We start from the raw sequence: 89,582 nt of genomic DNA on the forward strand, positions 1-89,582 counted from the left end.
TCGCCGCGTGGCAGGTGCGGCCGCCGCGGTCGGTGACGATCGCGGCGGCCTTCTTCATGATCGGCTCCCAGTCCGGGTCCGTCATCGAGGCCACCAGCACGTCCCCGGCCTGGAACGAGGCCATCTCCTCGTGGGAGCCCAGGACGCGGACCTGGCCGGCGCCGATGCGCTGGCCGATCGCCCGGCCCCGGGTCAGCACCGTGCCGCTGCCCTCGAGCCGGTAGCGGGAGACCGCACCGGCCGCCCGGCGGGAGACGACGGTCTCCGGACGGGCCTGGAGGATGTAGAGGCGCCCGTCGGTCCCGTCCAGGCCCCACTCGATGTCCATCGGGCGGCCGTAGTGGGCCTCGATGGCCACCGCGTAGCGGGCCAGCTGCTCCACCTGCGCGTCGGTGAGGCTGAACCGGTTCCGCAGCTGCGCCGGCACGGGCACGAAGCCCACCGTCGCCCCCAGGTCCCGGGAGTCCGTGTAGGTCATCTGCAGGGCCTTCTCCCCGAGCCCGCGCTTGAGCACGGCCGGGCGGCCGGCGGCCAGGGCGGGCTTGTGGACGTAGAACTCGTCCGGGTTCACCGCCCCCTGCACCACGGCCTCACCCAGCCCGTAGGACGAGGTGATGAACACCGCGTCGGTGAAGCCGGACTCGGTGTCCATGGTGAACATCACTCCCGAGGCCCCCACGTCGGAACGCACCATCTTCTGCACGCCCACCGACAGCGCCACCTCGGCGTGGGTGAAGCCGTGGTGGACCCGGTAGGCGATCGCCCGGTCGTTGTACAGGGACGCGAAGACGTCCTGGACCGCGGCCAGGACGTTCTCCACGCCCCGCACGTTGAGGAACGTCTCCTGCTGGCCGGCGAAGGAGGCGTCCGGCAGGTCCTCCGCCGTGGCGCTGGAGCGCACCGCCCAGGAGACCTCCACCCCGTCGGGCTGGGCGGCGGACAGCTGCTCGTACGCGGCGCGGACCGCCTCCTCCAGGGCGGGCGGCAGCGGCGCGGACCGGATCAGCGCACGGATCCGGCCGCCGACGGCGGCCAGGGCGCTCACGTCGCCGGCGTCGAGGCCCTCGAGGATCCCGGCGATCCGCGCCTGAAGCCCCGAGGCCGCCAGGAACTCCCGGAAGGCCGTGGCCGTGGTGGCGAAGCCGCCGGGCACCTGCACCCCGGCGCTACTCAGACTGCGGATCAGCTCCCCCAGGGAGGCGTTCTTGCCCCCCACCTCCGGGAGGTCGGACAGGCCGATCGCGGTGAACGGAAGAACATGGGTCATCGGAATCGTCTCCTAGAGGTGCGTTCGAGCAGGCGGCGGTCATGTCGTCGAGAAGAGCCGGACGCAGCGGCGCCCTGAGCGGCGCCGGATCCGGATGTACGGATGAGGAGTCTCGTCGTCGATGGAGATGGCCGGGGCACGATCGGTGAGCATCTACGTGTCCCGCGGAAGAGAAGGAGTTGATGGTTCGTCGCCCTTGGCGGGGAGCCCGTGGTTGCCGGCGGACAGGTGCGCCCGGACCCGGTGGTTCCCCGTGCTGCGACGGACTGGCGGCCGTCGCCGTGCGTGAGGGGGATCGCCGCCATGGTGACGCTCAACGGGCGCGACCGGTCTGCTCGCTCGAGCGCTCCACAGCGTCCGCGGGGAGGGTCAAGCCTGGTCGCGTGTTCGGCGGCCGGTCCGGGTCCTCCGACGCCCCGGGTCGAGCACGACGCATGACACCCCTCTCCTGCTCGTGCAGTGGCCGACAACTATGTCGTCAACAGATATATCACTCATATACGAGCCCGGGAAGCGTGTTGCGGTCCGTGGCCAGGTGGCACCTTGGTCCACCGGTGCGGAAAGAGGTCGGCTGGGGTTGCAGAGTTGCGCTCATTGCAACACTTGCACATGTGAGCGATGCCTTCAGGATTCGGAGAATTGCAGCAATCCCTGGCTTTTCTCCGAGCTCTTGACCGTGGTGTGGATCACTTTCTACAGTTACAGCAACTCGGTTGTGATGAGTGCAACACTCAGCGATCGGGACAGAACCACCCAGCAGCTGTTGGGCGCGACAGCGGCATCCGCACCTTCGTCGAGGCCGGCGGCACCGACGTCGCGGTGCGGTGCCTCCCGTGACCCATCCCCGGCATTCCGCACGGGGTCCGCTCCACGAAAGGACGACCATGACCACCTCGCCCACCACCGTTCCCAGCGCCTCCTCGGTCGCCGAGCTCGAGCGCCTGAAGATCCTGCACAACGGGCAGAAGGAGCAGCTGACCTTCTCCGATGCCGAGTTCGAGCGCCGCCTCGCCGGCCTGCGGAAGATCATGGCCGACAAGCAGCTCGACGCCGTCGTGCTGACCAGCTACCACGGCATCAAGTACTACTCGGACTTCCTGTACACCACGTTCGGCCGCAACTACGCCCTGGTCGTCACCGCCGACGACTCCGTCACGGTCACCGCCAACATCGACGCCGGCATGCCGTGGCGCACGAGCTACGGCGACAACGTCGTCTACACCGACTGGTAGCGCGACAACTTCTACTTCGCCCTCCAGGAGGTCCTGCGCCGGCGCGGGGTGCAGGCCCGCCGGATCGGCGTGGAGGACGACGCCCTGCCGCTGCTGACCCGCCGGCGCATCCAGGCCGCGTTCGCGGATGCTGAGCTGACCGACGTCTCCCAGGAGGCCATGCGCCAGCGCATGGTCAAGTCCGCCGAGGAGATCGAGGTCATCAAGCACGGCGCCCGCATCGGCGACCTCGGCGGCGAGGCCATCCGCGCCGCCATCCGTGAGGGCATCAGCGAGTACGAGGTCGCACTGGCCGGCACCGAGGCCATGGTCCACGAGATCGCCCGCACCTTCCCGCACCGTGAGGTCCGCGACACCTGGGTGTGGTTCCAGTCCGGGATCAACACCGACGGCGCCCACAACTGGGCCACCACCCGCACGCTGCGCCGGGGCGACATCCTGTCCCTGAACTGCTTCCCGATGACCTCCGGGTACTACACCGCCCTCGAGCGCACCCTGTTCCTCGGCGAGCCGGACGCCCGCTCGCGCGAGCTGTGGGAGATCAACGTCCAGGTGCACGAGCGCGGCCTCGAGCTGATCAAGCCGGGCGCGGTGTGCAAGGACATCGCGGCGGAACTCAACGAGATCTTCGTCTCCCACGGCCTGCTGGCCAACCGCACCTTCGGCTACGGGCACTCCTTCGGAGTGCTCAGCCACTACTACGGCCGCGAGGCCGGCCTGGAGCTGCGCGAGGACATCGACACCGTGCTGGAGCCGGGCATGGTCGTGTCCATGGAACCGATGATCACGGTCCCCGAGGGCGAGCCGGGCGCCGGCGGCTACCGCGAGCACGACATCCTCGTGGTCGGCGAGGACGGCGCGGAGAACATCACCAAGTTCCCGTACGGCCCCGAGCACAACATCGTGTCCGCCTAGACGGAGCCCGACGGCGGCGGCGCCGCAACGCGCCGCCGCCGTCCCCGGCGGCCTCCGCAGCCGCACCACACAGCCGCACCACACAGCCGCACCACACAGCCGCACCACACAGCCGCACCCACGGCACGGAAGGACCACGGTGGTCACCACCCGCTCTCTCGAGGATCTCGACGCGCACAGCTACCAGGACTACGTGGCCGGAGGCCGAGGACTGGTGCTCATCCCCACGGGGGCCACGGAGCAGCACGGCCCCCACCTGCCGCTGGGGGTGGACGCGATGCTCTCCCGCGCCGTCTGCGCCGCAGCCGCGGAGGAGCTCGGCGCCCTGGTGGCACCGACCTTCAGCTACGGCTACAAGTCCCAGCCCCGCTCCGGGGGCGGCAACCACCGTCCCGGCACGACGAGCCTGTCCGGGCAGGCCCTCGTGCTGCAGACCCAGGACGTCGTGCTCGAGTTCTTCCGCCACGGCATCCGCCGGATCGCGGTGGTCAACGGCCACTTCGAGAACTACCAGTTCCTCTACGAGGGACTCGACCTCGCGGTGCGGCAGGCCCGGGCCGGCGGCCTCGACGGCAGCCGGGCCATGCTGCTCTCCTACTGGGACTTCGTCGACGACCAGGCCCTGGAGGCCGTCTTCCCGGACGGCTTCCTCGGCTGGGACGTGGAGCACGGGGGAGTGCTCGAGACCGCACTGATGCTCCACCTGCACCCCGACAAGGTCGACATGTCCCGGGCTCCCGCCCATCCCCCCGCCGAGCTGACCCCCTACGACGTCTTCCCCGAGGACCCGGCCCGCACTCCGAGCTCCGGGTGCCTCTCCTCCCCCACAGGCGCCACCGCAGAACGCGGCGAGCTGCTGCTCTCCACCGTCCGCTCCGGCATCGTCCGGGCGGTCACCAGCGAGTTCGGGAAGTGAGAACGACATGAAGAAGACCGACGCCTCCGCGGAGGCCGCAGCCGAGGCCAGGACCGTGCCGCGGTTCCGAGGGCGGAACCTGCCCGCTCTGGACCGGGCCGTCATCACGGTCCTGCCTCCGGTGCTCATCGTCGCCGTGCTGGCCGTGGTCACCGTCAACCCGGGCGGCGCGGCCGAGGCCATCTCCGCGGCCCGCACCTTCGTCACCGGCAGCTTCACCTGGCTGTTCATCGCCTATTCGCTCGTGGCGGTCGCCGTCTGCGCGTGGCTGGCCTTCAGCCGGGTCGGCAGCATCCGCCTCGGCGGACCGGACGCCCGCCCGGAGCACGGCAAGTTCGCCTGGTACTCGATGCTCTTCGCCTGCGGGCAGGGCATCGGGCTGATCTTCTGGTCGGTCGCCGAACCGATCCTGCTGCGGGACGAGAACCCCGTCGTCCCTGCGGGGCAGGACGGTGGGGCCGAGGGCGCGATGGTGTGGTCCTACTTCCACTGGGGCTTCACCGCCTGGGCCATGTACTGCGTGGTCGCGGTCTGCCTCGCCTACTCCCACCACAACCTCGGCAAGACCCTCACCTTCCGTGAGGCCACGGTCGACGTCCTCCCGACATGGTCCCAGCGCGGGGCGGGCGTGGTGGTGGAGCTGCTCGCGATCATCGCGACCGTGCTGGGCCTGGCCACCTCCTTCGGCTTCGCCGCCCTGCAGTTCAGCTCGGGGCTCGCTTCCTTCACCGGGCTGTCCTCCGGCCCGGGGGTCTGGCTGCTCGTCATCCTGGGGCTGGCCGGCCTGACCGCGGCCTCCGCGTTCTTCGGCATCAACAAGGGCATGAAGCGGATCAGCGAAGTGAACTCCGTGCTGAGCATCGTGCTGCTCGTGGCCGTGCTCGTCGCCGGTCCCACCATCTTCATCGTCTCGAACGTCACGCAGACGTTCGGGTCCTTCTTCGCCCACTTCCCGGCGATGAGCTTCTGGACCGACGCCGGCACCGCCGGGCAGGGTCTCGCCACCTGGCAGGACAGCTGGAACGGTTGGTGGACCGTGTTCATCTGGTGCTGGGTCATCGCCTTCAGCCCCTTCGTGGCCGGTTTCATCGCCCGCATCTCCCGCGGCCGCACCATCCGCGAGTTCGTCATCGGCGTCACCGTGATCCCCTCGCTGATCGTCATGGTCTGGATCGGGATCATCGGCTCGGCCGCTCTGCACTACGACGACCGCAGCGACCGCGGCATCTCCGCGGCGGTCGCGGCGGACACCTCCAGCGGGCTGTTCGTCATGCTCGAGTCCGTCCCCGTCGTCGGCTCACTCCTGCTCGTGGTGGCCACCGTCCTGGTCGCCACCTACTACGTCACCTCCCTGGACTCCGGCGCGCACGCCCTGGCCGAGTTCGTCTCCGCGCCCCGCCGGGCCGGGCCGATCTTCCGCGTGGTGCTCGTCGCCAGCATCGCCGCCGTGGCGCTCACGCTGCTCACCCTCGGCGGCACCGCGGTGGTCGACACGGTGCAGACCGGCACCATCATCGGAGCCTTCCCGTTCTCCTTCGTCATCCTGTTGATGATCGCGAACCTCGTGCGCCGGCTGCTGACCCGCACGCCGGGGACCGAGCGCCTGGAGCGGGAGGTCAACGACCCCTCGCCGGACGTCCCCGGCACCGACGGCACCCCGGCGGGGGCGGGGGAGGGTCCGGTGCGGCGCACCGCGGCCGTCCCGGAGCCGGTCCCGCCGGTCGTTGATCCCCGACCGCAGCGCTGACCCCCGCGCCCGACGGGTGGTCGCGATGGGCACGTCGTCCCCGCCGGCCGACTGTCCCGGCGCGTCCGGGAGGTGGGAGCGCAGCCCGCGTTCCCACCTCCCGGACGCGTCGTGGTGAACGTCCCGCCCCGTGACGCAGAATGAGAAGTCCTATGACGCCACCATCCGAGAACACCTCCCCCGGCGAGGCCCGCGCCGCGTCCGTCGTCTCCCACGCGCTGCGGGTCCTGCGCTGCTTCTCCGTGGACGAACCACTGCTGGGGGTGACCGAGATCGCCGCCCGCGTGGGGCTGCACAAGAGCACGGTCTCCCGGCTCCTGGTGACCCTGGAGCAGGAGAACGTGGTGGAGCGCGATCCGCAGACGCGCCGCTACCGCCTGGGCCTCGGCCTGATCTCCGTGGCGGGTCCGCTGCTGGCCGAGCTGGACGAGCGGCGCGCGGCGTACCCGGTGCTGCTGGAGCTGACCGAGCAGACCGGCGAGACGAGCGCGCTGATGGTCTGGAGCGACGATCAGGCCGTCTGTGTGGAGCAGATCCCCAGCCCGCGGCAGATCAAGCACACCACGCCGCTGGGCACCAGGTACAACACCGCGCTCAGCGCCTCGGTGCAGCTCTTCCTCGCGGAGCAGCCACCGGAGCGGGCGCAGGCGCTGCTGCTGTCCGGGATCATCGAGCTGCCCGACCCCACCGAGGCAAGCGTCGGGGCCTACCTGGAGTCACTGCGACAGGTCGCCGAGGAGGGGGTGGCCCTCAACTACGGCAAGACCTCGATGGACGAGGTCGGCGTCGCCGCCGCCGTCCGCGACCACCGGGACCGGACGGTCGCGGCCGTCATGGTCGCGGCGCCGCGCTACCGGGTCACGCCCGAACAGGCCCAGCAGCTCTCCTCCGCCGCCGTGGCGGCGGCCCGGGAGGTGTCCCAGCGGCTCGGGGCCCCTGTGGGGGCCCGCCGTACCGGGCGGGCGTCCCTGGAGGTGCGCTGACCGGGTCCCGTCGGCCCGGGGCCGCGGCCGTCACCCGGTGGAGGCCGCGTCCCGCCCGATCGTCTCCCGCAGGATCTCGCTCGTGCCGCCGAAGATCGTCAGCAGCCGGGAGGCGAGGTAGGCCTGGGCCACCGGGTAGTCGAGGATGTAGCCGTAGCCGCCGTGCAGCTGCAGGCACCGGTCCGTGACGGCCTTGGCCCGCTCGCTCGCCCAGTACTTGGCCTTGGAGGCCCCGACGACGTCGAGCGCCCCGGCGTTGAACGCGTGCACGGCCCGCTGGACGTAGGCCTCGGTGACCTCCACCTCGACCGTCAGCTCCGCGACCTCGAACCGGGAGTGCTGGAAGTCCAGCACCCGGGTGCCGAAGGCCGTGCGCTCCCGGATGTAGTCGAGGGTGGACTCCAGCGTGGCGCGCGCCACGGCGCTGGCGGCCACGGCGACCGCCAGCCGCCCCTGGGGCAGCAGCTGCCGGATCTGCCGCAGCCCGCCGCCCTCCGCCCCGATCAGGTTCGCGCCGGGGACGCGGACGTCCTCGAAGAACAGCTCGGCGGTGTCGGAGGCCCGCACGCCCATCTTGTCCAGCTGCTTGCCGGCCGAGTAGCCGGGGGAGTCCGTCCTGTGCACCAGGAAGAGGCTGAAGCTGTCCTCCCCGGCGCGCTCGGCGCGCCCGTCCGTGCGGGCCAGCACCAGGGCGGCGTCCCCGCTGATCCCGTTGCCGATGAAGGTCTTCTGGCCGTTGAGCACCCAGTCCTCGCCGTCGCGCACGGCCCTCGTGCGCACCCCGCGCAGGTCGGACCCGGCGCCCGGCTCGGTCCAGGCCACCGAGGTGACCAGTTCCCCGGTGAGGATCCGCGGCAGCCACCGCTCCTGCTGCTCCGCGGTGCCGTGGGCGAGCAGGTGGGGCAGCACCCAGTCGTCGTTGAGGTGCAGCGCCAGGGCCACGCCGAGGGCTCCGCCGCGGACCAGCTCCTCGTCGAGCACGGCGCGGAACCGGTAGTCGGTCAGGCCCATGCCGCCGTGCTCCTCGGGCACGGCGAGGCCGAGCAGGCCCGCCCCGCCGGCGGCGGTCCACATGCTGCGCGGCATCAGGTGCTCGGCGTCCCACTGCGCGTAGTGGGGGGTGACCTCGCGCGCCACGAACTCGCGGGCGACGCCGCGGAACTCCTCGTGCTCCTCCTCGAAGAAGGGCTGGACGGCCGGGGTGGGAGTCATGGGGTGCCTCCTGTGCTGGTGGGAACCGGGTGGCCGGCGGCGTCCGGGTGACCGGTGGGGTCCGGGCGGATCGCGGTGCGCAGCGCGGCCCAGGCCATCTCCTCGAGCGCGGCCCGGGCGGCGTCGAGACGCTCCGCCTCCTGCGGAGTGCGCAGCCGCTGTGCGGCCCGCAGGGAGTGCGGGGTGGAGTTGATCAGTCCGAAGGCGGCCTGGGCGCGCAGGGTGAGGTCGGCGACCTCGCGCGCGGGGGCGAGCTCGCGCAGGGCCTCGACCCACAGGGTCACGTAGCCGCGCTGGAGCACGCGCACCGTGCGGCGGTCCTCGGCCGTCAGGTTGGGCAGCTCCCGGTCCTGCACCACGATCACGGCGGGGCGGTGCAGGGCGAAGTCGACCTGGAAGCGGACCAGGTCCCGCAGTCGCCGCTGCGGGTCGGGGGCGTGCCGGGCCACCTCGCGGCCGCGCTCGAGCAGGTCGTGGCTGACCTCGAGCAGCACCGCGCCCAGGACGGCCTGCTTGCTCGCGAAGTGCCGGTAGACCGCGGGGCCGCTGACGCCCGCGGCCGCGCCGATGTCGTCGATCGAGACCCCGGCGAAGCACCGCTCGGCGAAGAGCGTGGCGGAGGCGGCGAGCAGGTTCTGCCGGCGCCGGGCCTTCGCCTGCCCGCGCACCGTGGTGGGCTGCGGGCTGGGTCGGCGGTCGGTCTGCGGCATGCGGTCCTTCTTCCGGCGGCGGGGCGGGGCGTTCCTGGACATTTTAGTGAGTCGCCACTAACCTGACGACCAAGTTAGTCCAGACTAACCGAAATGGCGTCCCGCACCCGGGGCCGGATCGGGACGGAGGAGCGGATGCGCGCGCTGAGCAGCCAGGTGGACCCGGGCAGCCCGGACTTCGGCGCCAACGCGGCCGCCCAGCACCGGCTCGTCGCGGAGCTCGGGGAGCGCCTGGACCGGGTGGCGCAGGGCGGGCCGGCGGCCTCGCGGGCGCGGCACGTGGGCCGCGGCAAGCTGCTGCCGCGCGAGCGGGTGGACCACCTGCTCGATCCCGGCAGCCCGTTCCTGGAGGTCGGCGCCCTGGCGGCCGAGGGGATGTACGACGACGAGTGCCCCGCGGCCGGGCTGATCGCCGGCATCGGGCTCGTGCACGGCCGGCAGGTGATGGTCGTGTGCAACGACGCCACGGTCAAGGGCGGCACGTACTACCCCGTGACGGTCAAGAAGCACCTGCGCGCCCAGGAGATCGCCCTCGAGAACCGGCTGCCCTGCGTCTACCTCGTGGACTCCGGCGGGGCGTTCCTGCCGATGCAGGACGAGGTCTTCCCGGACCGCGAGCACTTCGGGCGGATCTTCTACAACCAGGCGAACCTCTCGGCCGCGGGCGTCGCCCAGATAGCCGCGGTGCTGGGCTCGTGCACCGCCGGCGGCGCCTACGTGCCGGCGATGAGCGACGAGACCGTGATCGTGCGCGGACAGGGCACGATCTTCCTCGGCGGCCCGCCGCTGGTGAAGGCCGCCACCGGCGAGGAGGTCACCGCGGAGGAGCTGGGCGGCGGCGAGCTGCACGCGGCCGTCTCCGGGGTGGTCGACCACCTCGCGGAGAACGACGAGCACGCCCTGGAGATCGTCCGCGACATCGTCGCGACCCTGCCCCCGCCCGCCCCCCGCGCCTGGCCGGTCCGGGCGGCGGAGCCACCGGCCGTGGCCGAGGACGAGCTGGCCGGCGCGGTCCCGGTGGACCCCAACGCCGGCTACGACGTGCGCGAGGTGATCGCCCGGCTCGTGGACGGGTCTCGCTTCGCCGAGTTCAAGGCGGAGTACGGCACCACGCTCGTCACCGGCTTCGCCCACCTGCACGGCCACCCGGTGGGCATCGTGGCCAACAACGGGGTGCTCTTCGCCGAGTCGGCGATGAAGGGCGCCCACTTCATCGAGCTGTGCGACCAGCGCGGGATCCCGCTGCTGTTCCTGCAGAACATCACCGGCTTCATGGTGGGCCGCGACTACGAGGCCGGCGGCATCGCCAAGCACGGCGCCAAGATGGTCACCGCCGTGGCCACCACCCGGGTCCCGAAGCTGACCGTGGTGATCGGCGGGTCCTTCGGGGCCGGCAACTACTCCATGTGCGGGCGCGCCTACTCCCCGCGGTTCCTGTTCCTGTGGCCCCAGGCGAGGATCTCGGTGATGGGCGGGGCCCAGGCCGCGTCGGTGCTGGCCACCGTCAAGGCCGACCAGCTGGCCGCCCGCGGGCAGGACTGGGACGCGGAGGAGCGCGAGGCGTTCATGGCGCCCATCCGCCGGCAGTACGAGGAGCAGGGCAACCCCTGGTACTCCACCGCCCGGCTGTGGGACGACGGCGTGATCGCCCCCTCCGACACCCGCGAGGTGCTCGGGCTGGCCCTCGAGGTCTGCTCCCGCGCCCCGCTGCCCGAGCCGGCCTTCGGCCTCTTCAGGATGTGAGCCCCGTGACTCCCAGCACGCCCCCGCGCCGCTTCGACGTCGTGCTTGTCGCCAACCGCGGCGAGATCGCCCGCCGGATCCTGCGCACCCTCAAGGCGCTGGGCATCCGCTCGGTCGCGATCTACAGCGAGGCCGACCGCGACGCGGTGCACGTGCGGGAGGCCGACGTGGCCGTGTGCGTGGGCCCGGCCGCGCCGGCGCAGAGCTACCTGCGCATCGACGCCGTGGTCGAGGCCGCCCGCGCCACCGGGGCGCAGGCGGTCCACCCCGGCTACGGGTTCCTCTCCGAGAACGCCGGCCTGGCCCGCGCGTGCGCCGCGGCCGGCATCGCCTTCGTCGGCCCCGGCGCGGAGGCCCTGGAGATCATGGGGGACAAGATCCGCGCCAAGCGGCACGTGGCCGCTGCCGGGGTGCCCGTCGTGGCCGGGGTCTCGGACCCGGGCCTCGACGACGACGCCCTGGTGGCCGCCGCCGCCGGCCTGGACTACCCGCTGCTGATCAAGCCCTCGGCCGGGGGCGGCGGCAAGGGCATGCACGTGGTCGAGGACCCCGAGCGACTGCCCGAGGCCCTCGCCACCGCCCGCCGGGTCGCGGCCGCCGCGTTCGGGGACGACACCCTGTTCCTGGAACGACTCATCGAGTCCCCCCGGCACATCGAGGTCCAGGTCCTCGCCGACACGCACGGGACCGTGGTCCACCTGGGCGAGCGCGAGTGCTCGCTGCAGCGCCGGCACCAGAAGGTGATCGAGGAGGCGCCCTCGCCGCTGCTGGACCCCGCCACGCGGGAGCGGATCGGGCAGGCCGCCTGCCGGGTGGCCCGCTCGGTCGGCTACGCCGGCGCCGGGACCGTGGAGTTCCTCGTGGCCGCGGACCGGCCGGAGGAGTTCTTCTTCATGGAGATGAACACCCGCCTGCAGGTCGAGCACCCGGTGACCGAGCTGGTGACCGGCGTGGACCTCGTGGAGCACCAGCTGCGCGTCGCCGCGGGGGAGCCCCTCGCCCTGGCCCAGCAGGACGTGGTGCTCACCGGCCACGCGGTGGAGGCGCGGGTCTACGCCGAGGACCCCGCGCGCGGCTTCCTGCCTACCGCCGGCACCGTGCTCGCGCTCGAGGAGCCCTCCGGCCCCGGGATCCGCGTGGACTCCTCCCTGGCCGCGGGCCTCACGGTGGGCTCCGACTACGACCCCATGCTGGCCAAGGTGATCGCCTGGGGCGAGGACCGCGAGCAGGCCCTGGACCGGCTGGACTCCGCCCTGGCGGACACCGTGGTGCTCGGGGTGGGCACCAACACCGAGTACCTGCGCGCCCTGCTCGCCGATCCCGCCGTGCGCGCCGGGGAGCTGGACACCACCCTCATCGAGCGGCGCCTGCCGGAGCTGGAGTTCGCCGCCCCGGACGAGACCCACTTCGCCGCCGCGGCCGCCTTCCTGCGGGCCCGGGCCGCCGCGCCCGGTCCAGGGCCTGGCTGCGGGCCCTGGGACCGCGCCGAGGGCTGGCGGCCCACCGGCCGGGCCCGGCCGGCGGTGGAGCTCGCCCACGGGCTGGAGCAGCCCCGCCGCACCGTCGTCGACGACGGCGTGCGCCTGGTGCCCCTGCCCGGCCGGGCGGCCGCGCACCTGCTGGAGGCCGGCGGGACCGCCCGCGTCGTCCACGTCGCGGCAGGGGAGGGCAGCGTCTGGGTGGGCGAGGACGGGTTCGCCGTCGAGCTCCACGTGCTGACCCGCGAGGAGCGGCTGGAGCGGGCGCTCGTGGCCCTGGAGCGCACGGCGGGGCCCGCCCCGCCCGAGCTGCACTCGCCCATGCCCGGCACCGTCGTCGCGGTCCCCATCGCGGCGGGGGAGCGGGTCGCGGAGGGGCAGACCGTGGTGGTCGTCGAGGCCATGAAGATGGAGCACCGGCTGACCGCCCCCACCGCCGGAACCGTCGAGCTGTCCGTGCGGGCCGGAGCGCAGGTCGCCCTGCACCAGCTGCTCGCCCGCGTGGTGCCCGACGTCCCCGGCACCGCACCCGGCACCGGTCCGGCGGCGCCCGGGACCCCGCCGGCCACCGATCCGACCAGTCAGGAGCACAGCGCATGAACTTCGAGCTCGACGAGGAGTACCAGGACCTCTCCGACACCGTCCGGGAGTTCGCCGACGAGGTGATCGCCCCCGTCTCGGCCCGCTACGACCGGGACCACGCGTTCCCCTACGACATCGTGGCGCAGATGGGCGAGCTGGGCCTGTTCGGCCTGCCCTTCCCCGAGGAGTACGGCGGGATGGGCGGGGACTACTTCGCGCTGTGCCTGGCGCTCGAGCAGATCGCCCGGGTCGACCAGTCCGTGGCCATCACCCTCGAGGCCGGGGTGTCGCTGGGTGCCATGCCGATCTTCCGCTTCGGCACCGAGGAGCAGAAGCAGCAGTGGCTGCCCGACCTCGCGACGGGCCGGGCGCTCGCCGGCTTCGGGCTCACCGAGCCGGAGGCCGGCTCGGACGCCGGCGGCACCCGCACCACCGCCAGGCGGGAGGACGGGCAGTGGGTGGTCGACGGCGCCAAGGAGTTCATCACCAACTCCGGCACGGACATCACCCGCCTGGTCAACGTCACCGCGGTCACCGGCACCACGCAGCTGCCGGACGGGCGGGCCAAGAAGGAGATCTCCACGATCATCGTCCCCACGGACACCCCCGGCTTCCGCGCCGAGAAGGCCTACGACAAGGTCGGCTGGAACGCCTCGGACACCCACCCGCTGTCCCTGCAGGACGTCCGGGTCCCGGAGGACCACCTGCTGGGCGAGGAGGGGCGCGGCTACGCCAACTTCCTGTCCATCCTCGACGAGGGGCGCATCGCCATCGCGGCCCTGGCCACCGGCGCGGCCCAGGGCTGCGTCGAGGAGTCGGTGCGCTACGCGGGCGAGCGCACCTCCTTCGGCCGGCCCATCGGGGGAAACCAGGCGATCTCCTTCAAGATCGCCCGCATGCAGGCCCGCGCGCACACGGCCCGGCTGGCCTACTACGACGCCGCGTCCCGGATGCTGGCCGGCCGGCCGTTCAAGACGCAGGCCGCGATCGCCAAGCTCGTGGCCGGGGAGGCCGCGATGGACAACGCCCGGGACGCCACCCAGGTCTTCGGCGGCTACGGGTTCATCAACGAGTCCCGGGTGGCCCGCCACTACCGCGACTCCAAGATCCTCGAGGTCGGCGAGGGCACCACCGAGGTGCAGCTCATGCTCGTCGCCCGCGAGCTGGGACTGTGAGGGGGCGGCCGTGAGCGCACCGCGAAAGGTGGTCCGCCAGCGCGGGCTCTGGTTCGAGGAGTTCGAGGAGGGCACCGTCTACGAGCACGCCCCGGGGCGCACGGTGACCGAGGCCGACAACGTCCTGTTCACCACCCTCACCATGAACACCCAGTCCCTGCACCTCGACGCCGCGTGGGCCGGGCGCCAGCCCTTCGGGCAGCGCCTGGTGAACTCGATGTTCACGCTCTCCACCCTCGTGGGCGCCTCCGTGGCGCAGCTGACCCAGGGCACCATCGTCGCCAACCTCGGCTTCGAGGAGGTGCGGTTCCCGCACCCGCTGCACCACGGCGACACCCTGTACTCGTCCTCCGAGATCCTCGGCACCCGCCCGTCCTCCTCCCGGCCCGGGCAGGGGATCGTGCGCGTCAAGCACGTCGGGCGCAACCAGGACGGGCTGGTGGTCGCCGAGTGCACCCGCTCCGTGCTCATGTGGTCCCGCGACGCCGCCCCGCGGTGACCCCGGTGCCCGGGACCCCTCCCGTGCCCGCCGCGCCACCGCCCCACCACCCGTTCCGAAGGAGCCGCCCGTGACCGACGACCCCGCCCTCGGCCCCGCCCTGCTGTTCTGCCCGGCCGACCGTCCCGACCGCTACGCCAAGGCCGCCGCGCGGGCCGACACCGTGATCCTCGACCTCGAGGACGCCGTGGCCGGGCCGGACAAGCCCGCCGCCAGGGACGCCCTCGTGGCCACGCCCCTGGACCCCGCCCGCACCGTCGTGCGGATCAACGCCGAGGACACCGAGGACTTCGCCCACGACCTCGTCGCCCTGCGGCACACCGCGTACACCACCGTGATGCTGCCCAAGGCCGCCTCCGCCGAGCGGCTCGCCGTCGCCGCGGAGCTCGGCCTGGACCGGGTGATCGCGCTGTGCGAGACCGCCGAGGGAGTGGTGCACGCGGCCGGGATCGCCCGCGCCCCCAACGTGGTGGCGCTGATGTGGGGCGCCGAGGACCTGGTCGCCTCCCTGGGCGGCAGCTCGTCCCGCCGCCCGGACGGCGCCTACCGGGACGTCGCCCGGCACGCCCGCTCCGCGGTGCTGCTGGCCGCCGGCGCCGCCGGCAAGCCCGCCGTCGACGCCGTGCACGTCGACATCGCCGACCTCGACGGGCTGCGCGAGGAGGCCCTCGACGCCGTGGCCTCCGGCTTCGCCGCCACCGCCTGCATCCACCCCGGCCAGGTGGAGACCGTCCGCGCCGCCTACCGCCCCGCCGAGGAGGAGGTCGCCGCCGCCCGGGAGCTGCTCGCGGCCGCCCGGGACGCCGCCGGCGTCTTCACGTTCCGCGGGCGGATGGTCGACGAGCCCCTGCTCCGCCACGCCGAGCGCCTCGTGCGCCGCGCCGGCGGCTGAGCCCCGTGTCCGACGACCCCGTCCGGAGGAGACCATGAACCGGCCCCTGACCATCGTCGTCCCCGTCAAGCACGTCCCCGAAGCCCAGGGCGAGCGCGTCCTCACCGGTGACCCGCCCGTGCTCGAGCGCGGCCCCGGGATCCTCTCCGAGCTCGACGAGTACGCGCTCGAGGCCGCCCTGCAGCTCGTCGAGGCCGCCGGCGGGGCGGAGGCCGGTCACCGGGTGCACGCCCTCACCGTCGGCCCGGCGGACGCAGCGGCCGCCCTCAAGCGCGCCCTCCAGCTGGGCGCCGACGCCGGCGTGCACGTGCTCGACGACGCCCTGGCCGGCTCGGACGCCTGGGTCACCGCCCGGGTGCTCGCCGCCGCGGTCGAGCGGATCGCCGAGGAGGAGTCCCGGCCGGTGGACCTCGTGCTCACCGGCATGGCCTCCACGGACGGGGAGACCTCCCTGGTCCCCGGTCAGCTGGCCGAGCGGCTCGGCCTGGCCCACGTCGGCTTCGCGAGCTCGCTGGCCCTCGCCGAGGGCGGCGCCTCGCTCACCGCCACCCGGCACACCGGGGCCGAGGTCCTCGAGCTCGTCGCGCAGCTGCCGGCGCTCGTGGCCGTCACCGACCGGGCCAACACCCCGCGCTACCCGAACTTCAAGGCGATCGTGGCGGCCAAGAAGAAGCCCGTGCGCACGTGGTCGGCCGCCGAGCTCGGGCTCGGCCCGGGCGACGTGGGCCTCGCCGGCTCCCTCACGCGCGTGCTCGAGGCCGTGCCCCGCCCGCCGCGCACCGCCGGGGAGGTCGTGGTGGACGAGGGCGAGGGCGGGATCCGCCTCGCCGAGTTCCTCGTGGCCCAGAAGCTCGTCTGACCCCACCACGTCTGACACCCCACGTCTGACACCCCACGTCTCGCCCGATCACGTCTCGCCCGGGTGCCCGGGCAGGAGGAGGACCCTCATGACCACGACCCTGGTGGTGCTGGACACCACGGAGCGGCTGCGCCGCGGCGACCGGGAGCTGCTCGTGCTCGCGAGCTCCCTGGGCGAGGCGCACGCCGCGCTCCCGGCGACGCCCGGGGACGGGCTGCTCGACGAGCTGGCCGGCCACGGTGCGGCCGCCGTGCACGTCCCCGCGGACGCCGCGGGCGACCGGCTGACCACCCCCGCCGTCGCGCTCGCGGCGGCGGCCGCCCGGGCGAGCGGCGCCGGGGCGGTGCTGCTGCCCAACACCCCGGAGGCCAAGGACGTCGCCGCGCGCCTGGGTGTGCGGCTCGAGGCGGCGGTGATCACCGACGTGGTGGCCCTGGACACGGATCTGGTGGCGACCAAGTCCGTCCTCGCCGGCGGCTGGACCACCCGGTGCCGGGCCGTGAGCCCGGTGCTGGTCGCCACCGTCCGGCCCAACTCGGTGGAGCTCCCGGCCGAGCTCCCGGCCGGGGCGGACCGCCCGGCGGTGCACGTGCACGACGTCGACGACGCGGTCCCCGCCGCGCGCGTGGTCGGGCGCACCGAGCTGCCCGCCTCCGGGCGGCCGGCCCTGGGTGAGGCGCGCGTGGTCGTGGCCGGCGGCCGCGGCACGGGCGGGGACTTCGGCCCGCTCGAGGAGCTCGCGGACGTCCTCGGCGGCGCGATCGGCGCCTCCCGCGCCGCGGTGGACGCCGGGTGGATCGGCCCCGAGGCGCAGGTGGGGCAGACCGGCCGCACCGTCTCCCCGCAGCTCTACGTCTCGTGCGGGATCTCCGGGGCCGTGCAGCAGCGCGCGGGCATGCAGACCGCCCGGGTGATCGTGGCGGTCAACAAGGACGAGCAGGCGCCGGTCCTCGAGATCGCCGACCTCGGGATCGTGGGCGACCTCAGGAAGGTGCTGCCCCAGGCGGTCGAGCACCTGCGGTCGCTGCGCGGATAGCCGCCGCGGCCCGGCCCGAAGTGGTCGGGTCCGAAGCGGCCCGGCCCCGACCGGGCCGGGCCGGTGGCGGATCGGCCCGCGCCGGCCGGCCGAGGCGGCGGCCCCGGGGCCGGGCTAGCTCAGAACCCGGAGGGGTTCCGGGGGGTGTAGGCCTCCTCGAGGCGCCGGACCTCCTCGTCCGTCAGGTCCAGCTCGGCGGCGGCCGCGGCGTCGTCGATGTGCTGCTCGCGGGTCGCGCCCACGATCGGCGCCGTCACGGCGGGCCGGCCGGCGACCCACGCGAGGGCCACCTGGGCCATCGGCACGCCGCGCTCGTCGGCCACGGCAGCGACCGCGTCGACGATCGCCCGGTTCGCCGCCACGTCCTGCGTGTAGAGGCCCTGGCCGAACGCGTCGGTGCTCTCCCGGGTGCCGGAGCCGGCGGCGCCCCAGGGCCGGGTGAGCCGGCCGCGGGCGAGCGGACTCCAGGGCAGCACGCCCACCCCGGTCGCCCGGCAGAACGGGTGCATCTCCCGCTCCTCCTCGCGCTCGAGCAGGTTGTACTGGTCCTGCATCGAGACGAACCTGGTCCAGCCGTGCAGCTCGGCGGTGTGCTGCAGCTGCGCGAACTGCCACGCCCACATGCTCGAGGCCCCGAGATAGCGGGCCTTGCCGGCCTTCACGACGTCGTGCAGGGCCTCCATGGTCTCCTCGACGGGCGTGCGGGGGTCGAACCGGTGGATCTGGTACAGGTCGACGTAGTCGGTCCCCAAGCGCTGCAGCGACGCGTCGATCTCGTGCATGATCGCCGCCCGGCTGAGGCCGCCGCCGTTGCGCGCGTCCCGCATCCGACCGTGCACCTTGGTGGCGATCTGGAGCTCCTCCCGCGGAGCGATCTCCCGGAGCAGCGTGCCGGTGATCTCCTCGCTGGAGCCCAGCGAGTACACGTTGGCCGTGTCGAACGTGGTGATCCCGGCCTCGTAGGCGCGGCGCACGAACGGGCGGGCCTCGTCGAGGCCCACGCTCCACGCGTGCGACCCCTTGGCCGGATCCCCGTAGCTCATCATGCCCAGCACCACGGCGCTCAGCTCGAGGCCGGAGCTCCCCAGACGGACGGTTCTCATGACGGTTCTCCTTCTGCACGGCGGACGATGGCGCGGCGGGCGACGGACGGTGGCACGGAGCCACGGCGAGGTCGCGGGCCCGCTCCCGATCCTAGGAGAGCGCGCCCCGACCGGCCGGACCGCGGGCTCAGCGCGCCACGGTCCGGTGCCCGGCGTCCAGCCGCCGGGTCCAGCCGCGCGCGTCCAGGTGCTCCAGCAACGGGATCGCCACGCGCCGCGTGGTGCCCAGCGCCTGGCGCGCCTGGCTCGTGGTGAAGGGCTGCGGCAGCCGGGCGAGCTCGCGCATGGCCAGGGCGGGGGCCGTGGGGAGCAGCACGAGCCCCTCCCCGATCCGGAGCAGCCGCCCGGCACGCTCGGCGGCGGCGAGCTCGCGGGCGCCCAGGCGCAGCGCCGTCAGGTCCTCGGCCTCCGGGGCGCGGAAGGGCTCGGCCGCGAGCCGGTGCTCCAGCCGGCGCACGGCCGGCTCGTGCGCGCCGAGGCCGCCCCGGTGCTGCGGGGAGCGGATGTGCCCGCCCTCCTGCGCCAGGCCGGCACCGCGGACCACCGGGTCGACCAGGGCGGCGTCGGGCAGCGCGAGCAGGTCACGGGCGGCACCCCGGGACAGGCCCGCCGCCAGGGGGTCACGGGCGTGCAGCTCCTCCACGGCCGTGCGCAGCCGCTCCTGCCAGGCGTCGAGCACGGGAGCGTGCACCCACCAGCCGCCGGCCGCGCGCACCCCCGCGGGCGGGGCGGCGTCCGCGGCGGGCAGCAGGCCGAGCCGGTGCAGGCGCTCCGCAGGGACCGCGCCGCGGCGGGCCACCTCGGCGAGCACGTCCCCGCGGGCGTCCAGGCCGGTGAGGCGCGCGGCCCGGCGCGCCCGGTCGCCGCGCCGCCGCAGTGCGGGCGGGTCGGCGTCGAGGACCAGGGCGCCGCCGAGCACCGAGCGGCTGCCGGGATCGCGCAGCACCACGCGGTCCCCGAGGACGAGGGGCAGGGGGCGGTCGAGGGCCAGCCGGGCGTGGTCGTCGTCGAAGGGACTGAGCCGGGCCGGGACCGCCGCGGTGCCGGCGTGCACCACGAGCTGCTCGGCCAGGAGCGGGAACGCGGACCCGGTGGTGCGGCGGACGTCGAGGACGCCGGTGACCGGCCACGCGCCGGGGGTGACCAGGGCGTCGCCGCGGTGCACGTCGTCGGCCGGCACCCCGCGCAGGTTCACGGCCACCCGGGCGCACGGCTCCAGCGACGCGGCCGGCCGGTTGCGGCTGTGCAGCCCGCGCACCGCCACCGGCCGGGCCCCGCCCGCGCCGAGCAGCTCCAGCCGGTCGTCCTGCCGGAGGGTGCCCGCGGCCAGGGTGCCGGTCACCACCGTGCCGGACCCGGTGATCGTGAAGGAGCGGTCCACCCACAGCCGCAGCCGCCCGTCGGCAGGCGCGGGCGCCTGCGCCAGGACGTCGTCGAGCGCGGCGCGCAGCTCGTCCAGGCCCGTGCCCTCGAGGGCCGAGACGGTGACGGCGGGCGCGTCGCGCAGGCCCGTCCCGGCCAGCTCCGCCCGGACCTGCGCGAGCACCTCCTCGGCGCGCCCGGGCGCCCGGTCGGCCCGGGTGAGCACCACCACGCCGCGCTCGATGCCCAGGGCCGCGACCGCGTCGCGGTGGTCCCCGGACTGCGCCTGCCAGCCCTCGTCGACCGCGACGACGAAGCACACCACCGGGGCCGGGCCGAGCCCGGCGAGCATGTTGCCGAGGAAGCGCTCGTGGCCGGGGACGTCCACGAAGGCCACGTCCCGCCCGGAGGGCAGCGTGGTCCAGGCGTAGCCCAGGTCGATGGTCAGCCCGCGGCGGCGCTCCTCCTCCCACCGGTCGGGCTCCATGCCGGTGAGGGCCCGCACCAGCGTGCTCTTGCCGTGGTCGACGTGCCCGGCCGTGGCGACGACGTGCACGCTCACCGGGTTCCTCCGGTATCGCCGTCCGTCCCGTCCAGGGCGGTCAGGGCGGCGCGCACCGCGGCGAGCAGACGGTCGTCTTCGGACTCGGGCACGCAGCGCAGGTCGAGCAGGCAGGCGTGGTCGTGGACCCGAGGCAGCACGGCCGGGCGTCCGGCGCGCAGCGGCGCGGCCGCCGCCTCGGGCAGCCGGACCGCCCACCCCGGCAGCGGCACACCGGGAGCGCCGCCGCCGCCGACCCGGCCGTCGTGGGGGACCACCGGCGCGCCGACGGCCGCCGCGAGCCGCTCGGCGCGGGCACGCAGCCGGCCGGGGTCGGCGTGCAGCGCCCGGACCACGGGGGTGGGCCCGCCGGCGAGCGTGGCCTCCAGCGCGGCGAGCGCGAGCTTGTCGGCGCGCACCGCGCGGGCGAGGGGGTGGCCGGCCAGCCGGGCGACGACCTCCGCGCGGCCGAGCACCACCCCGGCCTGCGGGCCGCCGAGCAGCTTGTCGCCGCTGGCGATGACGATGTCCGCACCGCCCGCGAGGGCGGAGGCGGCGTCCGGCTCTCCCGGCAGGTGCGGGTCGGGGGTCAGCAGGCCGCTGCCCAGGTCGGCCACCAGGGGCACGCCGTGGGCGCGCGCCAGCGGCCGCAGCTCCTCCGGCCCGACGCCCGAGGTGAAGCCCTCCACCCGGAAGTTGCTCGGGTGCACCTTGAGCAGGCACCCGGTCTCCGGGCCGAGCGCCTCCGCGTAGTCGCGCAGGTGCGTCCGGTTGGTCGTGCCCACCTCGCGCAGCCGGGCTCCGGTCGACTCGATGAGCTCCGGCAGCCGGAAGCCGGCCCCGATCTCGACGAGCTCGCCGCGGCTGATCACCACCTCGCGGCCGGCCGCCAGCGCCGTGGTGGCCAGCACCAGCGCGGCCGCCCCGTTGTTGACCACCAGCGCCTCCTCGGCGGGCGGGCAGGCGGCGAGCAGGGCCGCCCGGGCCCCGGCGCCGCGGCGGGACCGGGTGCCGGTGCGCAGGTCCAGCTCCACGTCGACGTACCCGGCCGCCGCCGTCAGCGCCTCGGTCGCGGCCGCCGACAGCGGCGCGCGGCCCAGGTTGGTGTGCACGACCACCCCGGTGGCGTTGAGCACCGGGGTCAGGGTCGACGCGGAGCGCTGCGTGAGCGCGGCCAGCACCGCCGGCTCGACCTGGTCGGGGGTGAGCTCACCGCGCCGCGCCCGCTCCTGGGTCCCGCGCACCAGGGAGCGGACGACCTCCTCGCTCAGCCGCTCGCGGGCCCGGCGGACGGCCGGCAGACCCATGAGCTGGTCGGTGCGCGGGATCAGGCGACGCGGATCGTCCTGGGCCACAGTTCCTCCTCGGCGAGCCGGGCGCATGACAGACGGTGACGGACGCAGCCGTTGACGGAAACGGAAGTTGGCGGAGGCGGACGGGAATCGAACCCGCCAGACCGAGGTGCTCGGTCTCACCGGTTTTGAAGACCGGGGGGCCCACCAGGACCCGGACGCCTCCGCCGCCCAACCTAGCACCCGCCCCACCACTAGGCTGACGGCATGGAACAGACCCGCACGCCGCACCCGTCCCTGCCCGAGACCGGCGCGGTCCGGCTGACCGGCTTCGCCCACGGCGGCGGCTGCGCCTGCAAGATCCCGCCCGGGGAGCTCGAGGACGCGGTGCGGGGTCTCACCGGACAGACGGGAGCCGGTGTGCTGGTCGGCCTCGACGACGGCGACGACGCCGCGGCCGTCCTGGTGCACGAGGACCTCGCGGTGCTCTCCACCGCCGACTTCTTCACCCCGGTCGTCGACGACGCCTACGACTGGGGCCGGATCGCCGCCGCGAACGCGCTGTCGGACGTCTACGCCATGGGCGGGCGCCCGGTCATGGCGATCAACCTGGTGGGCTGGCCGCGGGACGTGCTCCCGATGGAGCTGCTGACGGAGGTGCTGCGCGGCGGCCTGGCGGTGGCCTCCGAGGCGGGGTGCCCGGTGATCGGGGGCCACTCCATCGACGACCCGGAGCCGAAGTACGGCATGGCCGTGACAGGTGTGGCAGATCCCGCCCGGCTGCTGCGCAACGACGCCGCCGCGCCCGGGCTGCCCCTGACCCTCACCAAGCCGATCGGCGTGGGGCTGCTCAACAACCGGCACAAGGCGACCGGCGAGGTCTCCGCCGAGGCCGTGGCCACGATGACCCAGCTCAACCGGGACGGCGCCGAGGCCGCGCTGACCGCCGGGGCCCGGGCGGCCACCGACGTCACCGGGTTCGGGCTCCTCGGGCACCTGCACAAGATGTGCCGCGCCTCCGGGGTCGGCGCGGTCCTGGACCGGGCGGCGGTGCCCCTGGTCGAGGGGGCCCAGGAGGCGCTGCGGGACGGCTTCGTCTCCGGGGGGACCCGCCGCAACCTCGACTGGGTGCGCCCCCACCTTCGCGCCGGGGCCGGCGTGCCCGAGGAGGACCTGCTGCTGCTGGCCGACGCGCAGACCTCGGGCGGGCTGCTCGTCGTCGGCGAGCTGCCCGGCTACCCGGTGATCGGCCACACCGTGGCCGGATCCGGCATCGAGGTGCGCTGAGCGCCGTCCCGGGACGGCGCTCAGCCGGCCGTGGTGATCGAGTCGTCGACGACGCCGGCGGCCCGCCGGGCGGCCAGGCGCGCCTTCTGCGGCTCGATCGTGTACCGGGGGTCCTGGGCCGAGTGGATCCCGGCCTCCAGCACGCCGAACCGCGTCAGCGCGGAGGAGGCCAGCAGCGCCAGCCCCGACACCGCGGCGACCGCCCGGTGCCGTCCGCCCAGCAGCGTGCCGAGACCGCCGGCGACCGCCAGCCGCTCGCTCCACACCAGCATCGTCCCGGCCGGTCCGTGGTGCAGCGGCTCGGCCGCCACGGGGTGCATCCGCCGCTCCATCAGCTTCGTGGCGACCAGCTCCCCGGCCACGCCCAGCACGGCGATCCGGCGGGCGGGGCCGGCCTGACCGACCGACGTCGTGACCATCGCCAGACCGCCGGAGGCGAGGCTCGCCGAGCTCACGAAGACGAACGCCAGGTGCTCGCGGGCGTCGTTCCAGGTGGGGGTCGCCGTGTCGGAGAGCAGGACCGCGGTGTAGGCGGCCAGCGGCCCGGCGAACACGGCGGCCTCGACCCCGGCCGGTCCCTCGACCGCGCGCAGCACCGGGCGCAGCGGCCCCAGGGGCAGACAGGCACCGGTCATCCGGTCGACCTCGGCCACGGCCGCGGTGCCCATGCCGGCGCCGAACGCGCTGAGGATCCAGGAGCCCACGCTCATGGGGGACGTCACCTTGAACGTGCGCAGCATGTTGAAGAAGCGCTCCGGCCGGCCGAGGTCGGCGACCAGTGCCACCGCACCGGCGCCGAGGGCGGCCACCGAGCCCAGCCGGGCGTTGCGGCGCAGCTCGTCCCGGCCGGTGAGCTGACCGCCCAGGGCGAGCAGCGCCGAGCCGCCGGCCACGCCGCCGAGGAACAGGTACGCGGCGACCTCGTGGCCCCACGGCGCCGGCTTGACCACCGGCCGCCCGTAGTAGGACGTGAACTCCGCCTCCGGGACCATCGGCATCTCGCGCGAGCCGTCGCCCCCGCCGCCCTGGCCGGGGCCCCGGCGGCGCGGGCCGCCGCGCCGACGGCGGCGCGGCTGCTCGGGGGGACGGTAGCCGTCGAACTCGGAGAGGCTCACGAACGGCCTCCCGCGAAGGCCAGGGCGGCGGCGGCGAGCATGCCCGCCGCGGCCAGGCCGGCCCGCCGGTACATCTGGGGCAGGTCGGCGGTCGGCACCCGCGGGTCCGGCGGCAGCCCGTACACCTCCGGCTCGTCGAGCAGCAGGAACACCGACCCGGTGCCGCCCACGCCGTCCAGCTCGTTGGCGCCGTACAGCCTCGCCTCGGTGCGCCCCTGGGCGTGCAGCTCCGCGACCCGCTCCCGCGCCTGGTCCACCATGTCGTCGTGCTCGCCGTACTTGATGGAGGTGGTGGGGCAGGTCTGCGCGCAGGCGGGCGTCTGGTCGTCCACCATGCGGTCGTAGCACAGGGTGCACTTCTGGGCGATGCCCACCTTCGGCACCTCGGGCCGGGTCCCGGGCTGCTCGCCCCGCTTCGTGCGCGGCGCGGCCGTGCCGTCGGTGCGCCGCTCGATCACGCCGAACGGGCAGCCGGCCACGCAGGTGCCGCACCCGTTGCACACGTCGTCCTGCACCACCACGGTGCCGTGCTCGGTGCGGAACAGCGCTCCCGTGGGGCACACGTCGAGGCACCCGGCGTGCGTGCAGTGCTTGCAGACGTCGGAGGACATCAGCCAGCGGAACTCCTCGGTGTCCGGCGGGGTGGTGTCCTCCGACGCCGTCCGCGGGCGCGTCTCGGGAGGCCCCACCTGGGGCATGCCGAGGCTCACGAGCTTGCGCCCGGACTCCCGGGCCTCCTCGATGCGCTCGCTGTCCTGCTCGACGAACGCCACGTGCCGCCAGGTGCTCGCGCCCAGGGAGCCGGTGTTGTCGTAGGAGGACTCCAGCAGCCGCAGGTCCCCGTCCTGGGGGTTCTGGTTCCACTCCTTGCAGGCCACCTCGCAGGCCTTGCAGCCGATGCAGATCGAGGTGTCGGTGAAGAAGCCCTTCCGCGGGTGCTGGTGCTCCCAGTGCGCGTCGGCGGTGGGGTCGGTCGGTCCGGCCAGCTGGCCCATCAGTTCTCCCTCTGGGGTTCGGTGCTCGGATCGGTGCTCGGGTCAGTGCTCTCCAGGGCGGCCCCGGCGGTGTCGGGCGGATCCACCCGGGTGTTGCCGGTCGCCACGGTGGCGCCCGCCCGCACCTGGTAGTCCGCGACGAGCTCGAGCAGCGCGGCGCCCTGCGGGCGGCGGCCCGGCCGGATGTGGCAGGAGCCGACCTTGGAGTCCTGGATCTGCACGTTGGGCTCGAGCGTGAGGCCCAGCAGGTCGTTGGCCGAGTCGCCGCTGACCACCGCGTCGTCGCCCACACCCCAGTGGTAGGGCAGCCCGATCTGGTGCACGGTCTGCCCGCGCACCACCAGCGGGGTCATCCGGTCGGTGACGAGCACCCGAGCCTCGATCGCCGCCCGCGGCGAGACGATCGTGGCCCAGCCGTAGGGCTCCAGCCCGCACTCGGCGGCGAGCTCGGGGGAGACCTCGCAGAACATCTCCGGCTGCAGCTCCGAGAGGTACGGCAGCCACCGGCTCATGCCGCCGGCGGTGTGGTGCTCGGTGAGCCGGTAGGTGGTGAACACGTAGGGGTACACGTCCGCCCCCGGCTCCCCGGCGCTCGGGGCGCTGAGGTTGTCCGGGCGGGCGAACAGCACCCGGGACGGGTTGCGCTGCTGGGTGTACAGGGCGTTGTCGATCGGCGACTCCTGCGGCTCGTAGTGCGTGGGCAGCGGCCCGTCCAGCACGCCCTTGGGCGCGTAGAGCCAGCCCTTGCCGTCGGCCTGCATGATGAACGGGTCGTCGCCGGCGAGTGCGGCCGCGCCCCCGGCGTCGGGGTCGGGGCGGGTGCCGGGGGCGAGGTGCAGCGGGAAGTCGGGCACGTCGTCCCCCACCCACCGGTCCTGCTCCTCGTCCCACCACACGAGCTTCTTGCGCTCGCTCCAGGGCCGGCCCTCCGGGTCGGCCGAGGCGCGGTTGTAGAGCAGGCGGCGGTTGGCCGGCCACGCCCACCCCCACTCCAGCGCGGCGGCGTCCTGCTCCTGGCCGGGCCGGCGCAGGGCGGCGCGGTTGACGCCGTCGGCGTAGACCCCGGTGTAGATCCAGCAGCCGCCGGAGGTCGAGCCGTCCGCGCGCATCTCGGTGTACGACGACAGCGGTCTCCCGGCGTCCGGGCCGGTGAGGTGACGGCCGTTGATCTCGGCCAGCACCGCCTCGGGGTCCGGCTCGCCGTGCTCGTCGACGGGGTAGTCCCAGGTGAGATCCAGCAGCGGGCGGTCGCGCTCGTCCTCGGACCCGGCCAGCCGCTCCCGGATCCGCCGGCCCAGCTCGAAGAAGAACTGCAGCTCGCTCTGGCACTCGCCCGGCGGTGCCACGGCCTGGTGGCGCCACTGCAGCAGCCGCTGGGTCTGGGTGAACGTGCCCGACTTCTCCACGTGCGTGGCCGCGGGCAGGAAGAACACCTCGGTCTCGATGTCCTCGGTGCGCAGCTCGCCCGAGGCGATCTCCGGGCCGTCCTTCCACCAGGTCGCCGACTCGATGAGGTTGAGGTCCCGCACCACCAGCCACTTGAGGTGGGACATGGCCATCCGCTGCATCCGGCCGTTGGAGGACCCCACGGCGGGGTTCTGGCCCAGGACGAAGTAGCCGTCCACCTCGTCCTCGAGCATCTTCGTCAGCGTCTGGAAGGTGCCGTGGGCGCCGGTGAGGCGCGGCAGGTAGTCGTAGGCCCAGTCGTTGTCCGCGGTGGCGGCGTCCCCCCACCAGGCCTTGAGCAGGCTGGTCGTGTAGGCGTCGGCCTCGGCCCAGTAGCCCTTCTGCTTCTTCGAGGCGATCGCGGCCAGGTAGTCGTCGAGCGTGTCGTGGGTGCCGGCCACCGGCATCGGCAGGTAGCCGGGCAGCAGGTTGAACAGCGTCGGGATGTCGGTCGAGCCCTGGATGCTGGCGTGCCCGCGCAGGGCCATGATCCCTCCGCCGGGACGGCCCATGTTGCCCAGCAGCAGCTGCAGGATCGAGGCGGTGCGGATGAACTGCGCGCCCAGGCTGTGCTGGGTCCAGCCCACGGCGTAGGCGAAGCAGGTGGTCCGCTCGCGCCCGGAGTTCTCGGTGACGGAGCGGGCCAGGTACGCGAAGTCCTCAGGGGTGATGCCGCACACCTCCTGCACCATCTCGGGGGTGTAGCGCGCGAAGTGCCGCTTGAGGATCTGGAACACCGTCCGGGGGTCCTGCAGGGTGTCGTCGTGCTGCATGCGGGCGTGCTCCATCGGGGCGCCGCCGCTGCCGAGCTGCTGGCCAGCCGCCTCCTCCACGGCCTCGACGCCGGCCTCGACACCGTCCTGAGTGTCGCCCTCGGGCGCGTCCACCTTGCCGTCGTGGTTCCTGCTGGGGCCTTCCTCGTCCTCGGCGTAGGCCCAGGTGGACATGTCGTACTGGCCGGTCTCCGGGGCGAAGCCGGAGAACAGCCCGTCGAGGTCCTCGGCGTCGCGGAAGTCCTCGTTCACGATCGTGGCCGCGTTGGTGTAGGCGCGGACGTACTCCTCGAACCACAGGTCGTGGGTGAGCACGTGGTTGATCAGCGCGCCGAGCAGGACGATGTCCGAACCGGCCCGGATCGGGACGTGCTTGTCAGCGACCGCCGAGGTGCGGGTGAAGCGAGGATCGACGTGGATCACGCGGGCCCCGCGGGCCTTGGCCTCCGTCACCCACTGGTAGCCCACAGGGTGGCACTCGGCCATGTTGGAGCCCTGGATGACGATGCAGTCGGCGTTGGCCATGTCCTGCAGGGACTGCGTCGCGCCACCGCGACCGAACGAGGCTCCCAGACCGGGAACCGTGGCGGAGTGTCAAATACGGGCCTGGTTCTCGATCTGGATCGCTCCCGCGGCGGTGAAGAGCTTCTTGATCAGGTAGTTCTCTTCGTTGTCCAGCGTCGCGCCGCCCAGGGCGGCGAGGCCCATCGTGCGGCGCAGCGGCCGGCCCTGCTCGTCGGCGTCCTGCCACCCGTTGCGGCGGGCCTCGAGGACGCGGTCGGTGATCATGTCGACGGCGGTGTCCAGGTCCAGGTGCTGCCACTCGGTGGCCCGGGGGGCGCGGTAGAGCACCCGCGTCTGCCGGCCCGGCGCGTTGACGAGCTGCTCGCTGGCCGAGCCCTTGGGGCAGAGGCGGCCGCGGGAGATCGGCGAGTCCGGGTCGCCCTCGATCTGGACGACCTTCTCGTCCTTGACGTACACCCGCTGCCCGCAGCCCACCGCGCAGTACGGGCACACGCTCTGCACCACGCGGTCCGCTGTGCTGGTGCGCGGGGCCTGCTCCCGGGTGCGCTCGGAAGTCACGGCCGGGCCGCGACCGAGCAGGTCGCCCGAACGAAGCTGCCGGACGACCGGCCATTCCAGAGGACTGAACCGTGCCATGGGAGGAGCATAGCCCGCCGGGCGCCGCTGTGGCACGGGCCACGCCGATCGGGCCGGCACCGCCCCGCTCCGTCCGGGCCCGGCGCCCGGGTGCTCAGCGCGGGGTCCGGGCCTCCGGCGTCGCGACCGGACGGGCACGTCCGCCCAGGACCAGGCGGCGGGTGCCGCCGACCGCGGCCCCGACCACCCGCTCGAGCGGGCCCTGGCCGAACCACTTCTGCCACAGCACGGCGAAGCCGGCGGCCACGGCCACGTGCACGGCGAACCAGGGCCACGGGTGGTCGTAGTGGAGCGTCGTGGCCAGGGCGAGCAGGTGGGCCGAGTACAGGGTCAGGGTGCGCCCGCCCATGGCGCCCAGGGTGGTCCACAGCGGGTTCGCCCGGGCGAGCAGGAGGAACGCTCCCAGCACGGCCAGGCCGGTGCCCAGGTCCATGAGCAGCGTCACCGGGGTGTTGCTGTGCGGGCCGGCCGTCAGCAGCCACCACCAGGTGGAGGTCGGCAGGTCCGGGCTCGGGCCCCAGACCAGGATCTCGTCGATCTGGTCCTCGCTCAGCCAGGGGGTGTGCCGCATCAGCTGGTCGTAGCCGCCGGACTGGAGGACCAGAAGCCAGTAGGCGAACCACGCGCCGAGGGCCAGGAGCGCGCCGACCAGCACGATCCGGACCTGCACCTGGACGGCGTGCAGGTCCAGGCGGCCCAGGAGCAGCCCGGCGCAGAGGTAGCTCAGGTACGGCACGGCGGGGTAGGTGCCCGTCAGCAGCACCTGGGCCAGGAACGCCCCGGGCTCCGCCGCCAGGCTGCCCAGGGTCGGGTTGACCGCCGCGGGCTGGGGCAGGGCCGGTCCCAGGGTGTGCACGAGCAGGGGGCCGGCGACCGCGAGGACGGCCGCGCCGGCGGCCAGGGTCCGGCGCCGCAGGCCCAGCAGGGGCACGGCCAGCAGGAAGAACGCCCCGTAGTAGACGAGGATGCCCAGGGCCGGGGCCGGGGTGGGCATCAGCTCGTTGATGCCGAGCCCGACGGCGGCGATCAGCAGGGCGCGGACCACGAGCCCGGCGCGCGTGGCGGTCAGCTCCCGTCCGCGGTGCGGTGTCCGCCCGCCGGAGGAGAAGGCCAGGCTGAGCCCGGCGAGCAGGGCGAACAGCGCCGCGGCGCGGCCGCCGAACAGGGTCCACTGCACCGTGGGCGCGAAGGTCTCGGGGTCGTGGGCGGGCAGGATGTGGACGGCGATCATGCCGATCAGGGCCAGGCCGCGAGCCGCGTCCACGGCGACGAGGCGGGGCCGGCGCCCCGGCCCGCGGGGCGCGCGGTCGACGCCGGCCGTGCCGGCAGCTGTCGCGGTGGCGCCTGTCGTGCCGGCGCCTGTCGTGAGGGTGGGGGGAGCTTCGGACGGTGTGGTCATGGAGATCTCCGGGGGGCGGGAGCGCGGGGGCGGTGGCCGTGGTCAGCGGGGGGCCGACGGGTCGGGGGTGGGGCTGTGGTCGGCGGGGGGCCGACGGGTCGGGGGTGGGGCCGTGGTCGGCGGGGGGCCGACGGCGCAGGGGCGGGGACCGACTGCGGGGATCCGGTGGGTCGTGCGCGGTTCTCCGGCCGGCTCCGGGGGTGCGGGACCGGCCCGGCGATCGGCGCGCCGGACGGGGAGGTCCGGTCCGCCGGTGGTCCCGAATCCCCCTCGGGCCCCTTCGTACCCTAGGAGCCGCAACACGCCCTGTCCACCTCAGAGGAGATGGTGTTGTCCCAGGTCACACTGGACTTTTCCGGGTCGGGACGGTCAGCCGCCGGACGGTCCGCCGCCGTCCACGGCGTCCCGCATGCGATGCAGGAAGCTCACCACGACCTCGGCCTGCTCGGGGGTGAGGGTCCGGGCGGCGGCGATCATGCGCTCGTGCACGGCGGTGAGGGTGGCGCGCACCTCGCGGTCGGCCCCTTCGGTGGCCGTGACGATCAGGGCCCGCCGGTCGGTGGGGTGCGGTTCGCGGCGGACGTGCCCGCTCTTCGTCAGCCGGTCCAGCAGCGTGGTGGTCGAGGCCGAGGAGATGCCCAGCCGGGCCGCCAGGTCCCGGGGGCTCACCGTCCGGCCGGCGCGGGCGGCCTCCAGGAGGTGGCGGAGGGCGAGCAGATCGGTCTCGCCCATGCCCATCTCGCTGCGGGCCCGCCGGCGCATCCCGTTCTCGGCGGCGCGGTACGCACGCAGGGCCTCCAGCACCTCCACGGCCGCGCGCGAGGCGTCGTCGTCGCCGTACCAGTATCCCGATGACGTGGTGGGTGTTGGCATATTGTTCACCGCACCTCCTGGAAGAGCGGGGCGCACGGATGGTGGAATGGAGTCGGCCTCCCGGTCGCACGGCCGGGACGGTTCCCGGACCCCCGGGCGGTGGTCGCCCGGTGCCCGCTCCCCGATCGTAACAACCATCGTGCTGATAGCTAGACTTTCTAGTATCTTTCGGATTGCATGGACCTTGCGCCGGGGGGAGCCGGCTCCGCCCGCGCCCCCGTCGGGGTGGCAGCAGCAGGACTCGAGGAAGGTTCGATGATGAGCAAGTCAGTGTCCCCGCAGTCGGCGGCCCGGTCGACGGACCTCGACCCCACCCCCCTCCTCCCGCTGTCCCCGGAGGCCCCGGCCGCCGCCGGCCAGCCCCCCTGTTGCCACGAAGAGCTCGTGCAGAGCGTCTTCACGGCCGCCGGCGAGGTGGAGACCGCCGAGTGGGCGCTCGACCGGGCGCTGGACGAGGCTGCGGGCTCCGACGACGAGATCGGTGTCGGGTTCGACGTCGCGCCGGTCGACGGCACCCTGGAGACGGCACGGTGGGCCCTGGACCAGGCGACGAGCGTGCTGCACGCCCAGATCCGCGCGGCGTCCCGGGCCGGGGTCCCGGTCGCGGTCCTCGCCGAGGCGTCGGCGCTGGGGGCGCACGAGCTGGCCGCCGTGCTGGACGCCGCGGACCCGGCGGCGCCGACCGTCGCCCAGCCGGCCGCCCTGCCGACCGCCGGCTGACGTCACCGGCTGACGTCACCGACCGCCTTCACCTACAGTCCTCGCCGGCCGCCTCCACCGACGGCCGGTGGCGGGTGGCCGGCCTTTTGTTACAGGTGAGTAACCGATACCGCGAGTTCCTGTTTCTTCGGGCGTGTCAGCGCTGATCGGAGGGCAGGACGCCATAGATTTCTTCATGGGCACGACGGATGGTGATCTCCGTCACGTCGGGCCCGGGAGCCCTGCGCTCCCCGACGAGCGAGCCCAGTGCTCGCCCCGGCGCGGCCCCGTCTCCCCGGAGTGCGAACCCAGCACTCCCGGCGGGCCCGTATCGACCCATGGAGGAAACGATGAGAACGAAGCGGATCGCGGGCGCATCAGTGGTGCTGACCGGATCGTTGCTGCTCACCGCGTGCGGTGGGGGAGACGGCGGGTCGGGAGACGCCGCCGCCGAAGAGGGCGGCGGCACCTTCAGCGTGTACATCGGGGAGCCCGAGAACCCGCTGGTCCCGGGCAACACCAACGAGACCGAGGGCGGCCAGATCGTCGACGCGCTCTGGACCGGGCTCGTGGAGTACGACCGGGAGACCAACGAGGCCGCCTACACCGGGGTTGCCGAGTCCATCGAGTCCGAGGACCAGAAGACCTGGACCGTCAACCTCAAGGACGGCTGGACCTTCCACGACGGCACCCCGGTCACCGCGCAGAGCTACGTGGACACCTGGAACTACGTGGCCAACAGCGAGAACGCCCAGGGCAACTCCTACTTCTTCGCCAACGTCGAGGGCTACGAGGACCTGCAGGCGGAGGAGGGCAAGAAGCCCGCCGCCACCGAGATGTCCGGCCTGCGCGTGATCGACGACCAGACCTTCGAGGTCACCCTCACCGACCCCTACGCCCAGTGGCCCACCACGGTCGGCTACACCGCGTTCTTCCCGATGCCCCAGGCCTTCTTCGACAACCCCGAGGGCTTCGGCGAGCAGCCGATCGGCAACGGCCCGTTCAAGGCGGACGAGGCCTTCCAGGACGGCGTGGGCATCACCCTGACCCGCTTCGACGAGTTCGGCGGCGAGGAGCCGGCCAAGGCCGAGGGCGTGGAGTTCCGCGTGTACACCGAGATCAACACCGCCTACAACGACCTGCAGGCCGGCTCCCTCGACGTCATGGACGAGCTGCCACCGGACGCCATCGCCTCCGCGGAGGACCAGTTCGGTGAGCGGCTCAAGACCCAGCCCCAGGGCGACATCACCTCGCTGGGCTTCCCGACCTACGACGAGCGCTTCGCCGACCCGGAGGTCCGCAAGGCCTTCTCGATGGCGATCGACCGGGAGGCCATCACCGAGTCCATCTTCCAGGGCACCCGCACCCCGGCCGCCTCGTTCGTCTCCCCGGTGGTGGACGGCTACCGCGAGGACGCCTGCGAGGCGTGCGAGCTGAACGTGGAGGAGGCCAACCGGATCCTCGACGAGGCCGGCTTCGACCGCTCCGAGCCCGTGGACCTGTGGTTCAACGCCGGCGCCGGCCACGAGGAGTGGATGCAGGCGATCGGCAACCAGCTCCGCGAGAACCTGGACGTCGAGTACCAGCTGCGCGGCGACCTCCAGTTCGCCGAGTACCTGCCGCTGCAGGACGAGAAGGGCATGACCGGCCCGTTCCGCTCCGGCTGGGTGATGGACTACCCGGTCATGGAGAACTTCCTCGGGCCGCTGTACACCACCGCCGCGCTGCCGCCGGCCGGGTCGAACTCCACCTTCTACAGCAACGAGGAGTTCGACGCCCAGGTGCGCGCCGGCAACAGCGCCGCCTCGATCGACGAGGCGGTCCAGGAGTACCAGAAGGCCGAGGACATGCTGATCGCGGACATGCCCGCGACCCCGCTGTTCTACCGCGTCACCCAGTACGCGCACTCGGAGAACGTCAGCGACGTCTCCGTGAACGCCTTCCAGCGCGTCGAGGTCGAGGACGTGGTCGTCGGCTCCGAGTGATCCGTCCCGGGCTCGGGGCGCCCCCTCCGGGGCGTCCCGAGCCCGTTCCGTTCGCGCGACACCCTCGCGCACCACCTGCGCGACACCATTCGCGCACCCCTCCGCACACAACCAAGGAGACCCATGGGGCGGTACGTCCTCCGTCGTCTGCTGCTGACCATCCCGGTGCTGCTGGGCGCATCCCTGCTCATCTTCGCCATGGTCTACGCGCTGCCGGGCGATCCCATCCGAGCGCTGGGCGGGGACCGCCCGCTCTCGGCAGCGGTGCAGGCGCAGCTGCGCGCCGAGTACAACCTCGACGACCCGCTGCTGATCCAATACGTGAAATACCTGGCCGGCCTGGTGCAGGGGGACTTCGGCACCGACTTCTCGGGCCGGCCCGTCCTGACCACCATCCTCGACCGGCTGCCCGTGACGATCCGGCTGGCCCTCGTGGCCGTCGGCTTCGAGATCCTCATCGGCATCCTCGCCGGCGTCCTGGCGGGCCTGCGCCGCGGCTCGTTCTTCGACAACCTGGTGCTCGTCTCGACCACGGTCGTCGTGTCCATCCCGGTGTTCGTCCTCGGCTTCCTGGCCCAGTACGTCTTCGGCGTGCGGCTCGGCTGGTTCCCGATCGCCGGCCTCACGGACGGCTGGTTCAGCTACATCCTCCCCGGGCTGGTGCTCGCGGCCCTGTCCCTGGCCTACGTGGCGCGGCTGACCCGCACGAGTCTCGCGGAGAACCTGCAGAGCGACTACGTGCGCACCGCCCGGGCCAAGGGCCTGAGCGAGACCACCGTGGTCGGCAAGCACGCGCTGCGCAACAGTCTCATCCCGGTGGTCACCTTCATCGGCGCCGACCTCGGCGCGCTGCTGGGCGGGGCCATCGTCACCGAGTCGGTGTTCAACATCCCCGGTCTGGGCCGGGCGGTCTACGACGCGGTGCTGCGGCAGGAGGGCGCCGTCGTCGTCGGGATCGTGACCCTGTTCGTGTTCTTCTACATCTTCTTCAACCTGGTGGTCGACGTCCTCTACGCCGCCCTCGACCCGAGGATCCGCTATGAATGAGCCCCGCACGGAAACACTCGAGGAGCCCACGCACGAGGAGGGCACGCACCGGGAGTCCTTCTCGGACCGTGTCGACGACCGCGCCGAGGAGCTCGCCTCCGCGGCCGCCGGCGGCGACATCGAGCAGGCCGGCCTGTGGCGGGACGCCTGGCGGCAGCTGCGCCGCAACCCGTTCTTCATCGTGGGGGCGCTGCTGTTCCTCGCCTTCGCGCTGATGGCGGTGGCCCCGCAGCTCTTCACCTCCGTGGACCCGCGGGAGTGCAGCCTCTCCCGCTCCGGGGGCGCGCCGCAGGCGGGCGCGCCGTTCGGCTACGACGTGCAGGGCTGCGACTACTACGCCAACGTGGTCCACGGTGCCCGGGTCTCCCTGTCCATCGGCTTCCTGGCCGTGTTCGGCACCCTGGTGATCGGCGTGGTGGTGGGAGCGCTGGCCGGCTACTACGGCGGCTGGATCGACTCGGTGCTGGCCCGGGTCACGGACATCTTCTACGGACTGCCGCTCATCCTGGGCGCCATCATCCTGCTGTCCGTGCTGCCCGAGCGCGGGATCCTGGAGGTCTCGCTCGCCCTCATCGCGTTCGGCTGGATGACGGCGATGCGCCTCGTCCGCTCCAACGTGATCGGCGTCAAGGAGGCCGACTACGTCCAGGCGGCGCGGGCGCTGGGCGCGGGCACCGGGCGGATCATCACCAAGCACATCCTGCCCAACGCGATGGCGCCCGTGCTCGTGTACTCCACGATCGCCGTGGGAACGATCATCGCCTCCGAGGCGACGCTGACCTTCCTGGGCGTCGGTCTGCAGCTGCCCGAGATCTCCTGGGGCCTGCAGATCAACGCGGCGCAGAACAGGCTCCGGGACGCCCCGCACCTGATCCTGTTCCCGTCGCTCTTCCTGTCCCTGACCGTGCTCGCGTTCATCCTCATGGGGGATGCGCTGCGCGACGCCCTCGACCCGAAACTGCGCCGATGACACCCTCCCACCCCGCATCCGCCCCGTCCCCGGCGGTCTCCGCGTCCGCGGAGCCGCCCGTCCTCAAGGTCGACGACCTCGCGGTGGAGTTCCGCTCCCGCCGCCGCACCGTCAACGCCGTCAACGGCATCAGCTACTCCGTCCGCGCCGGGGAGACCCTCGCCGTCGTGGGCGAGTCCGGCTCGGGCAAGAGCGTCAGCGCCCAGGCCGTGATGGGCATCCTCGACATCCCGCCCGCCCGGATCACCAGCGGGGAGATCCGCTTCCGCGGCGACGACCTCCTGGCGATGAGCCGCAGGGAGCAGCGTGCGGTGCGCGGCCCGGGGATCGCCATGGTCTTCCAGGACGCGCTGTCCGCCCTCAATCCCGTCTTCACGGTGGGGCACCAGATCGGCGAGCTGTTCCGCGCGCACCGCAAGGCGTCCCGCGGCGAGGCGCGCGAGAAGGCCATCGAGCTCATGGAGCGCGTGGGCATCCCCGCGGCCCGCGAGCGCGTGGACGCCTATCCGCACCAGTTCTCCGGGGGCATGCGCCAGCGGGTCATGATCGCCATGGCGATCGCCCTGGACCCGGACATCCTGATCGCGGACGAGCCGACCACGGCGCTCGACGTGACCGTGCAGGCCCAGATCATGGACCTGCTCAGCGAGCTGCAGCGCGAGACCGGGATGGGGATGATCCTGATCACCCACGACCTCGGCGTGGTCAACGAGGTCGCCGACCGGGTGGCCGTGATGTACGCCGGGAGCATCGTGGAGAACGGCACGGTGGACGAGGTCTTGGCCGAGCCGCTGCACCCCTACACCAAGGGGCTGATGGCGTCCATGCCCAGCCTCGAGTCCCACGGCGACCGGCTGCACCCGGTGACCGGGACCCCGCCCGACCTCTCCGCCGTGCCCAGCGGCTGCGCCTTCCACCCGCGGTGCCCCCTGGCCCGGTTCGGGCGGGCGGCGGCGCCGGGCAAGGACTGCGCGGCGGACGTCCCGGTCCTGCGCGAGGTCGTCCCCGGCCGCACGGCCGCGTGCCACTACAGCGAGGAGCTCGAGCATGAGTGAGTCACAGCCCACGACGACGGACGTCCCGCTGCTGGAGCTGCGCGACCTCACCAAGCACTTCCCGCTCACCCAGGGGATCGTGTTCCGCAAGACCGTGGGGCAGGTGCGCGCCGTCGACGGCGTGAGCATGACGCTGCACCCGGGGGAGACCCTCGGGCTGGTCGGCGAGTCCGGCTCCGGGAAGTCGACGGTGGCCAAGCTGGTCATGGGCCTGGAGCGGCCGACGGCCGGGCAGATCCTGTACAAGGGCCAGGACATCACCGCGATGTCCGCCCGCGAGCTGCGGGACTACCGCCGCAACGTCCAGATCATCTTCCAGGACCCGTACTCCTCGCTGAACCCGCGCATGACGGTGGGCGACATCGTGGCCGAGGCCTGGGAGGTGCACCCCAACTCCGTGGCCCGGAAGGACCGGGGCGCCCAGGTCCGGGAGCTGCTGGAGCGGGTGGGCCTGCGGGCCGACTACGCCAACCGGTATCCCCACCAGTTCTCCGGTGGGCAGCGCCAGCGCATCGGGATCGCCCGGGCACTGGCCCTGCGCCCCGAGGTCATCATCTGCGACGAGCCCGTCTCCGCCCTCGACGTGTCCGTGCAGGCCCAGGTGATCAACCTGCTGCAGGACCTGCAGGACGAGTTCGGGCTGTCCTTCCTGTTCATCGCCCACGACCTCTCCGTGGTGCGCCACCTCAGCAGCCGGGTGGCGGTGATGTACCTCGGCAGCGTCGTGGAGACCGGGGACCGGGACGCGATCTACGAGCAGGCCGCGCACCCGTACACGCAGGCGCTGCTGTCGGCCGTGCCGGTCCACGAGCCGGCCCTGCGCGGGTCCCGGGAGCGGATCATGCTCAGCGGCGACCTGCCCAGCCCGGCGAACCCGCCGTCCGGCTGCCGGTTCCGCACGCGCTGCTGGAAGGCCCAGGACGTCTGTGCCGAGAAGGCGCCGCCGCTCGTCGACCGGGGTCAGGGGCACCCCTCGGCCTGCCACTTCGCCGAGACCCGCGACCTGGTGGTGGGCACGGCGTAGCCGACGCACCACGGGCAGGGCCCCGGCCGCACTTCGCGGCCGGGGCCCTGCCCGTGGTGCGTCCTGCGGGGCCGCCGCGCCGCCGGACTCATCCGGGCCCGACGGCGGGGAGCGGCGGAGCGGCCGAGTCCGGGAACGCCGCGCGGGCCCACAGCAGCATCACGGCGTAGCTGCGCCAGGGGCTCCACCCGGCGGACCTCTCCGCCGCGGCGGCGGTCCCGGCCACCCCGAGGGCGCGGCGCAGGACGAGGTCCTGCGGGAGGAAGACGTCGGGCTCGCCCAGGACCCGCAGGGCGACCGATCCCGCCGTCCACGGGCCGATGCCGGGCAGGGCGAGCAGGTGCCGGTGCCACCGGGCGGCGTCCCGCGCGGCGCCGGCTCCGCCCGCCGCGGCCGGGGGCTCCAGGTCGAGGCCGTCGCAGACCGCCGCGGCGAGCGCGTGGATCGTCGCCGCCCGGCGGGTCGTGACCCCCAGGTCCTGCCGCAGCCGGGACGGGTCCGCGGCGGCGATCCGCCGGGCCGACGGGAAGGCGGTGAGGCCGTCCGCCGCGGGGGAGCCGTAGTGGCGGAGCAGGCGTCCGGCGAAGGTGCGCGCCGCGGCGAGGGAGACCTGCTGCCCGAGCACGGTCAGGACCGCGGTCTCGAAGCCGTCCGGGGAACCGGGCAGCCGGATCAGCGGCCAGGCGCGCACGGCGGGCGCCAGCGCGGAGTCGGACGCCAGGGCGCGGTCCGCGGCGGGGGACTCCGTCCCGTCGCCCAGCCAGCGGCGCACCCGGCGCAGCACCGGTTCCAGGGCGTCCTCCGCCCCGGGGCCCACCCGCACCGGCAGACCGGCGGGCGTGAGCCGGTCCCAGCCCACGGTGACGGTGCGCGCCACCCCGTCCACGACGACGGGCCGCCGGTGGGCGCCTCCGGCGAGGTCGTCGCAGCCCGGTACGGCCTGGGACGCCAGGAAGTCGCGGAGGAACCGCGCGGACGTGGGCGGCGGGAGCAGGACCTCCACGGTCCCGCCGGGGCCGCCGTCCGGGCCGGTCACCGGCGGCGTCCGCGCCGCACTGCGGCCGGGTCGCGGCCCGCGCCACGGCCCGCGCCGCAGGCCGGAGCGGTCGCCCGGCCTGTCCCGGGGCCCGTCCGACGGCGGATCCCGCTGCCCGTCCCCGTGCTCTGCCCGGTGCCTTTCCCGGTGCCTTGTCCGGTGCCTTGTCCGGTGCCTTGTCCGGTGCCTTGTCCGGTGTTCTTCCCGGTGCGCTCCATGCGGTCCTTCCGACGTCCCGGGGCGGCGCCCCTGAGGGCCACCCTGTCCTCCGGGCGCCAGGCTGTCCAGATGTCGGCCCGTGACCACCCCTGGCAAGATTGTTCAACAATCATTACACTGGCGGGACAGTGACCGCGGCCACATCCCGGGTGGTCGGCGCCGCGTCCGGGCGCAGGTCGCACCCGTCCCGAGGAGGACGCATGTCCAGCTCCGCCCCCGCCCCGTCCGCGCCCGAGGGCCGCGGGCCCGTCACCGGCCCCGCGGCCATGCGGGCCGTGAACCGCTCCGCACTGCTGGGCGCCCTGTTCCTGATGGCCACGAGCGCCATCGGGCCCGGCTTCATCACGCAGACCGCCAACTTCACCGTCCAGCTCGGCGCCGCCTTCGCGTTCGCCATCGTCATCTCCATCGTCGTCGACATCGCCGTGCAGCTGAACGTGTGGCGGATCATCGGCGTCTCCGGGCTCAAGGCCCACGAACTGGGCAACCGCGTGCTCCCCGGCCTGGGCTGGCTCATCGCCGCGCTGGTGGCGACCGGAGGCCTCGTGTTCAACATCGGCAACACCGCCGGCGGCGGCCTCGGCCTCAACGCGATGCTCGGCCTGGACGCCACCTGGGGCGGCATCATCACGGCCGTGTTCGCGGTGGGCGTGTTCGTCAGCAAGCGCGCCGGCGTGGCCCTGGACCGCATCGTGGTGGTCCTCGGCGTGGTGATGATCCTCGTGACCGGCTACGTCGCGCTCGTCTCCCGGCCCCCGGTGGGGGAGGCCCTGCGCAACGTGGTGCTGCCCGAGGACGTGAGCTTCCTGGTCATCACCACCCTGATCGGCGGCACGGTAGGCGGCTACATCACCTACGCGGGCGCCCACCGGATCGTGGACGCCGGGATCACCGGCGTGGACAGCGTCAAGCAGATCTCCCGCAGCTCCGTGGTGAGCATCGTGCTCACCGGCGTGATGCGCTTCCTGCTGTTCCTGGCGATCCTGGGCGTGGTCGCCGGCGGCGCGCAGCTCACGGGGGAGAACCTGGCCGCCCAGGCCTTCCAGTCGGCGGCCGGTGAGGTGGGGCTGCGCCTGTTCGGCATCATCCTGTGGGCCGCCTCCATCTCCTCGGTCATCGGCGCCGCCTACACCTCGGTGTCCTTCCTCACGACCACCCGCACGAGGCCGCGCACCCGCAACCTCCTGACGATCGCGTTCATCGTCGTCTCCGCCACGGTGTTCGCGCTGCTGGGCCAGGCCCCGTCCACGCTGCTCATCGTGGCCGGCGCGGTCAACGGGCTGATCCTCCCGCTGGGCTTCGCCGTGCTGCTGTGGGTGGCCTGGCGCCGGCAGGACCTGCTGGGCGGCTACGCGTACCCGAAGTGGCTGGCGCTGCTGGGCACCGTGATCTGGCTGCTCACCATCTACCTGGGATACCAGTCCCTCAGCGGCATCGCCGCGCTGTGGTCATGAGCGCCCCGGCCGGGCCCGCGCAGCGCTCCGCCCTGCTCCCCGTGCGTGCCCGCGAGCTGTTCCGCGGCGGACTGGTCACCCCGACAGCCGGGTGGTGCGACGGCTTCGCCCAGGCGAACCTCGTGGTCGTGCCCCGGGACTGGGCCTTCGAGCTCCTGCTCTTCGCCCAGCGCAACCCCAAGCCCTGCCCGGTCCTCGCGGTGCTCGACGCCGGTGAGGTCACCGGCCCCGTGCTCGGGGACGGGGACGTCCGCACCGACCTCCCGCTCTACAGCCTCTACCGGGAGGGCGAGGCGGCGGGCACGCGGGAGGACGTCCTCGACGTGTGGCAGGACGACCTCGTGACCTTCGCCCTCGGCTGCAGCTTCACCTTCGAGGCCGCCCTGCAGGAGGCGGGGATCCCTATGGCCCACATCGACCAGGGCGTCAACGTCCCGATGTACCGCACGAACCTCCCGTGCGAGCCCGCCGGCCGGCTCTCCGGCCCGCTGGTGGTCTCCATGCGGCCGATCCCGGCGGACCGGGTGGCCGACGCCGTGCGCATCACCTCCCGCTACCCCGCCGTGCACGGGGCGCCCGTGCACGTGGGCGCCCCGGGGGAGCTGGGGATCCGCGACCTCTCGGCCCCCGACTACGGGGACGCCGTGCAGATCCCGGCGGGTCACCTGCCGGTGTTCTGGGCCTGCGGGGTGACGCCGCAGGCGGCGGTGCTCGAGTCCGGGGTGCCGGTCGCGATCGGGCACGCTCCCGGCCACATGCTGGTCACCGACGTGCCCAACTGGCGCTACCAGGTGCCCTGAGGGGCCGGTCAGGGCGCCCCGGGGCCCTCCAGGACGGTGAGCAGCTGCTGCCGGGAGTCCTCCAGGTACCGGTGCATCTGCACGGAGGCCTCCTCCCGGGAGCCCTGCTCGAAGAGCTCCAGGATCCGGGCGTTGCGCTCGATGTAGGGGGCGTGGAAGGACGGGTCCTGGCGCATGGAGAAGAAGACGAGCCGCATCTCCGCCAGGATCCGGGACATCAGCTCGTTCTGCCGCACCGAGCCGGCCAGTTCCACCACGGTGCGGTGGAAGCGCTGGTTCGCGTCGGCCATGCCGCCGACGTCTCCCCGCCGGTGCGCGGCGTGGCCCGCCGTGACGGCGGCGTGCAGGCCGGGCTGCGGCCCGGGGGCCGTCCAGCGCAGCGCCGAGGTCTCCAGCGCGAGCCGCACCCGGTAGATCTCGCGCACGTCGTCCGCGCCGGGCCGGGCCACCGAGACGCCGCGGTTGGGGATCCGCTGCAGCAGGTTCTCGTTGCCCAGCACCGTGAACACCTCGCGCAGGGTGTTGCGGGAGATCCCGAGCACCTCGCTGACCCGGGCCTCGGAGAGCCGGGTGCCCGGCGGGAGCCGGCCGGCCATGATGCCCTGGCGCAGGACGCCGGCGGCCCAGGAGGTCGCCCCGCCCTGCGGGGCGGGCCCGGCCAGGCCGACGGCGGTCAGCAGGAACTCGTTCTCCACGGTGTTCATCAGGACACCATCCTGACATCCCCGGCGGCGGCCGCCGCCCCGTGGGTGCGGGGCGGGACCGTGTCCCTGCCGGCGTCAGCTGTCGAGCGTGCGCCGCGGCGGAACGCCGTAGACGGCGCGGTAGGCCGCGGCGAAGCGGCCGGGGTGGGCGAAGCCCCAGCGGAGGGCGATCTCCCGCACGGTGGCGCCGGTGGTCGGGTCGGCGCGGAGCAGGTCGGTGTGGGCGGCCGCCAGCCGGGTGCGCCGCAGGTACTGCGTGGGCGTCAGGCCCAGCGGGTGGTTCGCGCGGAAGGCCCGCACCAGGGCGCGGGTGGTCGTGTCCGCGGCGCGGGCGGCGTCGTCGATGCTGACCGGCAGCGAGGCGTGGTCGTCGAGGAACTGCACCGCGATGCGGTACCGGCGGGCCTGGGCGGTCGTCGACAGGGTCCGCTCCACCGGGTCGCCCAGCAGCGGGAAGCACTCGAGCATCGCCACGGCCAGGTGCCGGGTCAGGTCCGCCCGCACCAGCTCCGCGGCGAAGGCCTCCGAGGCCACGGTGTCCCGCGCGAGCCCGGCCAGGCCCGTCCAGTACCGGCCCAGCCGAGGGCTCACCGGCGCGGCGGAGGCGAACGCCACGGACAGGCCCTCCGTGCCGTAGACCGTCTCCGCGACCGACTGCAGCAGCGCGGGGGCGAGGTTGACGTTGGTGACCTCCAGCGCGCCGCCCACGATCAGCGCGGGGTGGCCGGGACGGAAGAGCACCGGCCGGCCCAGTCCGCTGCCGCTCTCGTGGCTCGTGCGCCAGTCGTAGCGGGACGCCGCGCGCACGTCGGCGACCCCGAAGACGTCCGTGTCGCCCCAGGAGGAGAACGGCCCGCCCAGGTCCAGCCCGACGACGGTGAGCTGCCCGTCGCCGTCCTGGCGCTGACGGTACGAGAAGCCCGGGACGGTCGGGTCGAAGGAGAACCGCACCCCGATCTCGTGGAAGAGGGCGGTCACGGCATCCGGCTCGGTCGCCGTGGCCTCGCGGTGGAACACCGGGCTCATGCGGTCTCCCCCGGGGCGGAGCCGACCGCCAGCTGCCCGGTCGTGTCGACGGTGAATTCGACGGTGGAGACCGCGGCCGCGGTGACCACCGAGCGGCCGCAGGTGATCAGGGGCGCCGTCACGGCGTCGAGGCGCAGCTCGACGGACCGGTCCGCGGGGCCGCGCAGGGACAGGTCGGGGGAGAACTCGCGGAGCGCGGACTCGGCCTGCCCCGGGTCGCACGTGGCGACCCTCGTGCGCCGCACCGCCATGGCCGGTTCCCGTCTGCTCGGCGGACATGTCCTCCCCCAGTGTAGGAACCCGGATTTGTCCGGGACAGGGAGTGCGGGCGGGCACCGCACCGGTGCCCGCCCGCCGGATCAGCCCGTGTGCCGCCCCGAGAGCTTGTCCCGGAGCCGGTCGACCATCCCCACGCCCGGTCCGATCGTCTTGTGGAACAGCTCCGAGTGCGGTGCGTGCGGGTGCGGCCGGGTCGGTGCGAGCTTCTTCGCGGTCTGCACCTTCTCGCCGAGCTCCACGAGCGTGCCGGCGGGGATGCCGGCCCGCAGCTTGGGGAACTGGTCGGACTCCTCGTCGTCGATGTGGTGGCGCAGCTGGGCCTCCAGCTCCCCGACCAGATCCAGGAACGCCGGCCCGGAGGCGTCGGCGTCCTCCAGCTTCTTCATCACCTGCACGATCTCGTCGTGCTCGCGCTTGTCGTGCTCCACCTCCTCGGCGCCGTTGGGCACGTGCTTCTCCACGGCGGGGTAGACGTACATCTCCTCGGCGACGGCGTGGCGCATCACCTCGGCGATCACGGTGTCGGCCAGCTCCCGGCGCCGGTCGGGCTCGGGCGTGTCCTTGATCTGCCCGACCAGCTCGAGCATGTCCCGGTGGTCGGCGGTGAGGATGTCGACGACATCCGTGCTCTGTCCTGCGGCGGGGGTCTCGGTCATGGGACGTCTCTCCTTCGAGTCGTGGGCGGCCGGTCGCCCAGCCCCGGGGCCGGCCCCGGGTCGTCCCCGCGCCGTTCCCGCGGGGTGCCGTGCTGGGTGCTCCCGACCCTAGGCCACCCGGGCGCCGGCCGACCAGGTCCGCCCGCGGATGACGGCGCTCAGTCGAGGCGGGCGAGCACCTGGTCGGCGGCCACGGCGTCCCCGGGGCCGGCCGAGAGCTCGCGGACGGTCCCGGCGCGGGGGGCGGTCAGCCGGGACTCCGTCTTCATGGCCTCGAGCACGGCGAGGTCCTGGCCGGCCTCCACGGTGTCCCCCTCGGCGACCAGCCACGAGACGAGCGTCCCCGCGAACGGTGCGGTGACGGCGCCGTCGTCGGCCTCGGGGGCCGGGCCGGGGGCGCCGTCCCCCGCGGGGGCGGAGCTCAGGGCGGCGGCGAGGGCGTCGGGGATCCCGATGCGCATCCGCCGCCCGTCCACGTCCACGGTGAGACGGGTGCGTCCCTGCTCGCCCGCGCGGGCGTAGCCGGTGTCCGGGGTGAGCCGGTCGGCGAACTCCTCCTCGATCCACGTGGTCCACACCCCGAGACCGTCGCCGCCGGCGAAGGCGGGGGCGTCCAGCACTGCGCGGTGGAAGGGGATCGTGGTGGCCACCCCGTGCACCTGCAGCTCCCGCAGCGCGGTGCGGGCCCGCACGAGGGCCTGCTCGCGGGTGGGGGCGCTGACCACGAGCTTGAGCAGCAGCGAGTCGAAGGTGGTGGCCACCCGGGTGCCGCGGTGCACCCCCGAGTCCACGCGGACCCCCGGGCCCGTGGGGGTGTCCACGGCCTCGACCGTCCCGCCGGAGGGCAGGAAGCCGCGGCCCGGGTCCTCGGCGTTGATCCGGAACTCCAGGGCGTGCCCGCGCGCCGGCGGGGTCTCGAGCACCGGCAGGGGGTCCCCGGCGGCGACGGCCAGCTGGGCGCGCACGAGGTCCACGCCGTAGACTTCCTCGGTGATCGGGTGCTCCACCTGCAGGCGCGTGTTGACCTCCAGGAACGAGATCAGCCCGTCCTGGGCCACGAGGAACTCGGCGGTGCCCACCCCCACGTAGCCGGCCTCCCGGAAGATGCCCTCGGCGGCGGCGGCGATGCGCTCCCGCTGCTCGTCCGTGAGGAACGGCGCGGGGGCCTCCTCGACGAGCTTCTGGTGGCGGCGCTGCAGGGAGCAGTCCCGGGTCCCCAGCACGACGACGTTGCCGTGGGCGTCGGCCATGACCTGCGCCTCGACGTGCCGCGGCCGGTCCAGGAACCGCTCCACGAAGCACTCGCCGCGCCCGAACGCGCTCTGCGCCTCACGGGCGGCCGAGACGAAGGCGTCCTCGACCTGCGCCAGCTCCCGGACCACCCGCATGCCGCGGCCCCCGCCGCCGTGGGCGGCCTTCACGATCACGGGCAGCCCGTGCTCCTCGGCGAAGGCCCGGGCGTCCGCGGGGGACTCGACCGGCCCGTCGCTGCCGGGCACGAGCGGGGCGCCGGCCCGCCGGGCGATCTCCCGGGCGGCGACCTTGTCCCCCAGCAGCACGATCGTCTCGGGCGAGGGGCCGATCCAGGTGAGACCGGCCTGGAGCACCGCCCGGGCGAAGTCGGCGTTCTCGGAGAGGAACCCGTAGCCGGGGTGCACGGCGTCGGCCCCGCACCGCTCGGCGACGGCGAGCACGGCCCGCGCGTCCAGGTAGGTCTCGGTGGCCGAGACGCCCTCGAGCGCGTATGCCTCGTCGGCCAGCAGGACGTGCGGGGCGTCGGCGTCGGGGTCCGCGTAGACGGCGACCGAGGTCAGCCCCGCCTCCGCGCAGGCGTGGACGACGCGGACGGCGATCTCCCCGCGGTTGGCGATCAGGATCTTGCGCACGGTGCTACTCCAGAGGGTTCTCGGTGGCGGGACGGTCGGTCTCGGGGCGCCCGGTGGCGCCCCCGGGAACGGGCGGGACGAGCTCCGGCGCCGGGATCCGGCGGAAGCGCAGCCGGGCGCCCGGGGGCAGCTGGGCCAGCACGGCCAGGTCCTGCGGGTACACCACCCCGATCACGGGGTACCCGCCGGTGGTGGGCGCGTCGTGCAGCAGGACGACGGGCAGGCCCGAGGGCGGGACCTGCACGCAACCCGGCACGGTGCCCTCGCTGGGCAGCTCGTCGGTGCGGGCGCGGTCGAGCGGCCGCCCGTCGAGCCGGGCGCCCACCCGGTCGGACGAGGTGGCGAGCGCCCAGTCCTGGGCGAAGAACGACTCCACCGCCGAGGCGGGGAACCAGTCGTCGCGGGGGCCCGGCACCACCCGCACCACCGGCACGCCGGCCGGTTCGGGCAGCGGCTCGGGGGGCCGGACGGCCGCGCCCGGGGCGGGGCCGACGGGCACGGCGTCCCCGGGGCCCAGCGGGTCCGGGCCCAGCCCGGCGAGGGTGTCGGTGGAGCGGCTGCCCAGCACGGGCGGGACCGCCACGCCGCCGCGCACCGCCACGTAGGCGCGAGCGCCCGAGACGGTGGCGCCCACGGCCAGGCGCTCGCCGTCCCGCAGCGCGAACGGTGTGCCGGGCGCGGGGCGCCAGGGGGCGGGGCCCTCGACGGCGAGGGGCGCCGCGGCGCCGGTGACCGCCAGGACGTGGTCCCCGTAGGCGGTGAGCTCGAGGCGGCCGAGCAGGTTCTCCAGCAGGGCCGCCCCCGCGGGGTTGCCGACGAGCCGGTTGGCGGTGGCCGCGGCGGCGGCGTCGAGGGCGCCGGAGGGGGAGACCCCCAGCGCCGCCGAGCCGGCGCGGCCGCCGTCCTGGACGAGGGTCTGCAGGCCGGGCCGGTCCACGACCAGGTGGGCGCCGCGGACCGGCGCCGGCGCGGCCGTGCGGGGGGCGACCTCGACGAGCTCGCGCACGGGCCGGTACCGCACGCGGTCCCCGGGGCGGAGCAGGGCCGGGTCCTCCCGGTCCAGGTCGAACATCCGGGCCGCGGTGCGGCCGATCAGCTGCCAGCCGCCCGGGGAGCGCCGGGGGTAGACCGCGGAGAACCGGCCGGCCAGGGCCACGGCCCCCGCCGGGACCGCGGTGCGCGGGGTGTCCCGGCGCGGGACGTCCGGCACGTCCTCGGCCGCGCAGTAGAAGAAGCCGGGGGCGAAGCCCGCGAAGGCGGCGGTCCACTCCTGCCCGGTGTGGGCGCGCACGACCCCGGCCGCTCCCAGGCCGGTGAGCTCCCCGACCGCCTCCAGGTCCTCGCCGTCGTAGACGACGTCGATGGTCACGGTCCGCGCCTCGCCCGTCCCCGCGGTCCCGCGCGGGGCCGTCAGAGCGGTGCGGACGACATCCCGCAGGGCGGCGGGGGTGCTCGCGCGCACGACCACGGTCCGCGCCCCGGCGACGCAGTCCACCAGGCCGGGGAGGTCCGCGGCGGCGAGCCGGGCGTGCAGGGCCACGGCGTCGTGCAGGTCCGCGCACTCCACGACGGCGGCCTGCGGTCCCAGCGGGCGGACGGAGCGCTCCGCGGCGGGCGCGCTCACAGGAAGCTGCCGACGCGCAGGCCGGCCTCCTCGAGGGCGCGGCGCACGCGCTCGGCGATGGCCAGGGCGCCCGGGGTGTCCCCGTGCACGCAGATGCTCTCCGCGTCCACCGCCACGACCGAGCCGTCGACCGTCTCGACCACGTGCTCGGTGGCCATCCGGACCACGCGCGCGGCGATCTGCTCGGGGTCGTGCAGCACGGCGCCGGGCTCGGAGCGCGGGACCAGGGTGGCCTGCGGGGTGTAGCCCCGGTCGGCGAAGGCCTCGCGGACGGTGCGCAGCCCGGCCGCGCGCGCCCGGCGCTCGATCTCGGAGCCCGGCAGCACCAGCAGGGGCAGGGCCGTGTCGACGTCGCGCACGGCGTCCACCACGGCGCCCGCGTGCTCCTCGTGGTGGACGATCGCGTTGTAGAGGGCCCCGTGCGGCTTGACGTAGCGGACCTCGGTGCCGGAGGCGCGGGCCAGGGCCTGCAGGGCGCCGATCTGGTACACCAGCTGGTCGGTCAGCTCCGCGCGGGGCACGGCGATGAAGCGGCGGCCGAAGCCCTTGAGGTCGTCGTAGGAGACCTGGGCGCCCACGGTGACCCCGTGCTCGGCGGCCACGGTGCAGGTGCGGCGGGCGACCGTGGGGTCCCCCGCGTGGAAGCCGCAGGCCACGTTGGCGCTGCTGACCACGTGCAGGACGGCCTCGTCGCCGTCCATGGCCCAGGCGTGGAGGGACTCGCCGCAGTCCGCGTTGAGGTCGATGTCGGAGGGGGACATGGTGTGCTCCTTGTCACGTCGGTCCCTCCAGCATGCGCCTTCCCGATGGATTGTTCAACAATTTTTGCGGACGTGTCTTCCGAGCCGGTGCGGGACGCTCCTAGGACCAGGCTCCGGTCCGGTCGCGCAGCACCCGGTAGGACTCCAGGACCTGGGGCGTCGGGTCCGCGGTGAACTCCTGCACCCCGGGCAGCGCCCAGGCCGGGGGCTCGTCGGCGCCGGAGAGCGCCCAGGCGGCCTGCCGTGCCGCGCCGAGGGCCACGTACTCGCTCGGGGCGGGCACGAGCACGGGCCGGCCGAGCACGGCGGGCGCCAGCCGGCGCACGGCCTCGGACTGCGCGCCGCCGCCGATCAGCACGATCCGCCGCGCGGGGACCCCGGTGGCGCGCTCGAGGGCGTCCACGCCGTCGGCCAGGGAGCACAGCAGGCCCTCCACGCAGGCCCGGGCGACGTCCTCGCGGGAGGTGGCCGAGGACATCCCGTGCAGGGTGGCCCGGGCCCCGGGGCGGTTGGGGGTGCGCTCGCCGTCGAGGTAGGGCAGCAGGGTGGTGCCGCCGGCCCCGGGGCGTGCGGCCAGGGCCAGGGCGGAGAGCCCGGCGTGGTCGACCCCGAGGAGCCGGGCCCCGAACTCCAGGATCCGCGCGGCGTTGAGCGTCGTGGCCATGGGCAGGTACCGGCCGGTGGCGTCGGCGAAGCCGGTGACCAGCCCGGTCGGATCGGCGGTGCGGGTCTCGGAGACCATCGCCGCGACCCCGGAGGTGCCGACCGAGAGGGAGACGTCGCCGGGTCCGAGCGTGACGCCGAGGGCGGCGGCCATGTTGTCGCCGGTGCCGGCGGCGAGCTGCGCCCCGCCGGGCGTGCGGCCCAGCACGGCCCGGGGGTGCGGGGCGAGCTCGGGCAGCGCCACGTCGCGGCCGAGGGCCCGGCGGGCGAGGTCGTGGCTCCACTGCTCCGTGCGGGTGGAGAAGTAGCCGGTGCCCGAGGCGTCGCCGCGGTCGGTGAAGAAGGAGGTCTTCTCGGCGTTCAGGTGCCAGGAGAGGTAGTCGTGTGGCAGCAGCACCCGGTGGGTGCGGGCGGCGTGCTCCGGCTCGTGCTCGGCCATCCAGCGCAGCTTGGTGGAGGTCATGGAGGCCACGAGCACGCTGCCGAGCTCCTCGGCGCACGCGGCCGGGCCGCCCATCTCCTCGACGAGCTCGCGGGCCTGGGGCGCCGAGCGGGTGTCGTTCCACAGCAGGGCGTCGCGCACCACGGCGTCGTGCTCGTCGAGGGCGACCATGCCGTGCTGCTGGCCACCGACGGCCACGGCGGCGGCCTCGTCGAGGAACGGCCCGGCGGCGTCGTCGAGGGCGGCTAGCCAGGCGCGCGGGTCGACCTCGGTGCCGTCGGGGTGGGGCGCCCGGCGCCGGCCGAGGACCTCCCCGGTGGCGGCGTCGACCAGGAGGGCCTTGGTGGACTGGGTCGAGGAGTCGATGCCCAGGACGGTGGTGCGTGCCATGCGGAACCTTCGGGACGGGAGCGGAACGGGACAGGGGCGGGAACGGGGCGGCGGTGCCGCCGGAGGGGGCCGGCCCGGCGCAGGGGGGCGTGCGCCGGGCCGGCCCGGGGAGGGCGCGGCGTCCGGACGGGGAGGGGCCGCGCCCGGGCGGATCAGCCGCGAGCGCCCATGAGGTGCTCGACGGCGAGCTGGTGCAGGCGCACGAAGCCGTAGTTGCGCTCCGAGGGGCCGGTGAGGTCGAGGTCCTCGTAGGCGCTGCGGTCGGCCAGGAAGGTGGTCAGGTCCTCGCCCTCCGCCAGTGTCGGCTCCGCGAGCTCGAGGACGCCGGACTGCGCCATGGCCTCCTGGACATCGGGGTCCTGGCGGAACGCGACGGCGCGCTGCTTCAGCAGCAGGTACATCTGCATGTTGGCGGCCGCCGAGTCCCACACGCCGTCGAGGTGCTCGGTGCGCGAGGGCTTGTAGTCGAAGTGGCGGGCCCCCTGGTAGGCGCCCGGCTTCGACGGGAAGCCGTTCTCCAGCAGGTCGACCGTGAAGAAGGCGCTGATCAGGTTGCCGTGGCCGAAGACCAGGTCCTGGTCGTACATCGGCCCGTTCTGCCCGTTGAGGTCGATGTGGAACAGCTTGTCGCACCACAGGGCCTCGGCGAGCCCGTGGGTGTAGTTCAGGGTGGCCATCTGCTCGTGGCCGGTCTCCGGGTTCACGCCGACCACGTCGCCGTTGTCCAGGCGGTCGATGAACGCCAGCGCGTGCCCGATGGTCGGCAGGAAGATGTTGCCGCGGGGCTCGTTGGGCTTGGGCTCGAGGCCGATGCGCATGTCGTAGCCCTGGGACTTGATGTAGCCGGCCACGGTGTCGATGCCCTCCGCGTAGCGGTCCAGGGCGGCGTAGAGGTCCTTGGAGGAGTCGTACTCGGTGCCCTCGCGCCCGCCCCACATCACGAAGGTGGTGGCGCCGAGCTCGGCGGCGAGGTCGACGTTGCGCAGCACCTTGCGCAGGCCGTAGCGGCGGACCCGCCGGTCGTTGGAGGTGAAGGCGCCGTCCTTGAAGATCGGCTCGGCGAAGGTGTCGGTGGTGACCATCTCGCAGACCGTGCCGGTCTCCTCGATCGTCTGCTTCAGCCGCCCGACCAGCCGCTCGCGCTCGGCCTCGGAGGCGTCGAAGGGAATGAGGTCGTTGTCGTGGAAGGTGAAGCCCCAGGCGCCGAGCTCCGCGAGCCTGCGCACGGACTCCAGGGGGTCCAGGTCCGGCCGGGAGGCCGCGCCGAACTGGTCGCGGGCCGACCAGCCGACGGTCCACAGGCCGAAGGAGAACCGGTCCTCCGGCGAAGGGGTGACGGAGGCGGCGAGCGAGCTCGCCGGTGAGGTGACGGACATGGCGGGTCCTTTCCCAGATTGGTTAGTTACCGTTACTTACTATAGATCGTCGAGTACCGTGGGACCAGACCGGCGGCCGCTTTTTCTCGTCCGCCGCGCGACCGCGCCCGCCCCCGGCCGGTCCCGCCAGCAGCGAAGGAGACCGTCCGTGCAGTCGAGCCACCTGCGGGAGCACAACCTCTCCACCGTCCTGCGCGCGGTGGCCGGGGCGGGGGAGCCGGTCTCGCGCGCCGCGCTGGCCAAGAGCACGGGCCTCACCAAGCCGACCGTCTCCAAGCTGGTCCAGGAGCTGCTCGACGCCGGCCTCCTGGTGGAGGGGCGGCAGCCGGCCGTGCGGGCCTCGGGCCGGCCGATGATCCCGCTGAGCATCGCCCGCGGCAGCGTGCTGGGCGTCGGGCTGGAGATCGCCGCGGACCACCTGGCCTGCCTCGTCACCGACCTCGGGGGCCGGGTGCTCCACGAGGACGCCCGGTTCGGGGCGTACGCGGGGGCGTCCGTGGACGACGTGGCCGCCGCGCTGTCCGAGCTGCTTGACGACGCCCTGGCCTCCCGCCCCGACGTGCCCGTGGCCGGCATCTGCGTCTCGGTCCCTGGCCGGCTGGGTCCGGACCGGGCCACGGTGCTCTCCGCGCCGAACCTGGCCTGGCGGGACGCCCCGCTGGTCGAGCGGCTCCGGCGGCTGCCGTCCTTCCGGGGGCCCGCGCTGACGGCCGGCAACGACAGCATGCTCGCGGCGCGCACCGAGGTCCTGCGCCGGCCCGGCCAGTCCTTCCTGTTCCTGCACGGGCAGACCGGGATCGGCGGCGCCGTGGTCCTGGAGGGGCGGATCCACGGCGGCGAGCACGGCTGGGCCGGGGAGCTGGGCCACGTCACGGTCAGCCCCGGCGGGGAGCTGTGCCGGTGCGGGCGGCGCGGCTGCCTCGAGGCCTACGCCAGCTACCACGCCCTGCGCGGGCGGACCGGGCTGCCGGAGGACGTCAGGATCGAGGACCTCGTGGCGGCCACGGCCGAGCGGCTGCGGAGCCGGACGGCGGTGATGGAGATGATCGGACGGCCCCTCGGAGTGGTGCTCGCGAACTCGATGAACGTGCTGGACCTGTCCACCGTGGTGCTCTCCGGGTACTTCGCCCCGATCGCCGCGGAGCTGGAGCCCGTGCTGCGGGAGGTCGTCGAGGCCCACGCGCTGACCGCGGAGGTGGGCCCGATCGAGATCCAGCGCTCGGCGGCCGACGCCCATCCGGCGCTCAGCGGCGCGGCCGCCACGGCCCTCGAGCCGATCCTGACCGCACCGGCCCGGTGGCTCGACCGGCGCTGAGGCTCCCGCCCACGCACGACGGGCCCGCTCCCCGGGAGGAGCGGGCCCGTCGTGCGTGGGCGGCCCGGTCAGGGCCGTCCGGTCGGGACGGTCCGGTCAGCGGAACGCGGGGTGGTGCTCCCACTTCGCGTCGCCGCCCGGCTGGGACCGGACCAGGGTCTCCTGCAGGGCGTCGTAGGCGGGCTTGCGCTCGTAGCCGCCCTCCATGGTCAGGGCGTCCCCGTAGCCGGGGAAGGTGTTCGGCACCCAGGAGTGCTCGTCGAGCACGCCCCACACGGTGAAGGAGTTGCAGTCCTCCACGGCCAGGCACGCCTCGAGGGCCATGCGGTACCAGTCGGCCTGCTTCTGCCGCAGCTCCGGGCTCATCTGCCCGTCCGCACCGACCGGCCCACGCACGTCGATCTCGGTGACGGCCGTCTCCAGGCCGAGGTCGTCGAAGCGCTGGAGGTTCTGCTGCATCCGCCCGTCGAAGCCGTACTGGAGGCCGAGGTGGGTCTGCATCCCGAAGCCGTGGACGGGCACGCCCTGGGCGAGCAGGTCCTGGATCAGGGCGTAGTAGGCGTCGGACTTCGCGTTGAGGCCCTCCACGTTGTAGTCGTTGAAGAACAGCTGGGCGTTCGGGTCCGCGTCGTGGGCCCAGCGGAAGATGTCGGCGATGATGCCCGGCCCCAGCTCGCGCAGCCAGATGTTGTCCTCCGTGCGCAGCCTCCCGCTGTCGTCGAAGATCTCGTTGGCGACCTCCCACTGCTGGATCCGGCCCTCGTAGTGGCCGACCACCGTGTAGATGTGCTCCTTGAGGACGGCGCGCAGCTCCTCCGGGGTGTGGTCCCCGTTCTCGAGCCAGTCGGGGTTCTGGCTGTGCCAGAACAGGGTGTGGCCGCGCACGACCTGCCCGTTGGCCTCGGCGAAGTCGACGATGTCGTCGGCGGGGCCGAAGTCGTACACCCCCTCCTCGGGGTGGATGAACTCCCACTTCATCTGGTTCTCGGGGGTCAGGGAGCTGAACTCCCGGGCCAGCACCGAGCGGTACTCGGGGTCGGAGGGGAAGGGCTCGGGGTAGTCGGCCGAGGTGTGGTGCCCGCCGCCGGCCACCGCGCTGCCGATGCGGAAGTCCTTCGGGGTGTTCCAGCGCAGGGTGTCCTGCTGGGCCAGGCCCGGCGGCGTGGCGGGGGGTGCGGCGCTCGCGGCCTGGGGGACCGCGGTGAGGCACAGGGCGGCGACGGCGCTCGCGGCACCGATCCGCAGGACGGGGAGTCGTCGGTTCATCTCGGGGGTTCCTTTCGAGGGGTCGTGCACGGGGACTGCAGGGGGTCTCGGACGGAGGTCGGGGCGGACCGGGGGCCGGCCACGAGGGCCGGCGCGCGGTCTCCCCAGGGGGGATCCGGAGGAGTGGACGGGGCGCGGGCCGCGCGGCGGCCCGCGCCCCGGGTTCAGGAGGCGTCGGCGGCGAGCGCGCGGTCGGCGACCTCGACGTCGACGGGGGTGGTGAGGACGCGCTCGACGTCCTCCACGTCGCGCACCGGGCCGGTGACCACGAACCGGTCCTCCAGGGGGAGGTCCTCGCTGGAGGGCCCGGCGCGCAGGACGAACTCGCCCGGCTCGACGATCCGGCGCATGGCGCGCCCGGTGAACGCGGTGCGGTCGGCGTGCAGGTGGAAGACGACCCGGGCGCTCTGCCCGGGCTCCAGGGCGATCTTGGCGAAGCCGACGAGCATCTTCACCGGCCGGACCACCTGGGCCACCGGGTCGCTCAGGTAGAGCTGGACGACCTCCTGCCCGGCCCGCTCGGACGTGTTGGTCACGGTCACGGCGGCGTCCACGGTGCCGTCGGCGCCGATCTGCGCGGCGGAGAGCTCCAAGGCGTCGTAGGAGAACGTGGAGTAGCCGATGCCGTGGCCGAACGGGTAGAGCGGCCGGGGGTCCAGGTTGGAGACCCCCTCCGCGTACCCGCCCAGGGTGGGGGTCAGGTAGGTTCCGGGCTGCCCGCCCACGTGCCGGGGGATGCCCACGGGCAGCCGCCCGGAGGGGTTCACCCGGCCGGAGAGCACCCCGGCGACGGCGTGGCCGCCCTCCTCGCCCGGCATGAAGGCCTGCACCACGGCGGCGCAGCGGTCGTCGAACGCCCCGAGGCTGTAGGGGCGGCCGGTGACGAGCACGAGGACCACCGGGGTGCCCGTGGCCAGCACCGCCTCGACGAGCTCGGCCTGCCGGCCGGGCAGGGACAGGTCCACCACGTCGCAGCCCTCCCCGGAGGTGCCCGTGCCGAACAGCCCCGCGAGGTCGCCCACGGTCACGACCGCGAGGTCGGCCTCCTCGGCGGCGGCCACCGCCTCGGCGATGCCGCTGGTGTCCGGGTCCGTGAAGTCGACGCCGCGGGCGTGGCGGAACGTGGTGCCCCCGTCCGCGAACTCCTCGGTGAGGGCGTCCACTATCGAGGTGATCTCGATGCCGGTGCCGGACTCGCCGAAGCGGGACAGGACGTGGTTGGTGAAGCTGTAGCAGCCCAGGAAGGAGCGGGGCTGGGCGGCGCTGGGGCCGATGACGGCGATCGTCCGGTCGGTGTCGCCGGAGAGCGGCAGCACGCCGTCGTTCTTCAGCAGGACGATGGACTCCTCGGCCATGCGCCGGGCCAGCCGGCGGTTGTCCGCGGAGTCGAGGTCCACGGCCCCGCCGGCGGTGCCGGGGTCGAATCCCTCGTCGAGCAGGCCGAGCTCGACCTTCTGGGTCAGCACCCGGCGCACCGCGCGGTCCAGGAGCGACTCCTCGAGGGCCCCTTCCCGCACGGCGGCGGCGAGGTCGGCGAAGCAGCTGGTCTCGGGCAGCTCGACGTCCATCCCGGCCGCGAGCGACTGCACGCCGGCGTCCCGCGGGTCGGTCGCGACGTGGTGCATGGACTCGAGGAAGCTGACGGCCCAGTAGTCGGAGACGACCGTGCCCTCGAAGCCCCACTCGTCCCGCAGCAGCGTGGTGAGCAGCTCGGGGTCGGCGGCGGGCGGGACGCCGTCGACGTCCGCGTAGGAGTTCATCACCGCGCCGACCCGCCCGATCCGCACCGCCATCTCGAAGGGCACGAGCACGACGTCGCGGAGCTCGCGCGGGCCGATCGAGACGGGGGCGTGGTTGCGTCCGGCCCGGGAGGTGGAGTAGCCGGCGAAGTGCTTGAGGGTGGCGATCACGCCGGCCTCCTGGAGCCCGCGCACGTACTCGGTGGTCAGGGCCCCCACGAGGTAGGGGTCCTCGCCGACGGTCTCCTCGACGCGACCCCAGCGGTAGTCGCGCACGACGTCGAGCACGGGGGAGAGGCCGAGGTGGACGCCCACCCCCTTCATGTCGGCGCCGATCCGCCGGGCCATGGTGCGGACCAGCTCGGGGTCGAACGCGGCGCCCCAGGCGATCGCGGCCGGGTAGCAGGTGGCCCCCAGGGTGGTGAAGCCGGTGAGGCACTCCTCGTGGGCGATCGCGGGGATCCCCAGCCGCGAGGTGCCCACGACCTGGCGCTGCAGGGTGCGCAGGTGCTCCACCCCGTCCGCCGCGGAGATCGGGGCGCTGCCGAAGGCGCGGGTGATGTGGCCCAGCCCGTGGGCGATCGCGGCCTCGAAGGTGGAGCGGTCGTTGGCGAAGGCGGACTCCATGGGGGCGGCCCCGCCGGTGGCCTCCTCCGGGTCCGGGCGCAGCCAGTAGCTGCCGAGCTGGCCGGCCTTCTCCTCGAGGGTGAGCTCCTGCAGGAGGGCGTCGACCCGCTCGCCGACGGGGCGGGACGGGTCGTTCCACACCGGGGTGCCGGGCGGGGTGCTGGACGGGGTGCTGGGCGAGGTCATGGGGTTCCTTCGGGTTGGTGGGCGCGTCACTTGCCGAAGCCGGCGGTGAGCCCGGCGACGAGCTGGCGGCGCCCGAAGACGTAGAGGACGAGGATCGGCAGCGCCGAGAGGACGACGGCGGCCAGGACGGCGGGGATGTCCGCCTGGAACTCCCCCTGGTAGGTCCACAGGGACAGCGGCAGGGTGCGCTTCTCGGAGCTCTGGGTGAGGATCAGCGGGAAGAGGAAGTTGTTCCAGCTGTTCAGCGCGTTGTAGACGCCCACGGTGGTGACGGCGGGCATGCTCAGCGGCAGCACGAGCGTGCGGAAGACCTTCCAGTCCCCGGCCCCGTCGAGGGTCATGGACTCGTAGAGCTCGTTGGGGATGTCGCGCATGAAGTTGGTCAGGATCAGGACCGTGATCGGGATCCCGGAGGCGATGCCGGGCAGGATCAGCGCCGCCAGGGTGTCGTAGAGGCCCAGCTGCACGATGATCAGGTAGATCGGGATGATCGTGGCCTGGATCGGGATGGCGATGCCCAGCAGGAACAGCCGGTTCGAGAACACGGCCAGCCCGGTGCGGCTGCGCACGATCACGTAGGACGCCAGCAGGGACAGGAACACGATCCCCGCCACCGTGCCGACGACCACCACCACGCTGTTGAGGAAGTACTGGACGAACTGGTTCTGCAGCACCGTCAGGTACGGCGTGAACGTCGGCGCCGAGGGCACCAGGGGGTTGGTGGAGTAGTAGTCCTCCCGGGGCTTCGTGCTGGTGATCGCGATGTAGTAGATCGGGACGATGATGACGGCCAGCCACAGCCATCCGCCCACGGCCGCCGGGATGTTGGGGACGCCCCGGCGCCGGCGGCGGGCGGGAGCGGCGCCCCCGGGGCGGGGCTCCGCCGGGCGAGGGGCCGTGGGGCGGGTGCCCGTGCTGCCGGTGCTGTGGGGACGGGTGTCCGCAGGACGTGTGCTCATGGGGCTACGCACCTTCCGCCTGGCTCTCCATCTTGTCGGCCCCGGTGAGCCGTTGCAGGCCGAGGGCGAGCGTGAGGCCCACGGCGACGAGGATGACCGCCAGGACACTGGCCTCGCCCATCTGGTTGCTGCGGAAACCGGTCAGGTACATGTCCAGGGGCAGGATCCGGGTCGCGGTGCCCGGTCCGCCGCCGGTGAGGCTGAAGACCAGGTCGAAGTAGGTCAGCGACCCGACCAGCATCAGCGTCGAGGACGTGACGATCGTGTACTTCAGCTGCGGGAGCGTGATCGCGAAGAACTTCCGCACGGTCCCGGCGCCGTCGAGCGTGGCGGCCTCGTACATGCTCTGCGGGATCTGCCGCACGCCCGCCTGGTAGAGCAGCGAGTGGAACGGGATGAACGACCAGGAGATGACGAACACGACCACGTAGAACGCCAGGTCCGGCCGGCCGAGCCAGTCCTGCCGGAGCACGGCCGCGTCGAAGGCCTGGGACAGCCCGAAGTTCGGGTCCAGGAGGGCCTTGAAGGCGATGCCGATCGCGGCGGCCGAGAAGAGCATCGGCAGGAAGTACAGCACCGAGAGGAACTCGCGGTAGCGCTGCTGACCGGCCATGAACACCCCGAGCAGCAGGCTCAGCGGGAACTGGACGGCGTAGCTGAGCAGGGTCAGCTTCACGGTCAGCCACATCGCCTGGCGCGAGACCGGGTTCTCGAGCACCGACACCCAGTTCCCGCCCCCCGCCCACTGCGGCGTGCCGAGACCGTCCCACTCCATGAAGGACAGCACCAGCACGCCCAGCAGCGGGCCGATCGAGAAGATGCCGAAGAAGGCCAGGGCGGGGGCCAGCAGCCAGTTGCTGGGTCCCGCGCCCGCCCGGGCCCTGCGCCGGGCGGGCGCGCGCAGCAGCATCACAGCGTCCCGTTCATCGCGGTCTGGAACTGCTCGGGGGTCATCTCACCGGCGAAGACCTGGCTGAGGTTGGTCAGCAGGGCCTGGCCCTGGTCGGCCGGCAGCGCCTGGTCCCAGGAGAGCTGGAAGTGCGGCGCGTCCTGGACCATCGAGTAGGCGAAGTCGAGGTACTCCGGGTGCTCGGTCTCGTCGATCTTGTCCTCCACGCCGTCCACCGCCGGGATCAGGCCGGCGTCGAAGAGCGTGTCGACCGCCGTGTCGTCGAGGTTCATCTGCTCGAGGTACTCGAAGGCCGTCTGCTGCTCCTCCTCGCTGGCGTCCGCGGACACGGCCCAGAAGTTCGCGGGGTTGCCCACGATGTTCTGCGGGTCGCCCTGTCCGCCCTCGATCTCGGGGAAGGTGGTGTAGCCGAGGTTGCCCTCCGCGGTCCACTCCGGGGCGTCGGTGAGGAAGCTGGAGTACACCCAGCTGCCGTGCAGCATCATGGCCGCCTGGTCGGTGTGCACCAGGGCGACGTCGGCGCCCGCGTCGGCCACCACCGAGCCGTAGGCGTCGCCGAAGCCGCCGGCCTCCACGAGCTCCTGGATCTTCTCGAGCGCCTCCGTGATCGCGGGGTCGGACCAGGCGTTCTCCTCACCGTCCACGATCGCCTGGAAGACCTCCGGGCCGCCGATCCGGTCGGTGAGGTACTGGATCCACATCAGGTACGGCCACTGGCTGGAGCCGGCCACGGAGATCGGCGTGACGCCCTCGGCCTTGAAGGCCTCCACGGCGTCCAGCATCTCCTCCCACGTGGTGGGCACCTTCACCCCGGCCTGCTCGAAGAGCTTGGTGTTGTAGTACAGGATCACCGGCTGGGTGTTGTTGTTCGGGACCGCGTAGAGCTTCCCGTCCACCGTGCCGGTCTCCAGGACGGAGTCGAGCGCGCGCTCCTCCATGCCCGGGATCTTGCCGGTCAGCTCCACCACGTCGCCGTTCTCCACGTAGCTCTCGAGGTTGTCCCCGCCCCAGTTGTAGATCAGCGTCGGGGCGTTGCCCGAGCCCACGCTGGTGCGGATCTTCTCCTTGAACGCGTCGTTGGCGAAGTACTCGGCGGTGATGGGCTCCTCCGCGTGCGCGTCGTTCCACTCCTGGAAGGAGGTGCGGAAGGTCTCCTCCGCGCCGCCGGTCAGGGTCCAGGCGCTGGCGCCGGCGGCCTGGCCCGGCTGCGCGCCGCCGCCGCACCCGGCCAGGGTCAGGGCCGCGGCGCCCACGAGCGCGATGCGGGACAGCGACCGCCGGGAGAACGGGGTCCACAGGGCGGGGGCGGTGCGGCGGGTGCGGTCGGTGGTCATGGCGTGCTCCTCAGCGTCCGGTGATGCATTGCGCTTACGAAACTTTTCGTATAGCGTTTCGTTGCGAGAAGCGTAAGTGGCCTGTTTCACACCCGTCAACCCCTCGGTGTGAGCTGAACCACTACATTTGACGTAACGAAACGTTTCGCCGTGCACCGCAGGGTGCCCGACGTCCGAGGAGCCGGCCGCATGAAGAGAACGACCCTGAGCGAGGTCGCCGCACAGGCCGGGGTGTCCAAGGGCACCGTCTCGAAGGTGCTCAACGGGCGCCCCGACGTGGGGGAGGAGACCCGGGAGAAGGTCCGGGTCGCGGCCGCGGAGCTGGGCTACACGGGCGCCGCCGCGCGGCGCCCCCGTCCGGCGATCGTGCTGGTGTTCGACACCCTGGAGAGCAACTACTCGCTGCAGGTCATGGCCGGTGCCGTGGACGCCTGCGGGCGCGCCGACGCCGACCTGCTGCTGAACGCCCTGCCCGCCCTCGAGCAGGGCGACCTCCCGCCCTTCTCCGACGACTGGTTCGCGGTCTGCGGCCGGAAGGGGGAGACGGCGGTCGTGGCCGTGACCACGCCCCTGACCGCGGAGCAGGTGGCGGCGGCGGCCCACGCACAGGTCCCGCTGGTGGCCATCGACCCGGTCAACAGCCTGCCCTCCACGGTGCCGAGCATCGGCTCCACGAACTGGGCCGGGGGCTACGCGGCCACCACGCACCTGGCCGAGCTCGGGCACCGCCGGATCGGCCACCTCGCCGGCGCCGGTGGATCGGTGCCGGCTCGCGAGCGCCTGGCCGGGTACCGCAGCGCCCTGGAGAGCGCGGAGCTCCCGCGCGAGCCCCGGCTCGTGGCGGGGGACGGCTTCAGCTACGAGGCCGGCTTCGCCGCCGCCCAGCAGCTGCTCGCGCTCGAGGACCCGCCGACCGCGCTGTTCGCCGCGTCCGACGAGGCCGCGCTGGGCGCGTTCGAGGCGGCGCGGCAGGCGTCCCTGCGGGTGCCCGAGGACCTGAGCGTCGTGGGCTTTGACGACACGCTGATCGCCCGCTGGGCCTCGCCGAAGCTGACCACGGTGCGCCAGCCCCTGCACGCCATGGGGGAGATGGCGGTCGAACGGGCGCTCGCCCTGCTGGCCGGCGGGTCCCGCCGCACCCACCCGCTGCAGCTGCAGACCTCGCTGGTCGAGCGGTCCTCGACCGCCCCGCCCCGCCCGGCCTGAGCGCTCAGCGCTCCTGCACCGCGCGGTCCCGCCCGGCCTGCCAGCCGAAGACCGCGGCGAGGGCGCCGACCACGGCGAACATGACGCCGGCGGCGGCGAAGCCGCCGGTGGCGTGCAGCAGCTGCCCGACCAGGAAGGTGCCCGAGGAGCCCAGGCCGTAGCCGACGCCCTGCATCATCCCGGACAGCCGCACAGCCATGGTGGCGCTGCGGGTGCGCAGGGCGATCATGGTCAGGGCCACGGCGGTCAGGGCGCCCTGGCCCAGCCCCAGCAGCCCGGTCCAGACCCAGATCAGCTCGAGGGGGCCGAAGATCGAGAGCACGAACCCGCCGCCGGCCATCAGCGCCACCACGGCGTTGAGGACCCGCTGGTCGGCCAGACGCACCGCCAGGGCCGGGGCGAACAGCGAGCCGGTCATCTGCAGCAGGATGGACACCGCCACGATCACCCCCGCGGTGGCCCCGTCGACCCCCCGTTCGCGCAGGATGGGGGCGAGCCAGGCGAAGACGCTGAAGGACATCATCGCCTGGAAGACCATGAACCCGGTGATCTGCCAGGCCACCGGCGACCGCCAGGGGCTGTCCCCGCCGCCGCCCGCGGCCGCGGCCGGGGGCGCGGGGATGCGGTGGCGGGCCGCCACCGGGAGCAGGAGCAGGACCACCAGGGCGGCCGGTGCCGCCCACCCGGCCAGGCCCGCCCGCCAGGAGCCCGTGGCCTGGAACAGCGGGTAGGTCAGCCCCGCCCCGAGCGCGGCGGAGGCGGCGATGGCGGTGGTGTAGAGCCCGCTCATCAGCCCGAGGCGGTGGGCGAAGTCCCGCTTCACGATCGAGGGCAGCAGCACGTTGCCCACCGCGATCGCCGCCCCGCAGGCCAGGGTGCCGGCCAGCAGCAGCGGCACGGTGGCGCCCGCGGGCAGAGGCAGCCCGCGGGCGGCCAGCCCGGCGGCGAGCAGCACCATGGCCCCCAGCAGCACGGTCTCCGCCCCGTACCGGCGGGCCAGCCGCGGGGCGAGCGGGGCGAACACCCCCAGCAGCGTCACCGGGGCCGTGGTCAGCACGGTCACCGCCCAGGAGGGCAGGCCGGCCGCGGCGGTGATCTCCGGCAGGATCGCGGCGAAGCTGGAGAAGACCGTGCGCAGGTTCAGCCCCACCAGCACCACGCAGACCCCCAGGTAGAGCAGGGCCCGGCGCGAGGTCGGAGTGGGGGCCTGCTGCACGGCGGACGGGGTGGGCACGGGCGGTCTCCTCGGGCGTCAGGGGCTGGTCCGGTGCCACGAGGCCCGGGCCGGGTCCCAGGGTACGACGGGAGCCCTCGGTCCTCGCGCGTTCCCGGCCGCCCCGCCCGGGCGGGCCGTGGCGTCAGCGCAGGAGCAGGCCGGCGAGGAGGACGGCCGGGAAGGACAGGAACGAACTGAGGAGGATGATGTCGCGCCCCGCGTCGGCGGGCATCCGGAACTGGGACGAGAAGAGGAACACGTTCTGGGCCGTGGGCAGGGCCGCCATGACGACGACCCCCAGCAGCTCGGTGCCGCCCAGGCCGAAGCCGAAGCGGGCGATCCCCCACGCCACGACCGGCATGAGCGCGACCTTGACCAGCGTCCCGCCGATCACGTCCGGCACCAGGGCACGGGTGCGGAACGGCCGCTGCCCGTGCAGGCTCATGCCGAACAGCAGGAGCAGCAGGGGGACGGACGCCTGACCGAGCATCTCCAGGGGGACCCAGAGCACCTCGGGCACCGTCAGTCCGGTGGCGGAGAGCAGCACCCCCAGCGCGGTGCCGATCGTCACCGGATTGGCGACCGAGCGCAGGATCGTGCGCCCGGTCGACGTGCCGGTCGGCGCCCCGGTCCGGGCCGGGGTCCTGGCCGCCGTCGCCGCGCCCGGACCGGCGCGCCGGGACGGGCGGGTGACCCACGAGAACACGAGGAGGTACGCCGGCGCCACGACCAGCAGCTGGGCGAGCAGGACCGAGACCACGGGGGCGGCGCTGCCCACCGCGTAGAGGGCGATGGGCAGCCCGATGTTCCCGGCGTTGACGTAGGAGGAGGCCATCGCGCCGACCGCCGTGCGCGCCGCCCCGCGGCGCAGCAGCGCACCGCTGTACAGGGCGAAGACCGCCCCCGCCACCGCGGCGGTGACGAGGGCGATCGGGGTGTAGACCCCGAGCACGGCCCCGAGGTCGGTGCCCGCGACGAGCACCAGCATCAGCGCCGGGTTGGTGAGGTAGTAGACGACAGGGGTGAGGCCCGCACGCATGGTGCGGGCCTCACCGTGCAGCAGCGCGGAGGTGGCGAAGCCGAGCAGCGCGATCACGGCGACCACGCCGAAGCCCAGCAGCACCCCCGTCATCCGGTTCTCGGCCCCCGGTTCAGCGGACCAGGCAGGGCCGCTTGGGGTCGAAGCTCCAGCCCTCGATCAGGTACTGCATGGCCGCGGCGTCGTCGCGGGCGCCGAGGCCGTGCTCGAGGTAGAGCTCGTGCGCCTCCGCCAGGCGCTCGCGGTCCAGCGCCACGCCGAGACCCGGGGCGGCCGGGACCTCGATCGCGCCGTCCCGGATGCGCAGCGGCTCCTGGGTGAGGCCCTGGCCGTCCTGCCAGATCCAGTGGGTGTCCAGCGCGGTGATCTCCCCGGGGGCCGCCGCGCCCACGTGGGTGAACATGGCCAGCGAGATGTCGAAGTGGTTGTTCGAGTGGGAGCCCCACGTCAGGCCGAACTCGTGGCACAGCTGCGCCACGCGCACGGACCCGGCCATCGTCCAGAAGTGCGGGTCCGCCAGGGGGATGTCCACGGCGTTGGACCGCACCGCGTGGGACATCTCCCGCCAGTCGGTGGCGATCATGTTCGTGGCCGTGCGCAGCCCCGTGGCCCGCCGGAACTCCGCCATCACCTCGCGGCCCGAGAACCGGCCCTCGGCCCCGCACGGGTCCTCCGCGTAGGCGACGACGCCCTGCATCCGCCGGCCCAGCCGGACCGCCTCCTCCAGGAGCCAGCCGCCGTTGGGGTCCAGGGTCACCCGCGCCTCGGGGAAGCGCTCCTTGATCGCCGTGACGGCGTCGACCTCCACGTCCCCGGCCTGGACGCCGCCCTTGAGCTTGAAGTCCGTGAAGCCGTAGCGCTCCTTCGAGGCCTCGGCCAGGCGCACCACCGCCTCCGGGGTCATGGCCTGCTCCCGGCGCACCCGCGCCCAGGCGTCCGCGCCGTCCGGCTCCCGCAGGTAGGGCAGGTCGGTGCTGTCCGGGTCGCCCACGAAGAACAGGTAGCCCAGCATCGGCACGGCGTCCCGCTGCCGGCCGTCCCCGAGCAGCTCCGCCACGGGCACGCCCAGGAACTGCCCGTGCAGGTCCAGCAGCGCGGACTCGACGCCGGTCACCGCGTGCACCGTGGTGCGCAGGTCGAAGGTCTGCAGCCCCCGGCCCCCGGCGTCGCGGTCGGCGAACGTCGTGGCGATCCGGCGCAGCAGGGTGCGGAACAGGGCCACCGGCTCCCCGGTGATCAGGGACCCGGCCTCCTCGATCGTGGCGCGGATCTTCTCCCCGCCGGGCACCTCGCCCAGGCCGGTCCGCCCGTCCGAGTCCGTCACGATCACGACGTTGCGGGTGAAGAAGGGGCCGTGGGCGCCGGAGAGGTTCAGCAGCATGGAGTCGTGCCCGGCGACCGGCACGACCTCCACCCGGGCGACGGTCGGCTGGGTGCTCATGCCTGCTCACCCGCGGAGTCCCCGGCCAGCTGGATGCGGCCGTCGACCCGCCGGTTGAGCTGCCAGGGGTTGGCGGCCTGCACCGGGGCGGGCAGCAGGGCGTCGGGGATGTTCTGGTAGGCCACCGGGCGCAGGAACCGCTCGATCGCCAGGGTGCCCACGGAGGTGGTCCGCGAGTCGGAGGTCGCCGGGAACGGGCCGCCGTGGACCATGGCCTCGCCCACGTCGACGCCGGTCGGCCAGCCGTTGGCGAGGATCCGCCCGACCTTGCGCTCGAGCACCGGCAGCAGCGGGGCGGCGGTGGGGAAGTCCTCCTCGGACAGGAACAGGCTCGCGGTGAGCTGGCCCTCCATGCGGCGGGCGGCAGCCACCAGCTCCTCGGCGGACCCGTAGCGGATCACCAGGGAGGACGCGCCGAAGATCTCCTCCTGCAGCACCGGGTTGGACAGGAAGGTGGGGACCTGCGTGCCGAAGACCACGGGGGCCGGGGCGTTCTCGGTGGATCCCTCCTTGCCCCGGGCCACGACCTCGACCCCGTCCTGCGCGGCCAGGGCGTCGATGCCCTCCTGGCACGAGCGGGCGATGCCCGGGGTGAGCATGGTCGCGCCCTCGGCGCCGGCCAGCGCCCGGTCCACGGCGGCGAGGAACGCGTCCCCGGCGGGACCCGCGGGGACGAACAGCAGGCCCGGGTTGGTGCACAGCTGCCCGGAGGAACCGGTCAGGGAGGTGACGTAGGCGCGGGCGAACTCGTCGGCGTCGCCCTTCAGGGCGGAGTCGAAGAGGAAGACCGGGTTGATGGAGCTCATCTCCGCGTAGACGGGGATCGGCTCCGGGCGGGCGGCGGCCGTGGCCATGAGCGCGGTGCCCGCACCGCGGGACCCGGTGAAGCCGACGGCCTTGACGGCGGGGTCCTTGGCCAGGGCCTGGCCGATGCTCGCGCCGGGGCCGTAGACCAGGGAGAAGACGCCGGGGTGCAGGCCGGCCTCGCGCACGGCCTCGGTCAGGGCGCGGCCCACGATCTCGCCGGTGCCGGGGTGGGCGTTGTGGGCCTTGAAGATCACGGGGCACCCCGCGGCCAGCGCCGACGCCGTGTCACCGCCGGCCGTGGAGAAGGCGAAGGGGAAGTTGCTGGCGCCGAAGACGGCCACCGGGCCGAGGGGCACCTTGCGCTGGCGCAGGTCCGGGCGGGGCAGCGGGGTGCGCTCCGGCAGGGCCGGCTCGATGCGCACGCCGCGGTGGTCGCCCTGGCGCACGACGCGGGCGAAGAGCCGCAGCTGGCCGGTGGTGCGCGCCAGCTCGCCCTGCAGGCGCGGCTTCGGCAGCCCGGTCTCCGTCGACGCGCGGTCCACCAGCTCCGGGCCGGCGGCCTCGATGTTGGCGGCGATCTTCTCGAGGAAGCTCGCGTGGGTCTCCGGGTCGAGGCTGCTGAAGGACTCGAAGGCCTGCTCGGCCGCGGCCGTGGCCTCGGCGAGCTGGGCCTCGTCGATCAGGGTGTAGGCCGGCCCGAGCTCGGCGTTGGTCGCCGGGTCGATGCCGTGGGTGGTGCCCGCGTTGCCGGGGGTCTCCCGGCCCGCGATGATCGAGTGGCCGGACAGGGTGGTGGTCTGGGTGCTCACGGACATGGATTTCCTTCGCTGTCTGTGCTGCGGTCGGGTGGACGGGGCTCGGCCGGGGCCTCAGGCCCGCTGGAGGCTGGTGCCCGAGGTCGTGGCGCTGCTGGTCTCGATGAGGGTCTTGAGGTCGGCGAGGTCGGTGGCGGTGAGGTCCTGCAGCGGGGGGCGGACCCCGCCGGCGTCGCGACCCACGGCCTTGAGCCCGCCCTTGATGATCGACACCCCGTAGCCCTTGGCCCGATCGCGGATCTGCAGGTAGGGCAGCACGAACCGGTTGAGCTTCTCGGTCACCGCCGCCCGGTCCTGGGCGCGCACGTCGGCGTAGAAGGCCAGGGCGAACTCCGGGACGAAGTTGTACATCGCCGAGGAGTAGGTGCTCATCCCCAGCTGCAGCAGCGGCAGGGCGAAGGTCTCGGCGGTGGGCAGCCCGCCGAGGTAGAACAGCCGGTCCCCGTTGGCGGCGTAGACCTTGGTGAGGTGCTCGATGTCGCCGATGCCGTCCTTGAACCCGATGAAGTTCTCGTGCCGCTCGGCCAGCCGGGCGATGGTCTCGGCGGAGTAGACGGCGTTGGCCCGGTTGTAGGCGATCACGCCCAGGTCGGTGGCCGCGCACACCGCGCTGGCGTGGGCGAGCAGGCCCTCCTGGTCGGCCTCGGTGAGGTAGGGCGGCAGCAGCAGCAGTCCCTCGGCCCCGGCGGCGGCGGCGTCGGTGGCGTTGCGGATGGCCTGGGCGGTGTTGCCGGCGGCGGGGGCGAGCACCGGGACGGTGTCCCCGACCTCGGCCACGGCCGCGGCCACCACGGTGGCGGTCTCCTCCACGGTGAGGGAGAAGCCCTCCCCGGTGCCGCCGGCGGCGAAGAGCCCGGCCACGGGGTAGGAGGCCTGCCAGGCCAGGTGCTGGCGGTAGGTGTGCTCGTCGAAGAGCAGGTCGGCGTCGAACGCGGTCACGGGGAAGGACAGCAGGCCGTCCTTGAGCCGAGCGGCGAGTTCCTGCGGAGTGTGCTGAGCCACGGTCGTCGTCCTTCGTGTCAGGCGTGGGGGCGGAGTGCCCGGGAATCACGTCTCACCCTAGGAAGGGGCGTCGATGCCTGTCCAAGCCCATTTGTGAATGGTCTGATGCCACCAGGGTATTGAGGGACGTGCTCAGTGCAGCTGCGTGCGCAGCAGCTCGAGCAGGTGGTGCAGGGCAGGGTTGCGGGACTGGCGGTCCCACAGGGCGTGCAGCTCCACCGAGTCCGAGGAGCTGCTCGAGAGCCGGAGATAGGCAACACCGGGGATGCCCAGGAGGCGGGCGGACTCGGGGACGAAGGCGAGCCCACGTCCGGCGGCCACGAGCGCGACCATGGTGAGGACCTGACTGACGGTGTGGACGACGTTGCGGTGCTCCACCTCCACGAGTCGCACCACGTGGTCGTAGAAGTACCGCGCCTTGGTGGGGGAGTGCATGATCAGCGGCAGGTCCTTGAGATCGGCCGAGGTGACGGGGTGCTTGAGCGCGGTCAGGGGGTGGTCGGCCGGAACGGCCACGAGCAGGTCCTCGGCGAGCAGCAGCTGCGACTCGAAGACCTCCGTGTCGAAGGGCGGCCGGGCCAGTCCGAGGTCGAGGTCCCCGTCCTGGAGGGCGTGCAGCTGCTCGCTCGTCACCAGCTCCTGCAGATCGACGTCGACGTCCGGCAGCACCTGCTCGATCTCGCTCAGCAGCGGGCCGAGCAGGCTGAAGCCGGAGGCGGCCGTGAAGCCGATGCGCAGCACCCCCGACCGCCCGGCGGCGATCCGGCGCGCCAGCAGCGGGGCACGGTCGGCCGCGACCACCAGCTTGCGCGACTCCACCAGGAACGCCCGTCCGGCGGCGGTGAGGGCCACGCGACGGTTGTCCCGCTCCAGGAGCTCCACGCCCAGCGTCTTCTCCAGCTTCTGGATCTGCCGGCTCAGCGGGGGCTGGGTCATGTTGAGCCGCGCCGCCGCGCGGCCGAAGTGCAGCTCCTCCGCGACGGCAATGAAACTCCGCGCCTGGTCAAGAGTGAACATCATGTCCTTCGGGTATTACTCAATGCACGAATGGGCTTGGACACGCATCGTAGTCTCTTCCTAGTCTCAAGTCTCACATCGCCTGTGACTGCACTCACAGCACTGCGCCCCCGGCGACTCCGCCGGAGCGCCCCGTCCTTCCCAGTGTCAGGAGCTCCCATGAAGAAGACATCGCTGCGCCAGGTCCTGGTCGGCGCGACCGCGGCGACCTCGTTGCTCGCCCTCACCGCGTGCGGGGGCAACGTCGGCGGCGGGTCCGCCGGCGCCGGCGAGGAGTTCCCCTCGGAGCCCATCACCCTGACCGTCGGCCAGGCGGCGGGCGGCTCCACCGACCTCATCGCCCGTGCCGTGGCCGACGCCGCCGCGGTGGACCTCGGCGTCCCGATGCCGGTCGTCAACCAGCCCGGCGCCAACGGCGCCCTCGCCACCCAGGAGGTCGCCGGCACGGCGCCCGACGGGCAGAACCTGGTCCTGCTCAACGCCTCGCTGATCACCATCACTCCCCTCGCCGTGGGCGAGGAGGAAGCCGTGTCCCTGGACGACCTCGAGGTGCTCAAGGGCCTCTCCCAGGACGACTACGTCATGGTGGCCAGCAGCGAGTCCGGCTTCGAGAACCTCGACGACGTGAAGAACGCCTCCGGCTCCTTCAGCTACGGCACCACCGGCGTGGGCACGGGCTCCCAGCTCGCCCAGACCGTGCTGTTCGCCCAGGCCGACATCACCGGCACCGAGGTGCCCTTCGACTCCGGCGCCCCGGCGCTGACCGCCGTGCTCGGCGACCAGGTGCAGGTCGCCACCGTCCAGCTGGGCGAGGCGAAGCCGCAGATCGACGCCGGTGAGGTGACGCCCATCGTGGTGTTCTCCGAGGACCGCAACGAGTTCCTGCCCGACGTGCCCACCGCGGTGGAGTCCGGCTACGACGTGCCGGTCTCCCAGTACCGGGCCGTGGCCGCCCCCGAGGGGCTCCCGGACGACGTGAAGGCGCGGCTCGTCGAGGCCTTCGACGCCGCCGTGGCCTCGGAGACCTACCAGGACTTCAACGAGCAGAACCTGCTCACCCCGTGGGAGGTCTCCGGTGAGGAGGTCGAGCAGGAGTGGACCGAGCTCGCCGACCGCTACCAGCAGCTCGTCGAGGAGTACGACATCTCCCTCGCCGAGTAGGAAGGACCTCCGCGCCGCCATGTCGACCACCACACCCAGGAGCGTCCCCATGAAAGATCCCCGTACCGACGACCGCCCCCAGGTCACCGAGGTCCTGGTCGACGCGGACGCCGCCGCCGAGGACCTCACCCCGGAGCAGCTCGCCGCCGAGTGGGAGGCCGAAGGGCCCCCGCCCGGCGGACGGGCCGCGGCGCTCGGGTCGACACTGGCGGTCACGGCGCTCGCCGCCGCGGCGGCGCTGCTGTCCCTGGGCATGGGGCTGGGCACCCCGCAGCAGCCGGCCCCCGGCATGTGGCCGTTCCTGGTCAGCGTGGTGGCCGTGGTGATCGGCCTGAGCCACCTCGTCACGGGGCGGCGCGGGGGCGAGGGCGAGAAGTTCACCCGGGAGTCGCTGCTGGCCGTCTACGGCTTCGTGACGCTGGTCGGGCTGGTGCTGCTCATGCCCGTGATCGGGTTCGAGATCCCCTCCCTGCTCCTGTCCTTCGTCTGGATGAAGTTCCTGGGCGGTGAGACGTGGCGGGCGGCGACCCTTTACTCCGTGCTCGTCGTCGTCGCGTTCTACCTCGTCTTCATCACTGCCCTCGGCACGTCGATCCCGCACCTGTTCTGACGGCCGCCGCTCCCGGCGGCCACCGACCAAAGGCTCCCGCATGGACTTCCTGCAACCCGCCCTGGACGGCTTTGGCGTCGTCCTCCAGCCGACCAACCTCCTGTACTGCCTGATGGGCGTGGTCATCGGCATGCTGATCGGCGTGCTGCCGGGCCTCGGCCCGGCCGCGACCATCGCCATCCTGCTGCCGCTGACCTACGGCATCGAACCGGTCACGGCGATCATCATGCTCGCCGGCATCTTCTACGGCGCCCAGTACGGCGGCACGATCACCTCGGTGCTGCTCCGGCTGCCCGGGGAGGCCAGCTCCGTGGTCACGGTCTTCGACGGCTACATGATGGCCAAGCAGGGCCGAGCCGGCACCGCCCTGGGCATCGCCGCGATCGGGTCCTTCATCGGCGGCACCGTCGCCATCGTCGGCCTGACGTTCCTCGCCCCGGTGGTGGCCGGCTTCGCCCTCGACTTCGGCCCGCCCGAGTACACGGCCCTGGCCCTGCTCGGGATCCTGCTGGTGGCGACCATCAGCAACGGCAACAAGGCCAAGGCGCTCATCGCCGCCTGCTTCGGGCTGCTGCTGGCCACGGTGGGCCGGGACGTCTTCACCGGGGCCGAGCGGCTGACCTTCGGCAACCTCAACCTCGCCGACGGCATCGACTTCGTGCCCGTCGCGATGGGCCTGTTCGGCCTCGGCGAGATCCTGCACAACCTGGAGGAGCGCCACCGGGCAGCCAAGGCCCCCGACAAGGTCTCGAACGTCTGGCCCTCCCGGGCCGACCTCAAGCAGTCCTCCGGGGCCATCGGCCGCGGGTCCGTCCTGGGCTTCTTCCTCGGCATCCTCCCCGGCGGCGGCGCCACGATCTCCTCGATGGCCGCCTACGCGATGGAGAAGAAGCGCGCCAAGCAGCCCGAGCGGTTCGGCCGGGGGGCGGTCGAGGGCGTCGCCGGGCCCGAGACGGCCAACAACGCCGCGGCCACCAGCTCCTTCATCCCGCTGCTCACCCTGGGCATCCCGGCCAACGCCACGATGGCCCTGATGTTCGGCGCCCTGCTGATCCAGGGCGTCACGCCCGGCCCGCAGCTCGTCCAGCAGGACCCGGAGCTGTTCTGGGGCGTCGTCAACTCGATGTACATCGGCAACATCCTGCTGCTGATCATGTCGATCCCGCTGATCGGGATCTTCGTGCGCATCCTGCGGGTCCGGGGCGCCATCCTGGCGCCCATCACGGTCCTCATCACGATGCTGGGCGCCTACACCATCAACAACTCGATGTTCGACGTCATGCTGGTGGTCGTGTTCGGCGCGGTCGGCTACCTCATGAAGAAGTACGGGTTCGAACCGGGCCCGCTGGTGCTGGCCTTCGTCCTCGGCTCCCTGCTCGAATCCAACCTGCGCCGGTCCCTGCTGGTCTTCGAGGGGGACGCCAGCGGGTTCTTCACCCGGCCCATCTCGGCGACCCTGCTGCTGCTGTTCGTGCTGGTCGCCGTTCTGCCCCTCGTCCAGTCCGCCGTGCGGCGCCGTCGGTCCCCGGAATCCTCCGCGGAGTCCGCCGACGACGCCGACCGCACCCCCGTCAAGGAGAACGCATGAGCATCCTCGTTGGTTACGTCCCCACCCCCGTCGGAGAGGCCGCTCTCCGGGCGGCCGTCGAGGAGGCCCGCCTCCGCGAGGAGCCGCTGCTGGTCGTCAACTCGGTCCGGGAGGGCGCCCTGGCAGACCCGACCGTGGCCTCCGACGACGACCTCCGGCGCGTCACGGACGCGGCGGCCGCCGCCGGGGTGGCCTGCACCGTCCTGCAGCCGTCCCACCGCAGCGACCTGGCCGAGGAGATCCTCGACCTGGCCCGCGAGCACGACGTCTCCCGGATCGTCATCGGGCTGCGCCAGCGCACGCAGGTGGGCAAGTTCATCATGGGCTCCCACGCCCAGCGGATCCTGCTGCAGGCCGACCGCCCGGTCCTGGCCGTCAAGGCCCCCGACGCGCACCTCTGAGCACCCGCGGCCGCCCCCGAGGTGCCGCTGCCGGCCCGCGCCGGCAGCGGCACCTCGTCCGTTCCCCGGGTCAGGCGCTCTCGCGCCGCACGAGCTCGCCCACGACGTGCTCCACCCGGGGGGCGTCGCCGCTGAGCGCGATGTCCGCGGCCGTCTCCCCGATCTCCTCCAGCGGGAAGCGGACCGTGGTCAGCGCCGGGGAGAAGTCCCGCAGGTTCGGGATGTCGTCGAACCCGGCCACCCAGAGGTCCTGCGGCACGTGCAGCCCCGCGTGCCGCAGGGCCGCGATCGCGCCGAGCGCCATGACGTCGTTGGCGGCGACGAGCGCGAGCCCGCGCAGGCCCTCGGCACCGAGGCGCCCCACGAGGTCGCGGATCGACTCGTAGCCGCCCTCACTGTCGAAGCCGTGTACGGTCTCCACCTCGGCCGTCAGCCCCGCCCTGGTCAGGGCCGCCCGGAACCCCGCGCGCCGCTCGGCCGCCGTGGTGAGATCGTCCGGCCCGCCGAGGAAGGCGAACCGGGTCCGCCCGGCCGCGACCAGCATGCCGGTCAGGTCCATCCCCGCGCTGCGGTTGTCGATCGTGACCGCCCCGGCGCCCTCCAGCCAGTCCTGGCCGATGGTCACCACGCGGCCGCCGTTCTTCTGGTAGCGCTCGAGCTCCGCGAGCAGCCGCGGGTCGATGCTCTCCCGGCGTGAGCCGGCCATGATGATGGCGTCGGTGCGGTGGGCGGCGAAGGCGGACACCGCGTCGAGCTGGTCGGTGCCGCTGGTGGCGGCCAGCAGCAGCTGGTGCCGGTGGGCCCGGGCCCGGCGCTGCACCCCCTTGGCGATCGAGGAGAAGTAGGGGTCGGCGATGTCGTGCACCACGAGCCCGACGAGCTCGGTGGTGGAGCGGGCCAGCGCCTGGGCCTGCGCGTTGGCCACGTAGCCGAGGGTCTCCGCGGCCAGGCGCACGCGCTCCGCGATCTCCTCCGCCGGCCGCCGGTCCGAGCCGTTGAGCACCCGGGAGGCGGTGGCCAGGGACACCCCGGCCTCCCGCGCCACCTGGGACAGGGTCACTGCGCTCATCGTGCGGTCCTGCTTCCTCCCCGCTGCCGTCGGGCCTCTGGTGTCACCGGTCGTGAAGTCCGCGCCGGGAATGTGTTGACAGTCACACTGGAGCAACTCTAGAGTGGAAAGCGCTTTCCTGCAAATCTCCCAACCGTTTGGAGTGGACGATGTCCCAACCCCGAGTCCTACGCATCGCCATGAACGGCGTCACCGGCCGCATGGGCTACCGGCAGCACCTGCTGCGCTCGATCCTGCCCATCCGGGACCAGGGCGGGATCACGCTGCCCGACGGCAGCCGCGTCACCGTCGAGCCGATCCTCGTGGGCCGCAGCGCCGCGAAGCTCGAGGAGCTGGCCCGCCGGCACGGGGTCGAGCACTGGAGCACCGATCTCGACGCCCTCATCGCCGACCCCACGGTGGACATCGTCTTCGACGCCTCCATGACCAGCCTGCGAGCGAGCACCCTCCGGAAGGCCATGTCCGCCGGCAAGCACGTGTTCACCGAGAAGCCGACCGCCGAGACGCTGCGGGAGGCCGTGGAGCTCGCGCGCGTCGGCCGGGAGAGCGGGGTGACCGCCGGGGTGGTCCACGACAAGCTCTACCTGCCCGGGCTGGTGAAGCTGCGCCGGCTGGTGGACGAGGGCTTCTTCGGCCGGATCCTCTCCGTGCGCGGGGAGTTCGGCTACTGGGTCTTCGAGGGCGAGCACCAGGAGGCCCAGCGCCCCTCGTGGAACTACCGGCGCGAGGACGGGGGCTCGATGACCACGGACATGTACTGCCACTGGAACTACGTCCTGGAGGGGATCGTGGGCCCGGTGCGGTCGGTCACCTCCACGGCGGTGACGCACATCCCCGCCCGCTGGGACGAGCAGGGCCACGAGTACCCGGCCACCGCCGACGACGCCGCCTACGGCGTCTTCGAGTGCGAGACGCCCGCCGGGGACCCCGTGATCGCGCAGATCAACTCCTCCTGGGCCGTGCGCGTGTACCGCGACGAGCTCGTGGAGTTCCAGGTGGACGGCACGCACGGCTCGGCCGTCGCCGGGCTGACCAAGTGCGTGGCCCAGCAGCGCGCCCACACGCCCAAGCCGGTGTGGAACCCGGACCTGCCCGTCACCGAGTCCTTCCGGGACCAGTGGCTGGAGGTGCCCGCCAACGCCGAGCTGGACAACGGCTTCAAGGCGCAGTGGGAGGAGTTCCTCGCCGACGTCGTCGCCGGGCGCGAGCACCGCTTCGGTCTGCTCTCGGCCGCCCGCGGCGTCCAGCTCGCGGAGCTGGGCCTGCAGTCCTCGGCCGAGCGCCGCACCGTCGACATCCCGGAGCTGGAGCTCACCCCGGAGGCCGGCGAGGACGCGGACCGGGCGGCGGACCCCGAGACCGCCGGAGCGCTCCGGTGACCGCCGTGCACCTGCCGGACGGCACCGGCTCCCGCACCGAGCACGTGCTCTCCGAACCGGGGGCCTGGACCCGCCCGCAGGCCCCGATCGGCTCGCGCAGGGCCTATGCCGCGGCGCACGTCGTCCCGCACGTCCTCGGGGACAACACCCCCGGGGCGCCGGCGCAGCTGGACTGGGACGCGACCCTGGGCTTCCGCCACGACGTCTGGTCCTACGGGCTGGGCGTGGCCGACGCCATGGACACCGCCCAGCGGGGCATGGGCCTGGACTGGCCTGCCACCCAGGAGCTGATCCGCCGCTCCACCGCCGAGGCGGCCGCCGCGCTGACCGCCGGGCACGCCGGCCTGCGGGGCCGCACGGTGCGCGACCTCATCGCGTGCGGAGCCGGCACGGACCAGCTGGACCCGGCCGGGATCGTCCCGGGCGAAGCCGGGCTGCAGGCCGTCGAGGCCGCCTACCGCGAGCAGCTGGCGGTCGTGGAGGGCGCCGGGGCCAAGGTCGTGCTGATGGCCTCCCGGGCGCTGGTCCGCGCGGCGCGCGGCGCGGAGGACTACCTGCGGGTCTACACCGGCCTGCTCGACGAGGTCCGGCACCCGGTGGTCCTGCACTGGCTCGGCACGATGTTCGACCCGGCCCTCACCGGGTACTGGGGCAGCGAGGAGGTCGAGACCGCCACGGAGACGTTCCTGCAGCTGATCCGGTCCCGCCCGGAGAAGGTCGACGGCGTCAAGGTCTCCCTGCTGGACGCCGGGCACGAGACCCGGCTGCGGGCGGCGCTGCCGGACGGGGTCCGCCTCTACACCGGGGACGACTTCAACTACCCCGAGCTCGTCCACGGCGACGGCACTCGGCACTCCGACGCCCTGCTGGGCATCTTCGCCGGCATCTACCCGGCCGCCTCCACCGCGCTGCAGGCCTACGACGCCGGGCAGCCGGACCGGGCGCGGGCGATCCTCGACTCCACGGAGGCCCTCGGGCGCCACGTCTTCGGCGCCCCGACCTTCTACTACAAGTCCGGCATCGCCTTCCTCTCCTGGCTCAACGGGCACCAGCCCGGCTACCAGATGGTCGGCGGTCTCCACTCCGGGCGCTCGGTGCCGCACCTCGTGCGGGTCTTCGAGCTGGCCGACCGCGCCGGGCTGCTGCTCGACCCCGAGCTGGCGGCCCGGCGGATGGACGCCTTCCTGGACGTCGCCGGAGCCGGGGCCCCGGCCCTGGTCCCCGCCGGCGGCACGGGAGGTGCGGCGTGAGCGCGGACTTCCAGCTGTCGCTGAACACGGGCACCACCCGCCGGCTGAACCTGCAGCAGGCCGTCGACGCCACGGCCCGGGCCGGGCTCGGACACATCGGCGTGTGGCGCGACCGCGTGGCCGAGGCCGGCCTGGAGGAGGCGGCGCGGATGATCTCCCGCGCCGGCCTGCAGGTCTCCAGCCTCTGCCGGGGCGGCTTCCTCACGGCGGCCGACGAGGCGGGGCAGCGGGCGGCCCTCGAGGACAACCGGGCCGCGATCCGCGAGGCCGCGGCCCTGGGCACCGGCGAGCTGATCATGGTCGTCGGCGGTCTGCCCGCCGCCGCCCACGTCCTCGGCGGCACCGGCGACCGCGGCGACAAGGACCTGGCGGCCGCCCGCGCCCGCGTGGCCGACCGGCTGGCCGAGCTCGTGCCCTTCGCCCGGGAGCACGGGGTCCGCCTGGTGCTCGAGGCGCTGCACCCCATGTACGCCGCGGACCGGGCCGTGCTCTCCACCCTGAAGCAGGCGCTGGACTACGCCGCCCCCCATCCCCCGGAGGCCGTGGGCGTGGTGGTCGACACCTTCCACGTGTGGTGGGACCCCGAGCTGGAGGCGCAGATCGCCCGGGCCGGGGCCGAGGGCCGGCTGGCGTCCTACCAGGTGTGCGACTTCAACCTGCCGATCGCCGCCGACGCCCTCCTCTCCCGCGGGATGATGGGCGACGGGGTGATCGACTTCGCCACGATCGGCCGCTGGGTCGCCGCCGCGGGCTACACGGGCCCGGTGGAGGTGGAGATCTTCAACCAGGAGATCTTCGACCGGGACGCCGACGTCACGCTCGCCGTGATGAAGCAGCGCTGGGCGTCCCTCGTCCTGCCGTCCCTGACGGGCGAGCCCGCTCGTGCCCCCGCCTGAGGACGGCGGACGCCCCCGGGTGGTCGTGGCGCCGGACAAGTTCAAGGGCACGCTCACGGCCCCCGAGGCGGCCGAGGCCCTCGCGGCCGGGGTCCGGCGGCACTGGCCCGGGGCCCGGATCAGCACGGTCCCGCTCGCCGACGGCGGCGAGGGCACGGTGGACGCCGCCGTGGCGGCCGGTGCGCAGCTGCGCCGGACGCCGGTCCGGGGCGCGCTCGGGTCCCGCGTGCGGGCGCGCTGGGCGCTGCGCACGGCCGAGGACGGCAGCACCACCGCGGTGGTCGAGTCCGCCGAGGCCGCCGGGCTCGACCAGGTCCGGCCGAGCCCGGCCACGGCCCGTGCGGCGCACAGCTACGGCTGCGGCCAGCTGATCCGGGCGGCGCTGGACGCCGGGGCCTCGGACGTCGTGGTCGCCCTGGGCGGCTCGGCGATGACCGACGGGGGCTCCGGCGCCCTGCGGGCGCTCGGGCTGGAGGTGCTCGACGACGGCGGCGCTCCCGTGCCGCTGGGCGGCGCCGGCCTGCTGCGGGCCGCCCGGCTGAACACCTCCGGGCTGGACCCCCGGCTGCGGTCGGTGCGGCTGCGGCTGGCGGTGGACGTCCGGAACCCCCTGTACGGGTCCGCCGGCGCCGCCCACGTCTTCGCGGGGCAGAAGGGTGCCGACGCCGGAGCCCGCGCCGAGCTCGACGCCGCGCTGCGGCGCTGGGCCGCCCTGCTGGCCGGCACGCCCGGGACCCGGCCCTTCCGGGTCCCGGGCGCGGGAGCCGCCGGCGGATTCCCGTCCGGCTTCCTGGCCCTGACGCCCGCCGTGCTGGAGGGGGGCTTCGAGCTCGTGGCCGCGCTCGTGGGTCTCGAGGAGCGCCTGCGGGGGGCCGACCTGCTGCTGGTCGGGGAGGGCTCGCTGGACGAGCAGTCGCTGCAGGGCAAGGCGCCGCTGGCCGCCGCGGCGCTGGCCGCGGCCCGGGGCATCCCCGTCGTGGCGGTCGCCGGGCGGCTGTCCCTGTCCGCCCGGCAGCTGCGCGAGGCCGGCGTCGGGGCCGCCGCGTCCCTCGTGGACGTCGCCCCCTCCGAGGACGCGGCCCGGGCGCGGGCGAGCCACTACGCGGGGCCGGCCGTGGCCGCGGCCCTCCGGCAGCTCGACCGCGCGCCGTCCCGGGGCGGGGGCGACGCGCCGGTCCGGACGCACGACGACATGACCGGATCCATCCGCCATTGTGGTTGACGTCACACTGCGCGACCTCTAGCCTTGAGGGCAATGCAGATGTGGAAAACGCTTTCCCACCCGTTCCGAGGAGAGACCGATGACAACGAGGCACATCCACACCGAGCCGCTCCGGGCCTCCCGGCCGCGGTTGCGCCGAGGGGCGGTCCCGGTATGAGCGCCGTCGAGGAGATCACCCGGAAGGGCCTGCCCGGGGGCCGCGGGAAGCGCGCGGCGGCCGGCCGGCAGGGATCCCGCGCCGACCGGCGGGACAACAAGGCGGCGGCGGTGTTCCTGGCGCCCTGGATCGTGGGGCTCGTGGTCATCACCCTCGGCCCCATGCTGATGTCGCTCTACCTCTCCTTCACCGACTACAACCTGATGCGCTCCCCGGACTGGATCGGCCTGGAGAACTTCTCCCGGATGCTCGAGGACGCGCGGCTGCACAACTCCTTGAAGGTGACCTTCACCTACGTGTTCGTGGGGGTCCCGCTGCAGCTGGCGCTCGCCCTGGCGATCGCCATGGTCCTGGACCGGGGCCTGCGCGGCCTGGCGTTCTACCGCTCGGTCTTCTACCTGCCGTCCCTGCTCGGCGCCTCCGTGGCGATCGCGATCCTGTGGAAGCAGCTGTTCGGGACCAGCGGGCTTGTCAACCAGGTGCTGGCCCTCGTCGGCATCGAGGGCATCGGGTGGATCTCGGACCCCCGCACGGCCCTCGGCAGCATCATCCTGCTGCACGTGTGGACCTTCGGGGCCCCGATGATCATCTTCCTGGCGGGCCTGCGGCAGATCACCACCATGTACTACGAGGCGGCCTCCATCGACGGCGCCGGCAAGGTCACGCAGTTCCTCCGGATCACGCTGCCCCTGCTGAGCCCCATCATCTTCTTCAACCTGGTGCTGCAGATCATCCAGGCGTTCCAGTCCTTCACCCAGGCCTTCATCGTCTCCGGCGGCCGGGGAGGGCCCTCCGACTCGACGATGTTCTTCACGCTGTACCTCTATCAGACCGGCTTCGGCCAGTTCGACATGGGCTACGCCGCGGCCATGGCCTGGCTGCTGCTCGTCATCATCGGGGCGTTCACCGCTCTCAACTTCATCGCGTCTAAGTATTGGGTGTTCTACGATGACTAACTCGACAATCGCCTACGACCCCGCCCCGACGGCCGAGCAGGACGCCGCCCCGGCCCCGACGGAGGGCGCGGCGAACCGCCGGTCCCGCGGCCCCGGCGGCCGGGGGCGGATCCGCTCCCTGCTCAAGCACCTGGCGCTGATCCTCACGGGCGGGGTGATGATCTACCCGCTGCTGTGGATGCTGGCCAGCTCCCTGCGCCCCAACGACATCATCTTCCGCGAGCCGGGCATCCTGCTCGAGACCTTCGAGAGCGCCAACTACACGGACGGGTGGACCGCCCTGTCCAGCCCGTTCAGCGTGTACCTGTTCAACTCCGCGGTCGTGGTGCTCGGGTGCATCGTGGGCAACCTGGTCTCCTGCTCGATGGCCGCCTACGCCTTCGCCCGGCTGGAGTTCCGCTTCAAGAAGCCGGCCTTCGCCCTGATGCTCCTCACGATCATGCTGCCGTTCCACGTGGTGATCGTGCCGCAGTACATCATGTTCTCCCAGATCGGGTGGGTGAACACCTTCTGGCCGCTGATCGTGCCGAAGCTGCTCGCCACGGACGCGTTCTTCGTCTTCCTCATGGTCCAGTTCATCCGCGGCATCCCGCGGGACATGGACGAGGCGGCCCGGATCGACGGCGCCGGCCACGCCCGGATCTTCGGGCAGATCATCCTGCCGATGATGGTCCCGGCCCTGGCCACCACCACGATCTTCACGTTCATCTGGACCTGGAACGACTTCTTCAGCGCCCTGATCTACCTGACCGACCCGAACATGTTCACCGTCCCGGTGGCGCTGCGCGCCTTCGTGGACGCCACCGGGGAGTCCTCCTGGGGCTCGCTGTTCGCGATGTCGATCGTGTCCCTGCTGCCGGTGTTCATCGCCTTCCTCGTGGGACAGAAGTTCCTCGTCAAGGGCATCGCCACCACCGGCATCAAGTGACCCGCCCGGGCTCCGTGCCGCCGGGACCGCCGGCACGGAGCCCCACCGAAGACCACCCACCCCAGCAGAAGGAGCACTCGATGCGCAGCGCAGACCCCACCGGCCCGGACGGCACGGCACCGCGGGAGGGGCGGACCCGCTACCTCCTGGTCGGCACCGGCCACCGGTGCGAGATGTACCTCCGCTCGCTGCTGGACGACCACGCCGACGTCGCCGAGCTGGTGGCGGTGGGCGACAGCAACCCCGGGCGGGCCGAGCACTACCGCCGGCTGGTCGAGGAGACCGCAGGAGTGCCGGTCCAGGTCTTCGACCCCGCGGCGCTCACCCGCACGATCCGCGAGCAGGCCATCGACCGGGTCGTGATCACCACCCCCGACGCCACCCACGCCGACTACATCTGCGAGACCCTGCGCGCCGGCGCGGACGCCGTCGTCGAGAAGCCCCTGACCATCGACGCGGAGGGCTGCCGCCGCGTCACCGCGGCCGTGGAGGAGACGGGCCGGCACGTGGTGGTCACGTTCAACTACCGCTACTCCCCGCGCAACACCGCGCTCAAGGACGTCGTGCAGTCCGGGGCGCTCGGCACGGTCACCTCCGTGGACTTCAGCTGGGTGCTGGACACCGTCCACGGCGCCGACTACTTCCGCCGCTGGCACCGGCAGAAGCAGAACTCCGGCGGGCTGCTGGTGCACAAGTCCTCCCACCACTTCGACCTCGTCAACTGGTGGCTGGCCGACGCCCCGGAGCGGGTCTACGCCTCCGGCGGCCTCCGCTTCTACGGGCGGGACAACGCCGAGGCCCGCGCGCGGGCCGGCGCCCCCCGTGCCGCCGGACCGGACGGCGACCCCTTCGCCCTGGACCTGCGCTCCGACGAGCGGCTCAGCCGGCTCTACCTCGACCACCAGCACCACGACGGCTACCGCCGGGACCAGGACGTGTTCTCCGACGGGATCACCATCGAGGACAACCTCGCGCTCGTGGTCGACTACGCCCGCGGCGCCACCCTGTCCTACTCACTCAACGCCCACTCGCCCTGGGAGGGCTACCGGGTGGCCGTCAACGGCACCGAGGGCCGGGCCGAGCTGGAGGTCGTGGAGCGCGCGGCCGTGCTGCCCGCCGCCGGCGGGACCCCGGTGGACCCCTCGGTCACGGCCGGGGCGGAGCAGGGCGGGGCCCGGCGGCGCGGCGAGCGGCTGGTCGTCCAGCGGCACTGGGGGACCGCCGAGGAGGTGCCCGTCCGCAACGGCTCCGGCAGCCACGGCGGCGGGGACCGGCTCCTGCTCGCCGACGTGTTCCGGGGACCGGGGGAGGACCCCTACGGCCGGCCCTCCGGCTACCGCGACGGCGTGGCGGCCGTGTCCGTGGGCATCGCCGGCAACCGCTCCCTCGAGACGGGCGCACCGGTGCGGATCGCCGACCTGGACCTCGGCAGCACCGCCGCGGACCGGCGCAGCGGAGTCCCGGCATGACCCGGGTGGTGGTCACCGGCGGGTCCGGCCGGCTCGGGCGCAGCGTCGTCGCCGGGCTGGCGGAGGCCGGCTACGACGTCGTCAGCGTCGACCGCGCCCTGCCGCCCGAGGCGCAGCGGGCGGCCGCGCACCGGGCCGTCGAGCACCGGGCCGCCGAGCTCACCGACCCCGGGGCCACGCTCGCGCTGATGCGCGCGGAGCGCCCGGACGCGGTGGTCAACCTCGCGGCCATCGCCGTGCCCTTCAGCGCCCCCGAGCACGTCATCCTGCAGACCAACGCCGTGATCGCCCACACCGTGGCCGAGGCCGCCACCGAGGCCGGGGCCCGCCGGATCGTGATGGCCAGCAGCCCCACCGTGCTGGGCTACGGCTCCCCGGCCGGCTGGCTGCCGCCCGCCCTCCCGCTGACCGAGGACACCCCGCCGCGGCCGTGGCACGCCTACGGGCTGTCCAAGCACGTCGCCGAGCAGGTCGCGCAGATGTTCGCCGCGGCCCGCGGCGGGAGCGTGCGCTACGCCTCCTTCCGCCCCTGCTACGTGATCGCCCCCGAGGAGTGGGCCGGCGCGCCGACCCAGCAGGGGCACACCGTGCGCGAGCGCCTGGACGACCCGGCGCTGGCCGCGCCGGCGCTGTTCAACTACGTGGACGCCCGGGACGTCACCACCTTCCTCGAGGCGCTGCTCGAGGGGATGGGCGCCGTCCGCAACGGGGACACCTTCTTCGTGGGCGCCGCCGACGCCCTGGCCCGGCGCCCGCTGGCGGAGCTGATCCCGCAGTTCGTCCCCGGCAGCGAGGAGCTCGCCGCGGGCCTGACCGGGACGGCGCCGGCCTTCAGCATCGACAAGGCCCGCGAGGAGCTGGGCTGGGAGCCGGCGCGCTCCTGGCGCACCGAGCTCCGCGAGGACGCCGGTGACCCGGTCTCCGGGGAGCTCGCCGGCGCCGGGCGGCACGGGAAGGACACCGCATGAGCATCGCCGCCGTGCACACCGAGCTGATCACCGCCCGGCTGCTGCGCAGCTGGGGCCCCGAGGCCCCGCGCAACCACCTGATCGCCGTCACGGTCGTGGCCGACGACGGCGCCACCGGCACCGGCTTCTCCTGGACCCCGACCATCGGGGCGCGCGCCGTGCAGGCGCTGCTCGACGACGACCTCGCCGCCTTCGTCCGCGGCCGTGACGAGCACCCGGAGGTGCTGTGGGACGACGCCTGGAAGTTCCTGCACGAGGGCGGCACGGGGCTCACCGGCATCGCCCTCGCGGGGATCGACCTGGCCCTGTGGGACCTGCGGGCCCGGCGGGCCGGCCTGTCCGTGCCCGCGCTGCTGGGCCGGCGGCAGCAGGACGTGGCCGTCTACGGCTCCGGCGTGAACCTGCACTACGAGCTCGACGAGCTGCGGGAGCAGGTGCGCCGCTGGGTCGCCGCGGGCTTCGGCGCCGTCAAGATCAAGGTGGGCCGGCCCGACCTGCGCGAGGACGTCGAGCGCGTGGCCGCCGTGCGCGAGCTGCTCGGCCCCGACCGCGGCCTGATGATCGACGCCAACCAGCGCTGGGACCTGCCCACGGCCCGCCGGGCCCTGGACGCGCTGGAGCCCTTCGCGCCCTCGTGGCTGGAGGAGCCGCTGCGCGCGGACGACCTCGAGGGCTACCGCCAGCTGCGACGGTTCAGCCGCGTGCCCATCGCGCTCGGGGAGAACCTGCACAACGTCTACCGGTTCCGGGACTTCATCGCCGCCGGGGCCGTGGACATCGTCCAGCCGAACATCGTACGGGTGGGCGGCATCACTCCCTTCCGGCGGATCGTGGAGCTCGCCCGCACCCACAACGTGGGGATCGCCCCCCACCTGCTGCCGGAGCTCTCGGGGCAGCTGGCGCTGACCCTCGCGGAGCCGACCATGGTGGAGGTGGTCGAGGACGCGGGGTTCGCCGATCTCGGCGTCCTGGCCGGGCCGTCCCCGGTGCGCGTCACGGGGTCACGGCTGGAGCTCTTGGACCGCCCCGGACTCGGCCTGGCGCTGCGGCAGCAGGCGCTGCCCGCCCTGCAGGAGGCCGCGGTCTGACCCCGCCGGCCCCTGGTCACCGGGGGCGTCGGGGGTGCGCCGGGCCTGCTGCCGGGCCCGCAGCAGCGCGTCCGTCTGGCTCGCCCAGCCGAGCCGGTGCTGCTCGAAGCGGGGCACCAGACCGGCGATCGTGAGGACGACGCCGAGCACCACCGTGCCGACGAGCAGGTCGTACGGGGCCCGGCCCCCGAGGAGCGTGAGTCCCATGCCGGCCATCGCGGGGGCCGTCATCAGCACGCCGAGAGCGGCCACCACGTCCGCCAAGGTCATTCTCATCTGCAAACCTCCTCGGCACGAGGCTAGACCTTTGTCCAGTCCGGGGCACAGTGTGCCCCTTGATGACGTGCCGACCACGGACGACGTGCCCGCCCGGGCGGTTCGCGGCGGCCGGCGCGGCGGGGAGGCCGCGCGGGCGGTCCCTCCGCCGCGGGACGGGGGCGGGTCAGCACTCCACGACGTTGACGGCGAGTCCGCCCAGGGCGGTCTCCTTGTACTTGTGGCTCATGTCCTTGCCGGTCTCGCGCATCGTCACGATGACCTGGTCGAGACTGACCCGGTGCGTGCCGTCCCCCCACATGGCCATCTTGGCGGCGTTGATGGCCTTGGCCGCGGCGATCGCGTTGCGCTCGATGCACGGGATCTGCACCAGGCCGCCGATCGGGTCGCAGGTCAGCCCGAGGTTGTGCTCCATGGCGATCTCGGCGGCGTTCTCCACCTGGGCGGGCGTGCCGCCGAGGACCTCCGCCAGGCCGGCGGCGGCCATCGAGGAGGCGGACCCCACCTCGCCCTGGCAGCCGACCTCGGCCCCGGAGATCGAGGCCTGCTCCTTGTAGAGCACCCCGACCGCCCCGGCCGTGAGCAGGAACCGGACCACGAGGTCCTGCCGGGCGGCCTCGAGCGCCTCCGGGCCCTCGGCGGCGGCGGCCCGGGCCGCGGGGGAGTAGTGGGTGGCGTAGAACAGCACCGCCGGGATGATGCCGGCCGCCCCGTTGGTGGGGGCGGTGACCACCCGGCCGCCGGAGGCGTTCTCCTCGTTGACCGCCAGGGCCACGAGGTTCACCCACTCCGGCCAGAAGCCCGGGTCCCGGTCCGGGTCCTCGGTGCGCAGCCGCCGGTGCCACTCCGGGGCGCGGCGGGCGACGTCCAGCCCTCCGGGCAGCGGGCCCGTGCGCCGGAGGCTGGAGTCCTTGCACTCCTCCATCACGGCCCAGATGTGCAGCAGCTGCTCCCGGATCTCGTCCTCACGGCGCCACGTCCGCTCGTTGGCCAGCATCACCTCGCTGATCGGCCGGCCGGTGCCCGCGCAGTGGCCCAGCAGCTCCCGGGCGGTGCGGAAGGGGTGGGGCACCTGTGCGCTGGCGGCCTCCAGCTCGGCCGCGGCGGTGTCCTCCTCGCCCTCCCGGACGATGAACCCGCCGCCCACGGAGAACCAGGTCTCGCCGGCGAGCACGGTTCCGTCCGCGTCGAGCGCCTGGAAGCGCATGCCGTTGGTGTGCCGCTCCAGCACGGTCAGCGGGTGCTGCACCATGTCCGCGACGCCGTAGCGGAGGTCCCTGCGGTGCCCGAGGGCCGCGCACAGCCGCAGCCTCCCGGTGCCGGCGATGTCGGCCAGCCGCTCCTCCACCTCGTCGGGGCGGACCTGCTCCGGGTCGTAGCCCTCCAGACCCAGCAGGATCGCGGTGAACGTGCCGTGGCCGCGACCGGTGGCGGACAGCGACCCGTAGACGTCCACGCGCAGGTCGGCGGTGCGCTCCAGGAGGTCCTGGGCGACCAGGGTCCCGGCGAAGCGGCGGGCGGCGCGCATGGGCCCGACGGTGTGCGAGCTCGAGGGGCCGATGCCCACGGTGAACAGATCGAAGACGCTGATGGCCATGGTGGTGCTCCAGAACAGAGTGGCGGCCCCGGGACGGGGTGGACGGGATGACGGGAGGGCGTCGGCCGCTGCGCTGCGGCCCGGCTCCCCTGCTGGACGACGGCCGGCGGCGGCTGCCGCACCGGACCGGGTGTGACTCGCACGGGCCCACCGGCGGCGTCCGCGGCATGCGCTCGGGGGACGACGGCGGGTTCTCCGGGGAGGTCTCGCCGCGGACGGGTCGGCCTCCAACGGAGGCGGTGTCCCCGCGGACGCCTCCGGCGGCACGGGCGCGCCCCGGTGCGGTCGCGGCGGGCCGAGGTGGTCGTCATCGAGGAACTCCGGGCTTCTGCGCGGTGGGCTCGCGCGGTCTGCGGGTTCCTCCCCGATCTGTTGCACGGCCTGAGAGTTTCCGCCGCACCCGGAGGGGGTGCGGCTTGCTCCGTCGGCGAGCGCGGACCAGGCCACGCTACTTTCCAGAGGTGCCTCGGCGCGGCGGTGCTTGGGCCTGAGAGTTTCCCGGGGAGGAATTGCTCCTACGGCGCCCGATCGGTGTGGCCGAGCGGGTCTCTCCCGCCGCGCGTCGATGGCGGCAGTCGTGTGACTGTCAGCACAATCTAGTGGAGGTGGCCGCAGGAGGCAACGGCGCCTGCCCCTCGCGCACCGCGGCGCCGGTCATCGGCGTCTCCCGGGCCGCGGCCGGCCGGGCCACGGCCCGGCGCCGTTCAGCGCTCGAGCGTGGCGGGGCGGTCCCGGCCGCGCACCCGGACGACCGGCCAGCGGGGGTCCACCGACAGCGGCCGGGGCCCGCCGGCGCCCAGCAGCACGGTGTCCTCGATCTTCGCGCCGGGGGCGGAGGGGTTCCACGCGAAGGCCTGGTGCTCGTGCACCCGGTCCGGGACACCGGGGACCAGCCGCGGATCGCGGCCCGCGTAGCCGGCGGGGCCGCCCTGGTGGTGCCGGGTCCACTCCCCGGCGTCGAAGCCGTGGCGCGGATAGGCCCGCTGGAGGATCGGGAGCACGTCCGCGAGCGGCAGCCCGGGGCGCAGGGCGTCCAGGACGTCGGCCTCGACCTCCGCGATCCCCGCCTCCGCGTCGGCCTCCTGCGCGGTGGCGGGACCGAAGCGGACCCAGCGGGTCACGTTGGCGATCAGCCCGCCGCGGCGGGCGCAGACCACGGCCATCGCCCGCCGCCCCAGCGGGGCCGCGGTCGGCAGGGGGTGGCGGTGCGCCAGCCGCTGCGCGCCGCTGCACAGCAGCACGATCGGCTCCGCGCCGCGCCGCACCAGCCCGGCGGACAGCTCGGCGGCGACCTCCCGCTCGGTGCTGTGCGGGGTGGCCCGGCTCAGCACGTCCGTGAGCACGGCGGCGGCGACCCGGCACAGGGCCTCGTAGCGCAGCGTCTCCCCGGGCAGCAGGGACGCGCGGGCGGCCCGGAGCGGGGCCGCGAGACAGTCCTCGGCGAGCACCGCCATCGAGCGGGCGGCGGGGAACCAGCTCTCCGGGGCGGCCGGGGCGGCGTGCCACGGCAGCTCGTGCAGGCGGACGTCGTCGGGCAGCTCCTCGGCCGTGAGCCGGGCCGCCTCGCTGGCGGAGGTCACCACCTCGTCCCCGTCCTGGTGCACCAGCACGGACGCCACCGGCGGGCCGGCGAGGGAGACGTGCACGCGGGCCCCGTCGAGGTACCAGGACACCGCCGTGGCGCTCTCCAGGAGCACGGCGTCCCCGCCGTGCTCCTGGAGCACGCGCAGGACCCCGCGCCGCTTCTCCGGCCGATCGGCGCCCGAGGAGCTCACGCTCCGGGGCTCTCGGCCGGGCCGCGGCTCTCGGCGGCAGCGTCGAGCAGGGCCTGCACCCCGGTGGCGTCCAGGCGGCCGTCCACCACGAGGACGTGCACCGCCCGCTCGAGCGGGGCCTCCGGGCCGGTGGTCACCGGGGCGTCCCAGGCCGGCGCGAGGCCCACCCCCGGATAGCCCGAGACGCGGACGAACCACGGGTCGGTCGACGGCCCTCCGTGGCGCAGGACGAGCGTGGCGGGGCGCCCGGCGAACTCGGCGGAGAAGGCCAGCCACGGGGACACGCTTCCGTGCACGGCGTCCTCGCCCGCGGCGGCCGCGGTGAACACGTCCGCGTCCGTGCAGGCCGGCAGGCGCCAGAAGAACCCGCCGTAGCCGCCGCCGGCGCGCCCGTTGGCCCCCGGGCTGCCCAGCTGCACGGGGCGGTTCCCGGCCGGGGAGAGGCGGAAGCGCAGACCGAGCTCCCAGGCGTGCTCGGTCACGGGGCGGAAGGTCCAGCGGCGCTCCTCGGCCAGGACCGCGGTGCCGTCCGGGCCGGCCCAGGACAGCTCCTCGTCCAGCCGGGTGTCCGTGGCGTGGGCCGCGACGCGGCGGACACGGCCGTGGTCGTCCCGCCACACGTACCGCTGGTCCTCGCGGGTGTAGGTGCGCCCGCCCCAGAAGTTGAGGCCGTCCACGTCCTGCAGGGCGGTGCTCACGCCCAGGTGCCAGACGTGGTCCAGCGGCTGCTGGTCCGTGACGGTGACGCCGCCGAGGGTGCGGACCGGGTGCAGGAACGGGCGCGGCGAGGAGGTCGGGGCGATGCCCTCGCCCGTGCGGACCCGGGCGACCTCGCGGCCCGCCACCACGAAGCGCTCGCCGGTCGCGGCGGGGACCGCCCACGGCGCCCCGATCCCCGTGAAGCCGGACTGCGCCGCAACCGCGCGGGCCGCCCAGTCCTCGACCCCGGGCAGGACGGCGCAGCGGGTCCCGCCCTCCTCGAGCCACCGCACGTGCTCGGGGTCGATCGGCACGGGGTCCGGGGCGGTGCGCACGGCGTCGAGCACCCGCATGAAGGCGCCCGTGGCGGCCAGGGGGCAGAGCAGCGCGGCGCCGTCGCGGCGGGCGGCGATCAGGTTCTCCAGCAGGTTGGTGCGCCCGGAGCTGACGGTCCGCGTGCCCTCCGGCCCGGAGACGGTCAGCTCGTCGCGGGTGTAGTGCAGGACCGCCCGGCCCTCGGTGCCCTCGACGGTGATGAAGGGGTCCTGCTGCTCGGCGGCGCACAGAGTCAGGGCGCACGTGACGGGGACGCCGGACGCGGTGCGGACCCGGACCACCGAGGTGTCGTCGGACTCGATCGCGTTGGCGCGGTACAGCTCGGTGCGCAGCTGTGCGACGTCCTCGGCGCTCCGCGCCCCGGCGATGTGCAGGGCGGTCATGACGGCGTGGGCGAGGGGGTTCGTGACCACCCCGTCCACCACGTCCACACCGCCGATGCGGCGCCGGCCGGCCCAGGGGGAGCGGGTGAAGTAGCCGGTGTCCCGGGACCACAGGCCCGTGGCGCCCACGGCGCGCAGCCGCCCGATCTCCCCGCTCGCCAGCAGCCGGTCGATGAGCCCCAGCGCGTGGGAGCCGATGCTCTGGAAGCCCACCTGGACGAGACGGTCCGCCTCCTCGGCGGCGCCGAGGAGGCGATGGAACTGCTCGAGGTTGGCCACCGGCGGTTTCTCGAGCAGGACGTCGGCCCCCAGGTCCAGGGCCGTCAGGGCGAGGTCGAAGTGGGTGTCGATCGGGGTGGAGACCACCACCACGTCGACGTCGAGTCCTGCGGCCCGCAGCTGCTCCAGGTCGCCGAACATCGGCACGTCGGCCCCGAGCGCCCCGTCGTCGTCGGCGCGCCGGTCGACGGCCGCGACGAGCCGGACGCCGCCCTCCTCCTCGAGCCGGCGGATGTTCGCCAGGTGCCGCTCCCCGAAGCCCCCGATCCCCACCAGGCAGATCCGGACGGGGACCTTCCCGTGGGCGTCCGCCCGGCGGGGTTCGGCGGTCTGGGCAGGAGCGGTCTGGGCTGGCACGGGATCTCCTCGGACGCGGCGGGAATGCGCTTTCCAACGTATCGGCGGGGCGCCGGTGTGTCAACAGTCACACTTCCCGCCTCGCGGTGGGCGCTGCCGCGCCGCGGAGCCCCGGTCGGCGGACCGGGAGTCCGGGCTCCACCCACGCCCGGGGCGGCCCGGTGGGTCGGGCGGTCCTGTCGACCGCGCGTTCCGCACGGCGGACGACGGCAGCGGGCCCGGCGCCTCTCGTGGAGGTGCCGGGCCCGCTGCCGTCGTCTCGTGGTGCCGGGGGTGGTCAGTCGGGCAGGCGGGTGCCGGTGGTGGTGTCGAAGAGGTGGAGGTGGTCCAGGGTGGGGGTGACCCAGATGGTGGACCCGGCCTTGGGTGGGGTGCGGCCCTCGGCGCGCACGACGATCTCGTGGGCGGCGGGGGCGTCCTCGCCGGTTCCGTCGGTCTCGGCGGTGGGGTCGATCTGCACGATGGTGTTCGCGGCGGTGACCGGGGCGAGGTGGCCGTAGACGAAGGCGTCGGCGCCGAGTTCTTCGACCACATCGGCCACGATCGGCAGCCCCTGCCCCTCGCCGGCGGGGGTGAGGTCCTCGGGGCGGATCCCGACGGTGACCTGGTGGCCGGTCAGTGCCGCCCGCTGGGCGGGGCTCAGCGGGATGGCCAGGGTGCCCAGGCTCACCCCGGTGTCGGTGACCGGGGAGCGGAAGAGGTTCATCGCCGGGGAGCCGATGAACCCGGCGACGAACTCGGTGGCGGGCCGGTCGTAGAGGGCCCGGGGGGTGTCGACCTGCATCAGCACCCCGTCCTTGAGCACGGCGACCCTATCGCCCATGGTCATCGCCTCGACCTGGTCGTGGGTGACGTAGACGGTGGTCACACCCAGGCGGCGGGTGAGGGAGGCGATCTGGGTGCGGGTCTGCACGCGCAGCTTCGCGTCCAGGTTCGACAGCGGCTCGTCCATCAGGAACACCTGCGGGGAGCGCACGATGGCCCGGCCCATCGCCACCCGCTGGCGCTGCCCGCCGGACAGGGCCTTGGGCTTGCGGTCGAGGTAGTCGGTCAGATCCAGGATCTTGGCGGCCTCCTCCACCCGGCGCTTTCGCTCCTCGGCGGGGACCTTGGCGATCTTCAGGGCGAAGCCCATGTTCTCGGCCACGGTCATGTGCGGGTAGAGGGCGT

General features: G+C 73.9%; 72 protein-coding genes, 1 tRNA gene, 1 pseudogene and 1 riboswitch. Of the genes and pseudogenes, 35 read left to right on the plus strand and 39 right to left on the minus strand.

What is annotated here, in order from left to right:
- Window positions 1-1,267, minus strand: a 1,267-nt coding sequence (gene ppsA / locus PU704_RS15880; protein ID WP_277551983.1) for a phosphoenolpyruvate synthase, incomplete at its 3' end; no start/stop codon positions are given.
- An 884-nt stretch (window positions 1,268-2,151) separates the two neighbouring features.
- Here ppsA and PU704_RS15885 point away from each other — a divergent pair.
- The 4 genes and pseudogenes from PU704_RS15885 to PU704_RS15900 all read left to right on the plus strand — a co-directional run bounded on the left by PU704_RS15885 (window position 2,152) and on the right by PU704_RS15900 (window position 7,060).
- Window positions 2,152-3,414: pseudogene (locus PU704_RS15885) on the plus strand (M24 family metallopeptidase).
- A gap of 139 nt (window positions 3,415-3,553) precedes the next feature.
- Complete coding sequence (locus tag PU704_RS15890; RefSeq protein ID WP_047803846.1) at window positions 3,554-4,330, plus strand: creatininase; 777 nt, start codon at window positions 3,554-3,556, stop codon at window positions 4,328-4,330.
- 7 nt (window positions 4,331-4,337) lie between these two features.
- Window positions 4,338-6,077, plus strand: a complete 1,740-nt coding sequence (locus PU704_RS15895; protein ID WP_075872296.1) for a BCCT family transporter — start codon at window positions 4,338-4,340, stop codon at window positions 6,075-6,077.
- A gap of 152 nt (window positions 6,078-6,229) precedes the next feature.
- Complete coding sequence (locus PU704_RS15900) at window positions 6,230-7,060, plus strand: IclR family transcriptional regulator (protein WP_277551984.1); 831 nt, start codon at window positions 6,230-6,232, stop codon at window positions 7,058-7,060.
- Between the two features lie 30 nt (window positions 7,061-7,090).
- Here the strand turns inward: PU704_RS15900 and PU704_RS15905 are convergent, their stop codons facing one another.
- Together PU704_RS15905 and PU704_RS15910 are read right to left on the minus strand one after the other, a co-directional pair.
- Window positions 7,091-8,272 (minus strand): acyl-CoA dehydrogenase family protein, encoded by a 1,182-nt coding sequence (locus PU704_RS15905; RefSeq protein ID WP_277551985.1) that lies wholly within the window; start codon window positions 8,270-8,272, stop codon window positions 7,091-7,093.
- Window positions 8,269-8,982 (minus strand): TetR/AcrR family transcriptional regulator, encoded by a 714-nt coding sequence (locus tag PU704_RS15910; protein WP_277551986.1) that lies wholly within the window; start codon window positions 8,980-8,982, stop codon window positions 8,269-8,271. Before PU704_RS15910 ends, PU704_RS15905 begins: the two co-directional genes overlap by 4 nt.
- A gap of 135 nt (window positions 8,983-9,117) precedes the next feature.
- Between PU704_RS15910 and PU704_RS15915 the strand changes: the two genes are divergently transcribed.
- From PU704_RS15915 to PU704_RS15945, 7 genes are all read left to right on the plus strand, one after another.
- Window positions 9,118-10,725: a carboxyl transferase domain-containing protein gene (locus PU704_RS15915; RefSeq protein WP_277552019.1), complete on the plus strand. Its 1,608-nt coding sequence runs from the start codon at window positions 9,118-9,120 to the stop codon at window positions 10,723-10,725.
- Between the two features lie 5 nt (window positions 10,726-10,730).
- On the plus strand, window positions 10,731-12,803 hold the full coding sequence (locus PU704_RS15920; RefSeq protein WP_380112401.1) for an acetyl/propionyl/methylcrotonyl-CoA carboxylase subunit alpha: 2,073 nt from the start codon (window positions 10,731-10,733) through the stop codon (window positions 12,801-12,803).
- Window positions 12,800-13,960 carry an acyl-CoA dehydrogenase family protein gene (locus PU704_RS15925; RefSeq protein ID WP_075872292.1) on the plus strand — a complete coding sequence of 387 codons (1,161 nt, stop codon included), beginning with the start codon at window positions 12,800-12,802 and terminating at the stop codon, window positions 13,958-13,960. The genes PU704_RS15920 and PU704_RS15925 overlap by 4 nt, the downstream gene beginning before the upstream one ends.
- A 10-nt stretch (window positions 13,961-13,970) precedes the next feature.
- Window positions 13,971-14,459: a MaoC family dehydratase gene (locus PU704_RS15930; protein WP_277551988.1), complete on the plus strand. Its 489-nt coding sequence runs from the start codon at window positions 13,971-13,973 to the stop codon at window positions 14,457-14,459.
- A gap of 70 nt (window positions 14,460-14,529) precedes the next feature.
- Complete coding sequence (locus PU704_RS15935) at window positions 14,530-15,351, plus strand: HpcH/HpaI aldolase/citrate lyase family protein (RefSeq protein ID WP_277551989.1); 822 nt, start codon at window positions 14,530-14,532, stop codon at window positions 15,349-15,351.
- A gap of 34 nt (window positions 15,352-15,385) precedes the next feature.
- Window positions 15,386-16,210: an electron transfer flavoprotein subunit beta/FixA family protein gene (locus PU704_RS15940; protein WP_277551990.1), complete on the plus strand. Its 825-nt coding sequence runs from the start codon at window positions 15,386-15,388 to the stop codon at window positions 16,208-16,210.
- Window positions 16,211-16,298: 88 nt separating this feature from the next.
- Window positions 16,299-17,246, plus strand: coding sequence for an electron transfer flavoprotein subunit alpha/FixB family protein (locus PU704_RS15945; protein ID WP_277551991.1), 948 nt, complete (start codon window positions 16,299-16,301; stop codon window positions 17,244-17,246).
- Window positions 17,247-17,365: 119 nt separating this feature from the next.
- On the opposite strand, the gene PU704_RS15950 is transcribed toward PU704_RS15945, so the two are convergent.
- The 4 genes from PU704_RS15950 to PU704_RS15965 form a co-directional block, all read right to left on the minus strand.
- Window positions 17,366-18,349 (minus strand): aldo/keto reductase, encoded by a 984-nt coding sequence (locus tag PU704_RS15950; RefSeq protein ID WP_277551992.1) that lies wholly within the window; start codon window positions 18,347-18,349, stop codon window positions 17,366-17,368.
- Between the two features lie 127 nt (window positions 18,350-18,476).
- Window positions 18,477-20,267, minus strand: a complete 1,791-nt coding sequence (selB, locus tag PU704_RS15955; RefSeq protein WP_277552020.1) for a selenocysteine-specific translation elongation factor — start codon at window positions 20,265-20,267, stop codon at window positions 18,477-18,479.
- 2 nt (window positions 20,268-20,269) lie between these two features.
- Window positions 20,270-21,607 carry an L-seryl-tRNA(Sec) selenium transferase gene (gene selA, locus PU704_RS15960; RefSeq protein ID WP_277551993.1) on the minus strand — a complete coding sequence of 446 codons (1,338 nt, stop codon included), beginning with the start codon at window positions 21,605-21,607 and terminating at the stop codon, window positions 20,270-20,272.
- Window positions 21,608-21,675: 68 nt separating this feature from the next.
- Window positions 21,676-21,770 (minus strand) — tRNA-Sec (locus PU704_RS15965).
- A 71-nt stretch (window positions 21,771-21,841) separates the two neighbouring features.
- On the opposite strand from PU704_RS15965, the gene selD reads away from it, so the two are divergent.
- On the plus strand, window positions 21,842-22,831 hold the full coding sequence (selD, locus tag PU704_RS15970; RefSeq protein WP_380112476.1) for a selenide, water dikinase SelD: 990 nt from the start codon (window positions 21,842-21,844) through the stop codon (window positions 22,829-22,831).
- 20 nt (window positions 22,832-22,851) lie between these two features.
- Here selD and nrfD read toward each other — a convergent pair whose 3' ends face one another.
- The 5 genes from nrfD to PU704_RS15995 all read right to left on the minus strand — a co-directional run bounded on the left by nrfD (window position 22,852) and on the right by PU704_RS15995 (window position 30,593).
- Window positions 22,852-23,946 (minus strand): NrfD/PsrC family molybdoenzyme membrane anchor subunit, encoded by a 1,095-nt coding sequence (gene nrfD, locus PU704_RS15975; RefSeq protein WP_277551995.1) that lies wholly within the window; start codon window positions 23,944-23,946, stop codon window positions 22,852-22,854.
- Window positions 23,943-24,941, minus strand: coding sequence for a 4Fe-4S dicluster domain-containing protein (locus tag PU704_RS15980; protein ID WP_277551996.1), 999 nt, complete (start codon window positions 24,939-24,941; stop codon window positions 23,943-23,945). Before PU704_RS15980 ends, nrfD begins: the two co-directional genes overlap by 4 nt.
- Window positions 24,941-28,321, minus strand: coding sequence for a formate dehydrogenase (gene fdh, locus PU704_RS15985; RefSeq protein ID WP_277551997.1), 3,381 nt, complete (start codon window positions 28,319-28,321; stop codon window positions 24,941-24,943). The genes PU704_RS15980 and fdh overlap by 1 nt, the downstream gene beginning before the upstream one ends.
- Window positions 28,322-28,415: 94 nt before the next feature.
- Window positions 28,416-29,720, minus strand: coding sequence for a heparan-alpha-glucosaminide N-acetyltransferase domain-containing protein (locus PU704_RS15990; RefSeq protein WP_277551998.1), 1,305 nt, complete (start codon window positions 29,718-29,720; stop codon window positions 28,416-28,418).
- A gap of 369 nt (window positions 29,721-30,089) precedes the next feature.
- On the minus strand, window positions 30,090-30,593 hold the full coding sequence (locus tag PU704_RS15995) for a MarR family winged helix-turn-helix transcriptional regulator (protein WP_075871652.1): 504 nt from the start codon (window positions 30,591-30,593) through the stop codon (window positions 30,090-30,092).
- 255 nt (window positions 30,594-30,848) lie between these two features.
- On the opposite strand from PU704_RS15995, the gene PU704_RS16000 reads away from it, so the two are divergent.
- From PU704_RS16000 to PU704_RS16025, 6 genes are all read left to right on the plus strand, one after another.
- Window positions 30,849-31,313 (plus strand): hypothetical protein, encoded by a 465-nt coding sequence (locus PU704_RS16000; protein WP_047805269.1) that lies wholly within the window; start codon window positions 30,849-30,851, stop codon window positions 31,311-31,313.
- Window positions 31,314-31,642: 329 nt separating this feature from the next.
- Window positions 31,643-33,277 (plus strand): peptide ABC transporter substrate-binding protein, encoded by a 1,635-nt coding sequence (locus PU704_RS16005; protein ID WP_075871650.1) that lies wholly within the window; start codon window positions 31,643-31,645, stop codon window positions 33,275-33,277.
- Window positions 33,278-33,400: 123 nt separating this feature from the next.
- On the plus strand, window positions 33,401-34,324 hold the full coding sequence (locus PU704_RS16010; protein WP_047805271.1) for an ABC transporter permease: 924 nt from the start codon (window positions 33,401-33,403) through the stop codon (window positions 34,322-34,324).
- Window positions 34,317-35,294: an ABC transporter permease gene (locus PU704_RS16015; RefSeq protein ID WP_082157613.1), complete on the plus strand. Its 978-nt coding sequence runs from the start codon at window positions 34,317-34,319 to the stop codon at window positions 35,292-35,294. The genes PU704_RS16010 and PU704_RS16015 overlap by 8 nt, the downstream gene beginning before the upstream one ends.
- Window positions 35,291-36,349, plus strand: a complete 1,059-nt coding sequence (locus PU704_RS16020; protein ID WP_277551999.1) for an ABC transporter ATP-binding protein — start codon at window positions 35,291-35,293, stop codon at window positions 36,347-36,349. Before PU704_RS16015 ends, PU704_RS16020 begins: the two co-directional genes overlap by 4 nt.
- Complete coding sequence (locus PU704_RS16025) at window positions 36,342-37,373, plus strand: ABC transporter ATP-binding protein (RefSeq protein WP_075871648.1); 1,032 nt, start codon at window positions 36,342-36,344, stop codon at window positions 37,371-37,373. Before PU704_RS16020 ends, PU704_RS16025 begins: the two co-directional genes overlap by 8 nt.
- Window positions 37,374-37,461: 88 nt before the next feature.
- Here PU704_RS16025 and PU704_RS16030 read toward each other — a convergent pair whose 3' ends face one another.
- Window positions 37,462-38,409 carry a DNA-3-methyladenine glycosylase family protein gene (locus tag PU704_RS16030; RefSeq protein ID WP_277552000.1) on the minus strand — a complete coding sequence of 316 codons (948 nt, stop codon included), beginning with the start codon at window positions 38,407-38,409 and terminating at the stop codon, window positions 37,462-37,464.
- Between the two features lie 419 nt (window positions 38,410-38,828).
- Between PU704_RS16030 and PU704_RS16035 the strand changes: the two genes are divergently transcribed.
- Together PU704_RS16035 and PU704_RS16040 are read left to right on the plus strand one after the other, a co-directional pair.
- Complete coding sequence (locus PU704_RS16035; protein ID WP_371212469.1) at window positions 38,829-40,082, plus strand: NRAMP family divalent metal transporter; 1,254 nt, start codon at window positions 38,829-38,831, stop codon at window positions 40,080-40,082.
- Complete coding sequence (locus PU704_RS16040; protein WP_047803129.1) at window positions 40,079-40,882, plus strand: putative hydro-lyase; 804 nt, start codon at window positions 40,079-40,081, stop codon at window positions 40,880-40,882. The genes PU704_RS16035 and PU704_RS16040 overlap by 4 nt, the downstream gene beginning before the upstream one ends.
- An 8-nt stretch (window positions 40,883-40,890) precedes the next feature.
- Here PU704_RS16040 and PU704_RS16045 read toward each other — a convergent pair whose 3' ends face one another.
- From PU704_RS16045 to xylA, 9 genes are all read right to left on the minus strand, one after another.
- Window positions 40,891-41,586: a GntR family transcriptional regulator gene (locus PU704_RS16045; protein WP_277552001.1), complete on the minus strand. Its 696-nt coding sequence runs from the start codon at window positions 41,584-41,586 to the stop codon at window positions 40,891-40,893.
- Between the two features lie 75 nt (window positions 41,587-41,661).
- Window positions 41,662-42,612: a helix-turn-helix transcriptional regulator gene (locus PU704_RS16050; RefSeq protein ID WP_053004851.1), complete on the minus strand. Its 951-nt coding sequence runs from the start codon at window positions 42,610-42,612 to the stop codon at window positions 41,662-41,664.
- Window positions 42,609-42,863: a hypothetical protein gene (locus PU704_RS16055; RefSeq protein WP_277552002.1), complete on the minus strand. Its 255-nt coding sequence runs from the start codon at window positions 42,861-42,863 to the stop codon at window positions 42,609-42,611. The genes PU704_RS16050 and PU704_RS16055 overlap by 4 nt, the downstream gene beginning before the upstream one ends.
- Before the next feature lie 108 nt (window positions 42,864-42,971).
- Entirely contained in the window at window positions 42,972-43,547 is a 576-nt protein-coding gene (locus tag PU704_RS16060) for a hemerythrin domain-containing protein (protein WP_075871643.1), read from the minus strand.
- 158 nt (window positions 43,548-43,705) lie between these two features.
- Window positions 43,706-45,433, minus strand: a complete 1,728-nt coding sequence (locus tag PU704_RS16065) for an acetyl/propionyl/methylcrotonyl-CoA carboxylase subunit alpha (RefSeq protein ID WP_075871642.1) — start codon at window positions 45,431-45,433, stop codon at window positions 43,706-43,708.
- A gap of 4 nt (window positions 45,434-45,437) precedes the next feature.
- On the minus strand, window positions 45,438-47,057 hold the full coding sequence (locus tag PU704_RS16070) for a 5-oxoprolinase subunit B/C family protein (RefSeq protein WP_277552003.1): 1,620 nt from the start codon (window positions 47,055-47,057) through the stop codon (window positions 45,438-45,440).
- Complete coding sequence (locus tag PU704_RS16075) at window positions 47,054-47,818, minus strand: LamB/YcsF family protein (protein ID WP_047803125.1); 765 nt, start codon at window positions 47,816-47,818, stop codon at window positions 47,054-47,056. Before PU704_RS16075 ends, PU704_RS16070 begins: the two co-directional genes overlap by 4 nt.
- Window positions 47,819-47,918: 100 nt before the next feature.
- Complete coding sequence (gene xylB, locus PU704_RS16080) at window positions 47,919-49,313, minus strand: xylulokinase (protein WP_277552004.1); 1,395 nt, start codon at window positions 49,311-49,313, stop codon at window positions 47,919-47,921.
- A 152-nt stretch (window positions 49,314-49,465) separates the two neighbouring features.
- Window positions 49,466-50,689, minus strand: coding sequence for a xylose isomerase (gene xylA, locus PU704_RS16085; protein ID WP_277552005.1), 1,224 nt, complete (start codon window positions 50,687-50,689; stop codon window positions 49,466-49,468).
- A gap of 148 nt (window positions 50,690-50,837) precedes the next feature.
- On the opposite strand from xylA, the gene PU704_RS16090 reads away from it, so the two are divergent.
- Window positions 50,838-52,004: an ROK family transcriptional regulator gene (locus tag PU704_RS16090; protein WP_047803122.1), complete on the plus strand. Its 1,167-nt coding sequence runs from the start codon at window positions 50,838-50,840 to the stop codon at window positions 52,002-52,004.
- A gap of 96 nt (window positions 52,005-52,100) precedes the next feature.
- Here the strand turns inward: PU704_RS16090 and PU704_RS16095 are convergent, their stop codons facing one another.
- From PU704_RS16095 to PU704_RS16115, 5 genes are all read right to left on the minus strand, one after another.
- Window positions 52,101-53,270: an endo-1,4-beta-xylanase gene (locus PU704_RS16095; protein ID WP_277552006.1), complete on the minus strand. Its 1,170-nt coding sequence runs from the start codon at window positions 53,268-53,270 to the stop codon at window positions 52,101-52,103.
- Window positions 53,271-53,434: 164 nt separating this feature from the next.
- Entirely contained in the window at window positions 53,435-55,822 is a 2,388-nt protein-coding gene (locus tag PU704_RS16100; RefSeq protein WP_075871637.1) for a glycoside hydrolase family 3 N-terminal domain-containing protein, read from the minus strand.
- A 26-nt stretch (window positions 55,823-55,848) separates the two neighbouring features.
- Complete coding sequence (locus PU704_RS16105; RefSeq protein ID WP_082157332.1) at window positions 55,849-56,781, minus strand: carbohydrate ABC transporter permease; 933 nt, start codon at window positions 56,779-56,781, stop codon at window positions 55,849-55,851.
- Window positions 56,782-56,785: 4 nt separating this feature from the next.
- Window positions 56,786-57,691 (minus strand): carbohydrate ABC transporter permease, encoded by a 906-nt coding sequence (locus PU704_RS16110; RefSeq protein WP_277552008.1) that lies wholly within the window; start codon window positions 57,689-57,691, stop codon window positions 56,786-56,788.
- Window positions 57,691-59,025: an extracellular solute-binding protein gene (locus tag PU704_RS16115; RefSeq protein WP_139318462.1), complete on the minus strand. Its 1,335-nt coding sequence runs from the start codon at window positions 59,023-59,025 to the stop codon at window positions 57,691-57,693. The genes PU704_RS16110 and PU704_RS16115 overlap by 1 nt, the downstream gene beginning before the upstream one ends.
- A 189-nt stretch (window positions 59,026-59,214) precedes the next feature.
- Here PU704_RS16115 and PU704_RS16120 point away from each other — a divergent pair, with 189 nt between their 5' ends.
- Entirely contained in the window at window positions 59,215-60,231 is a 1,017-nt protein-coding gene (locus PU704_RS16120; protein ID WP_277552009.1) for a LacI family DNA-binding transcriptional regulator, read from the plus strand.
- Window positions 60,232-60,235: 4 nt separating this feature from the next.
- Here the strand turns inward: PU704_RS16120 and PU704_RS16125 are convergent, their stop codons facing one another.
- The 6 genes from PU704_RS16125 to PU704_RS16150 all read right to left on the minus strand — a co-directional run bounded on the left by PU704_RS16125 (window position 60,236) and on the right by PU704_RS16150 (window position 67,568).
- The gene (locus PU704_RS16125; protein ID WP_047803119.1) at window positions 60,236-61,465 is read right to left on the minus strand and encodes an MFS transporter; all 1,230 of its coding nucleotides are present in this window, start codon (window positions 61,463-61,465) and stop codon (window positions 60,236-60,238) included.
- A gap of 124 nt (window positions 61,466-61,589) precedes the next feature.
- Window positions 61,590-62,579, minus strand: coding sequence for an AEC family transporter (locus tag PU704_RS16130; protein ID WP_277552010.1), 990 nt, complete (start codon window positions 62,577-62,579; stop codon window positions 61,590-61,592).
- Window positions 62,580-62,598: 19 nt separating this feature from the next.
- On the minus strand, window positions 62,599-63,927 hold the full coding sequence (locus PU704_RS16135; protein ID WP_047803117.1) for an enolase C-terminal domain-like protein: 1,329 nt from the start codon (window positions 63,925-63,927) through the stop codon (window positions 62,599-62,601).
- Complete coding sequence (locus tag PU704_RS16140; RefSeq protein WP_075871634.1) at window positions 63,924-65,549, minus strand: aldehyde dehydrogenase (NADP(+)); 1,626 nt, start codon at window positions 65,547-65,549, stop codon at window positions 63,924-63,926. Before PU704_RS16140 ends, PU704_RS16135 begins: the two co-directional genes overlap by 4 nt.
- Window positions 65,550-65,603: 54 nt before the next feature.
- Window positions 65,604-66,551, minus strand: coding sequence for a 5-dehydro-4-deoxyglucarate dehydratase (gene kdgD, locus PU704_RS16145; protein WP_047803115.1), 948 nt, complete (start codon window positions 66,549-66,551; stop codon window positions 65,604-65,606).
- A 132-nt stretch (window positions 66,552-66,683) separates the two neighbouring features.
- Window positions 66,684-67,568, minus strand: coding sequence for a LysR family transcriptional regulator (locus tag PU704_RS16150; RefSeq protein WP_047803114.1), 885 nt, complete (start codon window positions 67,566-67,568; stop codon window positions 66,684-66,686).
- A gap of 159 nt (window positions 67,569-67,727) precedes the next feature.
- On the opposite strand from PU704_RS16150, the gene PU704_RS16155 reads away from it, so the two are divergent.
- From PU704_RS16155 to PU704_RS16170, 4 genes are read left to right on the plus strand one after another with little or no spacing between them, the layout of a single operon-like run.
- Window positions 67,728-68,729 carry a tripartite tricarboxylate transporter substrate binding protein gene (locus tag PU704_RS16155; RefSeq protein WP_047803113.1) on the plus strand — a complete coding sequence of 334 codons (1,002 nt, stop codon included), beginning with the start codon at window positions 67,728-67,730 and terminating at the stop codon, window positions 68,727-68,729.
- A 49-nt stretch (window positions 68,730-68,778) separates the two neighbouring features.
- Window positions 68,779-69,339: a tripartite tricarboxylate transporter TctB family protein gene (locus tag PU704_RS16160; protein ID WP_075871632.1), complete on the plus strand. Its 561-nt coding sequence runs from the start codon at window positions 68,779-68,781 to the stop codon at window positions 69,337-69,339.
- A gap of 40 nt (window positions 69,340-69,379) precedes the next feature.
- Window positions 69,380-70,927 (plus strand): tripartite tricarboxylate transporter permease, encoded by a 1,548-nt coding sequence (locus tag PU704_RS16165; protein ID WP_277552011.1) that lies wholly within the window; start codon window positions 69,380-69,382, stop codon window positions 70,925-70,927.
- Window positions 70,924-71,328 carry a universal stress protein gene (locus tag PU704_RS16170; protein WP_047803110.1) on the plus strand — a complete coding sequence of 135 codons (405 nt, stop codon included), beginning with the start codon at window positions 70,924-70,926 and terminating at the stop codon, window positions 71,326-71,328. Before PU704_RS16165 ends, PU704_RS16170 begins: the two co-directional genes overlap by 4 nt.
- 70 nt (window positions 71,329-71,398) lie before the next feature.
- Here PU704_RS16170 and PU704_RS16175 read toward each other — a convergent pair whose 3' ends face one another.
- The gene (locus PU704_RS16175) at window positions 71,399-72,397 is read right to left on the minus strand and encodes a LacI family DNA-binding transcriptional regulator (protein WP_277552012.1); all 999 of its coding nucleotides are present in this window, start codon (window positions 72,395-72,397) and stop codon (window positions 71,399-71,401) included.
- Between the two features lie 149 nt (window positions 72,398-72,546).
- Between PU704_RS16175 and PU704_RS16180 the strand changes: the two genes are divergently transcribed.
- The 9 genes from PU704_RS16180 (at window position 72,547) to PU704_RS16220 (ending at window position 82,710) form a co-directional block, all read left to right on the plus strand.
- A complete protein-coding gene (locus PU704_RS16180; protein WP_047803108.1) occupies window positions 72,547-73,776 on the plus strand; it encodes a Gfo/Idh/MocA family protein in 1,230 nt (409 codons plus the stop codon).
- Window positions 73,773-75,026 (plus strand): dihydrodipicolinate synthase family protein, encoded by a 1,254-nt coding sequence (locus PU704_RS16185; RefSeq protein ID WP_047803107.1) that lies wholly within the window; start codon window positions 73,773-73,775, stop codon window positions 75,024-75,026. The genes PU704_RS16180 and PU704_RS16185 overlap by 4 nt, the downstream gene beginning before the upstream one ends.
- Window positions 75,023-75,922, plus strand: coding sequence for a sugar phosphate isomerase/epimerase family protein (locus PU704_RS16190; protein ID WP_075871630.1), 900 nt, complete (start codon window positions 75,023-75,025; stop codon window positions 75,920-75,922). The genes PU704_RS16185 and PU704_RS16190 overlap by 4 nt, the downstream gene beginning before the upstream one ends.
- Window positions 75,909-77,144: a glycerate kinase gene (locus tag PU704_RS16195; protein ID WP_075871629.1), complete on the plus strand. Its 1,236-nt coding sequence runs from the start codon at window positions 75,909-75,911 to the stop codon at window positions 77,142-77,144. The genes PU704_RS16190 and PU704_RS16195 overlap by 14 nt, the downstream gene beginning before the upstream one ends.
- 153 nt (window positions 77,145-77,297) lie before the next feature.
- Window positions 77,298-78,257: a carbohydrate ABC transporter permease gene (locus tag PU704_RS16200; protein WP_277552013.1), complete on the plus strand. Its 960-nt coding sequence runs from the start codon at window positions 77,298-77,300 to the stop codon at window positions 78,255-78,257.
- Window positions 78,250-79,185 carry a carbohydrate ABC transporter permease gene (locus PU704_RS16205; protein ID WP_075871628.1) on the plus strand — a complete coding sequence of 312 codons (936 nt, stop codon included), beginning with the start codon at window positions 78,250-78,252 and terminating at the stop codon, window positions 79,183-79,185. Before PU704_RS16200 ends, PU704_RS16205 begins: the two co-directional genes overlap by 8 nt.
- Window positions 79,186-79,265: 80 nt before the next feature.
- Window positions 79,266-80,654, plus strand: a complete 1,389-nt coding sequence (locus PU704_RS16210; RefSeq protein ID WP_277552014.1) for a Gfo/Idh/MocA family protein — start codon at window positions 79,266-79,268, stop codon at window positions 80,652-80,654.
- Complete coding sequence (locus PU704_RS16215; RefSeq protein WP_277552015.1) at window positions 80,651-81,622, plus strand: NAD-dependent epimerase/dehydratase family protein; 972 nt, start codon at window positions 80,651-80,653, stop codon at window positions 81,620-81,622. Before PU704_RS16210 ends, PU704_RS16215 begins: the two co-directional genes overlap by 4 nt.
- Window positions 81,619-82,710 carry a mandelate racemase/muconate lactonizing enzyme family protein gene (locus tag PU704_RS16220; protein WP_075871625.1) on the plus strand — a complete coding sequence of 364 codons (1,092 nt, stop codon included), beginning with the start codon at window positions 81,619-81,621 and terminating at the stop codon, window positions 82,708-82,710. The genes PU704_RS16215 and PU704_RS16220 overlap by 4 nt, the downstream gene beginning before the upstream one ends.
- Here the strand turns inward: PU704_RS16220 and PU704_RS16225 are convergent.
- The 5 genes from PU704_RS16225 to PU704_RS16245 form a co-directional block, all read right to left on the minus strand.
- On the minus strand, window positions 82,624-82,986 hold the full coding sequence (locus tag PU704_RS16225; RefSeq protein ID WP_139318461.1) for a hypothetical protein: 363 nt from the start codon (window positions 82,984-82,986) through the stop codon (window positions 82,624-82,626). The genes PU704_RS16220 and PU704_RS16225 overlap by 87 nt on opposite strands.
- Window positions 82,987-83,152: 166 nt before the next feature.
- On the minus strand, window positions 83,153-84,583 hold the full coding sequence (locus PU704_RS16230) for an L-serine ammonia-lyase (protein WP_047803099.1): 1,431 nt from the start codon (window positions 84,581-84,583) through the stop codon (window positions 83,153-83,155).
- Window positions 84,584-85,048: 465 nt separating this feature from the next.
- Window positions 85,049-85,148, minus strand: a riboswitch (glycine riboswitch).
- A 139-nt stretch (window positions 85,149-85,287) separates the two neighbouring features.
- Window positions 85,288-86,358, minus strand: a complete 1,071-nt coding sequence (locus PU704_RS16235; RefSeq protein ID WP_277552016.1) for a M24 family metallopeptidase — start codon at window positions 86,356-86,358, stop codon at window positions 85,288-85,290.
- A complete protein-coding gene (locus PU704_RS16240) occupies window positions 86,355-88,412 on the minus strand; it encodes a DUF6807 family protein (protein WP_277552017.1) in 2,058 nt (685 codons plus the stop codon). The genes PU704_RS16235 and PU704_RS16240 overlap by 4 nt, the downstream gene beginning before the upstream one ends.
- 277 nt (window positions 88,413-88,689) lie before the next feature.
- Window positions 88,690-89,582, minus strand: an 893-nt coding sequence (locus PU704_RS16245; RefSeq protein ID WP_277552018.1) for an ABC transporter ATP-binding protein, incomplete at its 5' end; no start/stop codon positions are given.

It is taken from the genome of Kocuria oceani, assembly GCF_029524215.1.
Classification (GTDB): Bacteria; Actinomycetota; Actinomycetes; order Actinomycetales; family Micrococcaceae; genus Kocuria; species Kocuria oceani.

Coding starts and splice junctions, on each gene's coding strand:
- PU704_RS15895 (WP_075872296.1), top strand. CDS start 4,338: ATGAAGAAGACCGACGCCTCCGCGGAGGCCGCAGCCGAGGCCAGGACC.
- PU704_RS15900 (WP_277551984.1), top strand. CDS start 6,230: ATGACGCCACCATCCGAGAACACCTCCCCCGGCGAGGCCCGCGCCGCG.
- PU704_RS15905 (WP_277551985.1), bottom strand. CDS start 8,272: ATGACTCCCACCCCGGCCGTCCAGCCCTTCTTCGAGGAGGAGCACGAG.
- PU704_RS15910 (WP_277551986.1), bottom strand. CDS start 8,982: ATGCCGCAGACCGACCGCCGACCCAGCCCGCAGCCCACCACGGTGCGC.
- PU704_RS15915 (WP_277552019.1), top strand. CDS start 9,118: ATGCGCGCGCTGAGCAGCCAGGTGGACCCGGGCAGCCCGGACTTCGGC.
- PU704_RS15925 (WP_075872292.1), top strand. CDS start 12,800: ATGAACTTCGAGCTCGACGAGGAGTACCAGGACCTCTCCGACACCGTC.
- PU704_RS15940 (WP_277551990.1), top strand. CDS start 15,386: ATGAACCGGCCCCTGACCATCGTCGTCCCCGTCAAGCACGTCCCCGAA.
- PU704_RS15945 (WP_277551991.1), top strand. CDS start 16,299: ATGACCACGACCCTGGTGGTGCTGGACACCACGGAGCGGCTGCGCCGC.
- PU704_RS15950 (WP_277551992.1), bottom strand. CDS start 18,349: ATGAGAACCGTCCGTCTGGGGAGCTCCGGCCTCGAGCTGAGCGCCGTG.
- PU704_RS15980 (WP_277551996.1), bottom strand. CDS start 24,941: ATGGGCCAGCTGGCCGGACCGACCGACCCCACCGCCGACGCGCACTGG.
- PU704_RS15990 (WP_277551998.1), bottom strand. CDS start 29,720: ATGACCACACCGTCCGAAGCTCCCCCCACCCTCACGACAGGCGCCGGC.
- PU704_RS15995 (WP_075871652.1), bottom strand. CDS start 30,593: ATGCCAACACCCACCACGTCATCGGGATACTGGTACGGCGACGACGAC.
- PU704_RS16000 (WP_047805269.1), top strand. CDS start 30,849: ATGATGAGCAAGTCAGTGTCCCCGCAGTCGGCGGCCCGGTCGACGGAC.
- PU704_RS16005 (WP_075871650.1), top strand. CDS start 31,643: ATGAGAACGAAGCGGATCGCGGGCGCATCAGTGGTGCTGACCGGATCG.
- PU704_RS16010 (WP_047805271.1), top strand. CDS start 33,401: ATGGGGCGGTACGTCCTCCGTCGTCTGCTGCTGACCATCCCGGTGCTG.
- PU704_RS16015 (WP_082157613.1), top strand. CDS start 34,317: ATGAATGAGCCCCGCACGGAAACACTCGAGGAGCCCACGCACGAGGAG.
- PU704_RS16020 (WP_277551999.1), top strand. CDS start 35,291: ATGACACCCTCCCACCCCGCATCCGCCCCGTCCCCGGCGGTCTCCGCG.
- PU704_RS16025 (WP_075871648.1), top strand. CDS start 36,342: ATGAGTGAGTCACAGCCCACGACGACGGACGTCCCGCTGCTGGAGCTG.
- PU704_RS16035 (WP_371212469.1), top strand. CDS start 38,829: ATGTCCAGCTCCGCCCCCGCCCCGTCCGCGCCCGAGGGCCGCGGGCCC.
- PU704_RS16040 (WP_047803129.1), top strand. CDS start 40,079: ATGAGCGCCCCGGCCGGGCCCGCGCAGCGCTCCGCCCTGCTCCCCGTG.
- PU704_RS16045 (WP_277552001.1), bottom strand. CDS start 41,586: ATGAACACCGTGGAGAACGAGTTCCTGCTGACCGCCGTCGGCCTGGCC.
- PU704_RS16050 (WP_053004851.1), bottom strand. CDS start 42,612: ATGAGCCCGGTGTTCCACCGCGAGGCCACGGCGACCGAGCCGGATGCC.
- PU704_RS16055 (WP_277552002.1), bottom strand. CDS start 42,863: ATGGCGGTGCGGCGCACGAGGGTCGCCACGTGCGACCCGGGGCAGGCC.
- PU704_RS16060 (WP_075871643.1), bottom strand. CDS start 43,547: ATGACCGAGACCCCCGCCGCAGGACAGAGCACGGATGTCGTCGACATC.
- PU704_RS16075 (WP_047803125.1), bottom strand. CDS start 47,818: ATGTCCCCCTCCGACATCGACCTCAACGCGGACTGCGGCGAGTCCCTC.
- xylB (WP_277552004.1), bottom strand. CDS start 49,313: ATGGCACGCACCACCGTCCTGGGCATCGACTCCTCGACCCAGTCCACC.
- xylA (WP_277552005.1), bottom strand. CDS start 50,689: ATGTCCGTCACCTCACCGGCGAGCTCGCTCGCCGCCTCCGTCACCCCT.
- PU704_RS16095 (WP_277552006.1), bottom strand. CDS start 53,270: ATGAACCGACGACTCCCCGTCCTGCGGATCGGTGCCGCGAGCGCCGTC.
- PU704_RS16100 (WP_075871637.1), bottom strand. CDS start 55,822: ATGACCTCGCCCAGCACCCCGTCCAGCACCCCGCCCGGCACCCCGGTG.
- PU704_RS16105 (WP_082157332.1), bottom strand. CDS start 56,781: ATGAGCACACGTCCTGCGGACACCCGTCCCCACAGCACCGGCAGCACG.
- PU704_RS16110 (WP_277552008.1), bottom strand. CDS start 57,691: ATGCTGCTGCGCGCGCCCGCCCGGCGCAGGGCCCGGGCGGGCGCGGGA.
- PU704_RS16115 (WP_139318462.1), bottom strand. CDS start 59,025: ATGACCACCGACCGCACCCGCCGCACCGCCCCCGCCCTGTGGACCCCG.
- PU704_RS16120 (WP_277552009.1), top strand. CDS start 59,215: ATGAAGAGAACGACCCTGAGCGAGGTCGCCGCACAGGCCGGGGTGTCC.
- PU704_RS16130 (WP_277552010.1), bottom strand. CDS start 62,579: ATGACGGGGGTGCTGCTGGGCTTCGGCGTGGTCGCCGTGATCGCGCTG.
- PU704_RS16135 (WP_047803117.1), bottom strand. CDS start 63,927: ATGAGCACCCAGCCGACCGTCGCCCGGGTGGAGGTCGTGCCGGTCGCC.
- PU704_RS16140 (WP_075871634.1), bottom strand. CDS start 65,549: ATGTCCGTGAGCACCCAGACCACCACCCTGTCCGGCCACTCGATCATC.
- PU704_RS16150 (WP_047803114.1), bottom strand. CDS start 67,568: ATGTTCACTCTTGACCAGGCGCGGAGTTTCATTGCCGTCGCGGAGGAG.
- PU704_RS16155 (WP_047803113.1), top strand. CDS start 67,728: ATGAAGAAGACATCGCTGCGCCAGGTCCTGGTCGGCGCGACCGCGGCG.
- PU704_RS16160 (WP_075871632.1), top strand. CDS start 68,779: ATGAAAGATCCCCGTACCGACGACCGCCCCCAGGTCACCGAGGTCCTG.
- PU704_RS16165 (WP_277552011.1), top strand. CDS start 69,380: ATGGACTTCCTGCAACCCGCCCTGGACGGCTTTGGCGTCGTCCTCCAG.
- PU704_RS16170 (WP_047803110.1), top strand. CDS start 70,924: ATGAGCATCCTCGTTGGTTACGTCCCCACCCCCGTCGGAGAGGCCGCT.
- PU704_RS16175 (WP_277552012.1), bottom strand. CDS start 72,397: ATGAGCGCAGTGACCCTGTCCCAGGTGGCGCGGGAGGCCGGGGTGTCC.
- PU704_RS16180 (WP_047803108.1), top strand. CDS start 72,547: ATGTCCCAACCCCGAGTCCTACGCATCGCCATGAACGGCGTCACCGGC.
- PU704_RS16200 (WP_277552013.1), top strand. CDS start 77,298: ATGAGCGCCGTCGAGGAGATCACCCGGAAGGGCCTGCCCGGGGGCCGC.
- PU704_RS16205 (WP_075871628.1), top strand. CDS start 78,250: ATGACTAACTCGACAATCGCCTACGACCCCGCCCCGACGGCCGAGCAG.
- PU704_RS16210 (WP_277552014.1), top strand. CDS start 79,266: ATGCGCAGCGCAGACCCCACCGGCCCGGACGGCACGGCACCGCGGGAG.
- PU704_RS16215 (WP_277552015.1), top strand. CDS start 80,651: ATGACCCGGGTGGTGGTCACCGGCGGGTCCGGCCGGCTCGGGCGCAGC.
- PU704_RS16220 (WP_075871625.1), top strand. CDS start 81,619: ATGAGCATCGCCGCCGTGCACACCGAGCTGATCACCGCCCGGCTGCTG.
- PU704_RS16225 (WP_139318461.1), bottom strand. CDS start 82,986: ATGAGAATGACCTTGGCGGACGTGGTGGCCGCTCTCGGCGTGCTGATG.
- PU704_RS16230 (WP_047803099.1), bottom strand. CDS start 84,583: ATGGCCATCAGCGTCTTCGATCTGTTCACCGTGGGCATCGGCCCCTCG.